Origin of the sequence: Enterococcus sp. DIV0756 (genome assembly GCF_051710745.1) — a bacterium.
Lineage (GTDB): Bacteria > Bacillota > Bacilli > Lactobacillales > Enterococcaceae > Enterococcus_A.
Map to the genome: position 1 here is coordinate 1,967,501 of NZ_JBIOLF010000001.1, position 115,343 is coordinate 2,082,843.

Here is a 115,343-nt window from a genome sequence, read left to right on the forward strand (position 1 = left end):
TTATTTGAGAGTAGACCTCTCAAAACTGAACGAATAAAAGCAAGTCTGTGTAGTTTCCGTAACGTTCATCTTAGATGAACTGATTCCTTAGAAAGGAGGTGATCCAGCCGCACCTTCCGATACGGCTACCTTGTTACGACTTCACCCCAATCATCTATCCCACCTTAGGCGGCTGGCTCCAAAAGGTTACCTCACCGACTTCGGGTGTTACAAACTCTCGTGGTGTGACGGGCGGTGTGTACAAGGCCCGGGAACGTATTCACCGCGGCGTGCTGATCCGCGATTACTAGCGATTCCGGCTTCATGTAGGCGAGTTGCAGCCTACAATCCGAACTGAGAGAAGCTTTAAGAGATTAGCTTAGCCTCGCGACTTCGCGACTCGTTGTACTTCCCATTGTAGCACGTGTGTAGCCCAGGTCATAAGGGGCATGATGATTTGACGTCATCCCCACCTTCCTCCGGTTTGTCACCGGCAGTCTCGCTAGAGTGCCCAACTAAATGATGGCAACTAACAATAAGGGTTGCGCTCGTTGCGGGACTTAACCCAACATCTCACGACACGAGCTGACGACAACCATGCACCACCTGTCACTTTGCCCCCGAAGGGGAAGCTCTATCTCTAGAGTGGTCAAAGGATGTCAAGACCTGGTAAGGTTCTTCGCGTTGCTTCGAATTAAACCACATGCTCCACCGCTTGTGCGGGCCCCCGTCAATTCCTTTGAGTTTCAACCTTGCGGTCGTACTCCCCAGGCGGAGTGCTTAATGCGTTAGCTGCAGCACTGAAGGGCGGAAACCCTCCAACACTTAGCACTCATCGTTTACGGCGTGGACTACCAGGGTATCTAATCCTGTTTGCTCCCCACGCTTTCGAGCCTCAGCGTCAGTTACAGACCAGAGAGCCGCCTTCGCCACTGGTGTTCCTCCATATATCTACGCATTTCACCGCTACACATGGAATTCCACTCTCCTCTTCTGCACTCAAGTTTCCCAGTTTCCAATGACCCTCCCCGGTTGAGCCGGGGGCTTTCACATCAGACTTAAGAAACCGCCTGCGCTCGCTTTACGCCCAATAAATCCGGACAACGCTTGCCACCTACGTATTACCGCGGCTGCTGGCACGTAGTTAGCCGTGGCTTTCTGGTTAGATACCGTCAAGGGATGAACATTTTACTCTCATCCTTGTTCTTCTCTAACAACAGAGTTTTACGATCCGAAAACCTTCTTCACTCACGCGGCGTTGCTCGGTCAGACTTTCGTCCATTGCCGAAGATTCCCTACTGCTGCCTCCCGTAGGAGTTTGGGCCGTGTCTCAGTCCCAATGTGGCCGATCACCCTCTCAGGTCGGCTATGCATCGTTGCCTTGGTGAGCCGTTACCTCACCAACTAGCTAATGCACCGCGGGTCCATCCATCAGTGACGCAAAAGCGCCTTTCAAACCGAAACCATGCGGTTTCGATTGTTATACGGTATTAGCACCTGTTTCCAAGTGTTATCCCCTTCTGATGGGCAGGTTACCCACGTGTTACTCACCCGTTCGCCACTCCTTTTCTTTCGGTGGAGCAAGCTCTGGTGAAAGAAAAAGCGTTCGACTTGCATGTATTAGGCACGCCGCCAGCGTTCGTCCTGAGCCAGGATCAAACTCTCATAAAAAGTGTTTGAAACAGTCTTGCGACTGTTAAGCTCAATTGTAATAATTGACTTGCTAGCATATTGCTTGCTATGTTGTTTGCTTCTATAATAGAAGCGCCCTACACATTTGGTTTGTTTTATTCGTTCAGTTTTCAAAGGTCTACATTGTTTGTCGCTTTGTTTCAGCAACTTTTATATCATATCAGGTTTTTATTTAAAAGTCAACAACTTTTATTTAAAAACTTTTTGATAAAAAAACAAGTTTGCTTTCCATTTCGTTCAAGCGACTTTATAAAAATACCACAAGATTTTTCATCCGTCAACAATTATTTTTAATTTTTTTCAAGATGTTTTGTTCTCGTGGGAACATTTAATAATATAGCAATCTTCAAGGAGTAATGCAACTATTTTTTGTAGTTTTTTTCAATCTTTTTTATTTTTCGAACGTTCATTTAAAACTTCAAAATAACGTTCGATTTTAAAACAAAAATAACGCTATCTTGTCTTGATTATTTTTTATCTTTCGCATAAAAAAACAGCCGAATCTTATTCGACTGTTTCTTCTTCCACCATTGGGATAAAAATTCTAAAAATTGTCCCCTTGCCGACAGAACTTTCAACGCTGATGCTGCCCTTATAACTTTCTAAAAGTTTGTGGGCAATCGATAATCCAAGTCCATTTCCACCTTTTGTTCGCGCTCGTGCTTTGTCCACACGATAAAAGCGATTAAAGACTTTATCAATGTCTTCATCTGGAATTCCTTCACCGAAGTCTTGGATCGCAATCTCAAACTTATTCAGCGTTGAAGAAACTGAAATATGCACTTCTTTACGATCCGTCGAATACTTCACAGCATTATCCAAAATAATAATTAGGATTTGCTCCAAGTGATTGCGATAAATCTTCAGAATTCTTTCACTATCTAAATCATCATCCAACGTAAAAGTAAACTCAGGATAAAGCAGTTTGAAGTTGTTAAATACCTGATTCGTTACTTCCTTCGCTTTAGATGTCTCATTTCCATAGTAAACATCTACTTGCTCTGCTCGGGATAAATCAAGCATTTCCTGCACGAGACTCTTCATTCGAACAAGTTCCTGCAAACTAGCCTGAATCGATTCATCCAAAATCTCAGGATCATCTTTGCCCCAGCGGTTCAACATGTTTAAATGTCCTTCAATGACTGCTACTGGAGTTCTTAATTCGTGAGAGACATCCTCAACGAATTGCTCCTGCTGTTCAATATACATCCGGATACGATCAATGACATCATTAAAAATGACCGCCAAATCAGATAGCTCGTCATTCGTCGTGATCTCAGGCACATGAACTTCGGCCTGCGGATCTTGTCTGATAATTTCCATCGTATCTCTCAGAATCTTCACTGGTTTTAAGAAATAAGAAGACAATAAGAAGCCTAAGAAGCTGCTCAAAAGCAGTGAGACAATTTCCAACACAATTAACGTCAGCAACAGCTTACTGCGCATATCATAAAAGTCGGATAACTCATAAAAGACTTGCGCATAGCCAATTTTCTCTCTCGTCGTCTTAGAATAGATCGGCTCTACTGATAAGAAGCCGTTCTTTTCATCAACTGTGACAATTGTTGGCTCTTTATGCTTTGTTTGAACTAACGGCTGATAGCTTTTTTGTGTTTTAAAGATCAACTTTTTATCCAAATTATAGATATCTAACGACAATTGACGCTGGCCTAATTCTGAAATGAATTCGTCGATGCGCATCATATTGCCTTCCAAGGTCATGTTTTGATCATACATAGCATTGTCACGACTACCTGATTCAGTTAGTGTGCGATACGTATTTACCAACGTTAACTCCTCATCCGCATTCGCTAAGCGAGAAGTGACTTCAGAGATCGTGCGTTCAACGTTGTTTCTTTCCTTTGTAACGATCAGGTTAACCGAAGATTTATAGGTAATTACCGCAAAGATCGTAAATACCACGAATATAAAGAAAGAACTTGTAAAGGCCCACTTGATGGTGAGTGAGGGCCCCTTCAGTTCTCTTTGCTTCTTGATAAATTTTCTCATGAGCGCATAACGTACCCAGTACCACGAACAGTTTGAATATAGCTGTCTTCGCCTGGTACATCGATCTTATTACGCAGGTAACGAATATACACATCGACCACGTTTGTTTCTACTTCTGTTTCGTAGCCCCAAACTTTATTCAGTAAAACATCCCGTGCAAGAACCACGTTGACATTTTCCATAAGTGTCAATAGTAATTCGTATTCACGTTTGGTTAACTCAATGATCTCATTTCCGCGGCGCACGACGCGGTTTTCTTTTTCGATCGTTAAATCACGATAAGTAATCGTCGTTTGTTTAGCAACATTCTTATCGCCTTCAATATCAATACGACGAAGCAACGCACGCAGACGCGCAAGTAATTCTTCAATCGCAAATGGTTTGACGATATAGTCATCGGCACCATGATCCAAACCAGAAACGCGGTCGATCACAGAGTCACGGGCTGTCATCATGATGATCGGTGTATTTTTCACCTGACGCACACGTCGGCAAACTTCCAGGCCATTTAGCTCAGGTAACATTAAGTCAAGTAAAATCGCATCCCAGTCACTTTCTAAAGCAGCTTCAAGTCCCGTTCTACCATTATAATGAACTTCTGTATCATAGCCTTCGTGCTTCAATTCTAGTTCGACAAAACGAGCTAGATTTTTCTCATCTTCAATGATCAGAATATTACTCATTTTTTTAGTTCCTTTCCAAGTTGAATTTCATTAAACCTTTATCATTATAGGGCTAAACCCATTAAAAAGCTATAGCAAGTTCGCGTAAATGTTATAAATAACTTTTGCTATTCTTCGTGGTACCAGCTATAGTGATAGATTCCCTCTTTATCCAAGCGTTCATACGTATGTGCTCCAAAATAATCACGTTGTGCTTGAATCAGATTTGCCGGTAAACGTTCCGCACGGTAAGAATCATAATAAGTAATAGCCGATGAGAAGGTTGGTACTGGAACACCCGCTTGAACAGCGATTGCTACAACTTCACGTACCGCTTGTTGGTATTTATCAGCGATTTCCTTGAAGTAATTATCCAACATTAAGTTTGCTAAATCGGCATCTTTTTCGTAGGCATCTGTGATCTTTTGTAGGAAACGAGCGCGAATAATACAGCCTGCACGCCAAATTTTTGCAATATCGCCGAATGGCAGATCCCAGCCAAATTCTTTAGAAGCCGAACGCAACTCTGAAAAACCTTGCGCATAGCTCATGATTTTGCTGAAATACAACGCTTCGCGGATTTTTTCGATCAATTCTTGCTTGTCACCTTCGTATTTATAAGGAGCAGGTCCTGATAACACTTTGCTGGCAGCCACACGTTCTTCTTTATAAGCAGAAATGAAACGTGCGAAGACAGATTCAGTAATTAATGGCAGCGGCACTCCTAAGTCCAATGCACTTTGTGAAGTCCATTTTCCTGTTCCTTTATTGCCGGCAGCATCTTTGATCACATCAACGATCGCTTCGCCCGTACCTTCGTCGTCTTTGCGGGTTAAGATGTCCGCTGTAATCTCGATCAAATAGCTATCTAGTTCGCCTTTATTCCATTCAGAAAAGACATCTGCCATTTCATCTACGGATAAGCCAAGAAGATTTTGCATCAAATCATAAGACTCTGCAATCAACTGCATATCGCCATATTCGATTCCATTGTGGACCATCTTCACGTAATGACCTGCGCCATTCGCACCGATATAAGTGACACAAGGTTCACCATCTTCGGCCTTTGCAGCGATTTGCTCAAAAATTGGAGCGACTAAGTCATAGGCTTCTTTTTGTCCGCCCGGCATCATTGAAGGCCCTTCTAATGCGCCTTTTTCACCGCCTGAAACACCTGTACCGATGAAATTGATTCCTGAGTTCGCTAGTTCTTCATTTCGACGAATCGTATCTTTGAAGAAGGTATTTCCTCCATCGATCAGAATATCGCCTTTATCTAAATGTGGCAATAATGATTGAATCGTTGCGTCAGTTGCAGGTCCTGCTTGAACCATCAGCATGATACGACGTGGCGTTTCGATAGAATCAACAAACTCCTCGATTGAAAATGTCGCTTTTAGGTTACGATCAGGATGTTCTGCTACTACCGCTTCGGTTTTTGATCCAGTCCGATTATACAAAGCCACTGAGTAGCCGCGACTTTCGATATTCAATGCTAGATTTTTCCCCATTACGGCCATACCTACGACGCCGAATTGTTGTTTTGACATAATTATCCTCCTAGTTCGAATTGATGTGCAAATTTTTCTATAGGAAAAATAAGGTGGCTTCGCACCACATGCAATTTTCTACCGATTGTGTACGCACACAAAGTAGAAATACATCCTATAATACTCAATACGATTCTCATTATATCCTAAGAAAGTGAGAATGGAAAATGAATAGTGTTTTTAATCTAAAAAGCCTTGATAAAACCTGCCAATCCTTATAAAAATGATAGATTTTTCGCAAATATGACAAATTTTTATCGCATTTGATTCCAAGAAAAAAACCTCAAGACTCCATGGTTAGTCTTGAGGTTTTGACTTTCTCTATTAAAAAGTGCTTATGCTTCTTTAGACATAACATCTTTTCCATCATAGTAGCCGCAGTTGGCACATACGTGATGGCTCTTCTTCATTTCGCCACAGTTAGGACATTCGTTTAATCCTTTAATGGTCAATTTGTAGTGAGTACGACGTTTGTTCTTTTTAGCTTTTGATGTTTTTCTAGCTGGTACTGCCATTGGGTGTTACACCTCCTTATAAAATGAAGTATCATTTACTGATACATTTTATTCCAATCTTACTTGTCATCTTCTGATTCATTGAATAACTCAGATAATTTCGCAAGACGAGGATCAATTGTTTCAGCCGATTCCTCTTTCTTCTGCAAATAGTCTTCTTCACTAACGACTTCCCAATCGTTGCCTTTTGGAAGGTCAGAAGAATGTAATTCTTCTTCAGTGAAAACCTGCAGCGGAATCGCTAATAAAATGTTATCTTCGATAGAATCCGTCAAGTCGATCGTATCATTGTCTAAGACAAGGATCTCTTCGTCTCTTTCTTCTTCCATTGAAGACCATTGCTCCCGTGTCATGAATACTTCGTCCACTGAAAGATCAAGTGGCAGATCAACTGGTTCCAAGGAGCGAGCTGAAGGAACAGTTACAATAGTTTTCAAGCGATAATGTAAAATATATTCATTTTTTCCGACAGATAAGATTCCTTCCACAGTAACCGGAGTCACTGCTAAGACTTCATTGTCTCGGGCTGTCAATGCGTCATTCACATCGATCGTTTCTGAAAAATTTAGTGCTTCTTCTTTGTAGCGGCGCAATTCGCCAATCGACCATTTCATCATTCATCACCTCTAAGCAACAATCGATATTATACAGGTGGAAAAAACCTTTGTCAATGAAATTTTCTTGACACCCCTAAAAGCTTTATGAGCTCGTCCAGCTTTTGAGCATTAAGACTAAAATTTATAGAAATCGATTCTCAGATTTATATAAATTTTCGCTTAATGTCGAAAAAGCTAGCTCAGAAAGCTGGATATCAAGAAAGCCTGCACGAACTCAGTCAGTTTTGCCAGTTCCACTAACGTATTTTCAATTCGTTAATGGAATGGTACGCGCATGAAAATAAAAAGAATTTTTACGTTAGAAAAATTCTATCTATTTTAATGAGCTAGCTGACAAACGTGTATTGCAAAAATATTGACAATACTTCATCCCCTGTATTCACCATAGAAAAGGACTGTGACATAAAATGCCGCAGTCCCACATTTCCTTTTCAACAACTGCAATTTAAAGCTTAGATCGCTGTTGTTTGTCCACGGTAGACGATTCCACGACGAGGGTCAACAGTGACTAATTCACCATCAACAACCGTTGAAGTCGCACCATTCGCACCAACGACTACTGGGATATCTTGAGCGATACCGACAACAGCAGCATGTGAAGTCAATCCGCCATCTTCAACGATTAAAGCAGCTGCTTTTTCAATTGCAGGCATGTAATCTTTGTCTGTTGTTGGAACAACTAGAACCATACCGTCTTTAGCTTTTTTGATTGCTTCTTCAGCGTTTTTAGCAACAACTGCATGAGCAACGACTGTTGATTCACCGATACCTTGTGCTTGTAATAATTTAGAACCGATCATTTGAACTTTCATTACGTTTGTTGTTCCACGTTCACCAACTGGAACACCAGCAGTAATTAAGATCAAGTCGCCTTCTTTAGCAAAACCTAAGTCAACAGCTTTTTGAGCAGCTAAGTCAAACATATCGTCTGTTGTTGTTGGTTTTTCAGCAACTGTTGGGTATACGCCCCAGTTAACCATCAAGCTGCGTTTTGTATGTTCGTCAAAAGTTACAGCCAAGATGTCAGCGTCTGGACGGTATTTAGAGATCATACGTGCAGTGTGACCTGATTCAGTCGCAGCAACGATTGTTTTAACACCTAAGTTTTTCGCAGCGCGAGCTACTGAAAGACCGATTGTTTCTGTTACGTTTGATTTGTCGAATTCGTTGATTTGGAATGAACCTAATTCTGACAATGCAGATTCAGCTTCCATATCGATACGAGCCATTGTGCCAACAGCTTCAACTGGGTATTTACCATTTGCAGATTCCCCAGAGAGCATTGTAGCATCCGTTCCGTCAAATACAGCGTTGGCAACGTCAGATGCTTCCGCGCGTGTTGGACGTGGGTTTTCTTGCATTGATTCTAACATTTGAGTCGCTGTGATAACTGGTTTACCAGCGTAGTTACATTTTTTGATGATACGTTTTTGAACCATAGGTACTAATTCAGGAGCGATCTCAACACCCATGTCTCCACGAGCGATCATGATACCATCAGAAACTTTGATGATTTCATCGATGTTATCGATTCCTTCTTGTGATTCAATTTTAGGGAAGATATGCACGTGTGTCATATTTTTTTCTTCAAGGATTTCACGAATATCAAGAACGTCTTGTGCTTTACGTACAAAACTTGCAGCGATGAAGTTAATGTCGTTATCTAGACCGAAACGGATATCGTCTGCATCTTTTTCAGTGATACCAGGTAAGTTGATTGAAATACCAGGCGCATTTACACCTTTACGAGAACCTAGCATACCAGCGTTTTTAACTAACATGATCAATTCGCGGTTTGCTTCGTCTTTGTCAATGATTTCCATGTCGATCAAGCCATCATCGAATAAGATGTGTCCGCCGATGTGTGCATCGTCGAATAAACCTGGGTAAGTCACAGCGATTTTTTCTTTCGTCCCTTTATGTTCTGGGTCCATTGAGATACGTGTTTTGTCGCCTACGTTAAATTCAATATAGCCAGCGCGGCCGTAGTCTGCATCAGTTGTATCTTGAACAGTTGTACGGATTTCAGCACCTTTAGTATCTAAAAGAATACCAACATCTTTACCAGTTTTTTCAACTGCTTCACGAACCATGTTCATACGTGCAAGCTGTTCTTCGTGATCTCCGTGTGAGAAGTTGAAACGGAACACGTTAGCACCAGCTTCAATTAATTCTGAGATTGTTTCAACTGTGTTACTTGCTGGTCCTAATGTACTAACGATCTTCGTTTTTTTCATTACGTAATACGCTCCATTCTTGTTTCTTGATTGTTTATAATATATAGCTCTTCACTATTATTAACGAGATTAAAATGAGATTTCGTGATTTAAATTGTATAGTGACAAGTCAGGTTTATGCTTGTTGTTTTCTAACGTTTCTACGATATCAGAAGCGATCACTTCGTTGTTTTCGATACCGATACATAATCCGCCTTTACCTTCTAACAATAAATCAACAGCATATGAACCAAATTTGCTGGCTAATACACGGTCGCGGGCGCTTGGTGAGCCACCACGAACAACGTGACCCAATACACTGACACGTGTATGGAAGTCGCCGTATTCGGCTAGTTTTTCAGCAAACTCATTTCCGCCCATGACACCTTCAGCCAAAATGATCAAGCAATGTTTCTTACCGCGGTCACGGCCTGCTTGAATTTTCTTAGCGATACGTTCCATATCAAAATCATGTTCAGGAATAACGATTTCGTCTGCGCCACCGGCAACACCAGACCATAAAGCGATATCGCCTGCGTTACGTCCCATTACTTCGATAACGAATGTGCGGACGTGTGAAGTCGCTGTATCACGAATGCGGTCAACGGATTCCAAGACAGTGTTAATCGCTGTATCAAAACCAACAGTAAAGTCAGTTCCTGGGATATCATTATCGATCGTTCCAGGGATACCAACGGCAGGGTAGCCATGTTTTGTCAAAGCTAGCGCACCATGATATGAACCGTCACCACCGATGACAACTAAGCCTTCAATACCGAATTTTTTCAATTGTTCGATCCCTTTTAATTGCCCTTCTTCAGTAGCAAATTCTGGGTAACGAGCTGAATATAAGAAAGTTCCGCCTCGTTGGATCTTGTCACCGACGTCAGCAACATCTAAACGACGAATATCACCAGCAACTAGACCGGCAAAACCATAATTGATGCCATAAACTTCCATGCCTTCAAAAATCGCTTTACGAACGACCGCACGAACGGCAGCGTTCATTCCAGGAGCGTCTCCTCCACTTGTTAAAATTCCAATGCGTTTCATTTTCTCACCTCATAAGTATTCTCAAAAAAACATACATCGTTTAATTCATGGTACATTCTACCAAAAAACATCCCAAAAGTCTTGGGATGTCCATGGGAAAAAGCCGGATTTTGCAAAAAGTTTTTGAAAGTTACAAGAAATCATCTTATTACGACGTTTTGTTCCCCTAATATGTCACGTAAAGCATTTATGAGGGTGTCATTAACCCCCACCCAAAACTTTTTATCCAGCACAATCTTCCTGCGATTTTTTTCATAAAAGATCACAACGGGAACTTTTCCTGGGGATAATTGAAGTCTTTCAGCAATTCCCTGCTGAATCTCGGGAGAATCTTTTTCCCTTTGAACACGCAAATAGAGTGTTTTATCACTAATATCATCTTCAGCTAGTTGAGCGAGAATCATCTCTTCGACCAGCAGTTGGATCGCTTGATCGTATTTGCTGCGTTCTACCTTGCCGTAAACGAGATAGACCTTCTCCAGTTCAATCTCTTTACGCAGACGGCGGTAAGTTTGCGGAAAAACCGTTAAAGAAATTTCGCCGCTTTGATCATTGCCCGTTAAGAAAGCCATCTGCTCGCCCTTCTTCGTTCGAATCTCTCGAACATCTTTTAAATAGAAGAGAATTTTCCCGTGGCTGCCGACAGATAGTTCAGAAATCGGTTGTAAGTCCTTTTGCTTCAACAATTTAGGATAATTTTCCGTTGGATGACCCGAGACATAAAGTCCCAGATATTGTTCCTCATAATTCAAACGCTCTGCTAACGAATAATCTTCTGATGGACGTTCCTTCAGGCTCATCACATCCAGTAAAGACATACTGCCGCCGCTGTATTGAACATTTTGAATTTTACCTTCCAAACCTTCGGCTAACTGACGGCGATTAGGGTGCAGTTCATCAAAGGCACCGATAAAAATAAGCGGCGCGATGTATTCGATTTTCAGCCAACGACTTTCGATTCGTAATAAGAATTGATCCAAGGATTTAAACGGACCTTCCTCCTTGCGAGTCGTTAAAATATCATTAACAAAGTCACGGCGCATCCCTTTAATAGCATCTAAACCAAAACGAATCAGATCTTTCTCGACTAATGTAAAACTATAGCTGCTGCGATTGATATCCGGCGCTAACAATTTCACCCCTGCCCGATTAGCTTCCGCGATGTACTCCCGTAATTTCTTGGGATCATTTCGGACCGATTGCATCAATGCCGTGTAAAAAGCACCAGGATAATGAACCTTCATATAGGCCATTTGATAACCGACAAAGCTGTAAGCGACCGAATGGGATCGGTTAAAGCCATAATTGGCAAACCGTTCGATATAGTCATACACCTCTTCGGCACTTTTTTGACTATGACCACGACCGATCGCACCACCCACAAAATGCCGTCTTTCTTCATCTAAAAGATCTTTTTTCTTTTTACTGACAGCTCGACGCAGAATATCGGCTTCCCCTAGACTAAAGCCGGCCATTTGAGCAGCCACTTGCATGATCTGTTCCTGATACACAATAAACCCGTAGGTCGGTGCGAGAATCTCCTGAACAGAAGGATCAGGAAAACTTACTTGTTCCCTGCCATTTTTCCGTGCAATAAACTGATCGATAATCTGCATTGGACCTGGGCGATACAAGGCATTCACCGCTACGATATCTTCAAAAGAAGTGGGATGAAGGTTTCTCAAGACTTTGCGGATACCTGCCGATTCAAACTGGAACACCCCGCTTGTTTCCCCACGTTGGAACAGAGCGAGCGTTTCTGGATCATCTAATGGAACATTTTTTAAATCCAGCTCTTCTCGGTAGACACGACGAATATTTTGCTGGGCGTTATCAATAATAGAAAGATTCCGTAAGCCCAAGAAATCCATCTTCAATAGGCCAATAGCTTCCACGTCAGACATGGTGAACTGCGTTAATAAAATATCCTCAGAACCATTTTGTAGCGGTACGACATTGATCAAGTTCACATCGCTGATTACTACACCGCCTGCATGGGTCGACACGTGCCGCGGCAAGCCTTCTAAAGCCAATGCTGTCTGAAACAACAAATTGCTTCGTTCATCATGTGCGACTAAACGTTTTAACGGTTCGGATTTCTCGTAAGCCTCCCGCAAGGTGATCTTCAACTGATTGGGGATCGCCTTTGACCAACGATTGGCTTCGCTTTGAGACAAACCGAATACCCGTCCAACGTCTCGCAGGACCATTTTCGCCGCCATCGTTCCAAACGTTGCGATCTGAGAGACATGGAAGTGCCCATATTTTTCATGGACGTAATTCAGGACTTGATTTCGCCGATTATCAGGAATATCCAAGTCAATATCGGGCATGCTGTTGCGCTCAGGATTTAAGAAACGCTCAAATAAAAGATTGTACTTAATCGGATCAACGTCCGTGATACTCAGCACGTAGGCCACTAACGATCCTGCCGCTGACCCACGTCCAGCACCAGAGACAATCTTGCTGCGATGCACATAATCCATTACATCCCAGACGATTAAGAAATAGTCATCGAAGCCCATATTGTGAATAATGCCTAATTCGCGAGTCAAACGTTGCCGGTATTCGTCGGTTACCTGCTCGATCCGCTCAGGCAATTTCTGCCAACACAGCTCTTGCAAATAGGCGTCCGCAGTCTGCTGCGTGGGTACTGGATAATGGGGCAACAGTTTTTGGTGCAATGGCAGGTCAAATTGACATGCCGCCACCAGCTGTTGCGCATTTGCCACCGCCGCTTGATCCTCAAAGCCAGCGAGTAACTGTTGCATTTCCATTAAATAATGATCGCCTACTTGATTGGTCAGTTCTTCTCGCGGAAGTTGGGTAGCATTTTGAATATGCCCCATAATTTTAATAGCAAAAGCCTGTGCCGCTTCCAAATAAGCCACTTCATGAATCGCCATTTTCGGCCAATTTTCCGGTAATTCAGAGCTTTTCGTTAGTGGTGAAACCCCTAAATAGAGTTCGTCATTGAGAATTTCAGCTATTTGTGAAAATACAGCTTCACTTGGATCATATAAGTGATCGACTGGTAGCACGCTGAACAAGTTTTCCGTATCAATTTTGTATTCAGCTAAAGTCAGTGGTTTTTCTGCCATCATGCGGGTGCTGGATAAACGCATTAATTCCTGATATCCTGACACGTTTTTCGCGTAAAATAAAAGCCTTTCGATTGATTCTTCAAACGAAAAATCCAATTCCAGACCAATAATCCCAGTCATTTGATGCTTTTGGCAGGCTTGGAAAAACTCCACCGCCCCATATAAAACATTCTCATCGGTAATCGCAATCGCTGAGTATCCGCGCGCCTTCGCTGAGGTCACATATTCCTCGATCGTTAACGTACTTTTCAATAATGAATAGGAAGTTTTTGTATAAAGTTGTGGGATTTGCATGAGTGCCTCCTATTTTATCTGTATTTTTTTATGATCAATCGATTATTTCCTGAATCAATCAATAAGTATAGCACGAATAGTCTAGTGCTAACACTTAAGAGAATTTGCTGATTTTCTATTCAGATTTTCCGCTTATTTTCATAGGTCTTTTCTTTACATTTTCAAAAAAAATGCTACACTGAACCTAAATAAACTTGCGAAAAGAGGTGCTCTTGATGAAATATCTAGTAACATTATTTTGGGCTTTCGCAATCGGACAAGCCGTTTGTTATCTAGGCGGTGCCTTGCAAAGTGGTTCTTATAACTTCGAATTATCTACGATTATTTCTCTAATTGTTGGAGTTATCGCACTTATTGCTGCGCGTTTTGTTTCACCCAAAAAAGCCAAAGCATAAACAAAACCAGTTACTTCATTGTAACTGGTTTTTTGCTATTTTCATAGTTGGAAACAAAGTAGCCCGTTAAACTTCAAATTGGCTATTCAAGCACATTACCCGTTTTACCATTAGCGATGATACTCTTTTTTAAATTATATCTTTTCTTGGCCTTGTACATCCACAGAATAAAATTTACAAAAAAGAGCCAAGAACACAACCATGTCCATCCATCACGATTCGTGCGAAATACAAATATAAATACTATTGCGAAGTTTAAACACGCTATCCAGAATTCCGACAATTTAAGTATGCCTCTCCCCATCAAGCTCACCCTAACTTTCTCTTATTTCTTACATTCATTCTACTGTTACAAATCCGCATTCTTCAATCTTTGTAATCAAACGTGTCCCGATCTATTTAGATAACTCTATCGAAATGCCGTAAGGCCAAATACTCCACTGCATACCTTAGCAATGCTACATAAAGGGCCACCGTTACAAAATTTTCGAATGACAGGGTCGGCAAGTATCTTTTAGGTATAAAAATATTTATTGTATACAATACTGTTACGCCAAAAGAAATAGCACTATAATACGTTAGAACAATCGTATTTGCTTTCGTTTTAACCAATTTCCATCTTTCATCATTCTTGTATTTTTTTGTTTTTGACTTACTAAAACTTTCTCCCAAAATAATGAATACGACCATACTGCATGCGTAGATTAATGTAACTATTCTCCCCAGCACCTCTGCTACCATAAATTACTCCTCCTCTTTCTTAAAAACCTCATTAATATCTACTTCAAATGCCCTAGCGATATCAAATGCCAATTCCAATGACGGCGTATACTTGTATTTCTCAATCGAAATAACCGCCTGTCTTGAAATCCCCGCTTTTTCTGCCAGATCGGCTTGCGTCCAATCCCGCTCTGCTCTTAAAACTTTGATTCGATTCTTTATCAAAGTATCTACCTCATTTCATAATGTAACTACTTCGTTACATCTATAGTAACGGGTTGTTTACATTATGTCAATAAGGTAAAACAAAAAAATCCCTTTGACTGTTCTTAAATAAGGAATCTAAAACAGTCAAAAGGATTGAAGTACGGATGAAATAATCCAGCAATGCTAGTTTACGTACGATTAGCTATTCGTCTCCGCGATCCTGCTTTTCTGAAGAGGCAAACTGCATTCTCCCAGCAAATTTTTCTAGCCGCTGATCACGTATCTCATGGACACGTGCGACCGTTTTTGCATCTCCGGCATGATAGGCGCGATGGATTTCACTAGAAACGGTTAACAAATTCTGTTCGTAATCCGTTCCATTTTGCGAGACGTAAACTAGGTGGTGGATGGCCATATCCCCATTACTAGCAGGAATTCGTATTCCATGACGATTGTATTGGGCTAGATCCGCTCCGCTGATTTGGCAAAAGAAACGATCCCGACAAGCGATTCGGTAAGGCAAACTAGCCATATGCCGTTTAGTAAAGGTGGCTTTTGAATAATTACGCGAGCAACTGTCCTTACAAAAAGAACGCCGTCCCTTGGGCAAAATCTGACCACACCATTTACAGCTTGCAGTATCATCACGTAGATCGCATTGATTAAAGCCGATTTCCTCACCAAATTGCCGTTCATACTCAGCTAAGCTCAACCAGCTTCGTTGATAGCCAAACGCCTGTTGACGTAATTGACTTCCCCGCCCTTTATAGTGATCTTTTTCTGGCAAGGCTTGAACAAGGCCAGCCAACCCGTTTTTCTCTTGCTTCGTTGCTGCTTTTCCAGCAGGCATTCGCTGGATCGCTTGACCATCAAAGAGATAGATTTCTCGACAACGAAAGCACACGCACAGCACTTCCTGAGAAGGATCTTTCAGTAAAATCTCTAGCTTTTTCTGACAACTTGGACAATTGGCGCCCACCATTTTCACACGTTTATATGACATAAAAACTTCCTTTACAATTGATTTATTTCACGCTACCCTATCATCAAAGGTGGGGATTCTGGTGACGCGCGACTTAACTAGCGAAAAAAGACGAGAACTTTGGGACAAATTAACGCCTATCCAGCAGGAGACGTTGCAACGATTCAAAAAATATCGTATGCAATCACTCTTTTTAACTGAAAATTTCCTAATGGCTGAAGAATGGCGCTTCGTTGATTTCAAAGAAAATCCAGCTTACCCTCATGGTGAAGAAAACAAGCTCTTTTGCCGCTGCGGACGTGAGCTCAAATATCAATTCCTGTTAGTTTCCGAAAAAACAGGTGAAGAGCTAGCCTTAGGCGCCACTCATTTTGCCCAGCACTTAGGTGTCTCTCCTAAAATTGCGCAACAGATCCAGTCGGGCATCCATACATTGGATCGCGGAGTTGACTTGATTTTAACCAGTGTAGACAAAGGACTGCATTTCCCTAAACGCTATTATAACCTTTTTCTCAGTCGCGGTTTAAAAAACCAATGCAGCGACAGCTTTTTAGAACGAGTAGCCGCCTTTTCGAAAGCTGATTTGCCTTTATATGAAGAAGACAATCAAAAGCTGGTTGCTTGTTTAAAAAAATCCGGCTTTCAACTTCAAACAATTCAATTTTCAGCAGCAAAGCAAACACCTGATCCTTCCTTTAAACACTTGATTGGCTTACTGCAAAGCTACGAGATTGGCGAAGTCATTTATGAAGAAAAATTAGCCGATACTCTGGCGATAACTACAAAAGACCTGAAACATTGGCTAAGCATTCTGGAAGCACCAAAATGTCCTGTTCAGTTAAAAAAAGTAGGGACGAACTATTATCGTATTCGCTGATCTCTCGAAACAGTTGCCAGCTGTTCCTGTCAATCAGTCCAGCCTCTTTAGATGTGGTCAATTCATGTTCATTCACGTTGAACATCGTTTTTCATTAATTTTATGCGACCAAGACAAAAAAGGCTATCAAAACCTGACAGCCTTTCAACTAAAACGAAGGATATTTCCCAACGCATCTAGCTGCTTTTTCTGCGAATGGACCGTGAGTAATATCTTTTGATACTATCCGAATCGTCCAAGAGAATAACCTTTTCAGTAAGCGGGCTCGCAGACCTTGTCTGGATTTTTCCAACAAGTTCGTGATAGCTAGCGTCTGAAAGAGTGACCGAAGCATGAAAATCACTTTGTTCCTCTGCGATAATCCGAACCGCTCTACTGCTAGGCTCTCCTCTTTTTCGCGTCCAATAATACCCACACAGAATCGAATGAATAGCCGCAGCCTCATAACAACTCAGGTGAGCTTCCTCTAGCAACCGCATAATATGAATATAAACAGCCTGCTTCTCCGTCAAGAAAATAAATCTTGCGTCACTGGGCCCAAACAACTCAAACAACTTCAACGAGGCTGGGCTCTTAACCGGCGTGGCTGCCCAGATATTGAGATTCTTTTCATGACCACACCAAAAAATCTCCTCCTCTTCACCAAACAAGTCTGCCACCTGCGCAACAATCACTTCCCTTAAAAACCGCTCTTTTTCAGTTGTCTCTTCTTCATCCTCTCGATAGTAACACTTCTTCAATTCTTGGATTATCGTTTCTTCATTTACCATGGGGACCCCTCCCTGTTTCCCTAACACCCGCGCAGCATTCTGATTCTCTCTTCAGTTAAATTATGCCTTATCTGTCCTGTCAGTACAGCCCAACATCTATATTTTTTGTTAATTAAGTTAAACGTCCGACTATTTACTATGCAAGCTCATTAATCGCAACGAACCCTGACGCAAAAAAGCAGAATTCTCCTTAGGGAAAATCCTGCTTGCATGCTTATTTTCTTTCCATTCTGCTAAATCTTCGTCTTCGTTAATAATAACTTTCGAAAGTTAAACACGCTTAAAATGATGTTTCCGAAGACACACGCGCTAGTAACGAGGAATACCGCTGGATAGCCCATCGCATGGGCAACGGTGGACCCCAACATCGGGCCAATCACCTGTCCTAAATTGGTAAACATTTGATTATAACTAAAGATCCGACTAACGCCCTCGGGCGGACTGATTTTACTAATAAGCGTATTGATGGATGGCATCAAAGCGCCTGTTGAGAAGCCTAAGAAAAATCTCAATACTCCCAGTTGAAACGGTGTTTTGACAAAAGCCATCGGAATAAAACAAAACAGCGATAATACCAAGCCGGCTAGTAGAACTTTATGATTCCCAATCTTATCGCCAATTTTTCCAAGCGTTGGCGAAGACGCAATCGCTGAGACACCCGCAATGGAGACGATAAATCCACTGATAATCAGGGCATTGCTGCTAGAGCCGCTTAAATCACGAATATACAAGGTCAAAATCGGACTAATACTTGTTACACCAACCTGAAGGATCAGAGAACTGATAAAGAGACCAATCAAAATCGGCATATAATGAATTCGTTTTCGCAGTTCTGTCATACTGATGACATCTTTCTTCTCGATCGGTTCGAAGTTTTCCTTCACGAAAAAAATGGTTAGGAAGGTACAAATCAGTAAAATAATTCCAGTAATAATGAAGACATTTCTCAAACCAAACCATTGGGCCAACATCCCACCGATTAATGGGCCAATTAAATTTCCAGCAACCCCGCCTGTCGCAAGCGTCCCAAGTGCCCAACCACTTCTTTGACGCGGCACTTGCGAAGCAATCAATGCGGTAGCGTTTGGCATATAACCAGACAGAACCCCAGTCATAAGACGCATAATTAATAGCCAATAGACATTCGGTACAAAAGCAAGTGAGCCCATCGTAATTGTCATCCCTGCTGCAGCGCGAATCATCATGAGCCGTCGACCTTTTCGATCTGCTAGATTCCCCCAAATCGGAGCAACTAATGCTGCGGCAAAAGCTGTAACAGAAATCGCTAAGCCAGAAAACAATTCCACCTGACTGTTTGGTGTTCTTAATTGTTCAATATAAACCGGCAAAAAGGGCATCACCAAGCTGAAACTGGCACCAGTGAAAAAACAACCAATCCATGAAATCAAGAGATTTCGCCGCCAATTGATTTCCATCTTTTGAATCCCCTTTCTTCCCTTATTCTATCTATATACTATAGCAGAATCCGGGCGAAAAAACTTTTTTATACACTTGCCAACTTTGAAATTTTTCTAATAATTTTCGCTTTTTTAAGCGCTACGGTTGCGTTTTCTAATGGATGTGCTAGACTGAAACAAATTGAAAGTGGGAGTTTTTATGAAAAAATTGATCGCCATTGATTTAGATGGAACAACGCTAAATCAAGATTCTAAAATTACGGATAAAACAGCGAAAACTCTGCGTCGCGCGATGGAAGATGGTCACACTGTGGTGATCGCAACCGGTCGCCCGTACCGTATGAGTAAAAACTTTTATCATGAGTTACAACTGACGACGCCGATGATTAATTTTAACGGCGCCCTGGTTCACCTGCCAGGAAAAAAATGGGCGGACGAAGAGGAAACTTCTGTTAATCGGAAGATCGTCTTCGATGTGATGACCGAAAAGAAAAATTTAAAATTGGACTTTATTGCCGCTGAAAATCGCGACACCTTCTTCATCGATGATTTGACCTTCTTCGATCAGCATTTCTTTGCTAGTGATTTTGCTACGGATGAAAATCTATTGACAATCAATACGTTGCAAACAAACCCAACCTCCGTCTTATTACGCAGTCAACCAGAAAACGTTGGCAGTGTTTCTGAAGAGTTGAAACAGCAATTTGGGCACGAAGTTGAGGTCAATACGTGGGGCGGACCAAACCCCATTTTAGAAGTCGTCGCTAAGGGGATTCAAAAAGCCCATGGATTGAAGCGTGTGATTAGCAGCCTCAACATGAAGCAAGAAGACATCCTCGCATTCGGTGACGAACACAACGATGTGGATATGTTAAAATTTGCTGGCTGGGGTGTTTCAATGGCTAACGGGACCGATCAATTAAAAGCTGTCGCGGATGACATCACAGAAAAACCTAATACCGAAGATGGTATGGCCGATTACTTAATTAAATACCTCGATCTATAAAAAGCTGAGGCAAGAAATCCGTTTGATTTCGCTGCCCCAGCTTTTTTATTTTTCAAATAATTCGATCGCTTTCTCCGCGAAGCGTTGACCAAAAATCGCAAACATCTCCTTGGCATCCTCATAGTGGTTCCCCACCGCATCCAACGCTACCGGTCCATGATGGATGAAAGGCTGACCGTGAGCGGAGCCGCCAGAATATACCAGCATTCCCTTCACTAAAAGCATTCCCAATATTGATAGAATCGCGCTATCACTGCCGCCCTGTGCATAGTGGGCCGTCGCGAAACAGCCGCCCAATTTTCCAGCCAGTGGAATCGAGGCTCTCTCTTCTATCAGCCATTGGTTCATTCGCCACGCACACGTCGCCATATGGGTGGGTGTCCCAAATACTACCCCATCGCAGGCTGACAAATAGGCTTCATCAAGCGGTTCATCAACTGAAAACAGTCTGACCTCACTCCCAACTTTGCGCATCCCTTCAGCGATGACCTCCGCCAGCTCCTTTGTTTGTCCGGTCTCGCTATAATAAATAATCGCTAACTTCACACGAACCGCTCCCTTTTCTCTTTTTATTGATAATACCTCTTTATCAATCAGAAATTCAATAAGAACTAGTGTAAAGCAAAAAACGAATTTTCTTTACAAATAGAAAGTATCGACCACTTTTTCTTAACAAAAGGTATCTCTTACTCCACAAAAAAGGAATTGATTCTAAAAGAACCAACCCCTTCTTCAGAACAGCTTGAATTTTCAGCTATTTTACAACTGTATAATCATCAATCGTTTTTCCATTTTTATCCTTCAGCACGAGCCAGCCATTCGTTCCCGCATAATAAAGAAAAATGCCGACTTCATTGACGCTCTTTAGGATAATATCCTCTGTGGTTTTCCCCTCTGAAATTTTGTCGGCATAATCAGCTCTTAGTTTTTCGGTTAAGCGCGCACTGAAGCCAATCGACCCATCTTTGTTTAAGGGCATCTCCTGTGTTAAGGTCGCTCCAGCTAATAATCGCATCTCGTTGCGCTTCTGCCAAATGACTTCACCTTTTGCCCCATTGTAATCAATGTAAAAGGGAATCTCGCTGACTTTTTTGCTCCAGCGATGCTGGGCCTTCGCTGGTTTGGCTTTGATTTTTTGGTTCTCATAGCCAAAGGTCGTCAAAAGCGTAAAGAGCAGCTCTTGGTACTTCGCGACAACGGGGTAATGATTCGCCGCAATTTTGTGCTCCTCAAACAAGCCCGTCGTTTTCAGCGCGTTTTTTTGCCAAGCCTCCAGCATTTGCTGAGCTAGGTCACGTCCTTCCACATCCCACGGAACACTGATCGTCACCAGACTATCCGCTTTTTTCAGGACTTTTTTATCAAATGCTTGACCATAATCCACCGCCTGCGCTTCCCGGCCCTGGAAGTACAGAATCAATTGATCCTTTGGCAAGCTTGGCAGCTTGGTTAACTCACGATGGATGACCATGAGTCCTTGCTCATCAAAATGAATGCTGGTTGTCTGCTGATCGATTTCCACTGCTACTTTTATCATCGCTTCTCCCTCAAATCTTTTTTCTTTAGCTTATTAAAAAAGTGAGAGCGCGTCGAATGATATGTCTCAGCACACCAGATTATTTCTTTCCATAAAACGCGCGAAAACTTACAAGAGCATGGTTAAACATTGTCCCGTCTCATACCAACGTTGGCTTTTTCGATGAGACAAAGCGGACTAAATTACGCTCGTTTGCGAATTCGGCCAAGTAACCGTTTTCGTTTTTTCTTAGTCGGTGTTGGCGGCGATTCCTTATTCACTGCGGCAATCGTTGCTTCCTTCGGTACTTCGCTCATTCGTTTACCTGTGACAATTAATTTCGCTGGCTCTGACTGATCTTCCGCCTCAATATTAACCAATTCAACGCCCGCCGGAAAACAAGCGTTAATCAACAGGAACGCTTGGTTCTCATTCAAATCCCACGAATGGTACCCCTTTGGCAGTTCGATCGTCTGAATGAGACAGTTAGGCTGCGGCCATTCTTCGGTAATCGTCAAATCCTCTGGCACTCGGATGGTTTCTTGCATTTCTCTATGAGTATCAGGTGTGCTCACCTGTTTGCTCTGTGTTTCGGGTACTTCCACTGGGGCTACTTCAGCAGTTGGCACCTGTGCTTTTTTCTTCCCGTCTTTTTTGTCATCAAAAAGTTGTGTTTCGGTTCTTTGGATGACTTTGGCGCGGCGAAGTTCTTGAAACAATCCAACGCCATTTTTTTCAAAAATCTGCAGCTTGGTCAATTTTGTTAAAGAGGTTTTGATTTCATCTGCTGATTTCTTTCTATCAAAATCTTTAATCCGTATACGATGGGATTTGCCATCGCTTTTGCCGAATTCTGCGGCTAATGTATACGTACTTTGCATCTTCTCATTCCTTCCTAGATCCGTTTCTCCTTTTGTTCCCCATCAGCTACTGTCATGATCCGACCAATCCGGCCAACGGTTCTTTGATAAATTGTGTAAACAATCCCTTTAGCTTTTCTACCACATAGGTCTTTGCAGGAAATAGTTTCATTTCCAATAAACGCCATTCCTTTTTCTCGAAATACTCCGCAAAGAACAAATAATAAAGTCGCAACACGCTATTCGAGCGTGCCCGCATAAAAATGTGACGTACGAGGTCTGCCAGCACAAAAGCGAAATCTGCCTCCGACACCTCTTCGCGTACTTGAAGCGCGATCAAGCATTCGATCGCACCAGCGCCATCATTCGTTTCGCGGTAATACTGATTGATGCGCTTTTCTAAATTTTTCCGTGTTAAAGTGAATAACTGTGTTTCACTTAATCCATACTCTTTCATTGATTGATCTCCTTTTTCATCTAATGTTACAAACTCCTTATTTACTAAACCACACTACGACCTAGTGATACCCACTCACTAACCAGAAACCCGAAACATACCCTGTCCGTCCTTGAGGAAAACATAGTCCATTTTCTCAAAAACTGCAATATCAATTTCTTTATATTTTTTAAAAAATAATTATACTTCGTCAAAAATAAATAAAATTTCGCAAAAAAATCCCGTTATTTGACCATTCCTAACCACCCCTTGACCATTTTTCGACTCTCAAATAACAAAAAAATAATGTGTTTTTTCGAGTAAAACCTAAAAAAACACCCCTTCGTCTAGTAAACGAAGGCGTGCTGGCTATTCAATGATCTTTTTTACTTTAAAGGATTCCGTTGTTTCTGAAGGCTCCTCTTGATCCGCTAGATCAAATAGGATCAGCGACTCGTTTCCTTCGCCCTCTACGATCACCAGCTTTCCTAGTGGATCACGGTTGTCCTTGACGATCTGAGCCTCTTTTATCAGTTCTTTCGGGTCACGCTTTGCGGCGATCGCATTGCCTAAGTTAAAGAATACGGTTTCTTCCATGTTCCTCCACCTCTCCTCTCATCTGCATAAGAAAATTATCCGATCATTTGCAGGATTGATTATTCCTAGTATAACAGAAGTGCGCCGGAAACACGGACTCTCCGACATCCCCCATCGTGTTCTGTCGTATGAAAAAACCGCAAACGTCCTCGTTCACGGCTTTCCTTTTTATTTATCTTCGTTGGAGCGCTTCTTTTTCCAAGTAATGAGAGCGCCTGTCACCAAGAACAGTCCGATCCCTGACAATCCAACTCCCGCTGCCATTCCTGACCGTGGATAGCTCTTCGCCGAACTGGTGGCTACCGTCCTATTAGGGCTTGTACCTGAGGGGCTCGTTCCCGTTCCTTGTTTAGACCTTAGCCCCTTGATTGCTTGCTGAAGCTTCGTCAGTGCTGCATTGATCTTCGCTTCATCATAGGGGGTGTTTTTTAACGCCTCTTCGGCTGCCTGCAAGGCTTCTTGATACGCCTTCCAGCTTTCTTCCGTGTAGGCATTCTTGTCTCGCTGCTGTTCCTTTTCCTGCTTGATCAGCTCCTCCAGCTCAGAGGCCTTTGGTGCGTTGATCGTCGTATGCACCGTCGTTGTTTGCTCATCAGCAGCAAAGCTGTGGAGCGGCAAGCCGATAAAGCCGAAGCAAAGAAGCGCGCACAATAGCTTTTTCATCGCTGCTTCCTCCTATTCAATCGCTGACGTGAAGACGATCTTCCCTTCATACCTACCTGGCTTCGCCTGTGTCCATGCGGCTTTTTCAATGTTCAGGTATACTTTTGCCGCTTTTTGCTCTGCGGCTTCTTCTGCATTCCAGCTCTCAGTCGACCAGCTATTTCCAGCTGTGTCTGTCAAGGAGAAAGGTAATGCTGGTGCCTGTGGGTTATCCTTATTTTTCATCGCTTCAATTCTCGCGGATACCTTCACCTGCTGATTCGGTGCCAAGTCCCCTGAGACTTTCAAATCAGGTAACGCCGTCTTCTCCATGTTCACCGTCACCGCTTGATTCGCAGGGATCGTCAGGCTATAGGTCGAAGGGATCGTTGTGGTAATTACGGTGTTTTTTTCCTCAGCCAACGCGGAAACCGGCAGAAGAAACAATGCGCATAAAAGTAGATAGCTTTTTTTCATTTGAGAGCCCTCCTATATACCCGTTGCAATTTCAGCAACAAAGGTGATGGTCGTTTTATATTGCCCAGCTTTCTTTTCACCAACCAAATCCTCAAATTTAAAGGTTGCTAAGCTGCCTGTTTCATTCGTCCCTGTCGCTTTGAGTAACAGATCACCCTTTTTAAGTGGTGTTCCTCCATCTTTCATTAGCTGCGTAGTCAACGTATGTGGGCTACCGGGGTCTTTTTGCCGTGTCAAGGTAATCGTTCCTGAATCATCGATCGAAGGATTCGTCATACTAAGCGTGAGACTTAACTTCTTCGAAGGTTCGATATTGTGCTCGCTCGTCCCCAATTCGATCTCCTGTGTCTGTTGCAAATCAATGGAAGCTGGAATCTTAAGGGTATAACTATTTTTTACTTCATACTCGACGTTTGTTTCTTCCGCCTGAACCGTTCCGGCAACGCCTAGCGCCAACAAACTCAACAGTACGGTTCCGATCATTCTTTTTTTCATGGTCATTTCCTCCTTTATTGGACCGCTAAGCTTAATCGTATCTCAGAACCATTCAGCGGTTCTTGGTCCTTCAAGCTGAAGCATTCATATTTCAACATTGCCTGATCATAGGTGCCTGCGGCTAATGGTTGATCCAGTGTCAGTTCATAGATGGCTTTCCCCGGCTCCAGCAGCTTGGATTCCCAAAGCTTGGTTTCCGCATCTTGCCAAAGCGAGAGCTTGAAGTAGCAGGTATTCTTCTTAGGGTTGTGAAAATTAACCTGTTGCTTCGTTGCCTCCGCCTTCAAAGGAATGCTGTCGAATCCCGGAATCTCAATGGTCGGAGAAGGCTCCCGCGAGACGGCGCGTTCGCCCTTCCAGTCTTCTGCCGATTCCACCTCCGCCAGTAGCTTGTCATCAGATTGACGACTCTGGTAGATCAAAAAGCCGCCTACTAGAAATACCACTAGCAAAATACTTACGATCAGTGACTTCTTCTTCACGGTGTCACCTCCTCAGTCGTCAGGGTCGTTTCAAAAATCAGCCGTCCCTTATAGCTTCCTGCTTGAAGCGGGTTATTCTCTGCTATACCAGTCGGCACACCAAAGCGTACATTTGTTTCTTTCTCTTTCAAGCTGGACACCAATGTAATGGCCGAATAGGTAATCAGCGAATGCGCCTGTTTCCCTTGCGCCGCTTGGTTTTTCAGAATCAGCTTATCGTCACTCATCTCATTGGTGTCGGATAAGCGAGCCGTGACCTGTTTCTGATAACCAGGTACACCATGAAATTTATTCGTCAGCTTGACGGTTCCCTGCTTGTCTTCATCGCTAAGTGTGACCGTAGCCGGAATGACTAAGCTATAGGTCGCCGCTGGCGCAAAACGATCGTCTTTCCATTCGATAAAGGCTTCCTTCTCACCCACTGTTACTACATGTTTTTCTTCAGGCAGGTAAAAATAGAACTGGTCATCATCCTTATGTTTCCCAGCGATTTTCCGATCTGTCGTCCCAACCTTTAGCGGCGCTCCTTCAACATAAGCAGAGGCGTCCGCTTGGTAAAGTGCCAATCCCTCACCCGCCGCATTATTCGGACGTGGATTGATGCTGTCAGGATTGCCTGAATGATCTAACGCTTTGACCGTGCCGTTGGTGATGGTGACTATGCCTGGAGTGCTGCCGCCAGTTCCTATGCCTGAACTATCCTCTCCGCTGATTGCTGTGATTGTCCCACCGTTTATTGTGACCGTGCTACTTTCTTTGCTGCCACCGCCGATGCCTGGACCTGCTTTGCCACCGATTGCTGTGACTGTACCACCATTTAACGTGACCGTGCCACTGCCGCCACTGCCGCCGCCGATCCCTGAGCCACTTGCTCCTCCGGTTGCTGTGACTGCTCCTCCGTTTACCGTGACCGCGCCACTGCCGCCACTGCCGCCGCCGATCCCTGAGCCACTTGCTCCTCCGGTTGCTGTGACTGTGCCGCCGCTTATCGTAACCGTACCATTTCCGACACTGCCGCCGATCCCTGAGCCATTTGCTCCTCCGGTTGCTGTGACTGTGCCGCCGCTTATCGTAACCGTACCATTTCCGACACTGCCGCCGATCCCTGAGCCACCATCAACGCCTGTTGCTGTAATTGTGCCGCCGCTTATCGTAACCGTACCACTTCCAAAAGTGCCGCCGCCGATCCCGGAGCCATTTGCTCCCCCGGTTGCTGTGACTGTGCCGCCATTTACCGTAACCGTACCACTACCATAATAGCCACCACCGATTCCTGACCCATACATTCCGCCAGTTGCAACCAAACTCCCTACATAACCTTTAAAACTTCCTATGCCACTGATAATCACAAGAGAATCTTCTGCTTCATTATGATTTTGCAACCCTGCGCAACTATAACCACTCTTTAGCTCATTTTCTCCCACCAAATCAATCGTAGCTGTTGCATTGGAGTCAATCCTTAACGCTGCTTGACCATAATTTGCTGACACGTTGATTTTCACGCCATTTAATTTTACAGTAACACTTTCTCCGGTTACCTTGATTCGATCCACGGTTGTCTCTGTGATCTCCTCACGCATGGTGACGGTATAGGTTTGGTTATCGCCTCCAAGAATGAGTTCGTTATTGGAATAGGTGACATCTGTAAAATCATCCACTACTAAGTCTGATTCCCATAAATAGAATTTTTCTTCATCTTCGTTCCACAACACCAGATAATGGTTCTGCTGACCACTTTTATCCACTATGATTTTATGAGTTTCTTTTGTCAGATAGAAATAGTACTTATCATCCCCTTCGTGAGGACCTGCTATTTTAGCCTCCACACCATCAATCGTAATTTTCTCATTGAGTTGAGCAGGAATAAGATTACATAATGCAACGTTAACGCCTTTATCATTTACAGGGCGAGGGTCTATAATGTCCGGATTGCCCGAATGATCTAACGCTTTGACTGTGCCATTGGTGATGGTGACTTTGCCTGAAGTGCTGCTATTAGCGCCGTCTCCTATGCCTGTAGCATTCGTCCCACTGGTTGCTGTGACTGTTCCTCCGTTTATCGTGACCATGCCACTTCTACTCTGACCGCCACCAATTCCTGAGCCTCTATCTCCGCCAATTGCTGTGACTGCGCCACCGCTTAGCGTAACTATACCTTTTTCGTTATCACCGCCACCGATGCCTGAGGCTTTATTTCCGCCGATTGCTGTGACTGCGCCACCGCTTAGCGTGACTACGCCGATCCAGTGAGTGTGGCCGCCGATGCCTGAACCATAATCTCCGCCAGTTGCTACCAAACTTCCTGCATAACCTTCAAAACTTCCTGTACCACTGGTAATCACAAGAGAATCTTCTGTTACATTATAATTTTGTAAACCTGCACAATTCAGACCACTCTTTAATTCATTTTCTCCCACCAAATCAATCGTAGCCGTTGCATTGGAGTCAATCAGCAACGCTGCTTGATAATTATTCTCTGAGACATCGATCTTCACATTATTCAACTTTACAGTAACCTTTTGTCCAATTATCTTGATTCGATCCACGGTTGTCTCTGTGATCCCCTCACGCATGGTGACGGTATAGGTTTGGTTATCGCCGCCGAGAATGAGTACATTATTGGAATAGGTGACATCTGTCACGTGGTCCAAAACTAAATCACATAAAACAAACCGATTATTGTTATCATCCCATCGAACAAAATAGGTCTTCTCTTGATTATCGCTCGAAACAGTAACTTTATGGTTGTCTTTCGTCAGATAGAAATAGTACTTGTTATCTCCTTCATGTGGACCCGCTATTTTGGCATCCACACCATCAATCGTCACGTTCTCATTGGGTTGAGCAGGAATGAGATTACATAATGCAACGTTAGCATCTTTATCATTTACAGGGCGAGGTTCTATACTGTCTGGATTGCCCGAACGATCTAACGCTTTGACTGTGCCATTTGTGATGGTGGCTTTTCCTGAAGTGCTGCTATAAGAACCTACTCCTATGCCTGAGCTATTCGTTCCTCCTTTTGCTGTGACTGTACCGCCATTTATCGTAACCGTACCTCTTCCACTCTGACCGCCGCCGATTCCTGAGCCCCCATTGCCGCCAGTTGCTGTAATTGTGCCGCCGATTATCGTAACTGTACCACTACCACTAAAGCCACCGCCGATTCCTGAGCCAAAAATGCCACCTGTTGCTGCAATTGTGCCGCCGCTTATTGTAACCGTACCACTGCCGCCGCCGATTCCTGAGCCCCCATTGCCGCCAGTTGCAACCAAACTTCCGGCATAACCTTCAATACTTCCTGTGCCACTAGTAATCACAAGAGAATCTTCCGTTGAATTATCATTTTGCAACCCTGCACAATTGCTACCACTCTTTAACTCGTTTTCTCCCACCAAATCAATCGTAGCCGTTGCGTTGGGGTCAATCCTTAACGCTGCTTGACGATTATTTGCTGAGACATCTATCTTCACCCCGTTTAATGTCAGTACAACTCCTGAAGCCGCGATAACGATGCGATCGTCTGTTGTGGTTCCTGATACGCTGAAGTTCCCGCTGCTTTGGAAGGTTAGTACATGATCTGCATAGGTATACTCTTGACCCAGCGTTCCGCCTACTACCGTAAAATCACCGGTTCCTAAGCTTTGCTGCTGGATTTCTTGCTTTTCTTCTTCGGGCGGTTCGTTTGCTTTTTCTATGGGTTGTTCGTCTGCTTGTGCTGCTTCTGCCTCCTGCGTGCTTGGTGTTTCTGGTGGCTGTATTTCTTCCCCTGTTTCTGCTGGCTGTGAATGGCCTTCCTCGTCCTTGTCTACTTCTTCACTTGTTGCAGCGCTAGTTTCGTAAGTATTTGCGTAGGTCCTTGGCGCATCGGGTAGTGTTTCTTCTGGGGCTTTTCTTAGTTGGCCTGTTTCTTGCGGTTCGATCGTCGTCTCCGCGATGACTGCCGCCCCACTGGAAAATACGACACTTCCAATTAGTAACAAGGTAAAGCCTAGCGTGAGTCTCCTGTAGCCTCTCTTCATTCTCCTCTCTCCTCCCTTTCCTATGGATTGACGCAATTTCTAAAAAATAAGTACCATGGATCGATATTCACAAAATGAATGATTCTTCGTTTTTTTCTCCTCGTAAACTCACGGAATGAACATCATCACAGACGTTTGGAAAATCCCATCCCGCTCCTGATATTCCAGTGTGCCGTTGTACTTTTCAACAACCGCCTTGACAGAACTTAGCCCAATCCCCGCCTCGATCCGCTGCAAAGGCTCTGTCGAATTATCGACCGCCAGAACCAGCTGATTGTCCTCCGTGACACAGCGGACGCGAATGAAACGTTTCCCCGTTTTCTGCCTCTTACAGGCATTCAACGCGTTCTCAAAAATATTCCCAAAAACAATACACAGCTGAGAATCAGGGATGGTCAAACGCTGCGGCAGGCCAATCTTGATATCCAGTTCTGCTCCTGCTTCCTTGGCTTGGGACAAATAATTATGCGCCAGCACATCAATCGCGAAATTCTGACAATAGGGCTGTTCGTTTTCCTTTGGCAAATAGGAAAGGTACTCCTTTAGATAGGCTTGCAGCCCTTTTAAGTCGCCATCCTCGGTATAGCGTTCGATCACGGCGATATGATGCCGCAGATCATGCCGCGAGCTGCGAGCCTGTTCGATTGACAGCTTCAGCTGATCAAAACGCTGACTTTGCCGTTCTAACTGCTGCTCCATTTCCATCATGGACAGCTCTAAGCGAGTGCTTTTAACAATATTCACGGTTGTTGACAGCGTGACAACATAGGCAGCGACGCCGACTAAGCTGAAAAAGAGACTGAATAAGGCATTGTGAAACGCAGTGAAGCCAATCGATTTCGAGTAAATGCCATAGAGTGTACAGAGAATACAAAAGAAGAAGGGCACTGAGCACAGGCTGCGAATCTGAGTTTCAGATAATAGCTGCATCGCTTGGCGCATCGGCCCGCGAAAGAACCACCAAAGGACTGGATAGACCAGCAATAAGATCAGCCAGACATTCAGAGGTAGCCATAGGCTTTCAGTTAGCGAAGAATCTTGGTGAAACACTTGAGTAGTACTCAGATATGCTAATAAATTGACCTCAGAAGCCACTCCTTGCTCAAAGAAGAAAATATATAAAATTTTCCACCAGCCTACATCGAAGCTGCGGAAAAATACAAGGATCATCAACCCGTGCATCACGATCCGTACCTGATTCAGCAGCTGAAGCGGATTTCCTTCCTTCAGCAATGTGACACTAAAGACGATCAAAAAACAGGCAAGACTGACGAGAAAGATCCGCCAAGCCATCGTTTTGCGTTCAATCTTGCGCATCGGCATAAAGGGAACGCAGCACAGGACGAACCAAGGAATATCCATCAGAAAGATACACATCGCAGCATTCAAGGCTTCTCGCATGTTCTACTCCCCCTCTCTGACTTTCTTGATCTTATAACGAGCATACTGTTGCTGAAGCTGTTTCGCCTGTTCCCGATTCATCGGGATACGTTGCTGATCAGCCAGGATAAATTCACGCTTTTCGATCCCGATTATCTGATCCATATTAACGAGAAAGCTGCGGTGACAGCGTAAAAACCGCGGATCAGCTAATTGCTCCTCTAACACATCCAACCGCAGATACACACTTTTCTCACCAAGGTCCGTATGGAGGATGCAACAGCGATTTTGCGATTCTACGTAATGAATCTCACGATGGAGAAGCTGTTCTTTTTTTCGATTGATCGTCAACTCGATGGATTGCTCACTGATTTCAGCCATTCGTAACCCACGATCAAGTGCTTCTTCGACCGCTTCGACGGTAAACGGTTTTAATAGATAGTGCAAGACACCGATCTGGAACCCTTCTGCCATATGCTGTGAACTGGATGTCGTAAAAATAATCGCCGCATTGCGGTTCTCGCTACGAATCCGCTTAGCTAGTAGGATTCCATTGATCTCATCCAAATAAATATCAATAAACGAGATCGCAAATCGCTCCTCCTCTAAGGCTTCAAGCATATCTTTACCAGAAGTAAAGCTCGTCAATGTATAGGAAAGCTGTCTTTCTGTCAGCAATTTATGTAGGCTCTCTTGAAGGAAAGCCATGTCGCTTAACTTGTCTTCACAGATAGCTATTTTTATCATAGTTATGTTATTCTTCCTTTTTTTATCATTTGTTTATTTCAACTTAACATCCAGTTAATAACTAAATATCTTACTTTAATTAAATCATATTATCGGTTGACTGTGGCTAAAATGTAGAAATCTGTCATTCAACTGTCGAAAACTGTTTAAATAACGGAGAATCCCCGTGAGAATTATTCGTTTAAAAATAAGTGCTTCTTTGGCAACTTTCTCAGTATTTCTATCTCTATCGAAGAAATCTGTTATTTTAAGCTTGTGCGGTTTGCTCTTTAGTTAACCGACAGTAGATACATCTTTTTCTTTATAAAATTTTCCTACTAATAAGCACAATAAAGAACAAAAACGCGACGAAACTTTCCATAAGTAAAGCCTTTTTCCCTTTTTCTTTACAAATGTATAGTTTTTATGGGTTTTTACTTACCTTATTGATCCGTCAGACGCGCTGGTTGAATGTTCGTTTAAGAAAGGAAATTGCAAGAACTCTTTTTTCACGATAAAAAAATGATAAAAAAATCCGCCTTCTTTCTTTTGACCGATTTTCGCCTATGAACTAGGGATTTTTGGCAAATTTTTTTATAAAATGGATTTTTTTCTATTAAGATTTCAAAAAAAATTGAGGACGTTACACGAGGCTGTTTATGCTATCTTTTTCTTGAAAAAGATCCCGCTGTTTTTTCTTTTCAGAAGAAAGAGTGGGGAAAAGAGAGGAAGATTTTATGGCTAAAAGACTCACGAAAAAATTTTTTGTAAAAAAACTAACGACATTTGTCGAGCAACATCATCGAGCCCCAACGGCAAAAGAATTCGGTCATCAAACTGCTATAAGAAATCTGTTTGGCAGCTATACGAATTTCCTCGAAAGTCAAGGACTTAGCAAAGCAACAGTCATTGAACACTATATGAAAATCGAATTAGCTGAGAAGCTGGATGCTTTTGTGACCACCCATCAACGCGCGCCAAAAGCCAGTGAATTTGGGTATCGGTATGCTATCAACGACTACTATGATTCCTACTTTGACTTTCTCAACGCCCACGGCTACGGTGCCTTGTACGATCCTTCGTTGGAGCGCGTCCCAAGAGCGAAGCCAAATAGCAAAAAGAAACCACCTAAAAAGATCAAACCAAAAAAGCTCACAAAAGAGGATCTAATCGAAAGGCTGCACGCATTCGTCAAAGAACATGGTCGTATCCCATTTTCAAAGGAATTTGGTTATTTACACATGGTTAACAAATATTTCGGCACGTATAACCAATTTGTCCTTAGCGAGGGCTTTCAACCAAACTTCCGCGGCAGAAACAAACCACTGCCAAAAGAAGAACTAGTTAAAAAGCTCCATGACTTTGTTTCAACAAATAACCGCGTCCCGAATCAAGATGAATTCGGGCAATATAATCAAATCAAAAGCTTATATGGAAACTTCAATCTATTTCTTCTGGCAAATGGGTATGAACCTGTAAAACGTAAACAACCGCCCAAAAAAGGTCGACAAGCTAAGAAGAAACATTTAGTAACGAAGACGTTTTTAATCAATAAATTGGCCAGATTTGTGAGGGATTACGATCGAACCCCTACCTCTAAAGAAATGGGCCATGAGAAGCCGATAAAAAAATATTTCGGTTCTTATAGCGCCTTTCTTATTAGCCAAGGGTATTCTAATCACGGTGGCATCACACGAAGGGAGTTGGATCAAAAACTTGAAGCCTTTGTAGATAAGCATGATCGCCTCCCAACATTGAAGGAATTTGGTTATGCCTATCCTATCCGACGCTTCTATTGTACTTATACGGAGTTTTTAAACGCCAATGGCTATGTTCCTCCAAAGAAAAAGCAACGCTCCAGACCGAAAAAAACTATTACTTCCGCATTTTTAAAGAAGAAACTGAACAATTTTGTAGAAGAAAATGGCCGCATCCCAACGACGAGAGAATTCGGCTATCGCTATCACGTCACCCAACTGTTCGGCTCCTACACCGCCTTCGTACGCGGTCAAGGCTACAAACCTAACATAGAATTCCTGTCAAAAGAAGAATTAGAAAAAAGACTCCGATCAGCGGTGGAAACAACTGGCCGCGTCCCAAAATACTATGAATTTGGACACCGAGGGGAAATCAATAAATTGTTTGGCTCCTATGAAGCGTTCGTGCAATCACTTGGCTATGAAGCACCTGTTCGTCGAACCGTTTCAACTGAAAGTTTAGTCGGCAAACGTTTTGGACGCTTACTTGTGGTCTCACAGGGGGAAATGTATCGTGGAGGAACCTCTTGGAACTGTCAATGCGATTGTGGCAATTCCAAAAACAATGTTCCAAGAGGCCGATTGACTTCTAAGCAGATTTCTAGCTGTGGCTGTTTGTATAAAGAGATGCCCCATTTAAAAAAATATTTAGTAGAAGACACACGCCTGACAGCCCTTCAAGGAAAAGCCACGAAGGCTAGCAAGACCGGTGTTTGTGGTGTTGTCTTGAATACGCAGGGAAAGAAATACTGCGCGCAAATTCGTGTGAAGGGAAACTATCACTATCTCGGAAGTTTCGAAAATTTTGCAGATGCCGTAGCCGCCCGCAAAGCGGCCGAAGAAAAATATTTTGCGCCTATTCTAGAAAAATACAAAGATCGCCTTCAAGAAGACTAACCAGACTGATTTCTTGCCAATTCGCTACGAATGCTAAGAGGCGTTCTTTCACCTGATTACGCCCATCAGAAACACTATTTTTAGATAGGGTCGCCTATTCTTTCTGGCCGACGATGGATACCGCGTTTTTTCGCATTTAAGCTTCAGTTAAGCTTACTCTTATATAGTGTACTCAACCCTAACAAACTTTTCATTTTGCCAGTTACTTCCGTTACCAAAGTAACTGGCGCTCTTTTTTCAACTAAATACTTTTGCTTAAAAAAAATCGAGCTGAGGCGATGAATACAGAAAAAATTCTGCATCCATCGTCTCAGCTCGATTTGAAGTAAGAGATAAGGAAGGTACGGGACTTGAACCCGTGCACCACATTACTGCGGCTCGCCGGATTTCGAGTCCGGTGCATTACCACTCTGCCAACCTTCCGCACCATTTATCTTACCTTTTTTTATTTAAATGTCAAGATGTTATAATCTGTCCAATACGGACGTGTCTTCTTCTTGCAAGATGTTGTTGATCGTACGGTCAATCAAGTGAACAATCTCGTCCTGCGTCGGCGCGATGATGCCTGATGACATCAGCGTAGCGATACCTGTCACACAAATCCATGTCCCTACATGCAACGCATTGATTCGTTTTTCAGACAATTCGCTGTATTTAGGATGCTCGACAATCAATTGATGGAAGTAGTTGTAAGAAAAGTCATGCATTTTCTTTCCGCCGCCATATTCTTGTACAAACAGTGCATTATAAAGATTGCTTTGCTCTTTGGCAAAGTACACATAGCTTAGCCCTAAGTCAATGATTGTATCACCAGTGCGAACTTCTGGGAAAATATCGTAGTATAGGTGATTGCAGATTTCGTCTAACAACGTGTTCTTAAGATCACTCATATTTTTAAATTCTAAATAAATTGGTTGCGTACTGATTCCCATTTTTTTGGCGATGTTTCGTGCAGTAAATCCAGAGAAACCTTCATTTTCGACAACTTCATAGGCAGCCTTTAGAATCTGGTCTTTGGTGTAAACTTTTCTTCTCATTGTAATTCCTCCCAGAATGTTATTATTTTTACTGTCATTTTATTTTAATCAAAAACTGATTAGTTTTGCAACCCTTATGCAAGATGTTATCTAAATTTACCGAAACTTTTTTCTAAAAAGCGGTGAATTTGATCAGGATTTTCCTTATAAAGGCAGTGTAAACGTTTCATTATTTATGTAATATTTAACTTATTTCATTAAAAAACAAATGAGCCGTTATACATTTAAATACATTATTGTTTCTTTAAAGTAAAAATCCTATCTCATTAAAAAAAAGTTGCTGTTACTTTATTATACTTTCTCTAAGGATTGCTGACAATCCTTATTCTTTTTCTTGTCTATTTTATTCATATTCTCTACTATAGTAGAGAATAGTAAAGGTGGTTAACTTGATGGAACAGCAAAATTACGCGCAACTTGTTTTAAATACCTGCTTGAAGGCTGGGAAAATTATGATGGAATCAGGCTCCGAGGTCTATCGAGTAGAAGATACCATGAAACGGATCGCTCTGAATGCAGGGCTTGATGATATACAAACTTATGTAACTGCAACGGGGGTAATTGTTGGCTTCCCTTCTGAACAAAGCAGCCAAGTCATTCAGATCACCCCTCAATCGATCAATTTGGAAAAAGTGACGGCTGTCAATCAAGGCTCAAGACAATTCGCTGACGGGGAACTTTCTTTACCGGACTTTTATCATTATTTGGAAGAAGTTGATCAGGATACGCCGGATTTCCCCTATGTTTGGAAGATTATTTCTGCCGGAATTGTCAGCAGTACGTTAATGATTATTTTAAATGGTACTTGGTATGATTTCATTCCAACCTTTGTCATCGGAATGATTGGGTTTGGCGTTCATACTTTTTTTGGAAATAAATTGCAGATGAAATTTTTAAATGATTTTGCGGCTGCGTTGATTATTGGGGCTCTCGCTTTACTCACCGTCTCGACCTCACTGGCTCGCGATGTAAATAGCCTGATTATCGGCTCGATCATGCCCTTAGTACCAGGCTTAGCCATCACCAATGCCTTCCGTGATATCATGTCAGGACATTTAATCAGTGGTGTCGCTCGAGGAACCGAGGCATTGTTCATTGCTGGTGCAATCGGCGGCGGAATCATCGTTGCCTTTAATTTCTTCTAAAGAATAATTCTAGTCGGAGGTCACTCATGAATATTATTGTCAATTTTTTATTCAGTATGTTTAGCACGATCGCCTTTAGCGTGATTACGAATATCCCTCGTCGCGCTTTTTTAGCCTGCGGTTTTACTGGAGCTGCGGGCTGGATGACTTTTTGGATCTTGCAAACGTACTTCCATCAAAATATTGGTATCTCAAATTTTTTAGGTGCTTTAATGATCGGATTGATCAGTATTTTCTTCTCTAAAATAATGCATATGCCGGTGATCGTTTTTAATGTTCCCAGTCTGGTACCATTAGTTCCAGGAGGACCTGCTTATATGGCCGTACGCCATATGATGAATCAGCAGTTTACGGAATCAATGGAGAAGGTCGTCACGGTTCTTGTTACAGCTGGAGCGATCGCCATTGGCTTTATGTTCACGAATGTGATTGAACGAGCCTTAAAGAGAACACGTTCCAATTTTCGAATCAAGTAAAACAGGAGACCTTTTCCTGATTTACTTACCACTTTTTGTAAGCGCAACCAATAAATTTCTAAAAATATTTTAAGTTTCAAACGAATTTCACAAATTACTACCTCAGACCTATGCATTTTGTGAATTTATCCTTTATACTTCATTTTAGAAAGACAAAGGAGTTGAGTCAGATGAGTGTTGTTCAGTCACGAAGACTTTTAAATATTATTTCGTTGATGGGGATCGCGTTAACGATTAGTTTATCGATTTATTTCTATCGCTTAGGCGTATTTGATGATATGAATTCATTGCAGCAACTTGTCGGGCAATCACCAATTGCCGGCCCACTCATTTTTGTTTTGATTCAAATCATCCAAGTCGTTATCCCGATTATTCCTGGTGGAATTAGTTTAGCAGCTGGCGTTTTGATTTTCGGTCCCTATTGGGGATTTGTCTATAATTATGTCGGGATCGTTATCGGGTCGCTCATTCTTTTCTTAATGGGGCGGCATTATGGTAAGCCGTTGATCATGCATCTTGTTAGTGACAAGGTCTACCAAAAATACAATCATTGGCTAGATGATCCTCGATTTGATAAATGGTTTGCGTTAGCGATTTTCTTACCCGTCGCACCAGATGATGCCCTGTGTTTGATGGCTAGTCTGACAAATATGTCCTTTAAGAAATACAGCGCGATTATCTTTTTAGCAAAACCCGCTTCCATCTTTTTATACAGCCTCGCTTTATTACAAGGCGGCGCATTATTAGAAAAATTACTACTCCGCTAATTCATTAGTGGAGTTTTTTTGTCGTTTCGTTTCATTCGAATGAAAAAATGAGGATATTCAACAAAAACGCAGGCGTTTGATCCGCTCTTTTTGGTTCTGAAAAAGGGGTATCCGAGTATATATATCCCAACAGCACTCTACTAGATAAATAATCGTAACAATCATCTGGAATAAACCAAATCCAACAGATACTATCCCCAGTTGTATTCTCCGATTTTCATGAAATAATCTAACTTTGATGTGCAAAGTTGTGATACGCTAAATAAAAAGTTTAAATCATTTTGAACAACTTATTTACGTATACATTTTCAGGAGGAACAATGACTTACTTACGACAACAAATCACCCGTTTTTTTCGTGCGTTTTCTATATATAATTTTTTATTGCTTGTTTTCGGTCTCCCCTTCTTAACCGAAGGACTCTTTTTATTTTTCCGGCAAAGCTTTCTAAACGATCTATATCATCCGTTCTATTTGTTGCTGTTTTCTTCATTAATCTTTCTATATGGGAACTTTTTTAGTCAAATACAATCCAATGAGAAAGTATTTCAGAATTTTTCTTTACGAGCAGCGTTTGTCAGCTTCGGCTACTGGCTGCTTTTATCGCCCATTTTTTTCTTTCGCTTCTATCAAATGTTTCTAGCTTGGCGGCCATTACCGGCTAAAATACTTTCCTTCCTATTTCTCTATCGATGGAAAATAGTGCCAATCCTTGTTTTACTGTATTTACTCGTTCTTTACTTCCTATATCGATCGATTCTACTACCTAAATACCTAAAACAAGGAAAAAGCTTAAAGGAGAGCCAACAGCTTAGTTGGAAAAAAACAAAAAAGCCAGTGGCTAAGCACGTGCTGCTCTTTTTCATTATCCCTTTTGCTTTTATCGTTCTCAGTTTTCTACTCAAATTCGGTTTCATTTGGGCTGCGAAATTTCTGACAAGACAAAGCAGCGCGATGATTTTCCTCATGCTTTATCGAGTGCTTCAAAATGTGATATGGGGCTGTTTCTTTCTTTATTTGACCACTTCGGATAACCATCCGACTGCTGGTGAAAAAATGTCTAAAGGAACCATTGCTTGGCTTAGTCTGACCGTTATCGTCTGCCTTGGATTGTATCCTTTGCACTATGCGCATGTCTTTCAAAGTGACTACCCAGATCAACCCTTAACGATCTCGCATCGTGGTGTTTCCAACCGGAATGGTGTCCAAAATTCTATTGATGTCCTAAAAAAGACCAATGAATCCAGTCATCCTGATCTTGTCGAAATGGATGTTCAAGAAACGGCAGACCATCAACTAGTTGTCATCCATGATGAGGATTTAAAGCAGTTAGCTGACAAGAACATTCGCATTGACGAATCCACTTGGGCAGAATTAAAAAAAGTGACCCTAAAAGAAAACGGTCATTCAAGTAAGATTCCTCTATTCACTGATTATCTAGCAGAAGCAAACCGCCTCAATCAAAAATTACTGATTGAACTTAAGGTAACTGCCAAAACCAAAGGAACCATTCTTAAATCATTGGTGCCCTTAAAGGAGCAACTAACCAATCATCAGCTGCAAAGCATGGATTTGGATACCGCTAACCAGATGAAGCAACTCTTCCCTAGATTGGAAGTCGGGTATATCCTGCCTATGGATTTACTAGGAGCACCTAGGACTTCGCTGGACTTTATGAATATCGAAGCACGAACAGCCAACGGTGATCTACTACAAGCGTTGGCACATCGCAAACAAAAAGTCTATGTCTGGCCGGTAAACGCAAAGCAACAAGCGGCTGTTTATCGCTTTCAAAACGTCGCTGGAATCTTAACGGACAATCTACAGGTTTTTTCAGGAAAGCAACCTATCATCAAGATAAAAACGATTAGTAGTATTTTATTTAATTAGAAAAACTGTAAACAACCTTCTTGTCGAAGGTCGTTTACAGTTTTTTATCGATCTAATAAACGTTCATACGTGAAACCGGTCATGGAAAATCTCAGTAGTAAGAATGCGATAACCAGTAGAACAAGTCCGATTGAAAGGACAACCCAGCCGCCAAAGACCAGAATCCCCGTAAACTGCCCCACGAGCAGTAAGACTATCGGCAGAATCAGAAATGCGGCTTTTTGTTGTGACTCTTCGATGGTTGTCGATTTAGCAGAACCTTTAACAATCAATACGATTGAGATAATCGTTATTGCAGGTACGATAAGAAGCATGACCCAAAGCCAGTTGATACTCAAGGGCAGAAGAAACCCTTTCAGTAAATACAGCTCCACTTCAATGACGATGACGGTTAAAATAAACGAAACATAGGTGACAAAGATAGCGACAAAAAAGGAAGCATATACTTTTGCCTGAAAAATTTCGCGAATGGATAATGGCGAATATAGCAAGGTTTCCAGCGTTCGCTTCTCCTTTTCCCCTACGAAGGAACTAGCTGCCATGACACTCGCAGTCATGATCGGAATGATTAAAAAGAAAATCGGAATAACATTATTGACCATCAAAGCCAAAAACGCTTGAATGATTTGGTCTTGATCCAGCTTTTCAAGATTCGGCAGTATTCGAGCCATTTCAGTAAACGAAGAAGAATCGGTTGGACTGAGTATTACCGACAATAACATGATCGTTGGAAAAACGACTGAAAAGAATAACGGAAGTATCGTTAACACCGAAAAATAGCGTTTATTATCTGTGATACCGCGAATATCCTTTACCATAATAGCTTTTTGTCGACTATTAAACATGTGCCTGCCCCCCTTCCAATAACGCAAAATAAATATCCTCTAATGAATAATCCATTGGCGTTACTTGCGAGATATTTCCGCCTTGTGTGACGATTTCCTTCACTAGCTGTGGAATTTCTGTTTTATCCGAGAGCGTTAATTCATAGATAGCTGCGTTGATTTGTTTACTCACGATGGAAGAGGGCATGGTATCTGTTTCAATGATTACTTTTTGATTATTGAAGGTTCGTTTTCGCAATTCCTCTAGACTCCCTACTGCTAACAGCTGGCCATTGTCCATCAATCCATACTCATTACAAATCTCTTGGGCATACCTTAATTGATGGGTACAAAGAAAAATCGTCGTCCCTTCTTCTTTTGATAGTTCCAATAACAGTTGGTTCACCTTTTTCGTACTTTCAGGGTCCAGACCGCTAGTTGGCTCGTCTAAGAATAATACTTTTGGACGATGAATCAGGGTCCGGGCCAATGAAAGACGTTGCCGCATTCCTGTTGAATAGCTTTTTAATTTCACCTCTGCTGCTTCTGAAAGCTCCAACTTCTCTAACAACTGCATAGCTCTTGCTTGGCTTTCCGCTTTTGTAAGACCAAATACCTGTCCAAAGAAAAGGAGATTATCGAGCCCAGAAAGATGATCATACATCCCCGCATGTTCTGTTAATATTCCTGTAGATTGATGCAATTTCTTTGCTTCTTTGACCGGATCTAGGCCTAAAACTCGGGTCTCTCCATCCGTCGGCTTTAAAATACCATTTAGCAGCTTAACTGTCGTCGTTTTTCCCGCGCCATTCGGTCCTAAAAATCCAAAAATAGTCCCCTGAGAGACTTTTAAGCTAACGTCCGCTAGCGCTTTTTTTCCATCTGAATAAACTTTTTCTAATTGTGTAATTTCAATTGCCTTCATTTTTCTTCCTCTCTTGTTACAAGTGTTCCCTTTTCTGAATAATCTCTGATACTCACATTGTATTTCTTCTCGCTTGAAGGTTCAATGGATGAATAGTTAACTATCGAAGAACAAAATCAACACTTGTGCTACTTCCCACTCTATCCACTGAACCATCGCTTCCTATCAAACACTTGTCATTGGGCAAAAAAAAGACCCAAACCTCTAAAAAAGATTCGAATCTCATTCCTGTCAAAATAATTATTTCACATGGTTAGATAAAACTTATGCAGTACATTCAATTTCAACGCACGCGTGAATATCTTCGTATTTTACTAATAGACGGTTCTGCAATTCGATCACTGTCGCACGATCCGTTGGTGCACATTGGACGACGTTGATCAACACAGTATTATTGTATAATTGCTCAACAACCCCAACGACTTCCTTTTCAATTCCAATGGCTTTGCACTCATAAGCAACACCAATTTCAATAGTTTCTCTCATTTCCATAATAAATCCCCCTTTAATACTACGTTTTTATAATAACATAACTACTAAAAATTGAAAACGTTTTTTAATATATTTTTTGCTTTAATATCAAGGGATAGGTCGGAATTTTTAGAAAATTCGTAAAACACCAACATAAACAACCGAGGTTATTTTTAATCTCATGTTCATTTTTTATTTATCTTTATTTGTTTAAAAGCGATTTCTTTATTCTTCCAATATACTATTTATCATTAATTTTGCTTAGCTGCCTATTAATTTTACTATACCAATAAAAAAGAGCACTCACCAGATGAGCGCTCTTTTCATTATGCTATAAACGATTATTCAATTCTTTTGCTAAATCTTCAAATCCTGGTTTTCCAAGTAGGGCAAACATATTCTTTTTATAAGCTTCCACACCTGGTTGGTTGAATGGGTTAACCCCTAATAAGTAACCAGAGATCCCAACAGCGATTTCGAAGAAGTACATTGCGTAACCTAATGTGTAGGCGTCCATTGTAGGGATATTTAATACAAAGTTAGGAACGCCGCCGTCTGTATGGGCTAATAGAGTCCCTTGGTACGCTTTCGAGTTAACAAAGTCAACATCTTTACCTTCTAAATAGCCTAAGCCATCTAAATCAGATTCTTGTGAAGGGATTGCCACAGATTTACGAGGTTTTTCCACTTTCACGATCGTTTCGAAGATGTTACGACGACCTTCTTGGATGTATTGTCCAAATGAATGCAAGTCAGTTGAGAAGTTAGCACTTGATGGGTAAATCCCCTTCAAGTCTTTTCCTTCTGATTCGCCGTATAATTGTTTCCACCATTCGTTGAAATATTGCATACCTGGTTCATAGTTGACCAAGATTTCAGTCACTTTCCCTTTGCGGTATAAAATATTACGAAGTGCAGCATATTGATACGCTTCATTTTCGTCTAAGTTTTCGCTTGAGTAAGCTTCACGAGCGTCCGCTGCACCTTGCATCAATGCATCGATGTCGGCACCGCTAGCTGCGATTGGTAATAAACCAACTGCTGTAAGCACTGAGAAACGTCCACCCACATCATCAGGAATAACGAAAGTTTCCCAACCCGCTGCATCCGCTTCAACCTTAACAGCTCCACGAGCTTTATCAGTTGTTGCGTAGATACGTTTGTTGGCTTCTTCTTCACCATATTTGTTGATCAATAATTCTTTGAAGACACGGAAGGCGATTGCTGGTTCAGTTGTCGTCCCTGATTTAGAGATAACGTTAACTGAGAAATCACGGTCGCCGATCACTTCGATCAAATCAGCAATATAGGTTGAGCTGATTGAGTTTCCTGCAAAGAAAACTTGTGGTGCTTTACGATCTTCTTTGTCTAATACATTGAAGAAGCTTTGGTGCAAGAATTCGATTGCTGCACGAGCTCCAAGGTATGATCCGCCGATTCCGATAACTACTAATACTTCAGAATCAGATTTAATTTTTTCAGCTGCTTTTTTGATGCGCGCAAATTCATCTTTGTCATAGTTTACTGGAAGATCTACCCAGCCAAGAAAATCATTTCCTGCGCCAGTACCTTCGCGTAATTCTTTGTGAGCTAGAGCTACTTCAGATTTGATGTAGTCCATTTCATGTTCGCTCACGAACGGTGCTACTTTCGAATAATCGAAATGAATGTGTGCCATTGTTTTTCCTCCTTGAAAATCACTTCATAACAATCTATACTTTACGTTTCTTTTGCCGATTTTTCAAGCGTAAACCATTTAAAATTTAAACAGTTCCTTGAGCCAACATCGCCGCAGCTACTTTTGCAAAACCAGCAATGTTTGCTCCGACGGCAAAATTATCTTTATCCGCATATTTTGCTGCCGTATCACGACACGTTTCATAAATATTCTTCATGATGTCATCTAGCTTGCCATCAACCTCTTCTTTTGTCCAAGCAAGACGTTGAGAGTTTTGGCTCATTTCTAATGCCGATACGGCTACGCCGCCTGCATTTGCTGCTTTCCCTGGACCATAGAGCACACCATTTTCGTGATACAACTTAACTGCACCATTTGTGCTAGGCATGTTTGCTCCTTCAGCAACTACTTTTACCCCATTTTTGACTAAGATTTCTGCTTTTTTATCATCAATCTCATTTTGTGTCGCACACGGCAACGCAATGTCAGCTTCAGTTTCCAATTCCCAAACTGAACCTTCGAAGTATTCTGCTGTTGAAGATTCTTTTGCGTATTCTGTTAATCGCGCACGTCGAACTTCTTTGATTTCCTTCAATAGTTCAACATCGATTCCGTTTTTATCATAAATATAGCCATTTGAATCAGAACATGTAATAGCCGTTGCTCCTAGTTCTTGTGCTTTTTCAATCGCATAAATCGCAACATTCCCACTACCTGAAACAATCACTTTTTTATCTTTAAACGAATCCTTGCGATCTTCTAATAAATGCTTCACGAAGTAAACTGCACCATAGCCAGTCGCTTCATTCCGACCAAGACTTCCATTAAAGCCTAATGGTTTCCCAGTTAGCACACCCATGTCGTATTCACGCAATCGTTTGTATTGTCCAAATAGATAACCGATTTCACGTCCCCCAACACCAATATCACCAGCCGGTACATCTAAGTTCGGACCAATATGTTTCGACAATTCGGTCATGAAGCTTTGGCAAAAGCGCATTACTTCAGAATCTGATTTGCCCTTCGGATCAAAATCTGATCCTCCCTTACCACCGCCGATTGGAAGATCAGTCAAACTATTTTTAAAGATTTGCTCGAAACCTAAAAACTTCAAGATACTTAAATTCACACTTGGGTGGAAGCGCAAGCCGCCTTTGTATGGGCCAATCGCCGAATTAAACTGAACACGATAGCCACGATTGACTTGCCAGTTGCCTTTATCATCTTGCCAAGGCACTCTAAATTGCACCAATCGCTCAGGTTCAATAATCATGCCTAAAATATTTTTTTCAACATACTCTGGATGTTCTTCTAGAAAAGGAATCACGGTAGGTAAAAATTCTTCCACCGCCTGTAAAAATTCTTCTTGGTTCGGATCTTTTGCCTCTAAGTTCTTTTGAATCTGTTCAACATATTCTCGTACTTCCATCAAATTCCTCCTCACATTTAATACTCATAGTTTACATCATTTTCTAATAGAAGTGAAAAAAAATTCATGCTACACTGCAAATTGACTGAAAATTGTTCGTATTTAAAGTATGATTATACAAACTAAACCAACAAATCAATTAAAGATGAGGATAAATTAGAATGAGTAAAACATTTGATGTAATCGTAATCGGTGGCGGTCCTGCTGGGATGATGGCAGCCATTACAGCCGCCATGAACGGCGCAAAAGTCGCTCTATTTGAAAAAAATAAACGACTGGGAAAAAAATTATTGATGACTGGCGGTGGTCGCTGCAATGTGACCAATAATCGCCCGGTAGATGATTTGATCACTCATATTCCTGGTAACGGGCGCTTTTTATATAGTACATTTTCGCAATTTGATAATCAGGACGTGATGAATTTTTTTAGTGACCGAGGTGTTGCCTTGAAAGAAGAAGACCATGGAAGAATCTTCCCAGTTTCAGATAAGTCAGCCACGATCGTTAATACCTTGAAGGACGAATTAGAAAATTTGAACGTTGAATTGCACTTTAAAGAACCTGTTGAAAAAATCATTTCTGATAGTACTAGCATCCAAGGCATTCGAACAGCAGAAGGCGATTATTCTGCTAAAAGTGTTGTTATCACGACTGGTGGAATCACTTACCCTTCAACTGGATCGCAGGGTGATGGCTTCCGTTTTGCTAAAAGTGTTGGTCATCATGTGACACCGCTCTATCCTACGGAATCACCAATTTTTTTAATGGATGATTTTGTGTCAGCTAAAACGCTGCAGGGCTTGTCTCTGCAAGACGTAAAATTATCTGTTGTTGACGAGAAAAATAAAACAATCGCGAGCCATGAGATGGACTTGCTCTTTACTCATTTTGGCATCTCTGGACCAGCGGCCTTGCGTTGTTCGAGCTTTGTTAATCAATTGTTGCGAACACAAGAGACGGTGACCCTGACACTCGATTGTTTTCCTGAAAAATCAACCAGTGAACTATTGGAAGAAATCAACGAACGTGCGGCAGCCTCTACAAAACAATTGAAAAATGCCTTAACAGGTTTCTTGCCTGAGCGATTGCTGCTCTTCTTTTTAGAAAAAGTCGGTATTAGCGAACAACCTTATAGCCAAACATCAAAGGAACAATTAACCAGCTTTATTTCCTATTGTAAAGACTGGTCAATGTCTGCCAATAAAACATTTGGTTTAGAAAAATCCTTCGTGACCGGCGGTGGCGTTGAGCTTAAGGAAATCAATCCTAAAGAATTAGCTAGTAAAAAAATCCCCGGCTTATATTTCGCCGGGGAGGTTCTAGATGTAAATGGGTATACAGGTGGTTACAATATCACCACTGCCTTTTGCACAGGCTATGTTGCTGGCACGCATGCAGCTTACAACGCCTTTGCCTAATGCGTCAGTTCCGCAAATTGTCCTCGCGTCAGCTCTACGATGGCGTCGGGGGCAATTTCCATTTGCAGCCCTCTTCTGCCTGCCGAAATGGCGATCTGTTCAAAATTCTCAGCCGAGGCATCAACAAAGGTTGGAAAAAGCTTCTTCATCCCGATAGGTGAACAGCCGCCTCGAATATAGCCCGTCGTTGCTTCTAAATCACGCAGATGGAGCATTTCGACTTTTTTATTGCCACTGACCTTCGCGATTTTCTTTAGATCCAATTCATGGTCACTAGGAATCACAGCCACCACCGGACCTGTTTTATTTCCAACCGCAACTAGGGTTTTAAAAATCCGGGCAGGCTCGATTTTGACTTGCTCTGAGACATGTCCTGCCCCCAAGTCCTCTTCGCTCCATGCATATTCATGTTCTGTATAGGCAATTTTCTTTTGTTCAACTAAACGAATGGCATTGGTCTTTTGAATTTTCTTTTTAGCCAAGCGAATCCCTCACTTCATTCATTTCCTAAAGTCTAGCAAAAAAGCAGACGAGAGACAAATCAGTCGTTTTGTTTGGTCTTTTTTCTTAAAAGTTCTACACTGAATGTGTAAAAGAAAGGAAGTCTTCAGCATGAAAAGAATTTCAAGAGGAAAGTTTGAAAAGATGCAACAATTGTCAAACGATCAGGGTGTCATTGCAGCTTTAGCAATCGATCAACGCGGCTCTATGAAAAAGATGATGCAAGCCGCTGTCGGCGAAGATAAATTTTCGATGGATCAAGTCTATGAATTTAAAGAACTCGTTTCTCAAGAGTTGACAAAGCATGTCAGTGCGATCCTATTAGATGAACAATACGGATTTAAAGGAATCAAAGCCAAGGACCCAAATTGCGGACTGATCATGTCCTATGAAAAGACTGGGTATGATGCCAATACTCCCGGTCGTTTACCAGAGCTGCTTCCAGACGAATCATTAGATCGGCTGCTAGATAAAGGCGCAGATGCTGCCAAAGTACTCGTATATTACGATCCTGATGAACCCCAAGAGATTTTAGCTATCAAGCACGCTTTTTTAGAACGTTTAGGTACGGAAGCGTTAGCCGCAGATATTCCAGTATTTGTTGAACCTATCGTTTATGATAGTAAAATCACTGATGATCACTCACCAGAGTTTGCCAAAATCAAACCGAAAAAAGTCATTGATACGATGAAAGAATTTACGAAAGACAAATACCATATCGATGTGCTGAAGGTCGAAGTTCCTGTACTTTTCAACTATGTTGAAGGCTTCAATCATGAAAATGACCCGGTGGTTTATACGCAAAAAGAAGCAGCTGCCTACTTTAAAGAAGCTAGTGATGTTGCTACTCGCCCCTTCATCTATCTAAGTGCAGGTGTCCCCGCTGATATTTTCCGTGAAGAATTGGCCTTTGCCGGCGAACATGGCGCAAACTATTCCGGTATTCTTGGCGGTCGTGCGACATGGCGCGAAGGTGTTCAAGTGTATGCTGACGGCGGAAAAGATGCCTTAATTAATTGGTTGGATACCCAAGGGCGGGAAAATGTTGAAGAATTAAATGAACTCCTCGATAAATACGCTAAACCATGGTACGAAATCTATGGAGGGTTAGAAAACATCGAAGTGTTCGATATTGATGTAATGGATTGATAAAAAATTCATCAAAAAGAGGTTCAACGCTCATAAACTCGAGCGTCGAACCTCTTTTTCATTAGTCTTAGGATGTCTAGAAATTCCCAAAAACTTTTTTATCTCAATTCATCGATCATCAGAACTAATTTCTCAGCCTCAATCTGGGCATCAGAGCAGGTTTTGCCTTCCAAGCAGCCGTAAGTCATACATGAGCCGTCTAGCGAACCACTGATCTGCGATAATTTTCCAAGTCTGCCTAAGGAAACCGACACGACAGGCAGCGTAACAAACGTCTGGGCTTTCATCACAATTCCCATTTGGCGCAAGACATCCGCCTCATTTTGCGGTTCAAGAACAATTTTTGCGATATCTGCTCCCCAGTGCTCCATCAAATTTAGGCGAAATAGAATGACTGCGTCTTCAGGCGTCTCCTTAAAGTTGTAATAACTCAAAATCACCCGTACATCCAAGGCCTGCATCCATTTGATAAACGTTGTTGACAACTGATCAATAATGGAGACTTCCACATCAGCTAAATCGATTGCTCGTGAAGAAACGGCAAATTCGTTGATGTGACGGTATTGATTTAGAGTGATGTCTAGCTTTCCGCCAGCTTCAGTCGTCCGTAGGTTAAAGATCAACGGAATGTTTCTAATCTCATCCCTCAAGGCCAACAAAGTTGAGTTCAATTTATCGTCATCTAAGACATCTTCATAATAATCGGCTCGCCATTCAATTACTTCGGCAATTTTTTTCGCTTCATTCGCTTGTTCGATGATCTCATCGAACGTTTTCCCAACAATTGGCACGCAGATTTTAGGTTTTCCCGCATCAAATCGCACCTCTCTCACTTGAATATCCATCATACGCATCCCATCCCATTTTCTTCTATTTTTTTATCACGTAAAACAATACCTTTAAATAATTGCTCTCTTCAAAATTACTCACCGGAAAATCCGCTGGCAATCGATAGCTTTCTGATAATTGATACGTCACGTTCTTATTGCGCAAAGCGGTCTCGATTGCTTGCTTAAATTTTTTGATCGGAAGATTCGCTGCGTTGGTTGAGGCGATGATTATCCCCTCATCAGAAAGAATCTCTACGCTATCTTCGATCAACCGTCCATAATCTTTCGCCACAGAAAATGTCTTTTTCTTATTACGAGCAAAGCTAGGCGGATCTAGGACAATCAAATTATAACTTAAACCCTTCCTTAATGCATAGCGGAAATAGTCAAATGTATCCATTACAATTATTTTTTGTTCATTTAATGGGAGACCATTTATTTCGAATTGTTCTTGTGTCTTCGGTAGGCTCCGTTGCGCCAGATCCACACTCGTCGTTTCTGCTGCTCCTCCATACGCTGCTGCAACCGAAAAAGCACCTGTATAGCTGAACATATTTAAAACTTTTTTCCCGGCAGCAAGCCCCTCTGTTAAACGTCCCCGGACTTCCTTTTGATCCAGAAAAATCCCTGTCATGTAACCCTCGTCTAAATAGGTGGCATAAGAAACGCCGTTTTCCATTACTATCAGCGGTTCCGCTGGTTTTTCTCCCGCCAACCAGCGACTTTCTTTCAAGTCACTCTTGAACCGAATTTTTTCAACGACTCCTTTAGCATTTGAAAAAACAGCCAGTAAACTATCTACGATCAGCTTTTGAAAATGATAGATCGTTTCATTGTACCAAGAAATCACGAGGTAATCTGCATAGTAATCTACGGTCACGCCGCCAAAACCATCGCCCTCACCATTAAACAAACGAAAAGCAGTAGTACTCTCATCTGCGAAAAAAGCTTGTCGCTGATTAATCGCCAGTTGAAATTTCTCTTTCAAAAAGGTCTTATCGATCGGGCGTCGACTTTGGTCTATCACCCAACCAAATCCTTTATTTTGCTTCCCTAAATAACCTGTCGCGATATATTTTTGTTTATTATCAACAAAAGTTACCCAGTCTAAAGGAATTTTTTTTATATTCTTTTTCAAATCTGCTTCCTGAATTAATGGGTTTCCTTGACGTATTCGTTTAATTCCGTAACTATTTAATTCTATTTCCACACTTATCCCTACTTTCTTCTATAGTATAGCAAAAAAAAAGCGTGAATTTCGCTTATAAAGTTTTCTTTAAGCCTGATTGTTCAATTTTTAATTAGAATTGACTGCATTGACGTAAGCGAGTAAACTAGATAGCAAGTGAACAACCCGCATCTTTTCTGCGGCAGAAAGGAAGTTACTATTGAAAAAACTAAAAGCTCCTACATTTTTGAATAAACGTCTCGGCTTTTATGCGTTACTGACATTCTTATTATGGGCGAAAAGTGTTTTTGCATACTTATTTGAATTTAATTTAGGGATCGAAAGTCTAACACAGTACTTCATCCTGTTTATCAATCCTATTGCATCAACAATGTTTCTATTGTCGATTGCCTTATACGTACGACGGTCGAAAGCCTCTTATCTTACCATGATGATCATTTACGCACTGGCGAGTCTTTTGCTCTTTGCCAATGTTGTTTATTATCGTGAGTTTACTGACTTTATTACCGTTAACACGTTCCTAGGTGCTGGCAAAGTCGCTAGCGGTTTAGGGGAAAGTGCAATCCGTCTTTTCCGTCCTTACGATATTTTATACATGATTGATATCGTCATTTTACCATTACTTCTATGGCGCAAGCGTATCAAGCGAGAAGAACGTCCCGTACGTGCACGAATGGCTATCGCCATGACGGCACTTTCAATCATGATTTTCTCTGGAAACCTCTTCTTAGCTGAAGCAGATCGTCCTGAATTATTGACACGGACCTTTTCACGCGACTACCTGATCAAATACCTTGGGGTAAATGCCTTCACTGTTTACGATGGTATCCAAACGTATAAGACGAATCAGGTCCGAGCTGAAGCAAGTGCCAATGATTTAAAAGAAGTTGAATCTTACGTGAAAGATCATTACGCTGCACCAAATAGTGATTACTATGGAATCGCTAAAGGGCGCAATGTTATCACGATCCATTTGGAAAGTTTACAACAATTCGTCATTGACTACAAACTGAAAGATGAGAATGGTCAAGAGCATGAAGTTACCCCATTCTTAAACAGCATCTTCCATAGTAACAGCACTTTCTCATTTGACAATTTCTTCCACCAAGTAAAAGCTGGAAAAACATCAGATGCTGAAACGTTGATGGAAAATTCATTATTTGGCTTGAACCAAGGATCGTTATTCTCACAACTAGGTGGAAAAAATACGTTCCAAGCCGCACCAAACATCTTGAAACAAACACAAGGTTACACAAGTGCTGCTTTCCATGGTAACTCAGGCAGCTTCTGGAACCGTTCTGAAACATATAAAAACCTTGGCTATGATTATTTCTTCGATTCCTCTTATTACGACGTGAACGATGAAAACTCATTCCAATACGGCTTGCACGACAAACCTTTCTTCCAGCAATCTGTGAAGTATTTGGAACGTATGCAGCAACCGTTCTACACAAAATTTATCGCGGTCTCAAATCATTATCCATATAGTGAGTTCAAGAATGACGAAGCCGGTTTCCCAATGGCTAACACCAACGATGAAACCATCAATGGGTACTTCGCCACTGCTAACTACCTAGATAAAGCTGTTGAAGAATTCTTCAACTATTTGAAATCTTCTGGCTTGTATGACAATTCGATCATTGTGATGTATGGTGACCATTATGGTATTTCAAATTCAAGAAACTCTGATTTGGCACCATTACTTGGTAAATCAAAAGAAACTTGGTCAAACTTTGACAATGCGCAAATGCAACGAGTTCCATACATGGTTCATATCCCTGGTCAAGATAAAGGTGGCATTAACCATACCTATGGCGGCGAAGTTGACGCCTTGCCTACCCTATTACATCTTTTAGGTGTGGACACTAGCAACTACATCCAATTAGGACAAGATTTGCTATCAAAAGATCATGATCAGATCGTTGCTTTCCGTGATGGGGATTATGTGACACCAGAATATACGTACTACAGCGGCAGCTTATATAGTAACAAAGATGGTTTAGCGATTACTGAACCAGATCAGGCCTTGCAAACCCAAGCCGATGCTTGGAAAGAAGCCGTCTCAACACAGCTAAGCACCTCAGATAACATCAACAATGGTGATCTGCTTCGCTTCCATTCAAATAGCGGATTGAAACCAATTGATGCTTCTGACTACGATTATAAAGATGGCCTGAACAAGCTGGAAAAAATCGAAAATAAACTAGGCGATAAATCAACTAGCTTATTCGATCAGAAAGGGAAAAAGTCTACTCAAGAACTATATAAGACAGAAACCTATAAGCAATATCAAGAACAGAATCAACCATAAACTATCAGCAAACACCCTTCACAAAAATGTGAAGGGTGTTCATTTGTTTACACTTATTTCTTCCGATAGAATTCATATTTCTTTCAAATTAGGATTTTATACTTATTTGTAAGAGGTGGGAATCTATGGAACTTTTTTCAACGACGCTTTCAACAATCAAACGACATCGAATCCAATTTTCAATATCTTGGGTAATCTATCTGGTTGCTCTTTTTGTTTTGACCAGTTTAGGAATGTTAAAGCTGATTTTAAAACAACTAGATTCCTCTAATCAAATTCAACTATTTACACATAAAGAAATTAATCAGCTGCAACAATATTTTTCTTTCCGATTGCTGATTAGCGCATGTGTCTTGCTTGTCCTTTTGTTGGTTTACTTTGCTATTAGGATTCATCGAAAGAAAAAGACTGCACTACCGATGAAACAGGTCATTTATTCTACTGGTTTAGAATTCATTATTGGGTTATTATTTGCTGCAACTTGTTTGATTTTTCTATTCACCATCTTCCAACCGATTTACGAGTCTTTTTTACAAAACATGTATCACCAAGGATTGAACCAAATAAAAGAATTGCCGAACTTTGTTTTGAGTAATGGGACAAGTGGAATTGCTTATTCCATCCGTTCCTCGCTATCGTTTGAACTCTCTTCGACAACACTGCTGGATCTATTTTTCTATTCTCTATTCAAAGCTGTTTCCTCCCTATTTCTATATTTATGCGTGCTAATCCTTTCCTTCCGTTTGATTAGCACTCCTATAAAAAAGAAGAATGTTCGTTAAACACGAACATTCTTCTTTTTATTTGTTCTCCTATTAAACTTATTGTTGAAAGTCGATTGTTTCTTCATTATACTTTAAAAGTATTCGGTTTTTGCCGATATAATGAACTTATTTTTAAGGAGCGTTTAATTATAATGGATAAATTCTTTAAATTGAAAGAGCAAGGTACTAACATCTCCACCGAAGTAATGGCAGGTGTCACAACATTCTTTGCAATGAGCTATATTTTATTCGTCAATCCAAGTATTTTATCAGCTTCAGGGATGCCTTTTCAAGCGGTCTTTCTAGCTACGATCATCGCATCTGTGATCGGCACTTTAGTGATGGGATTATTTGCGAATGTTCCTTACGCGCAAGCACCTGGAATGGGCCTAAACGCATTTTTCACTTACACAGTCGTTTTTGGTTTAGGTTATTCTTGGCAACAAGCATTGGCAATGGTATTTATTTGCGGAATCATCAATATTCTAATTACCGTCACTAAAATCCGTAAATTGATTATTCACGCAATCCCAGAAAGTATGCAGCACGCGATCGGTGGCGGAATTGGTATCTTCGTAGCATATGTTGGTATCAAAAATGCTGGATTACTTTCCTTTAGTGCAGATTCATCTGCAATCACCAGTAGTGTGGTTGAAGGCGGCAAAGCAACCAATGTTACAATCAACAGTGGAATTGTTCCTGCCCTAGCAAACTTTAATAATGCTCCAATTCTATTAGCTGTTTTTGGTTTAGTCGTTACCACTATTTTAGTTGTTAAAAACGTTCGTGGGGCAATTTTAATCGGAATCGTTGTTACAACGTTATTAGGAATTCCTATGGGTGTTGTTCAATTAGGTGCGATTGATTGGCATGCCAACTCATTAGGTAGTTCCATCCAAGAATTGGGAACAACGTTTGGTGATGCTTTTGGATCAGATGGTATGGGCTCTCTCTTCTCAGATTCATCGAAGTTGCCACAGGTTTTAATGACCATTTTAGCCTTCAGTTTGTCCGATACCTTTGATACAATCGGTACGTTCATCGGTACTGGGCGTCGTACAGGGATCTTCTCAAAAGAGGATGAAAAAGCGCTGGATGACGGCTCAAGAGGCTTTAAAACAAAGATGGATAAAGCATTATTCGCTGATGCGATTGCTACTTCAATCGGTGCAATCTTTGGTACTTCGAATACAACAACCTATGTCGAATCGGCAGCTGGTATTGGTGCTGGTGGACGAACAGGTTTAACTTCTGTTGTCGTAGCGATCCTATTTGCCTTAAGTAGTTTGTTCTCTCCACTGATTGCGATCGTTCCAGCTCAAGCAACGGCTCCTGCTTTGATCTTAGTTGGGGTAATGATGCTCGCATCTTTTGCAGACATCAATTGGTTAGATCTAGAGGAAGCTGTCCCTGCTTTCTTCGCTAGTGTCTTTATGGGGCTTTGCTATAGCATCTCTTATGGGATCGCCGCTGGCTTCATCTTCTACACGATCGTCAAAGTGATTAAAGGAAAAACCAACGAAATTTCTCCGATTCTTTGGATCGTGGATCTACTATTTATTCTAAACTTTATCATTTTAGCCATTCTATAAAAAAGAAGCGTAAAACCGATTCGGTTTTACGCTTCTTTTTGTTCATTGGTCTTTTCAGACGATTCTGCTTCTTGTGGCTTATCGGGGAAATTAACAGTAAACGTAGTTCCCTTTTCCAATTCACTATCCACTTCGATGGTTCCATTATGCAAACGAACCAACTCCTGTACAATCGATAGACCTAAGCCAGATTCACCATATTTGGTATTTTTTCGTGATGGATCCGCCTTATAATAGCGATCCCAGATATTCTTTACCTGCTCCTCAGACATGCCGATTCCGTTGTCAGAAATCTTGATCTCCGTTGCCTTCTCCAATTTTGTGATCGTCACAGTGATCAGCCCATCCTTGGTGAACTGGATCGCGTTTTGGATCAGATTCACCATCACTTGAACAAAACGATCGTAGTCAGCATAAACGGTGATTGGTTCATCCGTTTTCAAGATCAGCTGATCCCCTGAGGCTTCCGCTTTAGCGGCTAATTGAGCAACAAGTGTCCCCACAGCTTCTGTTGCATTGAACTCCTGAAGTAAAATACTGATCTGGTTCGTTCGAATTTTTTCGTAATCCAAATTCTCATTCACTAATCGAATCAAGCGCGAGGTTTCATTTTGCATCAGCTTAATCGCTTTTTCTCGTTGATTTTCGGGTATCGCGTTGTACTGCATCCCTTCTAACAATCCATTGATCGTCGTTAACGGTGTTCGCATTTCATGAGAAGCATCCGCCATAAACTGCTTTCGCCGCTCTTCTTGTCGTTCAATTTCATCCTGCGATTCTTTTAAAGAAACCGTCATGCGGTTAAAATCATCCGCGAGGTCATCAAACTCATCGCGATTACGATTGGGTACCACGACATCAAAGTTTCCCGCTGCCACCTCTTTGGTTGCTGAACGCATCCGGTTGATTCGTTTCACCTGTTGTGTTGCAAAGAAATAGCTGACAATAATAGCAATGATAGACGCAATAATGAACGCTTTAAATAAATCAGTCACAATGGAATTAACGCTAGTCTCAACATTCATTGCCGGTTGACTAACAAGCAACACTCCAAAGAATACGCCCTCAGTAAAAAATGGAACCATCGCATAAGACGTTGTTTGATTTTGTCCCATAACATTTTTAGAGCTTGTTTCCTTTTGCTGCTGTCCAGCCTTTAATGCTTTCCATTGTGCATCACTGACAAGGTTCGGATTCACCTTACCGGATTTATCAGGGTATTGTACCTCCCGATCCTTATCAATGAAAACAAACGAAACATCTTGCTGATTCAAACTCGATTCAGTGACACCGATAGCGAATTGGAAAATCTCGTTGCTCGACATCCCTTCAAAACGAATATCTCGGCTTAACGATAAATTATTCTTTTCCATTGACTGAGCATAGCCAAGCAATTCTTTATAGTTATTGTCCTCTAAAGTCTTACGAGTAAACTGCGTAAAAGACAGTCCTAATGTTAATAAAATCAACAGGATCAAGCCGCCGAAAGCCAGTAATTGTTGATACAGGTATTTCATCGACCAACCTCGGTGTCGTCAAATTTGTAGCCTACGCCCCAAACGGTTTGAATGACTTGTGCACCGACTTTCTCGATTTTTTGACGTAATTTCTTGATGTGAGCATCAACGGTTCGTTCATCTCCGAAATATTGATAGTCCCAAACCAATTCTAATAACTGTTCACGGGTGAATACTTGGCGCGGCTTTTTCGCCATCGTATACAATAGATCGAACTCTTTCGGTGTTAATCCATCAATCGGCTTTTCATCTAGATAAGCCTCTCGGGTTTTCAAATTCATCTTGAAATGATCCGTTTGAATATCAAAATTCTCATTTGTTGCTGCCGCTTCCTTTTGTGGTTCTGAAGTCAATTCGCTACGACGATGCAACGCCTTAATCCGAGCAATCAAGGTTAGTGGTGAAAAAGGTTTCGTGACATAGTCATCCGCCCCCATCTCCAAACCGATGACCTGATCACTTTCGGAATCTCTTGCGGTCAACATAATAATTGGGACTGTTTTAGAAATTTTTCGAATTTCTCGACCTACTTCCATCCCGTCCATACTTGGTAAATTCAAGTCAAGTGTGATCATGTCCCACTTTTCAGGCTCTGCTTTAAAGGCATCCAGACCTTCTTTTCCGTCATATTTAAATTCCGCTTCCCAGCCTTCGTTTAAGAAAAACATTTGCATCATTTCAGATACGGATTCATTGTCTTCAATCATTAAAATATTCATACTTTAACCCCCTGGTATCATCTGATTCTCATTCTAAGTATACTCTATTTCATTTTTTTGAACCATTACCTTACCCGTATCTTCACTAACTATTTGTTTTTTCTTCAATTTTTCGCCGTTTCCCATAACAATTTTTTCATTACTCACTTCCTTCTTTGCATTTTTTATAACGAAATGTTATACTTTCTTTTGCAACAAAATATTCTATTTAGGGGACGTTACGGATTCGACAGGCATAGTTTGAGCTTGAATTGCGCTTCGTAGGTTACGTCTACGTAAAAACGTTACAGTTAAATATAACTGCTAAAAACAACAATAACTCTTACGCTTTAGCTGCCTAAAAACAGTTAGCGTAGATCCTCTCGGTATCGCCCATGTGCTCGAGTAAGGGTCCTATTCTAAGTGGGATACGTTTCAACTTTCCGTCTGCAAGTTGAAAAAGAGTGCATCAGACTAGCAATGCCCGCGGCCTGTCATGCGGCAGAGGGCAAAGCGAAATTTAAATAGTATGACTATGAGCGTAGATTTTTGAGTGTCGATGTGTTTGGACGCGGGTTCGACTCCCGCCGTCTCCATTCCATTATCTTAAGAGTAAAGCCAAAACGTTGATTTAACAGCGTTTTGGCTTTTTCTATAGATAAAGATGTAAAAACAGTATTGTATACTCGCTAAAATCTTAAAAAACACTCATCATCTATAGTTATGCGCGTTTTCCACCACTCTAAAGAACAAAAGCCGAACATTCAGCTTCTTTTTTTAAAGAAAATCCGAAAAATCATCGACAGTAAAAATATCGAATGTTATCATTTTTGAAAACACTGGATATTTCAGAGAAGGCGGGAAAAAATGAAAGAATTGTACGATGGCAAAACAAAGACAGTATTACTGGATGAAGAAAGCAAAGAGGTACATTTGTTGTTTAAAGACAGCGCAACTGGCGAGGATGGTGTCTTTGATCCAGGCTCTAATACTGTTGGCGGCAGCGTTGATGGCAAAGGAAAAATTGGACTGACTATTTCCAAATATTTTTTTGAATTGATGGAAAAAAACGATATTCCTACCCACTATCTTGATGCGGATATCGAAAAAGGATTGATGAAAGTCCGTCAGTTAACCGTACCAAATTTAGAATTTGTTTTACGCTATTTTACTGCTGGCAGCATGTGTCGTCGTTTTACCTTACCAGAAGGGCTTCCTTTTGACCCTCCTTATTTAGAAGTAACGTTGAAGGATGATGAACAGGGCGATCCATTGATTACTGATCGTCTGTGTCAAATGAAGGGCATTTTGAAGCCTAAACAATACAATGAAGGCCTTGATATTCTAACTAAGGTTGGAGCAGTGCTTAAAGAAGCCCTAGCTGAAATGAACTTGACCTTGATCGATTTTAAAATCGAAGTTGGCTATGATGAAAATGGAAAAATGTACGTGGTTGATGAAATTACTCCAGATATCTGGCGAGTGAAAGATGAAGCCGGCAATATCCCGAATCAAATCGATTGTGCAAAATTAATCTTAGATAAAATTCAATAATTTAAACAGGTGAGGCCTTCAACATCGGACCTCACCTGTTTTCTAATAGTCATTCTTCTACTTCCTTTAGAGCCGCTTGTTCCAGCGCTTCTTGTTCCTGATCAACAAAGACGAATTTTAAGTTATTCGGATATACATAAACAATCAAACGTTCTTTACACACATCGGTTGCAATTGCCGGGTAAACTTGTCCTGTAGTGAATTTATCACGAAAAAGTTCCTTTAGCGCAACTTCTAAACCAGCATTGATAAATGGGTTTAACAATTTGCTCGCCCCCTTTTTGTTGTCAGCGTTTCTCATCTTTATTATACGCATAGAACTATCAGATGGGGTCATTAACTAAAAAAAGTTTGCCCCATAAATTTAATGGATTGTTTGCATTTTACAAGTAGCGCATGTTTCAATAACTATTTCCTTCCAAACGGTTGCTCATTTAATCAAAAAATATATCCTTTTTAACATATCCTGAGCAGATTTGTAGGGTATCATCTGCAACTATGATAACGTTACAAGCATCAGAAGGGAGGAAATACAGATGAAATACCTAGATATTATCGCGCTTATTTTGTTGATCGTTGGCGGCATCAATTGGTTATTAGTTGGTCTTTTTGAATATGATTTAGTTGCAGCAATATCTGGAGGAAGCACAGCAATTCTTGCAAAAATTATCTACATCATTGTCGGATTATGTGCACTTTACTGTTTAAAATTTATCCCAGGAATTGCGAATCGCGCTGAATAGATTTACCAATCTACTATCAGATAAGATCGTTCTATATACAATAAAAAGACGAAGCTCTCTGGAAACGCTAGAGAGCTTCGTCTTTTTAACGAAATGGATTATAAAAACGTCCATCATTAACAACTAGGAGTAAAATCCCTGTTGAACAGAGTAGGATAACTACAAGCAATGCGAGGTAGTCCTGACGTTTTAAGGGTTTGGCAAGCAGCCATGTGCGCCCTTTCTTCTTGCCGAAGCGACGCAACTCCATCGCTGAAGAAATTGTCTCGATTCGATCCAAACTAGAAAAAATCAAAGGGATGGCAATCGTTAAGTTCCCTTTGACACGCTTTATCAAAGAAGCTTTTTTGGAAAGCTCATTTCCTCGCGCTTGTTGCGCTTTGGAAATTGTCCGAAAATCCTCTTGAATATCTGGAATATAACGCAATGCTAAAGAGAAAGCATAAGCAATCTTATAGGAACCACCGACCCTGTGAATACTTGAAGCCAATTCACTGGGATTGGTTGTCAAAATAAAAATCAGACCCGGTGGAATCGTTACAAAGTATTTGATCAGCAGGTTAAATTCATAAAAAAGTTGCTCTTGGGTCAGCGTATAACGCCCAATCCCCTCAAAAATTACATGACGAGTGCCATAGATCGTTACTCCGTATTCCGGAGCGAATAAATAGACTGTCACTAGATTCAAGATCGAGAAAAACGCGATAAATTTAACGACAAAGGAAATCTCACGATAGCTGATCCGCGCTGTTCGGAATAGGATTGCCGAAAAAACTGTCAATCCTAAAAGAAAGCGGGTATCATAAGAAATCATCCCCACAACTGAGATCAGCAAAAAGCATAACAGCTTTGTAAAACCGCTAAGCTGATGGATCACAGTTTTTTTCGGCATATATCCGATTAAATTATTGCTCTCCATATGCTCCTCCCTCATCATGCTGAATAAATGCAGACACGAAACCAGTTGCATCCGCTAAATGATTGTTTTTCGCCAAATGATACAGACTGGTTTGACGCAAGCTTGCTGAAGCCACCAGATCTGCTGAAGATAGTACATTGGCAGGTGTCTCGTCAGCAATGATTTGTCCATTTTTTAACACCAAAGTTCGTTGTGTATGTTCCAGCATTAGATGCATATCGTGAGTGATCATCAGAATCGTAATCCCCTGTTGATTCAATTTACGTAGGAACGTCATCATCTCGTTGTAGTGATAGTAGTCTTGCCCGGCAGTGGGTTCATCCAAGATTAACAGCTCAGGCTCTAATACTAAGATTGCGGCAATTGCCACTCGACGTTTTTGACCATGACTTAATGCAGAAATTGGCCAATTACGGAATTCATAAAGCCCACAAACCTTCAATGTTTCAAATACTCTTCTTTGAATCGTATCAGGATCAACTCCTCGATTTTCCAAACCTAAGGCCACTTCTTCGAAAATCATATTCTTAGAGAGCATTTGATTGCTGTTTTGCAGCACATAGCCAATTTTATCTGCTCGTTCCTTAATGCTCTCATCTGCAATCGATTGATCTTTCCATAACAACTCCCCCGTTTGGAGAGGATAAAAGCCAGTAATCAGATTCGATAATGTGGACTTTCCCGCACCATTATGCCCCACTAAACTAATCATTTCACCTTGATAAAGCGCTAGATCGACTGCCTTGATCACAGGTTCATTTCCAAAACCAAATGTGAGATTTTGCAATGTTAATAGTGATTCATTCTTTTGAGAAACGGGTTTAAATTCACCCTGTGATTTTACCAAAGCTGCTGAGATTTCTGGTGAAACTAACTGATCTACTTGCGTTAAGTCAATAAAATCATTTAAAGGGATTCCTGCCCTTTTTAAAGCGGTGATGTAAAGTGGTTCACGAATCCCGTATTTCCCTAGTAAATCACTTTTTAGTAACTCCGTGGGTGGTAAATCCGCGACGATCATCCCTTCATTCATCAAAATCACCCGATCAATTGGTGCCGCTAATACCTCTTCTAAGCGATGTTCAATAATGATCGTTGTAAATTTTTGCGATTGATACAGTTGATCAATCATTTGAATTGCTTCATAGCCAGTCTGTGGATCAAGGTTTGCCAACGGTTCATCAAATAGCAGAATCGGTGTCTCATCGATTAGAACTCCAGCCATCGTCACACGCTGCTTTTGTCCACCAGAAAGATCCTGTGGTCGTTTTTCCAACTGAGCGAGCAGATTGGTTTTTTCCGCCCAGTAATTGACTGCTTTACGTATTTCTGGTTGTTTAATCATTTCATTTTCCAGAGAAAAAGCGATGTCCTCGGCCACAGTTAAGCCGACGAATTGACTGTCGGTATCCTGCAGCACTGTACCGACATCGAGAGAAAGATCATAAATGGATGATTCACTGAATGCTTTGCCATTAATCGTCAAGTTGCCAGTATATGTTCCTTTTTCATTTTGTGGAATGATGCCATTCAAGCATTTTCCCAAAGTCGATTTACCTGAGCCGCTGGGACCCATAATCAAAATCTTTTCCCCTGAATTGATGGTCAAATTGATCGCTTTCAATGTCGGTTCAGCCTGGCTATCATATTGAAATGTAAAATCACGAAACTCGATCATTTTATGTCCTCACGTTCTAAGCTTCTTTGTTCAAACTACCTTTTTTCGTCTTTGTCTGGGCATAGGCCTTTAATAAAATAAATCCGATGATTCCCGTTACAATTGAATTAGTAATGCCGGCTACAACACCTTGGGTAAAGACTTTACTTGGTGCTTCGGCGTAGATTAAGATATCTCCGATCGGCGCAATAACCACCCAAGTGACTAAATTAGCGATCGTTTCACCCACTAAAAAAATGCCGATTTCTTTCTTGCCGAAAATGCCTTGTTCGATTGGGATTCGCTTCGCTAATAATCCGAAAAATACCCCTAAAATTCCTGATGCAACGATCCATGACCACCATGCACCATAAGTTGTCAGATCACCTAGCGCATGTCCGATAAATCCCGCTAATCCCGCGACGATCGGTCCATATACTACTCCCAACAACGCCAAGAAAGGATAGGCAGTTGCAATGTCTGTATTGGGAATTCCTGTGGGAATCGTCACGAAGCGTTTCAAAATGAAGAAAACTGCTGCGCCAATCCCGATTGCTACAATGTGTTTAACCGTAAATTTCTTATTCATACCTTTTACCCCTTTTTATTTAATAAGTGCTTTGTTCCCTAAATTTTGGTCAGTTCAATCGTCCAATCATTGCCCGTGCCGATTTTATACACAGATGAGAACGAATCTAAATTGATTCCCAGGCCAACATTTAAGAGCGAATTAATGTAAAGAACAGCCTCTTTTGACTCTACTTGAGCAAAGGAACGACCAAAGACCACTTCGTCTTGATAACGGACCACACCTTGATAGTATATTTTTACTAGCAGGCTTTGTCCATATTCAACCTGCCAGTTTTTGAAATAATCCACAGGAATATTCGTCCATAGCGAACCAAATCGAATATCGGTAATATCAATCGTTCCTGTAATTTTATCTTGTGTTTGCTCTGGAGCGATCAATGGGAATGTCACTAATTCACTGCTTGAAATGATCGTTCCTAGTTCAGCAAAATCTACTTTTCCACTAGCTAAGCGAGCACCGTTATAAACATAGACGTCTCTTCCGTGAAACGTGTGGCTTTCAGATGAGCCTGGTAGACGTTGGCTTTCCTCATCAATTTGTCGAACTTCTTTAATTCCGACATACTGCGCTAAATAAGTCAATGTCCCGTTGTCGGGTGTAATCACATATTGCCCATCCTTCAGCTCTGCGACGACACTGCGACGGGTTGAACCAACACCGGGGTCAACCACAGAAACGAAGACCGTTCCCGCTGGCCAATAAGTGACCGCCTGTAATAAACGATAGCTTGCATCATGAATATTATAAGGTTCGATCTCATGGGTTAAATTATTGATATTTAGAGTCGGCTCAACTTGATAAGCTACTCCGTACATTGCGTTGACCGCACCATCCTGTAAACCAAAATCCGTTTGAACTACTAAAAATCCTGCCATAAATCTTCCACCTTCCAATTTTACGATCTTTTTTTGAGGATGTCCGTGAGTCATTTTCGAGTTGAGATCGTCATCCCAACGAAAGAGTAAACACAAAAAAAGCCCTCAGCAAAATAATTGCTAAGGGCATTGACAATGCGTTACCACCTTTAATCGTAAAATCCTCACAGATTTCACCTCAATCAGTACCCAAAAAAGTTTTTTGGAGACTGTGCCTTGTTAACGGGGGCATCCGTATTTCCTTAAACATTCGGGAAATCCGCTCAAAAGCCATTTTCAAGTAACTGATTCGCATTCCCTTTCACCAGACAGGAACTCTCTTTAGCAAACAAGATTACTTTACTTTCTTTATCCTCGCGTTTCATCGATTGCTAATAAAATAGCAGAGAAATTTCAGCTTGTCAATGAAGAAAAACGTCTTCTATTAAGACAAGCGTTTTCTTATTCTTCTAATGAATAATTATTAGGAAATAGAACGATTCATAGTGAAAAGTTCACAGTATTTTCTGTCGACGAAAATGTTTTTAGTACAAAATGATGCAACAACAAGCTCATCACCCTTCCCCGATGATGAGCTTGTTCCATACAAAATCAACTTTCTTGCCACAATGCACGATACTTTTCAGCAGTCGTTGTAACGAGTTCGAAATCATTTTCAGCTACACCTTTAAATAGATTTCCGCCGACACCAGCAACGATTGCTCCTGCTTGTTTCCATTCCGCTAAATTCTCTAAATTAATTCCTCCGGTTGGCATAATGTTAACCTGTGGTAGTGGTGCTTTTGCCGCCTTGATCATTTGTGGAGAAAAATTGTTAGCCGGAAAAAGCTTTACAATTTCTGCGCCACTCTTCATCGCCTGTTGCATTTCAGTAATGGTCATGCAACCTGGCAGATATGGAATCTGATAAAAGTTGCACATTTCTGCTGTTTTCTCATCAAAACTAGGGCTGACAATGAAATCCGCTCCTGCCATGATTGCCAGTCGCGCAGTGACTGCATCTAAAACTGTCCCTGCTCCGATAGTTACACTCGAATCCTGTTGATAGGCGGCTTTCAATTCAGTAATCACTTGATCTGCCTGTGGTACAGAAAACGTGATTTCGATTCCTTTAATTCCACCTTTAATAACAGCTTTTGTCGCTTCAAAAGCGTTCTCTCGAGAGTTTTCTCTAACAACTGCAACGATCCCCGCATTTTCAATACGTGTTAAAACTTCCTGTTTTTTCATTTGGCTCACCTACTCTACATTCACGTGTTCATGAAGAGCATCTTCATTTGAAGTTTGATCACGCTGAGCCAATTTCAAGGTTAGGGCATCTAATGTGATGTGCACCGTTTGATCGAACAGCGTAGACAACAGTTGAATAGATTTCACTCCAGCTCCTGTTTTTGTTGCACCAGGTACTACAATGACTTTGTCTGCTAATTTAGCCAATGGAGATTCCTTGTCACTAGTTACTGCAACGATATCAAGACCGATTTTTTTAGCCGCTTCGGTATCCGCAACAATGCCTTTAGTTGTACCAGAACCAGAAATAGCCACCCACGTATCGCCCTTTTGAATAGACGGTGTAATTGTTTCACCCATTACATAATCTGTGTAACCGATATGCATCAAACGCATCGCAAAGCCCTTTGCTTGAAATCCGCTACGACCGGCACCAATCACAAAAATTCGTTTATCTTTTTGAAAAAGCGGCATTGCTTGCTCCAGCTCTTTTTCGTCGACTAGCTCCATTACTTGATTAATTTCTTGCATAATTGCTTCGATTGTTTTCATTTGTGAACAGCTCCCATAAATTCATTTACTGACTGCAGCGGATTTTCCGCCTTAGTGATTTTTGATCCTACAATGACGACTTCAATTAATTCTTGTTCTGCTAATCTAGCCGCCTGCTCCAAGTCAATACCGCCAGCAATAGCCAGTCTTTTGACTGTTGGAAAGTTCTCATGAAAAGCCTCTACACTCGCAGTTGCATCAAACTGGTCCTTGCGATCAACCGAATGATGCAGGGCATAGATTGCATTCGGAAAGTCCTTAATTTTTTCGATTTTCTCATCTGTCACTTCCAGTAAATCGATCATCATCGTTTTGTTTTCCCTTTCAGCAACTTCATAACAAGCCTTCAGAGTATCTAATGACGCAGCCCCCATCACAGTAACAATATCACCACCATAACGGAAAGCTTGATTAAACTCATAGGCTCCCTCGTCAATTGTCTTGCTATCCACTAACAGCTCCGTTTGCGTCAGGGCTGCTCTCAATTTCTGGATCGCCAAGTTCCCATAATCCTTGACCAATGAAGTCCCCATTTCCAAAATATCCGTTCGACCATCTAATTGTTTGGCTAACGCTATCGCCTCTTCCAATGATACACGGTCAATGGCTGCTTGTAATCTCATGCTTTCACTTCCTGTTGCTTTAAAAATTCTTGCAATTCTTGAGGCGTTGGATACCCATCATTGTCTCCAGGAGATTGAACAGCCATTGCACCAATTGCATTGGCACGAATAACCGCTTCCTTCAACGATTTTTCTTCCATTAGAGCAGTTATCAGCCCAACTGCAAATCCGTCTCCAGCACCAACTGTATCCACGACTTTTTCTACTTCAAAGCCTGGAACAGTAAAAGTTGTACCGTCTTTTTGTTTTACGTAAGCACCTTCAGTCCCCAGTTTGACAATTACTGTTTTGGTTGCTTCTCCATTGTTCAAATAGAAGTCCGCAATTGCTTCCGGATCGCGGCTGCCCATTAAAATTTCACCCTCATTGATTCCTGGAAGGACAATTTCGGCATGTGATGCTAGATCATTGATCGTTTCTACCATTTCTTCCTGACTCGCCCAAAGTTGTGGTCTTAGATTAGGATCAAAAGTTGTACGAACATGGTTTTTCTCCAATAAGCTAATTAGATAACGAAAGGCTTTTTGCGCCTCAGACGAGATAGCTGGAAAAATCCCGGACAAGTGCGCCATCTTAACTTCTGAAAAATCAATTTTGTCTAATACAGCTTGATCAAAGTGTGCGGCAGCTGAACCTTTTCGGAAATAGAAGATACTTGGGTCTCCTTGACTAACACGATCCTTTAATTGAAAAGCCGTCCAAAAATCAGCTGTTTCAGAGATATAATCCGTTCCAATTTGATTCTCATGTAAACGATCAATAATAAATTCGCCAAAAGGATCCTTTCCAACTTGTGTGATATATTCGCTACTATGACCTAAGCGAGAAACACCTACAGCAACATTCACCTCTGCACCTGCTAAAAATTTTTGAAAATGGCAGGCATCCTTTAGAGATTTATCAACCTCTTCTGATCCAAACAATGCAATTGGTTCTCCAATTGTTAAAAATTCACTCATCTTCATAACCTCTTTCTCAATTTTTTATTTTATTGACTTATAAACAAATTTCCTGCTCTCTCTTTTAAAGCAAGACATACGCAGCAATCAAATTCAGAACAGTTGCTGCCCACGCCCAGGGCATTCCTGTCATCAAAAATGTTTTTGTATCCAATCCAGCATATTGCACAGACCACAAGTTCCATGATTGCGTAATACATGCGGAGACACCCATCATTGAAGGAACAACTAACAGTCCATATAAGAAGTACTGATCAAACATTCCAGTTCCAACTAAGATCGCCGCAGTTGCTGCCCCCGCCCCATAGAGCATCAATGGGCCTCGGAAGTAAGAAAGCGGCGCGATAATCGCTACAATGATAATCAGAACTAGCTTGCTGCTTGGAATAATTTCTTGGAATACACTGGTGAAACCTGACATTGCATGAACTGCAGCAGATTGAAACATCGTCAAGACAAACAACATAATCAACAATCCGGCAATATCACTAATCGCGTGTTTAGCAGTTTCGTTCATCATGGTGACAAATTTGCTGTAACGCTTCATATTTCCTGTCGCAGCAAAAGCGATAATCGTTGAAAGTAAGAGCGCTGGTACAGCATCCCATTTTGCAAAAATACTTAAAGCAACGGGCATGACTGGTAAAATGTAGGTCCACACGGGAACTTCTACGATTTCTTCCTCCGTATCACTTTCAACAATTTCAGGCTTTCCGTTACGAATTTTCTTCGCATTGAACAAAATGAAGAGGATTAGAATCACTAACTGAACTCCCATTGCCACAAAGCCGAAGCGTTGATAATGGGGACCCCAAGCTACCTTAGGAAAGAACACTTGGAATTGAACAAAGAGGACGTTGTTAACATACATCGCAGCACCAATTGCAATTGTAAAAATTGAAACAGCAATATTTTTGGGAACACCAATCGAGAACATGATTGGGAACAGAATGACACCAACGGCAATTGCAGAACCTACTCCATAAGAACTCGTAAAGATTAAAGCGATTACAAGGGCAATCAAAATTGTTGCTAAGACTGGACTTTTCTTTCCGACCTTCTCAGTTCTTCGACTAATACTCCCAGCAATTCCTGTATCAACTAAGACTCGTCCGAACCAAGAACCAAAAATGATGTATGCAGCAGTCTTTCCATAATTCAAGACCGGTTCAGTAAAGATTTCCTTTACCGCCGTGTTAAACGGAACCATCCCGATAACGGTCCATAAGATCGCCATTACGAAGAAGCCAACCGTTAAGTTGCCACCCTTCATAGCATAAAGGACAAAGATAATAAAGGTTACAGCTAATAGTATTCCTGTTATTGCGCTACCCACGTTCATTCACCTCCTAATATTTGTTTAGCTCACTTAAAATGCGTTGGTATTTTGAAATTGGTTTTGCGTGGTCTTCAATAAAGAAATCATTTTCCAAATGATTGAATTTTTGAATTAAGTAATAGCCTGTCAGATAAGCAGCTAGTGCTTCTTTAGCAGCTGCTTCCATGTTTTCAGTATCAACTTCAGATCGTTGAATCGTTTCCATAAAATGATACGCAAATGTTTCAGGATCGATTTTTGTTTGTTGTTCAGTCATTAGAATTCACTCTCCAATAAGTCTTTGGCTTCTAAAATTTCACTATTTTCCGTAGTCGGATATTCAATTGCAACAGGAACATCCTTAGGTAAAAGATCCAGTACCTTTCGCCAATCAATCACACCATGATCAAGTCCAGCAGCGACTGGTTGCTCCTCACTGTATTTAACATCTTTTACATGAATATAGTGAACATAATCCTTTAATAATTCAGCTGCTTCCAGCTCGTTTTCTCCTACAAATCGCCAGTTACCAAGGTCATAAACATATCCTATTGTTAATCCAGCGACTTTAACCGCCTTCATAAAGCGATCAATGGCAGCGATTGTACCCGACGTTTGCGTTTGATCATTTTCAATTGATATCTCAATTTCCTGATCAAGAAGCGCTTTCAATTCATTTTCATGAAGCACTCCTGTAAAATCGCCAATGTTCCACTTAATGTGTTTAACACCCATTTGCTTAGCTTCGGATAAATACTGATCTAGTTTGGGATTTATTTCTCCTTGCACATAAACCTCATCGGGAACACTGTAAAATAGATCCAAGCCCAAACGCTTAGCTTCTGATTGAATAACAGGAATTTCTGAGTCAATATTTTTGAAATACTCGCGTCTAATTTCAACCTGAGTAAAACCCAGATCAGAAATCTCCTGTAATAATTCGCTCTGTGTCGCTCCATTTGCTACTCTGTCAGCATAAACTAAAAAATTAAGCACCAATTTATTATCCACTTAAAATCGCTTCCTTTCAGTTAGTTAACCGGTTTCTATATTTGTATAGTAAACCGGTTTCCATAAAATGTCAACGGTTTCACTTTTAAAAAATATTTTTACTTTGTGTACATAAAGAAGCCTCGTTTGGAAATCGGTTTCCTAACGAGGCTTCTTCCATTTAGTTTTTTTATAAAATAACTAATTAATCATACAGATTTACGCCAACGAATGGTTGAAGGAACGATAATTTTTTGAACTTCGGTTGTTTTGGTTACCAACTTTTGCAGCAATTGCTCTGCTGCAACTTCACCAATTTTCTTAGAAGGCTGCTCGATACTCGTTATTCCAGGTCCAACTAATTCCGTCAAATTCCAATCATCGAAACCTGTCACCCCAACCTCATTGGGAATCGCAATACCTTGATGAATGAGCCAAGATAGAGCCTCCATCAACATCCGTCCATTTGAAGCAAATAGAAGTGTCCGGGACTTTTCCTCCAGAACCGACGCTAAAGCAGCATGAATTTGTTCTTCTTGATCGATTTCAATCAATTGACACTTTTTGTCTGCTTTTTTTACTACAGAATCCACCGTTTCAAACCGTAGCTCACGAGTACTGACATCTTTGATCGGTTCGCTAACAACGACGACTTTTTCATAACCTTTGGCCAATGCTTTTTTCAAGATTTCTTGCGTGGCGTCTCTATTATTAGTCAAAACGGAGGACCATTGCTCTGGATCCGTCTGCCGGTCGACTAATAAGAGTGGGATATTGCGTTCAGAAATAAATTGATAGTTTGATGTTTGTCGTGAAGACGGTTGTAAAATAATTCCTTCGACACTTTGATCCAACAATTTTTCTAATAGCTCTTTTTCCTGTGTAATAGAGTTTGCTGCATCCATGATAATCATTTGATAGCCGCTTTTTTCTAAGACTTCTCCGATCCCTTTTAACAGTAAAGAAGAATACATGTTTGAGATATCGGCAACGACAACACCGATCAAGTAGCTATGTTTTGATTTCAAGGCCTGCGCCTGTTTACTGGGACGATAGTTCAAACGCTCGATCACTTCTGCGATTCTTTCTTTTGTCTCCTTTGACATATTGCCATAATTATTATTTAAAAAGCGCGAAATGGTTGTTTTTGAAACACCCGCTTCTTCTGCAACTTCTTTGATGGTTATTTTTTTCATTCTGTCTTCTCCAACTGTCTTTTTTATTATTGTAGCGAATTTCCGAGTAATTGGAAAGACAATGGCTAGCTTCTCAGCTAAAGGGAATCTGGTAGATCATTCACGTACATCTTTAATGCATTACTATTTTTAGTTAAGACTTCCATAGTTTTTCGATTTGGTTTTACAAAAATTATATTTGATTCTTGTTCGCCACATTCACTATTTACCACAAAAGCGAGATGTTCTTCCTTTAAGGAAAATTGTGCATTGATTCCTGCTTTATTTCCTCGTGCGTCGATCCTAAACCAGCGCTTTAATGACTGTAGGTACACAGCGTTAAGCGCATGGATACAATGCCGTTTCTCAACTTCATCAAAAAGCAACAATTTTTGATAGCAATACCCTGTGGGAATACCCGCACCTCTTAGCAATCCCGTCAGTAAATTTGCCTTAGCATAGCAAATTCCATGACCACTATTCAATACCTCAACAGAAGTCTTTGTCACTTCAGACGCCTGAATATCCCATGAATGATCAATATGATCTCTAACAAATAGAAAAGCATTTTGCGCCACTTCTATTTCGTTTTCAGAATTTCGTAACAGTTTATGGCTTAACTCCATCATAGTTTTATCAGTCAAACAAATTTCTGGTAAATCCAGTAGATAGTCAGACATTCTCTTAGACTCTAGTTCCATTCCTCTTCCTCCCTACTAAGATCCAGTTTAAATTCGTAGGTATCATCGATCAACAGATACCGACAATGATATTTTTGGCACAGCCCTAAATTTTTACTATTTTCTTCGAGCACTGATTCCATTGTCAAGTCTGAATCGTCTAATCTCGTTTCTATTGTATTCGCATACTTTTTAATATCCGAAAAACGCGTTTTAATATACCTCTCTGACATAACCAAACAATAGAATCGAATATGAGTTAAGTATTCCTCCGAAAATGACCGCTTCCAATCAAAAGGCACATAGAGTCCTTCGACCACGAGATTTTGATTATTCTCAATTGCCGTTTTAATTATTTCTTTTAAAATTTTCCATAGATAAGGCGTGAGTTCTTTATCATCCGACGGGGTTAATTTTGTCTCACCGCTACGAATTAATCCCATTTTCAGGTGATCAATGGATAAATATGGATAATGATACTTCTCAAGTAGTTGCTGAGCCAAGGCAGTTTTGCCTGTATGTGATGCTCCAGTAATGATTACAATCATCTAAATCCACCTTTCATATTCTATGTATTCCCTAACTATTGTTTATTTAAATTATTTTGAGTTAGTTTTTTGATAACAGCGGTTAAATTTTGAGCAGTTGGCTCGATGAGTGCTTGATTGACAGTCTCGATCGTATCTCTTGATGTATGCGTGTCCACTAGCGCCCCAGTAAAGAAATCAGATGATGTTACAGCTAAACACGGAATCTTGCGAAATACAAAAGGAACATGATCCCCCGCAAACCATTGCTCACCAGAAATGAGCTGATTGTTGTTTTGAAAGATCTTCTGCAGAGTTTTTTCTATTTTCCGTGGCAATCCGTAACTAGATATCACTGGTTTTGAACCTATATGACAAGGCGAATCAATGTTTACCATCAAAATAATTTGCTCATTTCTACTTTCCATATCTGCCAAATACAATAATTCGCCAGATGCTTCGAAATACTCTTCACTATTGAATGGAATAATTTCAATATCAAATTGTGTACTCTCAATAATTTCAGCTATTCGCATTAGAACGGCGAGTCCTGCTCCATTGTCTAATGCACCAGGGGTCCCGTATTTTGTATCCATATGAGCAGCAATAATAATTTTGCCTTTTGATTTTTTTGTTTTTTTCTCAGCTACAAGCTGGTAACTCCACGCTGGAGTTTTCCGCGAATCAATAATTACCCTTCCTTGCGAATTTATGCGAATCGCTTCTTCTAAATCTGGTAGAAATTGCTGATTGAAATTGGCCGAAGGAATCATAAAATTGCCATCTTCAAATAGAGGAAAGGGATTGGTTCCGTTCAATAGAGTCTTTCCAGTTGCGGCAATAATAGCTAAGGGGGGCTTTTCTTCGAGAAGTTGAATGATTGATTTATGCCCATCCGGATAATAAAAAGGATAGTTTTTGGGAGATAAGGGCTCCCTGGTTAATGCGTCAGCTAAAACCAAAATACTATTCTGACAATTGAACTTTTCCAATTCCTCCACTGTTTTAGCAATCATTATTTTTCCTTTTCCATTAAAAGCTGATGAAAAGGGGCTGGCTTCAAGTACAAATCTTCTATTCCCAAGTGTAAGCTCAGCTTTTCCTCTTCGCCATGTCCAGCAATCAAAAGGGAGTTTCTTAATTCCATACCCTAATTGGCTCAATCGCCTCTCTAGAAATTGCAAGACCTTATGATTAGCCTCAGTCCCTACTGCTCGTTCCTTTAAAAAGAGTTCATTCATTTTTTTCATTAGCAAAACATCCCTTCCAATCCAAATAGTGAAAATCCTTTACTATAAAAACATAGCATGATTAAAATGGATGGGGTGCGTATGTAAGGTTTATAGTTTCTCTAACTCAGCAAGCAAGGAGGGAATCTTTTGAGCCGCCAACAGTAATTTTTGCAATTCCGCTAACCAATTGTCACCAACAGAAATAATTTCATGGGAAATCGGCTCATCAATGAGTAAACAAGATCCCCTTCTATCATATCCAGTCAAACTAGTATGGATGGCAGCAATACTATAGCCCGCTTGCAAAAGTAAATAGATCACTTGAATTCGTGTAAAATCTTCTACCGAATAAACAACTTTTCCTGTGGGATTTTTCCCTTCAGGTAAAATCAATGCATTGCGTTCCCAATTTCGAATCGTATCTACTGTGACTCCGAAATATTCAGCAACGTTCTTACGTGTCATCTCAAAATCAGGAATCAAAGTATGCTGCTCAATCCTATTTTGAAAAAGGGCGACCGTCTGTTGTGCCAAGGAAATCTCCGCTTCAATAGATTTAACATATTGTTCCAGTTTCCTTCTGACTTCTTGCCAATCCTTTTTGGCGGAGGCAAATAAAAGGGCATTTCCGGCCGCTCTAATTGCTTTTGTTGTGAAGGGATACCCAAAAATACAGCGACAAATTTGAACCTGGTACCTATGAAGCTCAGTAAATACCCGATAATTATTCTTTGGATTTCGTTGCGCCTGAGAAATAAACCCTGACTTTTCATAAAGGCGAATCGTATTGGAATGAAGCAGAAAAATTCTGCATAGCTCTGTTGGACTGTATTCATTGTGCATCTTGGTTATCATCCCCTTTTTGAGAGTCAGGTGTACGAATAAAATTTGTTTGCGTTTTGTGTAAAAAAAGAATGATGTTTCTCAATCTTTCTTTTATACTGATTGTAATCGAATTCACTTTAAAATTCAGCTTTACCTTTAAGGAAAAAAAACGTTATACGATTGGAGGATTGTTCGTGTGAATAATTATCGCGTCGCTTTTTTTGATATTGATGGTACCTTGGCGGATAACAACTTACCTCATGGGTTATCTTTTGCCAAACGAATTCCCGAATCTGCAAAACATGCATTGAAAAAGTTGAAAGAAAATCAAATCGAACCCGTGATTGCCTCAGGCCGGCACTACGGGGCGTTGAATGAATTGGCTGTTCATCTAGGTGTCGACAGTATTATTTCTTCTAACGGAAATTGTGTCCATTATCGAGGAAGCATGATCCATCAAAATGCGATCCCTCAGGAATTGCTCAAAAAACTGTTCCTTCAGTTGGATCAACTGGGAATAGAATGTTTGATCGAAACGCCCCACAAACTTTATTGTTTTGAAACAAATCAGTATCAAGGAGATCCATCCTCTGAAAAAACCTTGCTGAAAAAAACGGATCCGCTCCCGGAAGATGTCATCCAATTAATCGTTCCTTGGAGCGAAAAAACAGATTTTAACTTAGGGTTAGACTCCCCGCTTATCGTAGAAAAGGTCGCTCCTGTTGCGGCTAATATTCATTTAAAAACTGGAACAAAGGCAGAAGGCATTCATAAAATCTGTGACTCAATGAAAATTACTGCCAAACAAGCGCTAGCCTTCGGTGATGAAGAAAATGATTTTACGATGTTTGACGCCGTAGGATTTCCTGTTGCTATGGGAAATGCCGCACCAGCGTTAAAAGAAAAAGCTGCCTATATTACCTCAGCAGTAGGAGAAGATGGCATCTGGAAAGCGTGTATTGATCTTGGATTGATTTCAGAATAGAAAAATTCCGTCAGAAAGCTCTCTGACGGAATTTTTTTAGCGTTCAATAATGCTCTGATAGTCACGATCCTCAGAAACTTCCATATAAGCAGGTCGGATGATCTTTTGAACATTAATCAGCTCTTCGATTCGATGCGCCGACCAGCCAACGATCCGTGCGATCGCAAACATTGGTGTATACAATTCCTGAGGTAAATCCAACATGTGATAAACAAAACCACTAAAGAAATCGATATTGGCGCTAACTCCTTTATAAACTTTACGTCTTTCGGAAATAATTTCTGGCGCTAGTCGCTCTACTTTGCGGTACAGGTTAAATTCTGCGGAAGCTTCGGAACCTTTTTCCTCTGCTAACTTTTCTACATAACGTTTAAAAATTTCTGCGCGTGGATCTGATTCTGCATAGATGGCGTGTCCCATCCCGTAAATCAAGCCTTGTTTATCAAACGCCTCTTTATTTAAAATCTTTTCTAAGTAATCGCGAATTTCGTTCTCATCTTCACAATCGTTGACAGTTGCCTTTAGATCTTCCATCATTTGCGTAACCTTAATATTAGCGCCACCATGTTTAGGACCCTTTAAAGAACCTAGTGCTGCTGCAATAGTCGAATAAGTATCTGTGCCGCTGGATGTAACAACTCGTGTTGTAAAGGTCGAATTGTTCCCTCCGCCGTGTTCCATATGTAACACCAGTGCCATATCTAATGTTTGGGCTTCTTGGCTGGTATATTTTTTGTCCGGACGCAGCATGGTCAAGATGGCTTCAGCAGTGCTCAAATTCTCAGCTGGACGATGGATATACATACTATCCCCTTTGCTATAATGATTGTATGCATGGTAAGAATAGACGGCAATCATTGGAAAAGTCGCAATCAAGGATAAACTTTGATCTAACACATTCTCTATGCTAACATCATCAGATTTGTCGTCATAACATCCTAATGTCAGGACGCTGCGGGAAATCATATTCATGATATTGTGTGATGGCGCCTTCATAATAACATCACGCACAAAATTGGTTGGAAGTGTTCGTCTTTTACCGATTAAAGCCTGAAATTCCGCTAGCTCAACTTCGGTTGGCAACGATCCAAATAATAACAAATAGCTTACTTCTTCAAAGCCTAAACGCTCTTCAGAAACAAAGCCATTTACTAATTCATTGATATCGATTCCGCGATAACGAAGTTCACCATATTTGGAAATAACTTTATCGCCGTCCATAATTTGGGGATGGATCGTAGAGATATTGGTCAAACCAGCCAAAACACCTTTGCCGTCTAGGTCACGCAATCCTCTTTTTACATTATGTTTCTTATATAAAGAAGCATCTAAATAATCCTCTTTTCGGCATACCTCAGCCATTTGGTTCAAATCTAACATCATTGTGTCCTCCTAACCTTATTTAATTTAACAATCGGGTTAAGAAACATTATAACACCATTGGCGTAAAATGAAATACTTTTAATAATTTCATTTACTTTCTTTTTCTTTATTCGTATAATAAACCCATCTGAATTTAAATGATAACGTATTTAGGAGGGATTTTGTATTGAATTGGAAAAAAGAGCTTCTTGTCAATAACGAACATTATACATACTTTGATCTTTCATCTATTGTCAATACGTACCAAAAAGATATTGCTGATTATCCATTCAGCATTCGTGTGTTATTAGAAAGCTTGGCACGCCATCAAGAGCTTACTGATTTAGAGAGCTTAATTGCTTTTGATGCCAAACAACCGTCAGGTGTGGTCCCTTTTCGACCATCACGTGTTGTTTTGCAGGATTTTACAGGGGTTCCTGCTGTTGTAGACCTTGCCGCAATGCGCGACGCTGTAGTAAAGCTTGGCGGTGATCCAAAAGTGATTAATCCAGAGATTCCGGTAACTTTAGTAGTAGATCACTCTGTTCAAGTCGATTGTGCAGGTACCTCTGATAGTTTGGCTTACAATACCGAGAAAGAATTCGAGCGAAATCATGAACGTTATCAATTTCTTAAATGGGCGCAACAAGCCTTTGATAATTTCGAAGTTGTCCCACCTGAAACTGGTATCATCCATCAAGTAAATCTTGAGTATTTATCAGATGTCATATTGAAAAACGAAGATCACCTACTGTTTCCTGATTCCTTAGAAGGAACAGATTCCCATACGACGATGATCAATGGCCTTGGTGTACTGGGCTGGGGGGTTGGCGGTATCGAAGCGGAGGCTGCAATCTTGGGTGAAGCTTCTTATTTCCCTACACCAGAAGTGATTGGTGTGGAATTAACTGGAACGTTGAGTCCAGGAGCCACTGCCACAGATTTAGCCCTTTACCTTACCGAACTATTGCGAAATGAAAAAGTGGTTGGTAAATTTGTTGAGTATTTCGGGACTGGCTATAAGACCTTAAGCCTTTCTGATCGTGCAACGATCGCGAATATGGCACCTGAATATGGTGCAACCTGCGGCTTCTGTCCAATTGATGAAGAAACCCTAAGTTACCTCCGTTTAACTGGACGTTCTGAGGAACAGGTCGCATTAGTCGAAGCCTATGCAAAACAAAACAAACTCTTTTATGATGGTTCAGAAACGCCGAACTATACACGGGTAATCCGATTAGATCTATCAACTGTTCAATCTTCGGTCGCAGGTCCAAAACGGCCACAAGACCGGATTCCATTAGCCGAAGTTTCCGAAAATTTCAAAACTTCATTAACCAATCCAAGTGGTCCTAAAGGATTTGGCTTGAAGCCAGAAGAGGCCGATCGTCAAGCGGTGATTCAAGGAACCGATCAAACCATTGAGACGGGTGACCTAACCTTAGCTGCAATCACTAGTTGTACAAATACCAGTAACCCATCGGTTATGGTGGCTGCCGGCTTGTTGGCTAAAAAAGCAGTGGCTCTTGGGTTGAAAGTCCCTGAAACCATTAAAACTTCTTTGGCTCCAGGATCAAAGATTGTGACGCAATATTTGGAAAAAGGACATTTATTAGAGCCTTTAGCCGAATTAGGGTTTGATATTGTCGGTTATGGCTGTACTACTTGCATCGGAAATTCTGGCCCCTTAGCTGAAGAGATCGAAACAACTTTAAAAGACAGCGAATTGGTTGTATCGGCTGTTTTATCAGGAAATCGAAATTTTGAAGGACGAATTCACCCATTAATTAAAGCAAATTATCTTGCCTCTCCTCCTTTAGTGATCGCTTATGCTTTAGCTGGTACTATCAAAAAGGATCTTACGAGGGAAGCACTTGCGACAATCGATGGAAAGGACATTTACTTAAAAGATCTGTGGCCTACGCAAGAAGAAGTAAATGCGTATATCAATGATTTCTTGAATCCAGAAGATTTCCGCGAAGCCTATAAGAATGTGTATCAATCAAACGAACGCTGGAATAAGATTGAGACCTCCGAGGGTGACTGCTATGAATGGGACGATGCGTCGACATATATTGCAAATCCACCATTCTTTACAAATCTTGGACAATCATCAGAGGACCTGAATCCTTTGACTGATTTGCAAGTATTGGCCAAATTTGGTGATTCAGTAACAACTGACCATATCTCCCCAGCCGGAAATATCGGACTTCAATCTCCTGCTGGAAAATATTTGAAAGATCGTGGATTGTCCTATAAAGATTTTAATTCTTTTGGATCAAGACGAGGCAATCATGAAGTCATGATGCGCGGGACGTTTGGAAATATTCGCATTCAAAATCAATTAACGCCAGATACTACTGGCGGGTATACGAAATTGGCAACAACTGGTGAAGAATTATCCATTTATGATGCAGCAATGCAGTATCAAAAGGAGCAAATTGGTACGCTGATTCTTGCAGGCAAAGATTACGGTATGGGTTCTTCTCGCGATTGGGCCGCTAAAGGAACAAATCTATTAGGTGTTAAAGCCGTTTTAGCGGAAAGCTATGAACGAATTCACCGTAGTAATTTGGTCATGATGGGCGTCATTCCTTTTGAATATCTTCCTGGAGAAACGGCTGAATCACTTGGTTTAACAGGATTGGAAAGCTATAGCTTTGATTTCCCTGCTGAACCAGCAATCAATCAAATCATTGATGTGACCGCTAAAGGCGAGAAGACCATTCACTTCCAAGCAAAATTACGCTTTGATTCTGCAGCTGATATTGCTTATTGGAAAAACCAAGGAATTTTACCGTTGGTTATCAATAAAAAAGTGCAAAAGGAGCAAGCATAATGACAAATACTTTGACTCCAGTCATCCCTTATATTGAAGGCGATGGAATCGGTCCAGAAATCTGGCAGGCGACGAAAAAAGTTGTTGATGCTGCGGTCTCTTCTACCTATTCAAATGAGCGAAAAATTGATTGGCTAGAGATTCTCGCTGGTGAAAAAGCCTTTAATCAAACCGGTACTTGGCTTCCTAATGATACATTGGAGGCTATCAAGAAACACAAAATTGCAATCAAAGGGCCGTTGACCACACCGATTGGGGAAGGCTTCCGCTCATTGAATGTCACTCTGCGTCAGGATTTGGACTTATATGCCTGTGTCCGCCCTGTTCGCTATTTTAAGGGAGTGCCCTCTCCTTTAAAAGAACCTGAAAAAACTGATATGACGATTTTCCGTGAAAACACAGAAGATGTTTATGCTGGTATTGAGTTTGCCAAAGATTCAGGAGAAGCTAAACAACTTTTGGACTTTTTGACAGAACAATTAGCTGTTACTAAAGTTCGTTTTCCAGACTCAAGCGCTTTGGGAATTAAACCAATTTCTCAAGAAGGTAGTGAGCGGTTGATTGCTGCTGCCTTAGACTACGCCATTGAGCAAGGAAAAAAACGGGTCACGCTTGTTCACAAAGGCAATATCATGAAATTTACGGAAGGCGGCTTTAAAAATTGGGGATATGATTTGATTGAGAACAACTATCCTCAAGCCTTCACAATGAATCAATACAAAACAATTGCCGCTGAACATGGCAACGAAAAAGCAGATGCCGCATTAGAAGAAGCAAAAAAGACTGACAAAATTATTGTTGATGATGTGATTGCCGATAATTTCTTACAGCAAATTCTGTTATATCCGGAAAAATATCAAGTCGTGGCAACAACCAATTTAAACGGCGATTATATCTCTGATGCATTAGCGGCACAGGTCGGCGGTATCGGTATCTCTCCAGGCGCAAATATTAATTATAAGACTGGTCATGCCATCTTTGAGGCCACGCATGGAACCGCACCTGATATCGCAGGTAAAGGCTGGGCTAATCCTTGCTCGTTACTGCTTTCTGCATGCATGATGTTAGATCATCTTGGCTGGTTTGAAGCTAGTAAGAAAATTATGTCCGCCATCGAACAGTCACTGCAAAACAATCAGATGACTCACGATTTCGCTCAGATGCTTGAGATAGAAGAGCTTTCTACAGCTAAATTTGCCGATTGTCTAATTGATAAAATTCAAACTACTTAAGGATACGAACAGCAGATCCCATGGAAGAGAAAACTTCCATGGGATTTTTTAAGTGCGCAATTATTCCAATAAGCGTTTAATTAATACTTACAGAAACTATTTTTTTGAAAAATTATAAGAAAAATGGCGGTGTTATTCTATAATCATGGTGCTAAATTTTTCAAAATATAAGCAAAAAAAAATCACTCAGAAGACTCTCTGAGCGATTTTATAAACAGGACGGTCTGTTAACTAAAGAAACACTCTTTGGAAACAATTCCCGCTACTTCACTGTATTTAATTAATACTTGTCCGTTTACTTGGTCAATCTTGTCTGCATCCAATCCGTAGAAACGCTCTACGTTCACGATGCACCCACTATTCTCTTTACGAATCACTTCTCCAATGATCGGCCGAGCAAAATCAGTCTTACGGCATTCATAGCTTTCTCCAACAATAATCGCTTCTTTATTCATTCAACCACCTCATTAATGTTTTATACTACACTTATATAGTAGCATTAAGCGCAATAAATTACTACATTAAGGGTGTTATTTATCAAATAACCATCTTTTTGGATAAAATTTAAAAATTTAAATTTAAATTATCTAGCAATAATGAGACATATTGTTCTAAGTAAAACTGATCAATTTGATCGTACATCCCAATCTCGGAACTGTCTAAATCCAACACACCAACCAATTGATCCCCTTTTTTCATTGGAACAACGATTTCCGATCGGGCTGCTGAATCGCAGGCAATATAATTTTTATGTTCGAGGACATTTTCAACGATCAGAGTTTGATTTTTTTCAGCTGCTTCTCCGCAGACGCCCTTTCCCATCGCAATATGCACACAAGATACATTGCCTTGAAACGGCCCTAAAATTAATTCCTCATTTTTAAACAGATAGTAGCCGGCAAAAACGGTATCCTGTAATGTTTGATTTAACAAAGCGGATGAATTCGCCAAATTAGCGATTAAATCCGTTTCTCCCTCTAATAAAGCTTTTTGTTGCATCAACATTAATTTATATGCCTCTTCTTTTGCTTCTTGATTTTTCCAAACCACGTAGATTCCTCCCATTTTTGTTTCCATTAGAAAAATTAGTCTATCAGCTTCTATTTTTTAAGATACGTGAAAAACACTGATAACTTTCGGTTTATTCTACCGCAATTATCCCAATAACACCATTGATTAAAATATAAGTTAAAACAAGAAAAAATTAGCTATTCGCCCCATTAATACGCGAACTTGTCAAGTGAATTAACGCTTGTTTTCCGTCCTAAATATTTCATTTTCATTACAATCTATACGGTTAGATAAAAATTCAAATACTTTAAACTTTTTCTTCATAAATTCTTATATAATTGAACGCGAAAGATGAAAAAAGTGAGGGAATCCATTGATTAAGTTGAAGAGATATACGGCACTGACTTTGTGTGCCTTAACATTAACCGCTACCCCATTAAGTGCATTGGCAGATGAGTATGATCAAAAGATTGCCGATCAAGATAAAAAAATCTCTGATTTACAGCAAACAGAACAGTCTGCTGAGGATCAAAAAGCAGCATTAGAGCAACAAGTAGCTGCGGTTGAACAAGAAGTTAACGCCGTCTTAAAAGAAAAGACGAACGAAGAAAAGAAAATGAGTGACTTGACTGCTAAGATTGCTGTTCTTCAAGAAAAAATCCAAAAACGTGAAGAACAAATCAGAAAGCAAGCACGTGATGTGCAAACGAAGCAGGATTCTGGCTCAATCGTTGACGCGGTGATTAACTCTAAATCATTTGGCGAAGCGGTTAAGAAAACAGTAGCTGTCTCAACTATTTTAACGGCAAGTAAAAACATCATGGAACAACAAACTAAGGATAAAGCTGAGTTAGAAAAACTTGAAAAAGAGGCAGAACAACGTCTCCAAGTAATCAACAAAAAAACAGCAGAATTAAAAGCGAAACAAGAGCAATTGGTTCAAACGAAATTGGATCAGCAAGTGAAGATCAATGAGATTCAAGCAAGTATTGCTACTGAAAAGGATCAAAAAGATAAATATCAAAAGCAAAAAGAAGAGGCTGAGAAGAAACGCCAAGCCGCTTTGAAGGCTTTAGAAGAACAACGTAAAAAAGAAGAAGAAGCACGCGAAAAAGCTCAAGCTGAGGCAGAAAAACAAGCTAAGAAAGCGGCAGAAGAAGCTCAAAAAGCAGCGGCAGAAGCAGAAAGACAAGCGGCGGAAGCAGAAACTGCAAAGCAAAAACAAGAAGCTGAGATCGCTCAACTTGAAGCTCAAAAACAAGAGCAAGAAGCGAAACAACAACAACAGCAAGCACAAACAGTTACTGATGCAGGTGCTAGTCAAGTGACTACTAACCCATCAACGCCAACTACTAATGCCTCAAAACCTGCAGCAACTAGCAGCGGTTGGGCTTCACCATTATCAATTGGTTTAGTTGTTACAAGTCCATTCGGACCACGTCAAGATCCGACGGGGGCTTCTGGTACACAACATGATGGCATTGATTTTGCCGGTTCAGCTGGTACACCGATCATGGCTTCTAAAGGCGGAACAGTCGTTGAAGCTGGGTTCCACTGGTCAGCTGGGAATCATGTCGTGATTCAGCATCCAGATGGTTATTACTCTTATTACATGCATATGGTTTCTGCGCCAAGTGTTGGTGTCGGCTCATCAGTTAGTGCTGGTCAAGTATTAGGCGGTATGGGAACGACAGGTAACTCAACAGGTGTTCATTTACATTTTGGTGTTTCAACCGCATTATGGTCAGGTTTTGTAAACCCTGCTCCGTTATTAGGTGTTTAATTGAACAATTAAAAAAAGTGTAGAACAATTATCGGAATATTTCTGATCATTGTTCTACGCTTTTTATTTATTATTGAAAGGATAGTTACTATGACGATTGATGAAATCATTACTTATTTGGAAGATTCTTCCTCAGAAAAATTCAAAAAGAATATTATTAAATTAGGCATTCCTGCTGAACACACAATCGGTGTCCCTACTTCTGAACTGCGCAAATTCGCACGAAAGCTGCCTAAGGACAAGGATTTTCTAATGGAACTGTGGCAGACGAATTATCATGAATGCAGAATCCTCGCCGTGTTGGCGCTCAAGCCTAAAGACTGTACTGATGAAGACATTGCCTACTTTATGAGTGGGATCATTTCATGGGATCTCTGTGATCTATTCTGTAAAAATGTTTTAATCAAGCAAAAAGATTTTGATCGCTTTATCCAAGACTGGATTGATTCTGATAAATTATACTTTAAAAGAGCGGCATTTACACTGATTGCCAGCACCTCTACCCACGCCTCCCTATCGATCCCAGAAATTTCCGCCTATTTAGCTTTAATTGATCAGCATTCAGCTGATGACCGATTATTAGTAAAGAAAGCAGCCTCTTGGGCATTGAGAGAGCTTGGGAAAACCAATGAGCAAGCCAAGGAATTGGCGATCGCCCAGGCTGAAGCGATGCAACAACAATCCTCTAAGCCAAAACAATGGATCGCTAAAGACGCATTAAAAGAACTGACACTTTTAGTACAGGCCCCTGGACGCTCACGCTTGATCTCATCAAAATCAAAAATGGGAAAAGAGCTTTAATAAAAAGCCAGAGGTAATGTTTGATTCCCTCTGGCTTGTTTTGTTTCTATTCAGCTTCTTCGATATCTTTTGTAATCTCATCCAATTTGATTTCATTGGTTAAATAATCCGCATTTTCGGTTGGAAAGTGTTGTCGGAATTCAGCTAATTCCATTAGCTCTACTTTTCCATTCGACAATTCGAAATCCAAAACATGTCCACCAAACTGACGATCGTCACTAATAAAATGTAGATGGAATCCGGCAGCAGCAGCACCATGAAACAATCCTGGTGTAAAGAAACCAACGATCGTTCCGGAGATGTTATCCGCTTCAAACTCTGGCTGATTGCGCGCAATTTCTACAAAACGCGGATAAGGTTTCTCTTGTTTTGGAGCTACCCGCACATGCATGTGCTTAAAGGTCCCTTCTATTTTTACTGCTGCAAAAAGATTGTGACTGATTTTTTCAAGAATTTCTTTTTTAACTGAATCATCAGAAACATTCGTTAAAGAAAACACTTCATCTGATTCAAAATTAGTCACCGCCGCATAAGGTGTCAGTTCGTCACCCGTTAACAGATTTACTCTTCCTGTTTCGTCTGCTTGGTAAATGACACCATCCAAGAAAATGACTTCTCCATTTGATCCTTCTAATGTCCCTAGCCCGAAATCACCGAAATCAGATAAAGCCCCAATTTTTTCAGTTCCATCCATTAAATCCTGCATCAGACCACCAAGTGTTCCATGCTGGTAAATATAACTTTTAGTTTTCACTGTCATGAGAATCCCCTTCTCTTTTAGAATATTCGTTAGTCCTCAACGGTCTATTAGGCAAAGCTTAATAGAATTGATCTGGTAAAATCGTTTTTCCTAATTCCTTGTTATCTGAATAATCGATTGGAATATCAATAATCACTGGGCCATCTGTCGCTAATCCTTCCTGAATAGCTGCTTCCAATTCTGCTTTTGATGTTGCCCGTAAACCTTTTGCACCAAAGGCTTCTGCATATTTTACAAAATCAACCGGACCAAAATGAACACCGGCAGAACGGTCATATTTCATTTCTTCCTGAAATTCGACCATATTGTAGCTGCCGTCATTCCAGATTAAGTGAATAATTTTTTGCTTCAAACGAACGGCCGTTTCTAATTCTTGAGCTGAAAATAAGAACCCACCGTCTCCTGAAACAGAAAAGATTTGAGTGTTTGGTCGGACTAAGGCAGATGAGATTGCCCATGGCAGAGCAACACCTAATGTTTGCATTCCATTACTAAATAAAAGATGACGTGGTTCATAGCTCCGGAAATGACGGGCCATCCAAATGTAATGACTCCCGACGTCGACAGTTACAGTCATTTCATCTGTAACATTTTTTTGCAATGTATCAATGACTTCTAACGGATGAACTCGTCCTTCCGTCGTCGCACTCTTTTGTTTGCCATTGATTAATTTTTCTTGCAGGGTAGATAAATAATGATCAGCATCAGCTGATAATTGATAGCTATCAATTGCGTCACTTAATTTTTCAATCGTTTTGGCGATACTGCCAATCAGCTCTGCCTCTGGTTGCATATATTGATCGATTTCCATTGGCACTTCATCTATTACTACAATACGTGCATCCTTCTCTGCATTCCAGTTTCTTGCTTCATATTCGATCGGATCATAGCCAACCGCTAAGACTAAATCACTGCGTTTCAGCAGCATGTCTCCTGGCTGATTGCGGAATAGTCCTACACGACCGAAGAAATTATCCTCCAATTCCCGCGAAATAATTCCCGCACCTTGGAAAGTTTCCACAACTGGCAAACCGGTTTTTTCTACTAATTTGCGAATTGCGGCTGTTTCTTTTTTGCCAGAAGCACGCATACCAACTAATAAGGTTGGCAATTTTGCTTCGTGTATTCGTTTCGCTAAATCGGCAATATCTTCATCTGATGCGGCACCTAAAATTGGTGCAGATAGCGGTTTAATCGCTTCTCCTTGAACCTCACCATCTGTCACATCTTGCGGAATAGATAAAAAGCTGGCGCCTTTTTTTGCGGTTTTAGCGATGCGAAAGGCATTGGCAATATTTTCCGATAAGGTTTCTGGATCTTGAATTTCCGAGCTATATTTTGTGATCGGTGCAAACAGTGCTGCGTTGTCCATACTTTGATGCGTCAATTTTGAAAGGTCTGAGCGTTTTACCTGACCAGCTAAAGCTAAAACGGGATCTCCTTCAGCTGTCGCTGTGACTAATCCTGTTGCTAAATTACTAGCACCAGGACCGCTAGTAGCAATTACCACCCCTGGCTCACCAGTCAAACGGCCAATTGCTTGTGCCATAAAGGCTGCATTTTGTTCATGCCGAGCCAAGATTAATTGTGGTCCGTGATCTTCTAATGTATCAAACACACCATCAATTTTGGCACCAGGGATACCAAAAATAAATGGTACGTTATGATTTTCTAAACTACTTACAATGATTTCTGAACCTTTCTTACTCACTGTATTACATCTCCTTAAAATCTGTATCAATTACATTTGATAATATAGCACTAATACGTCAATTTATCAACAATGAAACATCTCGAATAATTGTTTTATCAGAAAATCATTGAAATTTTCATTATTCTTACTATTTTACTTAGAATCAAAAAAGAACGATCATGTCTATCAATAAAGATAGTCCATGATCGTTCGATTGATTAAGTAAAGAAATTCTCCTTCATTTTGAGTCACCTTCAACTTTATTCAGGAAAATTGAATTCCGCACCCCAGTCAAAATTGCCTGAGCTTTCAAAACTTTGCGGCCAATGCGCGCACCATTCCGGCCCTTGAAAGGTTTCTAGTACATCTGAACTGGCAGTATAAGGTTTGATATCTAAAATGGGACTATCATCCTCTGCATCTAAGTATTCAAGATACACTTTGTTTCCTTGGATACTTGTAATTTTAGCTGCAGATAAGGCGATGGGATTCGGTCTGACAGGTCCGCGTGTCGCAAAAGTTCCTAGTTCTTCTGGTCCATTTGTATATGGCTTACTGACTGTTGTTCCTCTGAGTTCAGGGATATCCAAGTGATGGAACCAATACAAAACATACAGATGACTAAAATCATCCAATCCGATCAAACCATCTTGATATTCTGGCAGCAGTTCTAAATAAACACCCGCATCCGTTTGTTTTACTTTGCCAATTTCCTTCATTTCCATGTGTTAATCCCCCAATTATTTTTTCGAGTCGCGACCTCTAATTAGAAGATAAATCCTCACGCTACGTGAGAGTCAAGGGGATTAATGGAATTTGTAATTCAGTCAAATATTCCTCCGGATTAACTGTGTGCTCTGGGCCAACATGACAAATTTGACGTGTGGCTTTTACCATGTTGAATTCCCGATGTTCCTCCAGCCACTCAGCAAATGCTTGATAGGCTTCTGGAAGTTGATGATAATTCCCTTCAACATATATGACCGCGGCCTGCTCCAATACTGGAAGCTCACGTTTCTGCAAGGGTTCCTCCGCTGTTTTATCCGATATGATAGCGACTTCAACGTCCACTCCCTCTTCTAAGTATTCCTCATCATGGAAAATCGTTAAATTCTTATCAGGTTCGGAAGGATAAGATATGTCTTGCTTTTTTAGTAAGGTCTTAAATTCTTCCCACAGTAGTCCTTCATGATAAAAGCTCTTGATTTTTTTCCTTAAGCTGATGATAGAAAAAGCGGGGATTTTCTTAATTGTCACCTGAAATTTCCCTTTATACTGCATTCGCTGGATCATTTGATGAATTTGCTGCTGACGAAATTGATCTCGTTGAATCTCTTCTTCGATTTCACGATCCTTTTTCAATAACGCAGCCGTGAGGATTTTGGGATCTTCGTGAATCAAGCTCTTTATTTCCTTCAAAGAAAATTTTAACTCCCGTAGTAACACAATCTGTGCTAAAACCTCTAATTGTCTGACTGAGTAATACCGATAACCTGATTCTTCATCAACTAGTTGCGGGTGAAGCAGATCGATCTCATCGTAGTGACGCAGGGTTCGAATCGAAACCTGTCCAAGCTGAGAAAATTCACCGATTTTTAGCAATAAAACACACCTCCACTGCTTATTATACTGATACTTTTGATTGTTATCAGCAAGAAATTATGGGATAATTAAAACGAACGTTTGTTCTTTTCGTTTCTTCCAAACTTTGAAAAAGGATTCTGAATGAAACTAGAATAAAATGGGTGGTGGATTTATGCATTATAAAGAATATAAAACGATTTTATCAGCGAAAAATGGGCTGAATCTTTTTCGCGGCTGTACACATGGCTGTATTTACTGCGATAGCCGAAGTGATTGTTACCAAATCAATCACCCTTTTGAAGACATTGAAGTAAAAGCAAATGCTTTAGAAATTTTTGAACAGGAGCTGCAAAGGCGCCGAAAACCTTGTATGATTGGAACAGGTGCAATGACCGATCCTTACATTCAGTTGGAACCTCGCTTGAAAATTACTCAGGGGGCACTAGAACTGATTGATAAGTACGAATTCGGTGTGGCTATCCAAACCAAATCAGCACGTATTTTACGGGATCTCGAGTTATTACAGTCAATCAATCAAAAGACTAAAGCTGTTGTTGAAATGACCTTAACGACTTATGATGAAGATTTGTGTAAACGCCTAGAGCCCTTTGTTTCGACTACCAAGGAACGATTTGAAACCTTGATGAAGTTTAGAGAAGTTGGTGTACCAACAGTTGTTTGGCTCTCCCCTATTCTTCCCTTTATTAACGATAGCGAAGAAAATCTTCGAGGGCTTTTGGATTATTGTATTCAGGCTGGCGTCAAAGGAATTCTTTGTTTTGGCTTTGGGGTAACTTTACGAGTAGGCAATCGGGAACACTTTTACGAGCAGCTGGACAAACACTTTCCAGGAATGAAGAAAAAATATCAGTTTGCCTTTGGGGATAATTATGTATGCAATAGTCCGAATAATGATCGCTTAATGGCTATCTTTAGTGAAACCTGTCAAAAACAAAACATTCTTTGGAAAACGGAGGATGTGTTTAATTATCTGCATACATTCGAGGATAAACGTGAACAGCTCTCGCTATTTTAAAAAATTAGTGTAAAACGCTTGCTATGAAACTCGTTTCATAAACTATACTTCCTTTGTAAAGAAAAAAAGGAGGAATTTTTTATGAATACGTATGTGAAAGTCCAGCAAGCTGATACACAAGAACATTTCATAGTTTCCCTGCATTTTTCCGAGAACCAATTGAGACTCGTTCGGAATCGTGGATTCAAGCGACCGATTATTGAGAATCTGCAAAGAAATAAAATCAAACATTTACTTATCAGTGACCTGCTAGGTTGTCCTACGATTAGTTTTTTCTATCAAGATCGCCGATATACCTTCTATCAGTGTGGCCCCGCGGTCATTGACTATTTAAAAGAAAATTTAGCTGCTTAAAATAAAGAGGTGTTGTTTCTATGGCAAATATCCGCGATATCGCAAAAATCACTGGCTACTCTGTCTCCACAATTTCTCGTGTGATTAATAATCATCCCTATGTCGATGATGAAAAACGAGCAAAAGTGCTGGAGGTGATGGCAGAGCTGAATTATGTACCAAATCGATCGGCTCAAAACCTGAGCTATGGCAAAACCAAAAATATAGGAGTAATCCTGCCTTTTGTAAACCATGAATATTACGATCAGATGCTCAGTGGGATCATGCAAGCGGCCTTTGACCATGGTTACCAAATCAGTTTACTGCCGACTAATTACGATCAAGAATTGGAAAAGCGTTATCTAGCGGAATTTGCAAAACGAGCCTTCGACGGCTTAATTGTCACCACCAAAGCCAATTCGATCAAAGAATTTTTCGACTATTTTCAATACGGACCGATCATCTTTTGCGAGGAAATTCCTAATGCCGATGTCAGTTGCGTGTATATCAACTTGAAAGAATCCATCAAAACAGGCTTTTCATATATGAAGGAGAAAGGGATTAAAAATCCGGGAATGACACTAGGGAGAAGTAAAAACATTAGTCATAACTCAACATTCTCGATTCGTAGTGCAAAGGAAGTCTATCCTGATTTTGATGAAACAAATATTTTTTGGGATTGCATCGTTGCAGAGGATGGCATTCAAGCTGCTGAATTCTTCAAGAAACGAAAAGTCGATGGCATTCTCACTTTTGGAGATGATATCGCTGCAACAATTTTACAGCAATACCAAACGGAACGTCCCTTAATCATCGGGCGAGAAAACCTGTTAATCAGTGAAGTAATGGGCTTTTCTACCCTCGATCATCATTTAGCAGAATGCGGCAAAAAAGCCTTTGAAGCTTTTTATCATAATAAACACGAAAAGCTCTGCATTCCGTATGATTTTATAAAACGTTAAACCAGCTGAAGCAATGACTCAGCTGGTTTTTCTTTTCTCCTCGTGAAACTAATGGAAAGCTAACTTTACATAAGCGCCAAAAGGGTTTATACTTATAGTATGGAAAGGAAACTTTCCCTAGATGAGGTGATGAAATGAAAAACCGCTTAGAGGAAATGCGCAAAGCACGTGGTATCAAACAGGAAGAACTGGCTGTTTCACTGGAAGTCTCGAGACAAACAATCGGTTCGCTTGAAAATGGCAGATACAATCCCTCAATTCTTTTAGCCTTTAAGATCGCTCGTTATTTCGATGTCAGCATAGAAGATATTTTCATTTACGAGGAGGAAGAACAATGAAAAAATCAATGCTTTATACTGGTTTTGTTTATTTCTTTGTTGGTGTTATCAGCTTAATTGTCGCATTGACAACAGAATACCGACTTGAAGCTTTGCTTTGGGGAATCACTGGAGCGGGAATTGCTACAGGTATCCGTTTGATCGGAAAATATTATTATTGGACGAAACCTAAACACAAAGCAGAGTATGATGCTCGCCTGCAAAATGAAGCGATTCAATTAAAGGATGAACGTAAGGTCATGCTACGAGATAAAAGCGGTCGCTTGGCTTATATAGCTATGATGCTTTTACAATTGATTCTGACTTTTATCTTTTCCATTCTAAGTATGCTTGACTATTTTTACCCATTTTCCAGGTATGCGTGTATCGGCTTGAGCATTCTATTGATCATTCAATATGTCTTTGGAATTGTTGCTTATCGACGTTTGAGTAAATCTTTATAAAATTAACCAGCTGAAAGGAATTCTTCAGCTGGTTATTTCTTAGAGACTGATTATCTTATCGCAAACCGCTTTGACGAAATATTCATCATGCTCGATCAGGATCATTGTTGGTTTAACTTGCTGCAGTACTTCTAAAATTTGCTTTTGGTTGAAAACGTCGAGATAGTTCAACGGTTCATCCCAAATATATAAATGTGCCGGTTGCGACAGAGATTTTGCCAATTCAACCTTCTTTCGCTGTCCCAGGCTCATGTTTTGAATACAATTAGCAAAAACGTGCCGTTCCATTTCTAGTTTTCTCAGGTTGTTTAAGAACTGTGAATAATTCAATCCTTCTTTTTCTGCAAAATCCTCCAGCGTTCCTTGATTGCTTTCATAATTCTGACGGACTCGACTGATTTTTAATCCATTTGCTCGATGAATCGTTCCTTTAATCTCTCCGCTAAATTCTCCTAACAACGCGTCGATCAATGAGGTTTTTCCACTACCATTTTTTCCCGTAATAGCTATACATTCGTTAAGTAATAACTCAAAACTCTTTCCATTGAATAAGTTTTTTCCAGAATAACTTAACGATAGCTCCTCTACGTGCAAAATTCGACGATGATAATTTGGTTCATAGGACATTTTTAGTGCATCCACCGTTTCGATATTTTTTAGCAGCTTTTCCTTCTCACTGATTTGTCCGTCTACTCGTTGAACGATTGCTTTTGAGCGTTTCATCATTCGAGCAGCATCCGCCCCAATTGCTCCGGGACTGACGCGGCGATATTCGGTATCGATAAAGCCCTTTGGTTTATTGGTTTTATCCTTTTCCCGAGAAAAGGACCATTCTGCTTTTTCCTTCGCTGTTTTTTGCAATCTGGTGATTTCCTTCTTCAATTTACTATTTTGCGCCTGTTCATAGGCATCCCGTTGAGCCTTTTGCTCTTCATAAGTTGTAAAATTTCCTTGATAAAGAATCAATTGACTCTTCTCAATCGCTAGAATATGATCAACGGTTTGATTTAAAAAGGTTCGATCATGGCTGACCAAAATATAACCTTGCTGTTTCTTTTGAAGGTATTCTGCAACTTGTTGGCGGCCCTTCATATCCAAATGATTCGTTGGTTCATCGATTAATGGGAAGGAATAATCATCCAAAAATAGCAGCGCCAAAAGGACTTTAGTTTGTTCGCCGCCTGATAACGTTGAGAACGGTCGCCAAAGCACATCTAACTCGCATTGTAACAACGTCAATTCCCGTTCTATTTTCCAAATTTCTAATTCTTCATTTTCTGATAGTACATAATAGGTTAATTGATTGGGATCGTTTATTTGTTTAGGGAAATAAACCATTTCCAATCGGTGATTAATTTTCCCTTGATAGGGAATTTCTCCTCTTAATAAATTTAGCAATGTCGTTTTCCCTCGCCCATTCCGACCAACAAGACCCAATTTCCAATCCGCTGAAATAGTTAATTTTGCATCGTCGAACAGCAGCGTTCCTAATTGATCATACCCAAATGTTAAATGATCGATTGTTATATTTGTCATTATAAACACCTCGCAATGACTTCAAATGAAGCCAAAAAAGACCCAGTTATTCTCGAAAAAACTGGGTCGACGAGCTATTTTTTTAAACAATCGAGCCATCAAAAAATAAGCCTTTCATGTGTAAAAAAGGAATCTCGCGGATTATCCACCAATTTTTCGAAAATCTGCACACTGCTCCCTTAGTCTCCAGAGGTACAGTCTTAATGCAGCTTTTCTACTTCACTGATGAATCAATCATACGTGATCCCTCACTTTCCTTCTAATAATTTTAAGATAGCATGAAAACGTTCTATCGTCAAAATTTCTTAAGATTTTATAGGAGTACTACTAAGGGAGCGTGCCTAAGTTAACTTGCTCTTTGAATAGTAATCATTTCAGTGCCAAATAAAAATTTATTCATCCGTTTCATGAAAATACTTTTCCTGAACCATTTGCATGATTTCGGCTTCACTCAGCTTCTTCGTTTCATTCGCAAAGTCATAATAGGCAGGCTTTTGATCATAATAAACTTCGGTGGTAAGAAGTGCTTCTTCCGAATCATCAAACAAATCAATCGGAATACTATAGGCATCCGTTGGCAGCAAATGATAAAAAAGATTGGCGCCGCAATTCGAACAAAATCCTCTTTCGGCCCATTCCGATGATTGATATCTGCTAATTAAATGCTCAGAATGAATGCGAATATTAGCAATGGTTCCCACTTCAACAGTCAAAAGCGGACCTGATCCCCACTTTCGGCACATTGAGCAATGACAAGCCCCCACTTCGGATTGAAAATCGGTTACCTCAATTGACACTTTCCCACACAAACAGCTTGCTGTTTTCATATGAATTCCCCCTTTTCTCTAGTATAAGAAAAAAGAAATCTACTAACTTGATCTCAGTTGCTATAAAAGCTCGGCTTTACAAACGTAAAGTAAAAAGCAAGAATACTTTACATATCCTTGCTTAAAAATTGATTTACTTTTCAATTGGCAACCAAATTTCTAAACAGGCCCGATCCTCCAAAGACACATAAGTTTCTAATTCTGGTCCATCAATTTTTTGATACTGGGTTTGCGGCAGCCAAGTATTAAATATTTGCTGCTGCAATTGATAATAGGCGCTTGAAACATTTTCCGTCTGGCGATAATCATAAGGATCACTGACAAAGACAGCATAGGTCTGCTTAGGAATAACCAGCGTGGGATAGTCAGTCGAAGCGCCTTGGTTCAAAACAAACCCAGTAAAATAGTTTAAATAGCTGGACCTAGCCGGCTTGGAATTGGCTATAGCAAAGTAAGGTGCTCGTTTCAATCCAAAAAAGTTTTTACGAGTCGCCTCACTTTCGGCAAACGTTCGTAACTGCTGATCGCCAAAGAATTGCTCCCATTGCTTTCCAGTCTTGGAGAATAAATCCTCTTCTAACTGAAGCTCCTCCATTTTACCAACAACCGTAAAGCTTGGCAGTTGTTCAATATGATAATTCAGTGTTTTCCCACCGTTGATCTGAATGTCTAAACGAATTGGTGGAAAAAAATTGATTGTAGCGTTGATCCTTTTTGCCTGACTCGGTGTGATTCCATGAAATTTGGAAAAGGCCCGATTGAAGGCTGAACGGTTGGCATAGCCGCATCGCTCAGAGACCTCATCAATCGGAATTTCTTGTCGTAATAAGTCCACCGCTTCGGAAAGCCTGCGATTACGTAAGTAGGTTGAAAAAGAAAAACCCGTTAAATAAGTAAAAAAGCGATGGAAGGTATACTCTGAAAGCAAGGCCTTTTTCGCTAATTCTTTTAATGAGATTTCTTCAAACAAATGATTTTCGATATACGCCAAGGTAGCTGAAAAACGTTCAAGGTCTTTTGACATGAAACTCCTCCTGTAAATTCTCTTTCTTAAGCATAGCATATCTAGGAGAAGCTGCTAACCATTACTTATTTCTCTCAATTATTTTTTGCGCACCGGCACCCAAATCTCAACCTCATCGCCTTGACCATACACTTCCAAATCTGGTCCACTAGAAGTCATATCGCCTGTCGCATACCCGGTGTTCAACAATTCATAGCCTGTTGCTTGCGTTGCCCATTGAGTGACAATGGCAAATTGAGTTTTTTCGGAAGTCGCTCTAGTACATGGAAAAACCGCCCACGTATTTGCCGGCACCTCAACTTCGATTAACTCAACAGGTGTGTCACTAGTCGTAGCGACAGCGATGTAATAGTCAAATTTTTTGCTATCCATCTTATCAACATTGTAAAAACTCGCTCCAATCAAGCCATAAGGTTCATGGTTGATCAATGGCAGCAGTACCTCATGCTTTCCCGAAGACAGCACTTCATTCCAAAATGCCGGACAATCCTTCATCCCCTGCTGTTTTTCATTAGTGGACGCTTTTTTGAAGCCCGCTAATTTAAAAGTCTCTAACTCAACGATTCGATGTTCCATAACTAATTTCTCCCTTTCTTTTCTTCACTATAGCAAAGCATTCTTGGTTTCCTTTTATCCTTTTTGAAGCAGAAAAAGAGAAAAGCATAACTAGAAAGAAGAAACGATTCAAAGAAATTTTAAAATAACACTTGATTATGATTTTTAATGATATTACTCTAACTATAGAAGGCGCCTTCGGAAATGGAGGAAAACAATGAACGAAGAAAAATTCAAAATCATTCAACAAAGGATCGAAAAGGACTATGAGAACATCACAGGGATTATTATACAAAAAAATAACCAGCTAATATATGAACAGTATTTTAATGACTGTAATGCTGCAAGCAAGATCCATGTCTATTCAATCTCCAAAAGTATCCTTTCACTATTGATTGGTATTGCTCAAGAGCAAGATGCTATCGGTGAACTGGATCGTCCAATTTTAGACTACTTTCCGGAATTTCAACCGAAGGATGCCAACCTGAAACAGATTACCTTAGAAAATTTACTGACGATGACCACACCGTATAAATACAAAAATGGACCATTAGCTTATATAAAGTATTTCACTAGTAAAGATTGGACCAAATTTACTTTAAAGCAGCTCGGAGGAAAACAGCCGATCGGACAATTCAACTACACCCCTTTAATCGGACCAGACCTTTTATCAGCGGTTTTGGCTCGTTCAACCAATCAGAGCGTTTTGGAATTTGCCCAGAAAGAATTGTTTACTCCACTAGGGATCGATGTCGCAAACTCAATTCAATTGAAATCTGCCAGAGATCAAACGAAATTCAATCAATCAACTACCGCTAACGGCTGGGTGGAAGACACTACTGGCTTGAATGCCGGCGGATGGGGCCTAACGCTTTCAACCCGTGACATGACTAAAATTGGCCAACTGATCTTAAATCAGGGAAACTGGGAAAATCAACAGCTGATTACAAAAGACTGGTTGGAGAAGATGCAGCAAAAACACAGTCACTGGGAGCAAGAACATCTCGATTACGGATATCTATGGTGGATCATCGATCCTACTAAGCCAATCATCGCAGCTATGGGCGATGGCGGTAACGTCATTTACATTGATCATGAGCAACAGCTGGTCATTGCCATTACCGCTCTTTTTAAAGAGAATGTCTATGATCGAATCGACTTTATTCAACAAACTGTTTTACCGTTAATATAAAGAAAAAATCAAGCAGCCGCAAAACTGCTTGATTTTTTATTTACTCATTGCTATAAGTTTTTTGACAGTATTGGCGTTACGGATTGTCACGTGATGATTGACAGTGGAACTGGCGATTTTTGACCAGCGAGCTTTATTAAACGTCTTTCGCGGTGCAGACCAGAAAATCACATTGTCATGATGTGCGATCTTTTCGTACTCAGGCTTTATTTCTCCAACCGCCGCAAAAACTTCTGTCACTGTCATTGGCGAGATCATAAATATTGCATAATGGATCGTTTCTGCTGCTTGATCCCACCAATCAGGCGCGTGTGTGATTGCTTCAGCCAATTCATCAACTGCAACAATAGCTACTGAAATGTTTAAATCAAAGTGTTCTAGTATCAACGCTTCGCAACTATCGATTAATTTCTTTCTCTCTTGAATATCACTAGAAAAAAGAACATTGCCGCTATTGATATACGTTGTAACCTCAGTGAATCCTCTTTTCTCAAAAGCAGCACGTAATTGCGGCATCGCGATTTTGTTCCTGCCACTCACATTAATTCCTCGTAACAAGGCAATATATTTTACCAATTCATTTCCTCACTGACTCGCTAATAATTTTTTCAAAACATTCTTATTCAGCATATGCACCGTCAAAAACTTTCCTTGATAATAAACCGCCCAATTGTTAAAAACACCGGGCAGCTTTTTAGCTTTTTCTACGCTGTCTACCGGAATCAAGTTTAGAGGAAGCTGCTCCTCTTCACAGTATTCCGCTACCTCCTTCAAGCCATGAGGAATAAACGGGCACTGCCGACCATAGAAAATCGTCAATTCTTGATTATCAATGGTTTGTTTTCTCGCCGTCTCTGAAAATGCCGGTACCGTACCATCAAAGGATAGTGCCAATAATTGGTAGCCGCCCTCAATCTCATCGACGACTTTGAAGCCATTTTTTTCCATGAACTTTTTATCCGATAAAAATGGTGATTTCTTTTTGGCACTGATGACACAAATGCCGGATTTCTTTTGACGTTTCGCATCCTCAATACAATAGTTCAATAAATTTTTCCCATGACCTTGTCCCTTAAAGCTGCCGGAAACCCATAAACAATAAATATGCAGATAATTCTCACCAATCACCGGTACCCATGCTGTTTCTAAAGGCGCATACTCGATAAATACTTTTCCGTTAGCATCCAGCTTGCGAAAAACATGACCTTCTGACAACTGCTCACTGATCCAAGCTCTTTTAGTGTCTACGCCCTCTTGGTGCTTCTTACCAGAAATCGCGCAGCATAAATGCTCACTTGCTACATTTTCCGCCGTAAGATTGACATACTCACCCATCAAATCCCTCCCTTAGCTTATTACTTTAAGTATAGCATGAAGCGATCTTTATCCCTCCTCATTATTTTTACTTTTCATAACGTTCTTATAAAAAAATCCCTCTCGAATGAGAACTCTGTCTTGTTATTTGGCCAACTCCTCATGAACCAGTTCTCCTAAAATTTTAAAGCCAATTTCAATATTTTCTTCATTCATACATGAAAAATTCAGGCGCATCGTATTGTATCGAGGGTGCTCCGCATAAAACGATTCCCCGCTGACAAAGGCCACATTGCGTTCCAAGCTTTTCTCCAGCAAAGCGGTTGTATTAAGCGGTTCCGGAAGTTCTAACCAAATGAATAAACCACCTTCAGGACGAGTATAATGCGTATTTTCGGGAAAGTATTTTTTGATTGCCGAAATTGCAGCGTCTCGTCGTGAGCGATAGGCCTGAATCAGCCGAGCAATATGCGCATCTAGATCATTCTCCTGAACAAATTGAACAATCTGCATTTGGGTGAAGGTATTGCATTGCAGATCCGTACTTTGCTTAATTAGTACCAGCTTTTCAATTACCTCAACATCAGCCGCGATCCAACCCAGCCGCAAACCGGGACACAGAATTTTTGAAAAACTGCCGGTCCGGATAACATTTTTACTTTCCGGAAAACTAAACATTGGGAGTGTAAATTCCCCCGAATAGCGTAATTCCTCATAGGGTGCATCCTCAACAATCGCGACATCATAGCGATTAGCGACCGCTAAAATTTGTTTTTTTCGTTCCAATGACCAAGTTTTGCCAGATGGATTCTGAAAAGTCGGGATCACGTAGAGCAGTTTAACATTTGGTGTTTCTTTTAAAAGACGCTCTAAATCACTAACGATCATTCCGTCTTGATCCGTTTGAACCTCTAAAACCTGTCCCTCGAAAGTTTTGAAGACATTCAGTGCCGATAAGTAGGTGGGGCTTTCACACAAGATCACATCACCTTTATTGATTAGCAGTTTTCCTACTAAATCAAGAGCCTGCTGCGAACCGTGGGTGATCAACAGATTTTCTTCGGTCAGCTTTGTTTTGATTCGCTGATTTTCTCGTTCGGCAATCCATTTTCTCAACGGTTGAAAGCCTTCAGTTGTGGAATATTGTAACGCCTTTTCGCCATGCTCTTTCAGAACAGTTGCACTAACTGCTGCCATTTCTTCGATTGGAAAAAGTTCTGCTGCAGGTAATCCTCCTGCAAAGGAGATAATATCGGGCCGTTCTGTGATTTTTAGTAGTTCACGAATTTCTGAGGCATGTAGGTTTTTCATTCGATTCGCATATTTCATATTTAATCTCCTTTTAATTTTCTTCCCATTTTACCGTAAGCAGTATTCAATGTATAGTAAACAAAAAAACAGAAGCATCCTCTGCCTCTGCTGTCAATTCGTTTTTTCCTTAAAGTGTAATCACAAACTTCTTCGTAAAATCCTCATCATCTAAAAGCTCGATCGAAAAGCCATGCTTCTCAACAATCGCCTTAACGATTGCTAACCCTAAGCCGCTGCCTTGAAAAGTTCTTTCCGTTTCATTCTCACTGACAAAAGGCTGGAACAGCTGCTCCCGATTCTTTTGCGGGATAGCTGTCCCGTTATCCGCAAAGCTGATTTTTACAGTACCATCTTGTGGAATGCAGGAAATTTTCAGCTTGGTGCGAGACGGATTATGCTTGCAGGCGTTTATTAAAAGATTATCAAAGACTCGCCGAAACTCTCGCTGATCAATCTTTCTGATAATCGGTTCATCAGGAATCGCTAATTCCAGCTCAATTTCGGCAGCTTCGATCAAGTCATAGTTATCGGCTATCGCTTCTCTTAATAAACGATTGACGGCCCACTCTTGTTGATTTAAAGAAAAGTTTGCGGAATGCAGCTTGGTGTATTGAAACATCAAATCCAATAATTCGTTAGCAGTCACCGATTTTTGATAAATAATCCCCGACACTTCCTTGATTTCCTCTGGCTCAACGACCTCTTCGTTTAGGGCTTTCGAAAACCCTGTTATGCTCGTCAGTGGTGTTTTTAAATCATGGGCAATGTTGGCAAACAAGGTACTTTGTTCTTTGGCGAGTTTTTGACTTTCCTTGCCAATTTTTTTGTTTAGGCTGCGGTAAAATAGAAATGAAAAAAGAACGATAGCTAACACCTGAAAAACACCGGCAACGATTGGCGTAACTGTTTGGAACTGATTCTTGAATACCCAAGTATCCATTTCCTTCGTCAGTTCCTCAATCAAATCCCCAACGATTGAGAGACCAAAAAAGTATAGAACAAAAGAACGCATAATCGCATTTCTAAGTTGTTTCATGAGAGCCCTCCAAACGATAACCTAATCCTCTGATCGTCTTGATTCGATCCGCGCCGATTTTTTCTCGCAGCTTGCTCATCATCACGCGAACATTGTTATCGCCAACTAATGGATCTTGCCAACCATGCTCATAGATTTGTTCCTTTGTAAACACACGCCCAGGCTGCTCCATTAAGAGCTTCAGCACTCGAAACTCAACCGCGGTCAGTTCGATAGCTCGCCCAGAAATATAGGCGGTACAAGCATGTGTATCCAATTCAAGCGAGCCCACGTGTAATCGTACATTTCGAGCCTCGTTAGAAACGCCCAATGAATGGTACCTTCTCAAAAGTGCCTTGACTCGCGCGATTGCTTCATGAGGATCAAACGGCTTGGTTAAATAATCATCCGCCCCGATTTCCAAACCAAAAATTCGATCTGATGCCTCCACTCGAGCGGAAATAACTAGGATTGGAAGGTTATTGGTTTTCCTGACAGTGCGAATCAATTCAAAGCCATCAATCTCTGGCATCATGATATCAACGATCAGCAGATCAATCTTCTGAACCGCTAAAATGGCTAACGCTTCACGACCGTTGGCAGCTTCATAATGAGTCACCTCTTCGCTTTTCAAATACATTTTTAGAAGCTTGATGATTTCCTTCTCATCATCCACATGTAAAATATGATAGGTCACTAGCTGCCACCACCCTTAGTTAATTATTCGTCAACACTCATTTTATCATAGTCCATGATTCGATAATCCTTCTGTTACTAACTTTCCGATGCTAACACTTTTTCATTAATTTTTTCCATTCGCACCTCAAGATTTTCGCCAGTGTATTCTCCCAAATAGAGATTGTCTGTGATTTGTCCATCCTCCATGAAAAAGACCTGTTCACTTTGCGCAGCTACTTTAGCATCATGGGTAACGATCACGATCGTTGTGCCTTCGCGATTGATTTTCAAAAAGATACCCATTATTTCTCGCGCTGCTTTGGAATTCAAAGCACCCGTTGGTTCATCGCCGAAAATGATGCTTGGCTGGCTCATTAATGCGCGGCAGATTCCAGCCCTTTGCAGCTGCCCACCGGAGACCTGTGTGATTTTTCGATCCTCTAGATTTTGGATACCAACTTTTTTCATCAGCTCTTTGGCTCGTTTCGTTAGTTTGTCCATTTGTTTTCTCGCGCCTATGCTGGGGAGAATAATGTTATCGATTAATGATAGGTTTTTTAGCAATGTTGGCTGTTGAAAAACAAACCCCATTTGCTCGCGCCGAATATCGGCTAGCTGCTTTTCAGACAACGCTGTGATGTGCTGCTGATTAAACCGGACAGTTCCAGAATCAATCCCATCCATTCCGCTGATGGCATAAAGCAGTGTTGATTTCCCCGAACCAGAAGGTCCCATGATTGATACAAATTGTCCCTGCTGAATTTGAATAGACACTTGATTTAAAACAGTCACTTGCTCCGTTCCCGTACCAAAGCTTTTAACAATAGCGGTTCCTTCAATTAAATTATCCATTGTTTTCTCCGTCCTTTTCTAATCCTTTAGATTTTCTGCGATATCAATCTTGCCAGCCTGTGCTGTAACTACTTTCGTCGCAATGATAGTGGTTGCCAGCATCAAGAGTGGACACCCTAAGTAAATCAAGAGACTGCCTTTTAATTGGACACTAACGCCCCCCAATGCCACAGCAATGAGTCCAGACATCCCTTTACCAACAGACATGGCTAAAAATGTTCCCGTCACTAGGCCAATGAGTAATACCGTTAAGCTACGAGACAGGTATTGGTGATTGATCCGCTGATTCGTAAAGCCTAGTGCCTTCAACGTGGCGATCTCCTTTTTATCCTTCACCAATAATAATTTCATGAATAAGGAAGTGATCAGTCCAGTAATCAGTAGCGCCACCAATGATGAGCCTAGAGCGATCAGCAGTATGGACTGAATCGTTGAACCGAACGTTTGGTCTCGGTATTCCCGCGCGTTATTCATTTTGACAAACGGCAGATCTTTCTTATAGTGAGTCATTTTTTTCTCAGTTTGCTCTGAATCCTTTAATTTGATATAGATATCCGTCCAAATACTTGTTGCTTCCTTATCCTCGAAGATTGCTTTCGCCGTTTTACCGCCGTTAAAGACATTGGCATAGATTCCGCAGACTGTGAATCGCTGCTCTTTTCCATTACGAATCAAGACGAGTGAATCGCCGATCTTTTTGTTGTATTCTTCTGCATTGATCGTTGAGAGGGCTAGCTCGTTTCGTTTCTTCGGTGCTCGTCCCTTCAAATAATCCACTGGAAATTTTTGATGATTACCTAGTTCAACCGATAAAACATTTTCAGTCGTACCAGCAGCCTTTACAGCAAAATTCTTCGTGACAATTTTGCTAAAGTCTGCGACATCTGGGTCCTGTTCCAAATAATCTGTCAGTTTCTTTTCATACTTCACGTTATTGGTCGACTGATACAAGCTGGCACCAATATCCACCTGATGACTAAATCCCATGTTCTCCACAAAGTCCTCTGAAACCGTTGTATGATAAACTAGCGCCGGAACAATCATGATAAAGGTCGATAAGATAAAAACAAATAGCATTGTGACATACATCTTTTTGCGGTTCATAATATCAATGATTCCCAACCGTGTATCGACAGAAAACAGTGGGCGTTTGCGAAGATTGACCTGTGTTTTCGTGTTGATCTTCTCATTCGCAGCGCTAAAACGAATCGCCTCCACCGCGGAAACCTTTTTGAAACGATTCAACAAGCGATAAACATAACCAATAATTAACAGCATCACTGCAATGACTCCAGCAAATGCCAAAAACCAGCTTAGTCCTTCATTCGCACTTTCCCCCATAAAAAGCTTAATATTTTTCAACAATAAATAACTTAACGGTACAGAAAGCAAATAACCTAGCAGACTACCTAAAATGGAAAGTGCTGCATATTTAGCTAAGTAGATTTTCTTAATCTCCTTGATTTGCAGGCCAATGGCTTTCATGACACCGATTTCTCGATAATCTTCTTCAATTTTTGCCAACAAGGTAAAGCGAATACACATAAAGGTCATCAGTACGACCAGTAGGCTAATCAACAATAGAATGCCAATCAGAACCCCATCAGACATTGCATTTCCTAGTTTGAATAAGCGATGTGACCCACTGGGGCCGTTAACGCCTATCTCTGCTTTTTTATAAGCCGCTTCAAATTGATTTAGCTTACTAGGGTCCTTCAAACGAAATTGAATGATATATTCCAAGCGCCCCTTTGAAAAAAGGGCATCGTAATCCTTTTGATGCAACAGCAAACGTTTCGAACCAGCCATCTGTGAATTCATTGTCCCGTCTCGTAGAAAACCAGTAACCGTAAATTCTTTTCCAGCAATCATTGCCTTGTCTCCGACTTTAGCAAAGCCTTGTTTTTTGAAAGCAACAGGGACATAAAGCTCACCGGGCTTCGGCTGAATCGGACGATTTTCCATGTCCACAAAGAAATCTAACTTTTTATTTTGGACGGCAAGACCGTTATCCTCCACACTATCTGCAAAACTGTGCCCGCCAATCTCAATGTCCGTTCCGCTCAGGTTTAAAAATTCTGAGGCCTCATAAGCAGACACATTCCCATTATTCTTTACAAATTTAGCTAACTGCGCGTTATCTAAATTCCCGGTATGCATTTGCATATAATGGGGAGACTGTGTTTTCTCCATCAGTGTATCGATCGAACCTGACAGATTCACACTCAAAATCATTGCCAATGCCACTAACACAGCAGCTATGGTGACAAACATCGTCGTTGTTGCCGTAATTAATTTGCTCTCGCGGATATCATTTTTGATTATTTTCCAGTACATATCACTCGCTCCCAACCCTTATGTTGTAAAGCAACTATAACGAATTAAGCTTTCTGGAATGTACACGAAGTATTAACCCAAGATTAAATTTTTCCCTTTTAAGCGACCATATGCCAAGTAAACTTCTATTTAACTTTCCGATCGTTAAGTTTTTAACGTAATTACTTAACAAATGGAAAGTACCAAATCTTTTTAATTTTTGACCTTAAGTTGAATTCGAATTAGACCTAGTTGTTTGATAGCATAGAAGTTGTACGATACTACTCAAAAAAAGGAGCAGCTCTATGGATAAAATAGATTTAGCAATTCTGGATATTCTAAAAAAAGATAGTCGAAAACCTTCAAGTCAAATTAGTGAGATAGTAGGATTAACCAAGCCAGCAGTAACCGAACGATTAAAAAAATTGAAAAGCTCTGGTGTGATCCAGCAATACACGATCAAAATTGATCGAACGCATTGCGGGCAATCCCTTCTTGCCTTTGTTTCAGTCAAAATCGATCGGACAGGCAACACCAGCAACTTTAAAAATACGATTGCAAACTATCCCTGTGTCTTGGAATGCCATAAGGTTACAGGTGAATACGATTATTTATTGAAGGTTGCAACAGCAGATATTCCTCAATTGGAACATTTTCTATCGAAGAAATTAAAACAAGTTCGCGGGGTTGGTGAAACAAAAACGATCATTACCTTAGAGAATTTGAAAGAAGAAATGAATAGCTGATTCAGAATAGACCGTTCAAAATGAACGTATTCCACTAAAAAACTTACCAAAGTAAAGAACTCATGATTGTTTCCTTTACAATCGCTCCCTCGGCTTAAAGTAATCCTTTAACAGGTATTGGATCTCTCATCAGCATACCCGTTAGAACGCAAACAGTTAAATGAATGAGAACCAGTCGAACCAAAAAAGTGACTTATTTATCTCTTTTCTATTGATTTTCTTTTTTTATGTGATATATTTATCTCATAAAGAGACAAAAACATCACATTGGAGGAGTTTAAAATGGAAAAGAAAAAAATAAAACAATTGGTTTTAACAGGGATTCTTTGTGCGTTGGTGTTAGGGGCAGCCTCCGTTCATTCAGTTTTATTCAATGATAGCCGCTTAATAAAACCGACAGTGGTTTCAGAATACGTCTTTCAAATCAACGATCTGCCTATGTGGATCGCTCTAGTTCTTACAATCGTCTATGTCCTTTATTTAGCAGGAACAGTTTTCACGGCAATCTGGCAGAATAAACCCTTGGAAAAAAAGCGGACGAGAAAGATTCACCCTCTGTTAGGTTTACTTGGTTTTGCTGGTTTTTTTGGCTTTTTTGGTTTTTGGACCTATAGCCAAGCAGGCATTATTTCGCCGTTTTTCTTCTTTATCTTTTTCGGATTTTTTGGTTTCTATTTTGAAGGAAAATTATCCGATACCTTAAAGGATGAGCTCTATGAGGAAAATGAAAGAAAAGCGGAATTAAAGGCGTATAAAATTGGTTTTGTGCTATTATTTTTAGCCATTTGGGCAATCGCTCGCGGCATGCTGTCTTGGAATCTTGAATGGTGTGCGATCTTTATGTTAAGCTCAATGTCACTGATTTATGGCATCGTCCTCTTTCTCAGCAAGTATTTTTTATATCGATTTGAAACCGAGGCTTAGATAATGAATGTAAAATTTGAATGTCATTTAAAAAAGTACCGTATGTTAAAAGGACTGACTCAGGAGCAGTTGGCCGAATTAGTCGGGGTTCGCCGCGAAACAATCATGCGCCTAGAAAAAGCTCAGTACAATCCTTCGCTAAAGTTAGCGTTGGATATCGCAAAAGTTGTCGAAACACCAGTTACAGAGCTATTCATTTTTGAATAAGAAAAGTACAGCCAAAGCATCGGACTATTTGGCTGTACTTTTTAATTTATTGACTACTTTATCAAAACAGATTAGCCTTTTCGCGTATATTCTGGAAAAAGAAAATGCCTCCTCGCGATCCTTGTTTATCTCCTATTACTGTAAACAATCATACTTAAGTTGGACGACACCAGTCTTATTTTTCGTTAAACTAGAGAAAATGTTAGAGGAGGAGACGGTGTTGAAAAAATCTCGAAAAGAAAGAATATTCGATCAAAACTTTACAAATGAAAAGCCTTCAGCGAAAGAACTTTCTATTATAAAAGTTGAAAGAGGAAAAACGTTCTTCTTCGCTTCGTCGATCCTTTCAACAGCATTTTTTCTAATGCTTTTTTTGATCAGCAAAATCTTGAATTTGAATCTTGATTTTAGTGAATTTCTAGATAGTGCCTGGCTGACAGCAACACTCCTTATTGCTTTCATTCCGTGGCTATTCTTTTCTCTAATCGACAACTATCGAATGATTTCAACCTAAAAACGACAAGCAATCAAGTTGAACTTGATTGTTTGTCGTTTTTTAATTCAACAGATAGACCATGATGTATTCCTCTTCGTTTTCAGCAGCAATTTCAAAACCAACATGCAAATACATACTCAGTGCGTAATTGTCTTTTTGAACGGCTAAAGACGTTTTGGTATAGCCTTCTGTTTTTAATTTTTCTATCATTGCTTCCATCAACGCGGTTCCAATCCCCTGTCCACGATATTCGGGCAAAAGCGAAATCGCAAATTCAGGTGTTTGTTCATCAATCGAGCCAAAACCGGAAATATTTCTGACCCAAACTGCTCCAACGACTTTGTCATTCATCTGGGCACATAAACAACGATCCGTTTGATACTCGCCAAAACCGCGAATGTAACACTCAATATCCGGGTCATCAACGATTGATCTAGGAATAGGATTTGCTGGATCACGTTGATAAATCGCCTGATACAAAAATTCTCTCAAAAGCGGATACTCTGAGACGTTCATTTCTCGAATGAAGTAATTCATAGACACCTCCACTAATCTACTGAATCAGCATGCGAATCATTGCTAAACAAACTAGATGTATCGGATAAAACCCATAAAATCCCCATTTTACCCATTTAGGCGAATAGCCTCTCTCCCCATTGTAAGCGAAAAGCAAAGGAATGACCATTAGTGCACCCAAACCAGTAAAGACTTGATAGAGCGGAACCGCTTGACTGTCAGTGAAATACATTAAGGCAAACAAAAGTGTTAAGAAACCTGTTGTATATACAATCGGCAACCATATTCCCACTTTTTTTCCTCTCCATTTATAAAAGCCAAAAATCATTAGCACACCAACTAGAGACCAGTCAGATACGGCAGTTATTAGTGAGAAGAAAAGAACCAGCAGCCTTCTTAAAATAGGCGATGTTACTTTTTCACAGGCCATCATCAACAATAAGCCCATTAGTAAGGTAAAAAAAATATTATTGACAAATTCAATTGGTCGGAAGGAAGGATTGCTTCCAAAAAGCATATAAAAAGGATAAATCGAGACCAGCCAAAATAGGGCCATTCTACCTGCGTACTTTTTACGATCGCGGGTATAGTAGGATCCTTCAACTAATAAATAGGCCATAATTGGAAAAGTCAATTTCCCAATAAACTCAGTCATGAAAAAGAGAACACTCGAATGTTCATAAAGGCTAAAACCACTGCCGACGTGATTTAGCAGCATTGCCAAAATCGCAATAACTTTCAACTTAAAGCCGTTCATAGATTGAGTCATTTTACACTTCCTTTTTTACGTAATAAATTCAGTATGCCATCACAAACACGTGAAGTCTTCTCCGTTAGTAGAATATTTCACAATCTTTTTTCTAAAATATTTTCAGATCAGCTTTTTTCCTTTATACTGATAGTATCAATCGATTGAAAGAAGGTCTACTATGAGACATGCCTTATCTTCTACGAATAATCGTCAAATCGAACTAATTGAGCTTCTAAGAACTACAAATAATTACATCCCTGTAAAAATAATAGCCAAAAAAGTAGATGCCGTCCCTAAAACTGTTTTAAGTGATTGTTTAGAGATTGAAGACCAATGGAGCGACATCGTTCAAATAGAAAAAAATAGTTCTGGAGATCTGCATCTGACTGAAAAAGACAATCATACGGTGCATGAGATCTTTTCGGATATTCTGAAAGAATCCCCTACTTTTCAATTATTAGAAATTCTTTTCTTTCACCCAGGAATTTTACGGACCGACTTGGAAAAAGAACTCTTTCTCAGCTCCTCCAGCCTGTATCGACGGATTGTTAAACTGAATGACGGATTAGAAAAACGCGGTCTGCAAATCGACCGCAATAATCTCACACTTATTGGTGATGATGAACAACATGTCCGAGTTTTTATGGCTGAATATTTTTTAGAGGTCTATGACGTCTATGAATGGCCTTTTGAGTTAGACCAAAAAATGATTTTCGCAATTGTTGATCGCTTCAATCAACAGTTCAAGTTGGAATTAAATTTTCTGCAAAAAACGGAGTTCGCTTTTTTAATCGCCGTCAGCTTGATTCGTCAAAAACAAGGCTTTTTCACTGCTTCGAAAAGAGGCTCTTTACCCGTTCCTCATTTGGAAAACTATCTAGCCATGGTTAGGGACCTAATGACACAATTCTCTTTACCCATCACTGAAAAAGGCCAAAATGATTTAATCCAATCCATTTTTTGGTATGATTTCGCTTGGGATAATCCTGAAGAAGAAGTGCGCATCGAACGACTCTGTGATTCAATGCTTGCGCTAATGGTTAACGCCTTAGGAATCAGTATTCCCGAACAAAGTCATACAAATTGCATTCTGTTTTTGAAATCTATTTACACATCCTATAAGACGTATCCGTACGAAAAATATATTGCTTATAACCGAGAATTATATAGTAGCTTGACGATTCAAAGAGATTTTGCTGTTTTCACTAAGGTACTAGAAAAAACCTTAAAGGATCAAGAAGCAAAGAGCCGCTTTCCTTGGTATTCAATGTATTTTCATATTATTTTATTTAAGCTGTTTATTTACTGGGATGACCTTCCACAACAATTGGATAATTTACGTCAACCAGTCTCTACCGAAGTTTGTAGCGACTTAGGCGCAAAACATGCCCAGCTCTTGGCCTACTATCTTGAGAAAAATTACCATGGGAAAGTTTTGTTGGATGTTCAGCCTAACAAAGTTTATTCTGAAGTAGCGCCAGACTCACTCCAATCGGATTTATATGTTACAAATTTTACCACTCCGATCATTCCAAAGGAAAAACTATTTGTACTGGAAGATATCCCTACAGCCAAAAAATTATCTAGCTTAGGTAGAAAAATCGAAGAATATCGCATGAATACGTTGATTCAACAGTTATCCTACTTGAATTAAAGAGACAGTTAGACCAAATGAAACTTTCATTTGGTCTAACTTTTCTCATCGTTAATGATCATCTGTAGCCTTTTTAACGCCTCTTTCTCACCTTCTTCCAACCGGGTGATTTGTTCACTCATCGAACCTAACAGGCCTGAATCTCCTGTATTTCCTAGTTTCCAAAATCGTTCCGCAAGTCGATCCCATTCTTCCGCTAGATGAATGAATCGATAGCCGATTTCTTTGATGCCTATAGTTGGGACTAATGGTTCGACCTCTATTAAAAACTCACCGTAAAGCTTACGGAAGATCCCACCACCAGTTCCACCATCTTTACTGATTTGAAAATAATTTGTCATTCCCGCAGTCTTCAGCTTCTGTTTATCAAAAGTGCGCCATTTAATAATTTCTCGCGAAAATTTTGCTATCCCATCCACTCCCAATAATTTTGCAGGTGGCTGCAACATCGCTTCACAGGTTTCATTAATAGCCGCGATGACCGTCTCGGTATTTGGTGCTCGATAGCCTGAAAAATCGAATTCCAAATATTTGTTATTCGCTGGAAATGGTCGAAAGCTGCTATTTCGTGCATGTTCCAGTTCTTGATAACCAACGACATGATAATCCTTGGCAAGTTCACCTATTGGCGTAGGAATCGGAAACTTAGAATGATCGCGGTCACTCACATAAAAAACCGATTGCTCATCGTCATAACCAAATAGAACAATCGCACGCCCGCCAAAATGACTTGTTTGATTCATGCCTAAATACTTCAAGAAAGGCATATCTACGTAGATGATGACTGGTTGATTTTGTTGCAGCATTTTCCTTGCTTTTGCAAATCCGATATCGTAATTTTTGGGTCGACGACAGTTGATTTGAATATTCAACCGTTTAGCCAGTTTCTGTTCAAATTCAAAAGGCTTCGTTCTACCGGAAATCATTGGAGAATGGGACAGATTAATATAGGAAAAGTTCAACGCGGCTCCCATCCCAAAAAGCAGCGCCTCAGAAACGGAATGGTGATAATACGAAAATACTTGCTTCAGTGCATTCGTGATACAATGTTGCCCTCCAGTAGGTGTAAATGTTTCAATCATCTGTTTCATTACTTAAACTCCTTTTAGAAAAGCAGGCAGCTGTTTTTTACAACTAACCGACTATCCTCTCAATTGTTTACTTGGTTACCACGAAACCTGATTCAGTCACCCAATTCTCAGGATTTGGATCATCCCCAGGCGAAACATGTCCGATATTAATCATCGGACCAGCAATTTTATACTCATTAACCTCTAGCCATTCACCAATTGCTTGTGTGACCTTCGGCATTTGATCGAAGCTGCCGCTAAAGGTCACGGACGCCATAATGAAAGCAGGCATCGTCTTATATTCTGCTACTTGGACTTCAGGGTATTCCCCAACTACAGTAGTTTGAACTTCTACATCCGCATTCTTTTCGACGTATTCGACGTCATGAAAAAGCGTCATATTTACTGGAGGGTGAGTCAGTTTTGCGTTAACCTCTGTTGCGCTTTGCTGTAATTTTTGCCACAAGACACCTTCTAATGTATAATCCGCTATCACCTCACGAACACTAAGGACCTTTCTTTCTGGAAGTTCTTTTACAACTACATGATAGGTCATAGTATTTCCTTCTTTCATCGTTTGTTTGAGCAAAGATACCATTCGCTGCTTTTTCAACAGTTCATCTAAATCTTCCTGCAATTTCTTCTCTTGAAGATCGTAATGCTTTTCTAGAAAATTCAAATCATTTGCATCTATGATTTCTTTTATGGTTTTTAACGGCAAGCCTGTTTGTTGCAGCAGTTTAATTTGATTGAGCTGATTCAGTTGCTCCGCTGAATAATAACGATAATTGGTTTCGTGATCGATTCTTTTGGGTCTTAACAGTTCTAAAGCAGCGTAATGATCCAGTGTACGTACGGTCGTATTTGATAATTTTGAGAATTCTCCAATTTTAAACATCGTTGTGATCTCCTTTTGTTTTGCTAGCTTATTTATAGTATAGAGTCACACGTAACGTGGGAGTCAATTAAAAAGAAAATATTTTTTTCTAAACCTCTTGAACATTTCTTTTAGTATTGTTACTATTAGTAATATAAAAACGACTTAGGAGGAATAGAAATGGAACTGTTTTCGATTGTTGGGGCGATGATTTTTGGAGTGATAGCGGTATTGACACTGTTAGTTACATTAGGTTTTCCTTTGGGTGAATTCACAATGGGCGGGAAATACAAAGTGTTGCCGATAAAAATGCGTTTTATCAGCGGAAGTGCGCTGCTTTTTCAGGTTATTGCCATTGCTAGTGTTTTATATGTTGGAGAACTGATCATATTAAATATTCCCTTCTCAATAGCCCGCGGAATCTGTATCTTCTTTGGCTTTTATTTTCTGCTAAATACCGTTATGAATCTGATGTCTTTCAGTAAAAAAGAAAAATATGTAATGACTCCCTTAGCATTGATAGGCTCGATCTGTTTTTTAGTAACTGCATTTCTATAAATAGATACTCTCTAAGGAGTAAAAAAGGGTACCATCATTTTAGGTTTTCTAACGATGTAAGAGATAATAATTTACGAACGCCATCAATAACTAAAAGGAGTAAATTTTGTCATTTACTCCTTTTAATGAAGAATAGATACTAACAATTCTTCCATACTTTCAAATTAGCAATCCTTCAATAGTACTTCTTTTCAATTGTAAAGTTTTTAGCTAGGAAACTTTACTTCATTCATTTTATTGTTCAGCTCGCTTAATCATCTAGTGAATTTCTTTGTAGTATCTGGTGGTTATTTCAGCATCCGTTCCACCATTTTTATCGACAGATAGGTCTTCTCGGAAAGCTGCTCTACAGTCAACCCCTTAGCGTGCAGACGCTTCATCATAACCTTCAGATCTTCACCAATCTCAACAATATGCTTATCTGGATCATAAAGACGCACAACTCTTTGCCCCCAAGGCATTTCCAACTCTTCACTGACACGATCCACGTCTAACGCTGAAATTTTCTCTAAAAAGCCATCAAAATCTTCTTCTTCAAAATACATCTCAGCATCATTGCCATGGTAACGAAAGAAATCTGTGTCACAACTCGTAAACGTTGACCACGAGCTTTCTGTTTGCAGCGCTAGTCCGCCTGTTAATGTCACATTTTCTCCTAAATCAGCAATCACTCGTACGCCGATCACGTCAGTATAGAATTTTTTGGCCTTGTCCATATCCTTGACCACCAACATTGGTCCTTTAAATTTCACTTTAGTTCCCCCTATATCAAGTCAACTTCAAGTTAAGTCTATCATAAAGGATTTTTCGATTACTCGCTAAAATTGCCCAAAACTGCGAGCTTTTTCTAATTTCTAGCTAGTAAAGCCCATTTTTCTTTTGATCGCTAACGTATTCTCTTTATCTGTCAAAATCTCTAGCAGACGAAACGCAACATCCAACCCCGTTTCGGGTGATGAAGAAGTAATAATGTTGCCATCCTCTACAATCCGTTCATTTGACTGAACAAGTACCCCGAACGCTTTCATTTGTTCTTGTCGAGGATTGTTTTCAAAACGATACGTGGTGCCTAAACGATCGTTCAGAACACCACTTTTAGCAACGGCCAAACTGGCAACGCAAATCGCTGCGATGGGTTTGTGTCGTTGGTCAAAATGCTGAATTGTTGCCAAGAATCTCTCACTAAAAGCATCTTCATAGAAATTTGCTTCCTCAAAACCACCTGGAATTGCCAACGCGTCAAACTCATTTAGATCAATTTCATTAAGCTGAGCCATCGGAATGCATGAATATCCCCAAGTACAATTTAGAACGGGATGCAGCCCAACAGAAACAAGCTCGGTTGACTGATCGCCTTCATAGAGATTCCAGCCAAAGACATCGGTAAAAACACTCGCCTCATAAGATTCGAACCCATTTGCTAATAATAATAGAACTCTTTTCATTTGATTTCCTCCTTTTCATTTCATTTATGATAAAGTATAACTACTTCAATCGACAGGTCATTTTTAAAGCATTTCAGTATATTTGCTTTACTTAATAAAGGATTTTGATCAAATTACTTAACATTTGAAAGGTTGGTTTCTAATGGACGAAACAGATAAGAAAATACTGCAGTTACTAAAGGAAAATGCTCGAGCGCCATATAGTGAGATCGCTCAACAGGTAGCCCTAAGTTCACCTGCTGTAAAAGAACGGATCATTAAAATGGAAGAGTTAGGGATTATTGAAAAGTACACGATCAATATCAATTATCAGAAAATGGGGAAAAACATTACCGCGTTCATTTTATTTGAAACTGTGAATTGCAAAGCGTTTCGCGAGTTTTGTTCAGGTCAACAAATGGTCTTAAAGTACTATCGCATTGCAGGTCATTACAGCTATCTTGTAAAGGTAGTTGCTGAAAATATGGAGGAACTGGAAAATTTCGTCGATGCAACGATGCGGTTCGGCGTTCCCTCAACCCATATTGTTTTCTCTTCTGCTGCTAATGATTCCATTTGATAGGCGAAAACTCCGCTCAGATTCACGTCTGAGCGGAGTTTTTTAGCCTAATTTAAACGGTGGATGCTTCATTGCTTTTTCTGCAATTTCAGTAAGCAGCTTCTGATTGTCATCTGCAGCGACTCGGTTCGTTTTCAATACTCCACAATCTCGGCAACGATGAACGATCGCCCATTCATCATCTGCCTTGGACCAGATACTAATCGGCTCCATCCGACCACGACACATGGAGGAACGATCACCCGGACGATTGTCTACATGGAGACTAACTAAACAATGGGGACAATGATTGCGATGGTGACTTCCTGCATTTTCTGGATTCGCCGGCATTCCGCATGCTTGACAAATAAAACTTTCGGTACAAGCAGTATGTTGATAATTATTCTTGATTTGACGAGCAAACTTACTAATATCCTTCAGCCAAATTTCTTTTTCTCGTAAATAGGAAGTTTTATCACTGGTATATTTCGCTTCGGCATGAAGCTTGAGATAACTTTCCCAACGTTCCGGAGAAAGTTCATGATTCCGTAAGGCCTCTTTGATCCTACAGCCAGGCTCGCTTTGATGACGGCAGTCTCTGAATTTGCATTGCCCGAAATAAGCCTCAACATCCGCAAAGCTTTCTTTCATTCCATAGGTAACATCCCACAGGCCAATTTCCCGCATTCCCGGAGTATCTATCAATTTCGCTCCATTTGATAGCTCAAATAACTGACGATGACTCGTTGTATGGCGACCGCGTCCATCTTTTTCGCGGATTTCCTGCGTTCGTATTACTTCCTTGCCTATTAGACGATTGATTAGCGTAGATTTCCCGACGCCCGAGGAACCAACGAAGACTATTGTTTTGTCCGGCTGAAGATAAGACTTCAATTCGGCAATTCCTTCGCCGGTTTTCCCGCTGATTGCGTGAACCTTCGCTCCTAAAGCAATTTCTTGAGCGGCTCTGAGTTGGTCAGAGACGTTATTCGTTTGATCCACTTTGGTCAGCAATACAACTGGCATTCCGCCAGATTGCCAAGCAAGCGTTAAATATCGTTCCAAGCGTCGTAGATTAAAATCATGATTCAACGATTGCAAAATAAAAATATAATCAAAATTCGCCGCAATCATTTGTTCTTTTTCATTGAAAGAATCTAGCCGTGATAACACTGAGGTCCTCGGTAACGTACTCAAGATAATACTTTGATCCTTCCCTCGCCAATCAATGGCTACATAATCCCCTGTAATTGGATAGTTCTCTTGTCTATGATCATAGTGACCCCGTTTGACTTTCGCTAGTCCTTGTCCTTGTTTACCTGTAATTTCAAATAAGTCTTTATACACAGCTGTAATTTGAGCAATTGATTCAACTGGGCGATTTTCGTTAGTTGTAATATTCATAAATCTGTTTCTCTCCCAATGTCCTATTCTTCTCCTTTTTTAGTAAAACGATTATTTCCGATAGCATACACCATTCTCCTCTTTTTAAGATCTGCGTCTCATTCATTTTTTTATTCAAAGATATCTGCCTCGAAAATAATTGTTTCACCTATAAGAATTCTGCTAGTTCTCCTACATAGCTTTAAGACAAAAAAAGACGATAGTCATACTATCGCCAGAGAATACAAAAATACGATTCATTCGACAGATATCACTTCTACAAGCACACCAAATAAAACTAGGTTTATTCGGTTATTCAGCTTATTGATTAGATACCTGTGACACTCACAAAACATACTCCATTCATTTATAGGTGTAAATTATTTTCACCCATAGTATAGCAAAGCCTAAGAAAAGAAATCAACCACAAATCTAACTAGCTCTCATCCTTCATTGTGTTGAACTGCTTCAATACTCTTTATGCTAAACCGACTGCAGTCATTTAAATGTGACTGAAATAGATCATTTAAATGAATGGTAAACTACTTTTTCAATCCGTCGTCAATTCAATCAAATTCCCTTCCGGATCTTGAATCACTGCTTCATAATAGCCGTCCCCAGTTGTTCTTGGACCATTCAATAATGGAAAGCCATCGGCTAAAAATCTTTCTACATAAGAATCGACATCTTCCTTCGATCCCACTGAAATCGCTAAATGTGTATACCCCAAACTGTCAGCTACCCGATTCGATAGATGCTGTTTCGAAGTCAGTTCTAGGCGGCTCCCAGAATCGAAACTGACAAAATAAGATTTGAACCCCGTCTTTTTATTGTGATAAAGCTCCGAACTGCTGACGTTAAAATAGTTTTCATAAAATGCCCTCATTTTCTCTAAATCCTTGGTCCAAACTGCTACGTGTTCAATATGCATTCCTAACATTCCTTTCATAAAACAACTTTTTGTTGATACTACCTTTCAAT

General features: G+C 40.5%; 113 protein-coding genes, 1 tRNA gene, 1 rRNA gene, 1 other RNA gene and 1 other annotated feature (1 of these 117 cut by a window edge). Of the genes, 34 read left to right on the forward strand and 82 right to left on the reverse strand.

The window, feature by feature from the left end; translation table 11 throughout:
* Positions 1-91: 91 nt before the first annotated feature.
* From IGI44_RS09530 to IGI44_RS09570, 9 genes are all read right to left on the reverse strand, one after another.
* Positions 92-1,650: ribosomal RNA gene (locus IGI44_RS09530) — 16S ribosomal RNA — on the reverse strand.
* A gap of 525 nt (positions 1,651-2,175) precedes the next feature.
* Complete coding sequence (locus IGI44_RS09535; RefSeq protein WP_438787508.1) at positions 2,176-3,681, reverse strand: HAMP domain-containing sensor histidine kinase; 1,506 nt, start codon at positions 3,679-3,681, stop codon at positions 2,176-2,178.
* Positions 3,678-4,364 carry a response regulator transcription factor gene (locus IGI44_RS09540; protein ID WP_010740068.1) on the reverse strand — a complete coding sequence of 229 codons (687 nt, stop codon included), beginning with the start codon at positions 4,362-4,364 and terminating at the stop codon, positions 3,678-3,680. The genes IGI44_RS09535 and IGI44_RS09540 overlap by 4 nt, the downstream gene beginning before the upstream one ends.
* 107 nt (positions 4,365-4,471) lie before the next feature.
* The gene (gndA, locus tag IGI44_RS09545) at positions 4,472-5,893 is read right to left on the reverse strand and encodes an NADP-dependent phosphogluconate dehydrogenase (RefSeq protein ID WP_438787509.1); all 1,422 of its coding nucleotides are present in this window, start codon (positions 5,891-5,893) and stop codon (positions 4,472-4,474) included.
* A 335-nt stretch (positions 5,894-6,228) separates the two neighbouring features.
* The gene (gene rpmF / locus IGI44_RS09550) at positions 6,229-6,408 is read right to left on the reverse strand and encodes a 50S ribosomal protein L32 (RefSeq protein WP_010740070.1); all 180 of its coding nucleotides are present in this window, start codon (positions 6,406-6,408) and stop codon (positions 6,229-6,231) included.
* 59 nt (positions 6,409-6,467) lie between these two features.
* Entirely contained in the window at positions 6,468-7,022 is a 555-nt protein-coding gene (locus IGI44_RS09555) for a YceD family protein (protein WP_438788958.1), read from the reverse strand.
* 455 nt (positions 7,023-7,477) lie between these two features.
* Entirely contained in the window at positions 7,478-9,262 is a 1,785-nt protein-coding gene (gene pyk / locus IGI44_RS09560; protein WP_438787510.1) for a pyruvate kinase, read from the reverse strand.
* Between the two features lie 69 nt (positions 9,263-9,331).
* A complete protein-coding gene (gene pfkA, locus IGI44_RS09565) occupies positions 9,332-10,294 on the reverse strand; it encodes a 6-phosphofructokinase (RefSeq protein WP_216410942.1) in 963 nt (320 codons plus the stop codon).
* Between the two features lie 140 nt (positions 10,295-10,434).
* Positions 10,435-13,692 carry a DNA polymerase III subunit alpha gene (locus IGI44_RS09570; protein ID WP_438787511.1) on the reverse strand — a complete coding sequence of 1,086 codons (3,258 nt, stop codon included), beginning with the start codon at positions 13,690-13,692 and terminating at the stop codon, positions 10,435-10,437.
* A gap of 215 nt (positions 13,693-13,907) precedes the next feature.
* On the opposite strand from IGI44_RS09570, the gene IGI44_RS09575 reads away from it, so the two are divergent.
* Positions 13,908-14,087 carry a YjzD family protein gene (locus IGI44_RS09575; RefSeq protein ID WP_438787512.1) on the forward strand — a complete coding sequence of 60 codons (180 nt, stop codon included), beginning with the start codon at positions 13,908-13,910 and terminating at the stop codon, positions 14,085-14,087.
* A 399-nt stretch (positions 14,088-14,486) separates the two neighbouring features.
* Here IGI44_RS09575 and IGI44_RS09580 read toward each other — a convergent pair whose 3' ends face one another.
* The 3 genes from IGI44_RS09580 to IGI44_RS09590 form a co-directional block, all read right to left on the reverse strand.
* On the reverse strand, positions 14,487-14,828 hold the full coding sequence (locus IGI44_RS09580; RefSeq protein WP_438787513.1) for a hypothetical protein: 342 nt from the start codon (positions 14,826-14,828) through the stop codon (positions 14,487-14,489).
* A 3-nt stretch (positions 14,829-14,831) separates the two neighbouring features.
* A complete protein-coding gene (locus tag IGI44_RS09585) occupies positions 14,832-15,032 on the reverse strand; it encodes a helix-turn-helix transcriptional regulator (protein WP_438787514.1) in 201 nt (66 codons plus the stop codon).
* A 184-nt stretch (positions 15,033-15,216) separates the two neighbouring features.
* Positions 15,217-16,017 carry a hypothetical protein gene (locus IGI44_RS09590; protein ID WP_438787515.1) on the reverse strand — a complete coding sequence of 267 codons (801 nt, stop codon included), beginning with the start codon at positions 16,015-16,017 and terminating at the stop codon, positions 15,217-15,219.
* Positions 16,018-16,078: 61 nt separating this feature from the next.
* Between IGI44_RS09590 and IGI44_RS09595 the strand changes: the two genes are divergently transcribed.
* Positions 16,079-16,873 (forward strand): hypothetical protein, encoded by a 795-nt coding sequence (locus tag IGI44_RS09595; protein ID WP_438787516.1) that lies wholly within the window; start codon positions 16,079-16,081, stop codon positions 16,871-16,873.
* Between the two features lie 176 nt (positions 16,874-17,049).
* On the opposite strand, the gene IGI44_RS09600 is transcribed toward IGI44_RS09595, so the two are convergent.
* Together IGI44_RS09600 and IGI44_RS09605 are read right to left on the reverse strand one after the other, a co-directional pair.
* On the reverse strand, positions 17,050-17,643 hold the full coding sequence (locus IGI44_RS09600; RefSeq protein ID WP_438787517.1) for a hypothetical protein: 594 nt from the start codon (positions 17,641-17,643) through the stop codon (positions 17,050-17,052).
* Between the two features lie 233 nt (positions 17,644-17,876).
* A complete protein-coding gene (locus IGI44_RS09605; RefSeq protein WP_438787518.1) occupies positions 17,877-19,079 on the reverse strand; it encodes a multidrug efflux MFS transporter in 1,203 nt (400 codons plus the stop codon).
* A 181-nt stretch (positions 19,080-19,260) separates the two neighbouring features.
* Here IGI44_RS09605 and IGI44_RS09610 point away from each other — a divergent pair, with 181 nt between their 5' ends.
* Complete coding sequence (locus IGI44_RS09610; protein WP_438787519.1) at positions 19,261-20,067, forward strand: Cof-type HAD-IIB family hydrolase; 807 nt, start codon at positions 19,261-19,263, stop codon at positions 20,065-20,067.
* Between the two features lie 45 nt (positions 20,068-20,112).
* Here the strand turns inward: IGI44_RS09610 and IGI44_RS09615 are convergent, their stop codons facing one another.
* The 12 genes from IGI44_RS09615 to IGI44_RS09670 all read right to left on the reverse strand — a co-directional run bounded on the left by IGI44_RS09615 (position 20,113) and on the right by IGI44_RS09670 (position 31,721).
* The gene (locus tag IGI44_RS09615) at positions 20,113-20,613 is read right to left on the reverse strand and encodes a flavodoxin family protein (protein ID WP_438787520.1); all 501 of its coding nucleotides are present in this window, start codon (positions 20,611-20,613) and stop codon (positions 20,113-20,115) included.
* 208 nt (positions 20,614-20,821) lie between these two features.
* A complete protein-coding gene (locus IGI44_RS09620; protein WP_438787521.1) occupies positions 20,822-21,604 on the reverse strand; it encodes a hypothetical protein in 783 nt (260 codons plus the stop codon).
* A 182-nt stretch (positions 21,605-21,786) separates the two neighbouring features.
* Positions 21,787-22,464 (reverse strand): DUF2922 domain-containing protein, encoded by a 678-nt coding sequence (locus tag IGI44_RS09625; RefSeq protein ID WP_438787522.1) that lies wholly within the window; start codon positions 22,462-22,464, stop codon positions 21,787-21,789.
* A gap of 52 nt (positions 22,465-22,516) precedes the next feature.
* Positions 22,517-22,900: a hypothetical protein gene (locus IGI44_RS09630; RefSeq protein ID WP_438787523.1), complete on the reverse strand. Its 384-nt coding sequence runs from the start codon at positions 22,898-22,900 to the stop codon at positions 22,517-22,519.
* A 348-nt stretch (positions 22,901-23,248) separates the two neighbouring features.
* The gene (locus IGI44_RS09635; protein WP_438787524.1) at positions 23,249-23,476 is read right to left on the reverse strand and encodes a hypothetical protein; all 228 of its coding nucleotides are present in this window, start codon (positions 23,474-23,476) and stop codon (positions 23,249-23,251) included.
* A gap of 168 nt (positions 23,477-23,644) precedes the next feature.
* Positions 23,645-24,139, reverse strand: coding sequence for an FIVAR domain-containing protein (locus IGI44_RS09640; protein WP_438787525.1), 495 nt, complete (start codon positions 24,137-24,139; stop codon positions 23,645-23,647).
* A gap of 12 nt (positions 24,140-24,151) precedes the next feature.
* A complete protein-coding gene (locus IGI44_RS09645) occupies positions 24,152-24,595 on the reverse strand; it encodes a hypothetical protein (protein WP_438787526.1) in 444 nt (147 codons plus the stop codon).
* 12 nt (positions 24,596-24,607) lie between these two features.
* Positions 24,608-25,090 carry a hypothetical protein gene (locus tag IGI44_RS09650; protein ID WP_438787527.1) on the reverse strand — a complete coding sequence of 161 codons (483 nt, stop codon included), beginning with the start codon at positions 25,088-25,090 and terminating at the stop codon, positions 24,608-24,610.
* Between the two features lie 14 nt (positions 25,091-25,104).
* Positions 25,105-25,542: a tRNA (uracil-5-)-methyltransferase gene (locus tag IGI44_RS09655; RefSeq protein ID WP_438787528.1), complete on the reverse strand. Its 438-nt coding sequence runs from the start codon at positions 25,540-25,542 to the stop codon at positions 25,105-25,107.
* A 26-nt stretch (positions 25,543-25,568) separates the two neighbouring features.
* Complete coding sequence (locus tag IGI44_RS09660) at positions 25,569-29,594, reverse strand: hypothetical protein (protein WP_438787529.1); 4,026 nt, start codon at positions 29,592-29,594, stop codon at positions 25,569-25,571.
* A 108-nt stretch (positions 29,595-29,702) separates the two neighbouring features.
* Positions 29,703-30,995 (reverse strand): sensor histidine kinase, encoded by a 1,293-nt coding sequence (locus IGI44_RS09665; protein ID WP_438787530.1) that lies wholly within the window; start codon positions 30,993-30,995, stop codon positions 29,703-29,705.
* 3 nt (positions 30,996-30,998) lie between these two features.
* Complete coding sequence (locus tag IGI44_RS09670; RefSeq protein WP_438787531.1) at positions 30,999-31,721, reverse strand: LytR/AlgR family response regulator transcription factor; 723 nt, start codon at positions 31,719-31,721, stop codon at positions 30,999-31,001.
* Positions 31,722-32,437: 716 nt separating this feature from the next.
* On the opposite strand from IGI44_RS09670, the gene IGI44_RS09675 reads away from it, so the two are divergent.
* A complete protein-coding gene (locus tag IGI44_RS09675) occupies positions 32,438-34,354 on the forward strand; it encodes a homing endonuclease associated repeat-containing protein (protein ID WP_438787532.1) in 1,917 nt (638 codons plus the stop codon).
* A 335-nt stretch (positions 34,355-34,689) separates the two neighbouring features.
* Here the strand turns inward: IGI44_RS09675 and IGI44_RS09680 are convergent.
* Together IGI44_RS09680 and IGI44_RS09685 are read right to left on the reverse strand one after the other, a co-directional pair.
* Positions 34,690-34,777: transfer RNA gene (locus IGI44_RS09680), tRNA-Ser, on the reverse strand.
* 41 nt (positions 34,778-34,818) lie between these two features.
* Complete coding sequence (locus IGI44_RS09685) at positions 34,819-35,391, reverse strand: TetR/AcrR family transcriptional regulator (protein WP_438787533.1); 573 nt, start codon at positions 35,389-35,391, stop codon at positions 34,819-34,821.
* 392 nt (positions 35,392-35,783) lie between these two features.
* On the opposite strand from IGI44_RS09685, the gene IGI44_RS09690 reads away from it, so the two are divergent.
* The 4 genes from IGI44_RS09690 (at position 35,784) to IGI44_RS09705 (ending at position 39,668) form a co-directional block, all read left to right on the forward strand.
* A complete protein-coding gene (locus tag IGI44_RS09690) occupies positions 35,784-36,536 on the forward strand; it encodes a threonine/serine exporter family protein (protein ID WP_438787534.1) in 753 nt (250 codons plus the stop codon).
* A 26-nt stretch (positions 36,537-36,562) separates the two neighbouring features.
* Positions 36,563-37,012: a threonine/serine exporter family protein gene (locus tag IGI44_RS09695; RefSeq protein WP_438787535.1), complete on the forward strand. Its 450-nt coding sequence runs from the start codon at positions 36,563-36,565 to the stop codon at positions 37,010-37,012.
* A gap of 170 nt (positions 37,013-37,182) precedes the next feature.
* Positions 37,183-37,779 carry a TVP38/TMEM64 family protein gene (locus tag IGI44_RS09700; RefSeq protein ID WP_438787536.1) on the forward strand — a complete coding sequence of 199 codons (597 nt, stop codon included), beginning with the start codon at positions 37,183-37,185 and terminating at the stop codon, positions 37,777-37,779.
* A 320-nt stretch (positions 37,780-38,099) separates the two neighbouring features.
* Positions 38,100-39,668 (forward strand): glycerophosphodiester phosphodiesterase family protein, encoded by a 1,569-nt coding sequence (locus tag IGI44_RS09705; protein ID WP_438787537.1) that lies wholly within the window; start codon positions 38,100-38,102, stop codon positions 39,666-39,668.
* A 44-nt stretch (positions 39,669-39,712) separates the two neighbouring features.
* Here IGI44_RS09705 and IGI44_RS09710 read toward each other — a convergent pair whose 3' ends face one another.
* The 5 genes from IGI44_RS09710 to gdhA form a co-directional block, all read right to left on the reverse strand.
* Positions 39,713-40,513, reverse strand: a complete 801-nt coding sequence (locus IGI44_RS09710) for an ABC transporter permease subunit (protein ID WP_438787538.1) — start codon at positions 40,511-40,513, stop codon at positions 39,713-39,715.
* Positions 40,506-41,417 carry an ABC transporter ATP-binding protein gene (locus tag IGI44_RS09715; RefSeq protein ID WP_438787539.1) on the reverse strand — a complete coding sequence of 304 codons (912 nt, stop codon included), beginning with the start codon at positions 41,415-41,417 and terminating at the stop codon, positions 40,506-40,508. The genes IGI44_RS09710 and IGI44_RS09715 overlap by 8 nt, the downstream gene beginning before the upstream one ends.
* A gap of 264 nt (positions 41,418-41,681) precedes the next feature.
* Entirely contained in the window at positions 41,682-41,909 is a 228-nt protein-coding gene (locus IGI44_RS09720) for a hypothetical protein (protein ID WP_438787540.1), read from the reverse strand.
* Between the two features lie 310 nt (positions 41,910-42,219).
* Positions 42,220-43,566 (reverse strand): glucose-6-phosphate isomerase, encoded by a 1,347-nt coding sequence (locus IGI44_RS09725; RefSeq protein WP_438787541.1) that lies wholly within the window; start codon positions 43,564-43,566, stop codon positions 42,220-42,222.
* Positions 43,567-43,651: 85 nt separating this feature from the next.
* Complete coding sequence (gene gdhA / locus IGI44_RS09730; RefSeq protein WP_438787542.1) at positions 43,652-44,995, reverse strand: NADP-specific glutamate dehydrogenase; 1,344 nt, start codon at positions 44,993-44,995, stop codon at positions 43,652-43,654.
* 161 nt (positions 44,996-45,156) lie between these two features.
* Between gdhA and IGI44_RS09735 the strand changes: the two genes are divergently transcribed.
* Entirely contained in the window at positions 45,157-46,413 is a 1,257-nt protein-coding gene (locus IGI44_RS09735) for an NAD(P)/FAD-dependent oxidoreductase (RefSeq protein WP_438787543.1), read from the forward strand.
* Here the strand turns inward: IGI44_RS09735 and ybaK are convergent.
* Positions 46,410-46,895 carry a Cys-tRNA(Pro) deacylase gene (gene ybaK / locus IGI44_RS09740; protein WP_438787544.1) on the reverse strand — a complete coding sequence of 162 codons (486 nt, stop codon included), beginning with the start codon at positions 46,893-46,895 and terminating at the stop codon, positions 46,410-46,412. The genes IGI44_RS09735 and ybaK overlap by 4 nt on opposite strands.
* Positions 46,896-47,025: 130 nt before the next feature.
* Here ybaK and IGI44_RS09745 point away from each other — a divergent pair, with 130 nt between their 5' ends.
* A complete protein-coding gene (locus IGI44_RS09745; protein WP_438787545.1) occupies positions 47,026-48,063 on the forward strand; it encodes a tagatose 1,6-diphosphate aldolase in 1,038 nt (345 codons plus the stop codon).
* Between the two features lie 98 nt (positions 48,064-48,161).
* Here IGI44_RS09745 and aroD read toward each other — a convergent pair whose 3' ends face one another.
* Both aroD and IGI44_RS09755 read right to left on the reverse strand, forming a co-directional pair.
* Complete coding sequence (gene aroD / locus IGI44_RS09750; RefSeq protein ID WP_438787546.1) at positions 48,162-48,911, reverse strand: type I 3-dehydroquinate dehydratase; 750 nt, start codon at positions 48,909-48,911, stop codon at positions 48,162-48,164.
* Between the two features lie 22 nt (positions 48,912-48,933).
* On the reverse strand, positions 48,934-50,103 hold the full coding sequence (locus IGI44_RS09755) for a class I SAM-dependent rRNA methyltransferase (protein WP_438787547.1): 1,170 nt from the start codon (positions 50,101-50,103) through the stop codon (positions 48,934-48,936).
* Between the two features lie 178 nt (positions 50,104-50,281).
* Between IGI44_RS09755 and IGI44_RS09760 the strand changes: the two genes are divergently transcribed.
* The 3 genes from IGI44_RS09760 (at position 50,282) to IGI44_RS09770 (ending at position 54,749) form a co-directional block, all read left to right on the forward strand.
* On the forward strand, positions 50,282-52,393 hold the full coding sequence (locus tag IGI44_RS09760; RefSeq protein WP_438787548.1) for an LTA synthase family protein: 2,112 nt from the start codon (positions 50,282-50,284) through the stop codon (positions 52,391-52,393).
* A gap of 125 nt (positions 52,394-52,518) precedes the next feature.
* Entirely contained in the window at positions 52,519-53,175 is a 657-nt protein-coding gene (locus IGI44_RS09765) for a hypothetical protein (protein ID WP_438787549.1), read from the forward strand.
* 134 nt (positions 53,176-53,309) lie between these two features.
* A complete protein-coding gene (locus IGI44_RS09770) occupies positions 53,310-54,749 on the forward strand; it encodes an NCS2 family permease (protein ID WP_438787550.1) in 1,440 nt (479 codons plus the stop codon).
* Positions 54,750-54,775: 26 nt separating this feature from the next.
* Here the strand turns inward: IGI44_RS09770 and IGI44_RS09775 are convergent, their stop codons facing one another.
* Positions 54,776-56,266 carry an ATP-binding protein gene (locus IGI44_RS09775; RefSeq protein ID WP_438787551.1) on the reverse strand — a complete coding sequence of 497 codons (1,491 nt, stop codon included), beginning with the start codon at positions 56,264-56,266 and terminating at the stop codon, positions 54,776-54,778.
* Positions 56,263-56,985 (reverse strand): winged helix-turn-helix domain-containing protein, encoded by a 723-nt coding sequence (locus IGI44_RS09780; RefSeq protein ID WP_438787552.1) that lies wholly within the window; start codon positions 56,983-56,985, stop codon positions 56,263-56,265. Before IGI44_RS09780 ends, IGI44_RS09775 begins: the two co-directional genes overlap by 4 nt.
* Positions 56,986-57,196: 211 nt before the next feature.
* On the opposite strand from IGI44_RS09780, the gene ssrA reads away from it, so the two are divergent.
* Positions 57,197-57,563: a transfer-messenger RNA gene (gene ssrA / locus IGI44_RS09785) on the forward strand.
* A gap of 268 nt (positions 57,564-57,831) precedes the next feature.
* On the forward strand, positions 57,832-58,518 hold the full coding sequence (locus tag IGI44_RS09790) for a phosphoribosylaminoimidazolesuccinocarboxamide synthase (RefSeq protein WP_438787553.1): 687 nt from the start codon (positions 57,832-57,834) through the stop codon (positions 58,516-58,518).
* A 49-nt stretch (positions 58,519-58,567) separates the two neighbouring features.
* Here the strand turns inward: IGI44_RS09790 and IGI44_RS09795 are convergent, their stop codons facing one another.
* Positions 58,568-58,783 (reverse strand): hypothetical protein, encoded by a 216-nt coding sequence (locus IGI44_RS09795; protein WP_438787554.1) that lies wholly within the window; start codon positions 58,781-58,783, stop codon positions 58,568-58,570.
* A gap of 271 nt (positions 58,784-59,054) precedes the next feature.
* Between IGI44_RS09795 and IGI44_RS09800 the strand changes: the two genes are divergently transcribed.
* Positions 59,055-59,261 (forward strand): DUF378 domain-containing protein, encoded by a 207-nt coding sequence (locus tag IGI44_RS09800; protein ID WP_016182137.1) that lies wholly within the window; start codon positions 59,055-59,057, stop codon positions 59,259-59,261.
* Positions 59,262-59,346: 85 nt separating this feature from the next.
* On the opposite strand, the gene IGI44_RS09805 is transcribed toward IGI44_RS09800, so the two are convergent.
* The 16 genes from IGI44_RS09805 to IGI44_RS09880 all read right to left on the reverse strand — a co-directional run bounded on the left by IGI44_RS09805 (position 59,347) and on the right by IGI44_RS09880 (position 73,433).
* Positions 59,347-60,180 carry an energy-coupling factor transporter transmembrane component T family protein gene (locus IGI44_RS09805; RefSeq protein WP_438787555.1) on the reverse strand — a complete coding sequence of 278 codons (834 nt, stop codon included), beginning with the start codon at positions 60,178-60,180 and terminating at the stop codon, positions 59,347-59,349.
* Positions 60,167-61,858 carry an ABC transporter ATP-binding protein gene (locus IGI44_RS09810; protein WP_438787556.1) on the reverse strand — a complete coding sequence of 564 codons (1,692 nt, stop codon included), beginning with the start codon at positions 61,856-61,858 and terminating at the stop codon, positions 60,167-60,169. Before IGI44_RS09810 ends, IGI44_RS09805 begins: the two co-directional genes overlap by 14 nt.
* Positions 61,859-61,874: 16 nt before the next feature.
* The gene (locus IGI44_RS09815; protein ID WP_438787557.1) at positions 61,875-62,426 is read right to left on the reverse strand and encodes an ECF-type riboflavin transporter substrate-binding protein; all 552 of its coding nucleotides are present in this window, start codon (positions 62,424-62,426) and stop codon (positions 61,875-61,877) included.
* 38 nt (positions 62,427-62,464) lie between these two features.
* Positions 62,465-63,304: an SAM hydrolase/SAM-dependent halogenase family protein gene (locus tag IGI44_RS09820; RefSeq protein WP_438787558.1), complete on the reverse strand. Its 840-nt coding sequence runs from the start codon at positions 63,302-63,304 to the stop codon at positions 62,465-62,467.
* 119 nt (positions 63,305-63,423) lie between these two features.
* Positions 63,424-63,668 (reverse strand) — a binding site (T-box leader).
* A 227-nt stretch (positions 63,669-63,895) separates the two neighbouring features.
* Positions 63,896-64,534, reverse strand: coding sequence for a bifunctional 2-keto-4-hydroxyglutarate aldolase/2-keto-3-deoxy-6-phosphogluconate aldolase (locus IGI44_RS09825; RefSeq protein WP_438787559.1), 639 nt, complete (start codon positions 64,532-64,534; stop codon positions 63,896-63,898).
* Between the two features lie 9 nt (positions 64,535-64,543).
* Positions 64,544-65,086, reverse strand: coding sequence for a 6-phospho-3-hexuloisomerase (gene hxlB, locus IGI44_RS09830; protein ID WP_438787560.1), 543 nt, complete (start codon positions 65,084-65,086; stop codon positions 64,544-64,546).
* Positions 65,083-65,709: an orotidine 5'-phosphate decarboxylase / HUMPS family protein gene (locus IGI44_RS09835; protein ID WP_438787561.1), complete on the reverse strand. Its 627-nt coding sequence runs from the start codon at positions 65,707-65,709 to the stop codon at positions 65,083-65,085. Before IGI44_RS09835 ends, hxlB begins: the two co-directional genes overlap by 4 nt.
* A complete protein-coding gene (locus IGI44_RS09840; RefSeq protein ID WP_438787562.1) occupies positions 65,706-66,668 on the reverse strand; it encodes a sugar kinase in 963 nt (320 codons plus the stop codon). Before IGI44_RS09840 ends, IGI44_RS09835 begins: the two co-directional genes overlap by 4 nt.
* Before the next feature lie 64 nt (positions 66,669-66,732).
* Positions 66,733-68,004, reverse strand: a complete 1,272-nt coding sequence (locus tag IGI44_RS09845) for a gluconate:proton symporter (RefSeq protein ID WP_438787563.1) — start codon at positions 68,002-68,004, stop codon at positions 66,733-66,735.
* A gap of 13 nt (positions 68,005-68,017) precedes the next feature.
* The gene (locus IGI44_RS09850; protein WP_438787564.1) at positions 68,018-68,263 is read right to left on the reverse strand and encodes a hypothetical protein; all 246 of its coding nucleotides are present in this window, start codon (positions 68,261-68,263) and stop codon (positions 68,018-68,020) included.
* A complete protein-coding gene (locus IGI44_RS09855; RefSeq protein ID WP_438787565.1) occupies positions 68,263-68,997 on the reverse strand; it encodes a sugar phosphate isomerase/epimerase family protein in 735 nt (244 codons plus the stop codon). Before IGI44_RS09855 ends, IGI44_RS09850 begins: the two co-directional genes overlap by 1 nt.
* A 188-nt stretch (positions 68,998-69,185) precedes the next feature.
* Positions 69,186-70,172 carry a LacI family DNA-binding transcriptional regulator gene (locus tag IGI44_RS09860; protein WP_438787566.1) on the reverse strand — a complete coding sequence of 329 codons (987 nt, stop codon included), beginning with the start codon at positions 70,170-70,172 and terminating at the stop codon, positions 69,186-69,188.
* 77 nt (positions 70,173-70,249) lie between these two features.
* On the reverse strand, positions 70,250-70,852 hold the full coding sequence (locus tag IGI44_RS09865) for a transglutaminase-like domain-containing protein (RefSeq protein WP_438787567.1): 603 nt from the start codon (positions 70,850-70,852) through the stop codon (positions 70,250-70,252).
* Entirely contained in the window at positions 70,843-71,379 is a 537-nt protein-coding gene (locus IGI44_RS09870; RefSeq protein ID WP_438787568.1) for an adenylate kinase, read from the reverse strand. Before IGI44_RS09870 ends, IGI44_RS09865 begins: the two co-directional genes overlap by 10 nt.
* Positions 71,380-71,414: 35 nt before the next feature.
* On the reverse strand, positions 71,415-72,608 hold the full coding sequence (locus IGI44_RS09875; protein WP_438787569.1) for a M28 family metallopeptidase: 1,194 nt from the start codon (positions 72,606-72,608) through the stop codon (positions 71,415-71,417).
* Between the two features lie 90 nt (positions 72,609-72,698).
* On the reverse strand, positions 72,699-73,433 hold the full coding sequence (locus tag IGI44_RS09880; RefSeq protein ID WP_438787570.1) for a MerR family transcriptional regulator: 735 nt from the start codon (positions 73,431-73,433) through the stop codon (positions 72,699-72,701).
* Between the two features lie 178 nt (positions 73,434-73,611).
* Here IGI44_RS09880 and IGI44_RS09885 point away from each other — a divergent pair, with 178 nt between their 5' ends.
* Positions 73,612-74,400, forward strand: coding sequence for a Cof-type HAD-IIB family hydrolase (locus tag IGI44_RS09885; protein ID WP_438787571.1), 789 nt, complete (start codon positions 73,612-73,614; stop codon positions 74,398-74,400).
* A gap of 36 nt (positions 74,401-74,436) precedes the next feature.
* Here the strand turns inward: IGI44_RS09885 and IGI44_RS09890 are convergent, their stop codons facing one another.
* Entirely contained in the window at positions 74,437-75,762 is a 1,326-nt protein-coding gene (locus IGI44_RS09890; protein ID WP_438788960.1) for a citrate/2-methylcitrate synthase, read from the reverse strand.
* Between the two features lie 187 nt (positions 75,763-75,949).
* Between IGI44_RS09890 and acnA the strand changes: the two genes are divergently transcribed.
* Positions 75,950-78,601, forward strand: coding sequence for an aconitate hydratase AcnA (acnA, locus tag IGI44_RS09895; RefSeq protein WP_438787572.1), 2,652 nt, complete (start codon positions 75,950-75,952; stop codon positions 78,599-78,601).
* On the forward strand, positions 78,601-79,833 hold the full coding sequence (gene icd, locus IGI44_RS09900) for an NADP-dependent isocitrate dehydrogenase (RefSeq protein WP_438787573.1): 1,233 nt from the start codon (positions 78,601-78,603) through the stop codon (positions 79,831-79,833). Before acnA ends, icd begins: the two co-directional genes overlap by 1 nt.
* Positions 79,834-80,060: 227 nt before the next feature.
* Here icd and IGI44_RS09905 read toward each other — a convergent pair whose 3' ends face one another.
* Both IGI44_RS09905 and IGI44_RS09910 read right to left on the reverse strand, forming a co-directional pair.
* Entirely contained in the window at positions 80,061-80,288 is a 228-nt protein-coding gene (locus tag IGI44_RS09905) for a hypothetical protein (protein ID WP_438787574.1), read from the reverse strand.
* Between the two features lie 109 nt (positions 80,289-80,397).
* The gene (locus tag IGI44_RS09910; protein WP_438787575.1) at positions 80,398-80,883 is read right to left on the reverse strand and encodes a GAF domain-containing protein; all 486 of its coding nucleotides are present in this window, start codon (positions 80,881-80,883) and stop codon (positions 80,398-80,400) included.
* A 334-nt stretch (positions 80,884-81,217) separates the two neighbouring features.
* Here IGI44_RS09910 and IGI44_RS09915 point away from each other — a divergent pair, with 334 nt between their 5' ends.
* Together IGI44_RS09915 and IGI44_RS09920 are read left to right on the forward strand one after the other, a co-directional pair.
* On the forward strand, positions 81,218-82,627 hold the full coding sequence (locus tag IGI44_RS09915; RefSeq protein WP_438787576.1) for a peptidoglycan DD-metalloendopeptidase family protein: 1,410 nt from the start codon (positions 81,218-81,220) through the stop codon (positions 82,625-82,627).
* Between the two features lie 90 nt (positions 82,628-82,717).
* Positions 82,718-83,428 carry a DNA alkylation repair protein gene (locus tag IGI44_RS09920; protein ID WP_438787577.1) on the forward strand — a complete coding sequence of 237 codons (711 nt, stop codon included), beginning with the start codon at positions 82,718-82,720 and terminating at the stop codon, positions 83,426-83,428.
* A gap of 46 nt (positions 83,429-83,474) precedes the next feature.
* Here the strand turns inward: IGI44_RS09920 and budA are convergent, their stop codons facing one another.
* From budA to IGI44_RS09940, 4 genes are all read right to left on the reverse strand, one after another.
* On the reverse strand, positions 83,475-84,188 hold the full coding sequence (gene budA, locus IGI44_RS09925; protein WP_438787578.1) for an acetolactate decarboxylase: 714 nt from the start codon (positions 84,186-84,188) through the stop codon (positions 83,475-83,477).
* A 58-nt stretch (positions 84,189-84,246) separates the two neighbouring features.
* Positions 84,247-85,899: an acetolactate synthase AlsS gene (gene alsS, locus IGI44_RS09930; protein WP_438787579.1), complete on the reverse strand. Its 1,653-nt coding sequence runs from the start codon at positions 85,897-85,899 to the stop codon at positions 84,247-84,249.
* Between the two features lie 242 nt (positions 85,900-86,141).
* Positions 86,142-86,606 carry a tRNA (N6-threonylcarbamoyladenosine(37)-N6)-methyltransferase TrmO gene (tsaA, locus tag IGI44_RS09935; RefSeq protein ID WP_438787580.1) on the reverse strand — a complete coding sequence of 155 codons (465 nt, stop codon included), beginning with the start codon at positions 86,604-86,606 and terminating at the stop codon, positions 86,142-86,144.
* 61 nt (positions 86,607-86,667) lie between these two features.
* Complete coding sequence (locus tag IGI44_RS09940; RefSeq protein WP_438787581.1) at positions 86,668-87,483, reverse strand: MerR family transcriptional regulator; 816 nt, start codon at positions 87,481-87,483, stop codon at positions 86,668-86,670.
* Between the two features lie 154 nt (positions 87,484-87,637).
* Here IGI44_RS09940 and IGI44_RS09945 point away from each other — a divergent pair, with 154 nt between their 5' ends.
* From IGI44_RS09945 to IGI44_RS09965, 5 genes are all read left to right on the forward strand, one after another.
* Positions 87,638-88,501, forward strand: a complete 864-nt coding sequence (locus IGI44_RS09945; protein WP_438787582.1) for an SPL family radical SAM protein — start codon at positions 87,638-87,640, stop codon at positions 88,499-88,501.
* Between the two features lie 81 nt (positions 88,502-88,582).
* Positions 88,583-88,855 (forward strand): hypothetical protein, encoded by a 273-nt coding sequence (locus IGI44_RS09950; RefSeq protein ID WP_438787583.1) that lies wholly within the window; start codon positions 88,583-88,585, stop codon positions 88,853-88,855.
* 20 nt (positions 88,856-88,875) lie between these two features.
* A complete protein-coding gene (locus IGI44_RS09955) occupies positions 88,876-89,796 on the forward strand; it encodes a LacI family DNA-binding transcriptional regulator (RefSeq protein ID WP_438787584.1) in 921 nt (306 codons plus the stop codon).
* 134 nt (positions 89,797-89,930) lie between these two features.
* On the forward strand, positions 89,931-90,134 hold the full coding sequence (locus IGI44_RS09960; protein WP_438787585.1) for a helix-turn-helix transcriptional regulator: 204 nt from the start codon (positions 89,931-89,933) through the stop codon (positions 90,132-90,134).
* The gene (locus IGI44_RS09965; protein WP_438787586.1) at positions 90,131-90,577 is read left to right on the forward strand and encodes a hypothetical protein; all 447 of its coding nucleotides are present in this window, start codon (positions 90,131-90,133) and stop codon (positions 90,575-90,577) included. Before IGI44_RS09960 ends, IGI44_RS09965 begins: the two co-directional genes overlap by 4 nt.
* 39 nt (positions 90,578-90,616) lie before the next feature.
* On the opposite strand, the gene abc-f is transcribed toward IGI44_RS09965, so the two are convergent.
* From abc-f to IGI44_RS09985, 4 genes are all read right to left on the reverse strand, one after another.
* Complete coding sequence (gene abc-f, locus IGI44_RS09970; RefSeq protein WP_438787587.1) at positions 90,617-92,113, reverse strand: ribosomal protection-like ABC-F family protein; 1,497 nt, start codon at positions 92,111-92,113, stop codon at positions 90,617-90,619.
* 392 nt (positions 92,114-92,505) lie between these two features.
* A complete protein-coding gene (locus IGI44_RS09975) occupies positions 92,506-92,940 on the reverse strand; it encodes a GFA family protein (RefSeq protein WP_438787588.1) in 435 nt (144 codons plus the stop codon).
* 133 nt (positions 92,941-93,073) lie between these two features.
* On the reverse strand, positions 93,074-93,964 hold the full coding sequence (locus IGI44_RS09980) for an AraC family transcriptional regulator (protein ID WP_438787589.1): 891 nt from the start codon (positions 93,962-93,964) through the stop codon (positions 93,074-93,076).
* 78 nt (positions 93,965-94,042) lie between these two features.
* On the reverse strand, positions 94,043-94,540 hold the full coding sequence (locus tag IGI44_RS09985; RefSeq protein WP_438787590.1) for a GyrI-like domain-containing protein: 498 nt from the start codon (positions 94,538-94,540) through the stop codon (positions 94,043-94,045).
* A gap of 196 nt (positions 94,541-94,736) precedes the next feature.
* On the opposite strand from IGI44_RS09985, the gene IGI44_RS09990 reads away from it, so the two are divergent.
* Complete coding sequence (locus IGI44_RS09990; protein WP_438787591.1) at positions 94,737-95,711, forward strand: serine hydrolase domain-containing protein; 975 nt, start codon at positions 94,737-94,739, stop codon at positions 95,709-95,711.
* 36 nt (positions 95,712-95,747) lie between these two features.
* On the opposite strand, the gene IGI44_RS09995 is transcribed toward IGI44_RS09990, so the two are convergent.
* The 7 genes from IGI44_RS09995 to IGI44_RS10025 all read right to left on the reverse strand — a co-directional run bounded on the left by IGI44_RS09995 (position 95,748) and on the right by IGI44_RS10025 (position 103,218).
* Entirely contained in the window at positions 95,748-96,287 is a 540-nt protein-coding gene (locus IGI44_RS09995; protein WP_438787592.1) for a DUF1697 domain-containing protein, read from the reverse strand.
* Positions 96,288-96,296: 9 nt separating this feature from the next.
* Positions 96,297-97,046, reverse strand: coding sequence for a GNAT family N-acetyltransferase (locus IGI44_RS10000; protein WP_438787593.1), 750 nt, complete (start codon positions 97,044-97,046; stop codon positions 96,297-96,299).
* A 123-nt stretch (positions 97,047-97,169) separates the two neighbouring features.
* A complete protein-coding gene (locus IGI44_RS10005; RefSeq protein WP_438787594.1) occupies positions 97,170-98,354 on the reverse strand; it encodes a PLP-dependent aminotransferase family protein in 1,185 nt (394 codons plus the stop codon).
* A 109-nt stretch (positions 98,355-98,463) separates the two neighbouring features.
* Positions 98,464-99,372, reverse strand: coding sequence for a sensor histidine kinase (locus tag IGI44_RS10010; protein WP_438787595.1), 909 nt, complete (start codon positions 99,370-99,372; stop codon positions 98,464-98,466).
* Positions 99,359-100,048, reverse strand: a complete 690-nt coding sequence (locus IGI44_RS10015) for a response regulator transcription factor (RefSeq protein ID WP_438787596.1) — start codon at positions 100,046-100,048, stop codon at positions 99,359-99,361. Before IGI44_RS10015 ends, IGI44_RS10010 begins: the two co-directional genes overlap by 14 nt.
* Before the next feature lie 77 nt (positions 100,049-100,125).
* Positions 100,126-100,881: an ABC transporter ATP-binding protein gene (locus IGI44_RS10020; RefSeq protein ID WP_438787597.1), complete on the reverse strand. Its 756-nt coding sequence runs from the start codon at positions 100,879-100,881 to the stop codon at positions 100,126-100,128.
* Between the two features lie 18 nt (positions 100,882-100,899).
* Positions 100,900-103,218: an FtsX-like permease family protein gene (locus IGI44_RS10025; RefSeq protein ID WP_438787598.1), complete on the reverse strand. Its 2,319-nt coding sequence runs from the start codon at positions 103,216-103,218 to the stop codon at positions 100,900-100,902.
* Between the two features lie 284 nt (positions 103,219-103,502).
* Between IGI44_RS10025 and IGI44_RS10030 the strand changes: the two genes are divergently transcribed.
* From IGI44_RS10030 to IGI44_RS10045, 4 genes are all read left to right on the forward strand, one after another.
* The gene (locus tag IGI44_RS10030) at positions 103,503-103,943 is read left to right on the forward strand and encodes an Lrp/AsnC family transcriptional regulator (RefSeq protein WP_438787599.1); all 441 of its coding nucleotides are present in this window, start codon (positions 103,503-103,505) and stop codon (positions 103,941-103,943) included.
* 282 nt (positions 103,944-104,225) lie between these two features.
* Positions 104,226-104,867, forward strand: a complete 642-nt coding sequence (locus tag IGI44_RS10035) for a DUF3796 domain-containing protein (protein WP_438787600.1) — start codon at positions 104,226-104,228, stop codon at positions 104,865-104,867.
* 3 nt (positions 104,868-104,870) lie between these two features.
* A complete protein-coding gene (locus IGI44_RS10040; RefSeq protein WP_438787601.1) occupies positions 104,871-105,074 on the forward strand; it encodes a helix-turn-helix transcriptional regulator in 204 nt (67 codons plus the stop codon).
* Between the two features lie 220 nt (positions 105,075-105,294).
* Positions 105,295-105,588: a hypothetical protein gene (locus tag IGI44_RS10045; RefSeq protein WP_438787602.1), complete on the forward strand. Its 294-nt coding sequence runs from the start codon at positions 105,295-105,297 to the stop codon at positions 105,586-105,588.
* A 42-nt stretch (positions 105,589-105,630) separates the two neighbouring features.
* Here the strand turns inward: IGI44_RS10045 and IGI44_RS10050 are convergent, their stop codons facing one another.
* Both IGI44_RS10050 and IGI44_RS10055 read right to left on the reverse strand, forming a co-directional pair.
* Positions 105,631-106,107, reverse strand: coding sequence for a GNAT family N-acetyltransferase (locus IGI44_RS10050; RefSeq protein ID WP_438787603.1), 477 nt, complete (start codon positions 106,105-106,107; stop codon positions 105,631-105,633).
* A 16-nt stretch (positions 106,108-106,123) separates the two neighbouring features.
* Entirely contained in the window at positions 106,124-106,855 is a 732-nt protein-coding gene (locus tag IGI44_RS10055; RefSeq protein WP_438787604.1) for a TraX family protein, read from the reverse strand.
* Between the two features lie 160 nt (positions 106,856-107,015).
* On the opposite strand from IGI44_RS10055, the gene IGI44_RS10060 reads away from it, so the two are divergent.
* The gene (locus IGI44_RS10060; RefSeq protein ID WP_438787605.1) at positions 107,016-108,491 is read left to right on the forward strand and encodes a helix-turn-helix domain-containing protein; all 1,476 of its coding nucleotides are present in this window, start codon (positions 107,016-107,018) and stop codon (positions 108,489-108,491) included.
* Between the two features lie 35 nt (positions 108,492-108,526).
* Here the strand turns inward: IGI44_RS10060 and IGI44_RS10065 are convergent, their stop codons facing one another.
* Both IGI44_RS10065 and IGI44_RS10070 read right to left on the reverse strand, forming a co-directional pair.
* A complete protein-coding gene (locus IGI44_RS10065; protein WP_438787606.1) occupies positions 108,527-109,582 on the reverse strand; it encodes a DUF4872 domain-containing protein in 1,056 nt (351 codons plus the stop codon).
* A 67-nt stretch (positions 109,583-109,649) separates the two neighbouring features.
* Positions 109,650-110,459: a MerR family transcriptional regulator gene (locus tag IGI44_RS10070; RefSeq protein WP_438787607.1), complete on the reverse strand. Its 810-nt coding sequence runs from the start codon at positions 110,457-110,459 to the stop codon at positions 109,650-109,652.
* A gap of 165 nt (positions 110,460-110,624) precedes the next feature.
* Between IGI44_RS10070 and IGI44_RS10075 the strand changes: the two genes are divergently transcribed.
* Positions 110,625-110,996 carry a hypothetical protein gene (locus tag IGI44_RS10075; protein WP_438788961.1) on the forward strand — a complete coding sequence of 124 codons (372 nt, stop codon included), beginning with the start codon at positions 110,625-110,627 and terminating at the stop codon, positions 110,994-110,996.
* A 287-nt stretch (positions 110,997-111,283) separates the two neighbouring features.
* Here the strand turns inward: IGI44_RS10075 and IGI44_RS10080 are convergent, their stop codons facing one another.
* Positions 111,284-111,748, reverse strand: coding sequence for a VOC family protein (locus IGI44_RS10080; RefSeq protein ID WP_438787608.1), 465 nt, complete (start codon positions 111,746-111,748; stop codon positions 111,284-111,286).
* A 102-nt stretch (positions 111,749-111,850) separates the two neighbouring features.
* On the reverse strand, positions 111,851-112,441 hold the full coding sequence (locus IGI44_RS10085; RefSeq protein WP_438787609.1) for a DJ-1/PfpI family protein: 591 nt from the start codon (positions 112,439-112,441) through the stop codon (positions 111,851-111,853).
* A gap of 142 nt (positions 112,442-112,583) precedes the next feature.
* Between IGI44_RS10085 and IGI44_RS10090 the strand changes: the two genes are divergently transcribed.
* Positions 112,584-113,000 carry an Lrp/AsnC family transcriptional regulator gene (locus tag IGI44_RS10090; protein WP_438787610.1) on the forward strand — a complete coding sequence of 139 codons (417 nt, stop codon included), beginning with the start codon at positions 112,584-112,586 and terminating at the stop codon, positions 112,998-113,000.
* Between the two features lie 42 nt (positions 113,001-113,042).
* Here IGI44_RS10090 and rsgA read toward each other — a convergent pair whose 3' ends face one another.
* The 3 genes from rsgA to IGI44_RS10105 form a co-directional block, all read right to left on the reverse strand.
* On the reverse strand, positions 113,043-114,383 hold the full coding sequence (rsgA, locus tag IGI44_RS10095; protein ID WP_438787611.1) for a ribosome small subunit-dependent GTPase A: 1,341 nt from the start codon (positions 114,381-114,383) through the stop codon (positions 113,043-113,045).
* A gap of 529 nt (positions 114,384-114,912) precedes the next feature.
* Positions 114,913-115,293 carry a VOC family protein gene (locus IGI44_RS10100; protein WP_438787612.1) on the reverse strand — a complete coding sequence of 127 codons (381 nt, stop codon included), beginning with the start codon at positions 115,291-115,293 and terminating at the stop codon, positions 114,913-114,915.
* 38 nt (positions 115,294-115,331) lie between these two features.
* On the reverse strand, positions 115,332-115,343 hold the 3' portion of the coding sequence (locus IGI44_RS10105) for a LacI family DNA-binding transcriptional regulator (RefSeq protein ID WP_438787613.1). Its footprint extends 936 nt past the window's final position; only the last 12 of its 948 coding nucleotides appear in the window; the start codon falls outside the window, past its right edge — the gene reads right to left on this strand; its stop codon occupies positions 115,332-115,334.

Coding starts and splice junctions, on each gene's coding strand:
- IGI44_RS09770 (WP_438787550.1), top strand. CDS start 53,310: ATGGATAAATTCTTTAAATTGAAAGAGCAAGGTACTAACATCTCCACC.
- IGI44_RS09670 (WP_438787531.1), bottom strand. CDS start 31,721: ATGATAAAAATAGCTATCTGTGAAGACAAGTTAAGCGACATGGCTTTC.
- IGI44_RS09610 (WP_438787519.1), top strand. CDS start 19,261: ATGAAAAAATTGATCGCCATTGATTTAGATGGAACAACGCTAAATCAA.
- IGI44_RS09840 (WP_438787562.1), bottom strand. CDS start 66,668: ATGAGTGAATTTTTAACAATTGGAGAACCAATTGCATTGTTTGGATCA.
- IGI44_RS10010 (WP_438787595.1), bottom strand. CDS start 99,372: ATGAAACAACTTAGAAATGCGATTATGCGTTCTTTTGTTCTATACTTT.
- IGI44_RS09540 (WP_010740068.1), bottom strand. CDS start 4,364: ATGAGTAATATTCTGATCATTGAAGATGAGAAAAATCTAGCTCGTTTT.
- IGI44_RS09725 (WP_438787541.1), bottom strand. CDS start 43,566: ATGGCACACATTCATTTCGATTATTCGAAAGTAGCACCGTTCGTGAGC.
- IGI44_RS10100 (WP_438787612.1), bottom strand. CDS start 115,293: ATGCATATTGAACACGTAGCAGTTTGGACCAAGGATTTAGAGAAAATG.
- IGI44_RS09860 (WP_438787566.1), bottom strand. CDS start 70,172: ATGAAAAAAATAACCATCAAAGAAGTTGCAGAAGAAGCGGGTGTTTCA.
- IGI44_RS09650 (WP_438787527.1), bottom strand. CDS start 25,090: ATGAAAAAAAGAATGATCGGAACCGTACTGTTGAGTTTGTTGGCGCTA.
- rpmF (WP_010740070.1), bottom strand. CDS start 6,408: ATGGCAGTACCAGCTAGAAAAACATCAAAAGCTAAAAAGAACAAACGT.
- IGI44_RS10040 (WP_438787601.1), top strand. CDS start 104,871: ATGAATGTAAAATTTGAATGTCATTTAAAAAAGTACCGTATGTTAAAA.
- IGI44_RS09835 (WP_438787561.1), bottom strand. CDS start 65,709: ATGAGATTACAAGCAGCCATTGACCGTGTATCATTGGAAGAGGCGATA.
- IGI44_RS10055 (WP_438787604.1), bottom strand. CDS start 106,855: ATGACTCAATCTATGAACGGCTTTAAGTTGAAAGTTATTGCGATTTTG.
- IGI44_RS10030 (WP_438787599.1), top strand. CDS start 103,503: ATGGATAAAATAGATTTAGCAATTCTGGATATTCTAAAAAAAGATAGT.
- IGI44_RS09590 (WP_438787515.1), bottom strand. CDS start 16,017: ATGTCATATAAACGTGTGAAAATGGTGGGCGCCAATTGTCCAAGTTGT.
- IGI44_RS09965 (WP_438787586.1), top strand. CDS start 90,131: ATGAAAAAATCAATGCTTTATACTGGTTTTGTTTATTTCTTTGTTGGT.
- IGI44_RS09980 (WP_438787589.1), bottom strand. CDS start 93,964: ATGTCAAAAGACCTTGAACGTTTTTCAGCTACCTTGGCGTATATCGAA.
- IGI44_RS09620 (WP_438787521.1), bottom strand. CDS start 21,604: ATGATAAAAGTAGCAGTGGAAATCGATCAGCAGACAACCAGCATTCAT.
- aroD (WP_438787546.1), bottom strand. CDS start 48,911: ATGATGGATATTCAAGTGAGAGAGGTGCGATTTGATGCGGGAAAACCT.
- IGI44_RS09780 (WP_438787552.1), bottom strand. CDS start 56,985: ATGAATATTTTAATGATTGAAGACAATGAATCCGTATCTGAAATGATG.
- IGI44_RS09870 (WP_438787568.1), bottom strand. CDS start 71,379: ATGATTGTAATCATTACTGGAGCATCACATACAGGCAAAACTGCCTTG.
- IGI44_RS09675 (WP_438787532.1), top strand. CDS start 32,438: ATGGCTAAAAGACTCACGAAAAAATTTTTTGTAAAAAAACTAACGACA.
- rsgA (WP_438787611.1), bottom strand. CDS start 114,383: ATGAATATTACAACTAACGAAAATCGCCCAGTTGAATCAATTGCTCAA.
- IGI44_RS09955 (WP_438787584.1), top strand. CDS start 88,876: ATGGCAAATATCCGCGATATCGCAAAAATCACTGGCTACTCTGTCTCC.
- IGI44_RS09635 (WP_438787524.1), bottom strand. CDS start 23,476: ATGGAAGAAACCGTATTCTTTAACTTAGGCAATGCGATCGCCGCAAAG.
- IGI44_RS09575 (WP_438787512.1), top strand. CDS start 13,908: ATGAAATATCTAGTAACATTATTTTGGGCTTTCGCAATCGGACAAGCC.
- IGI44_RS09790 (WP_438787553.1), top strand. CDS start 57,832: ATGAAAGAATTGTACGATGGCAAAACAAAGACAGTATTACTGGATGAA.
- IGI44_RS09865 (WP_438787567.1), bottom strand. CDS start 70,852: ATGGAACTAGAGTCTAAGAGAATGTCTGACTATCTACTGGATTTACCA.
- IGI44_RS09705 (WP_438787537.1), top strand. CDS start 38,100: ATGACTTACTTACGACAACAAATCACCCGTTTTTTTCGTGCGTTTTCT.
- IGI44_RS10085 (WP_438787609.1), bottom strand. CDS start 112,441: ATGAAAAGAGTTCTATTATTATTAGCAAATGGGTTCGAATCTTATGAG.
- icd (WP_438787573.1), top strand. CDS start 78,601: ATGACAAATACTTTGACTCCAGTCATCCCTTATATTGAAGGCGATGGA.
- IGI44_RS10020 (WP_438787597.1), bottom strand. CDS start 100,881: ATGGATAATTTAATTGAAGGAACCGCTATTGTTAAAAGCTTTGGTACG.
- IGI44_RS09690 (WP_438787534.1), top strand. CDS start 35,784: ATGGAACAGCAAAATTACGCGCAACTTGTTTTAAATACCTGCTTGAAG.
- IGI44_RS09645 (WP_438787526.1), bottom strand. CDS start 24,595: ATGAAAAAAAGCTATCTACTTTTATGCGCATTGTTTCTTCTGCCGGTT.
- IGI44_RS09625 (WP_438787522.1), bottom strand. CDS start 22,464: ATGCAAAGTACGTATACATTAGCCGCAGAATTCGGCAAAAGCGATGGC.
- IGI44_RS09920 (WP_438787577.1), top strand. CDS start 82,718: ATGACGATTGATGAAATCATTACTTATTTGGAAGATTCTTCCTCAGAA.
- pfkA (WP_216410942.1), bottom strand. CDS start 10,294: ATGAAACGCATTGGAATTTTAACAAGTGGAGGAGACGCTCCTGGAATG.
- IGI44_RS10090 (WP_438787610.1), top strand. CDS start 112,584: ATGGACGAAACAGATAAGAAAATACTGCAGTTACTAAAGGAAAATGCT.
- IGI44_RS09875 (WP_438787569.1), bottom strand. CDS start 72,608: ATGAAAAAAATGAATGAACTCTTTTTAAAGGAACGAGCAGTAGGGACT.
- IGI44_RS09805 (WP_438787555.1), bottom strand. CDS start 60,180: ATGGAGAGCAATAATTTAATCGGATATATGCCGAAAAAAACTGTGATC.
- IGI44_RS09580 (WP_438787513.1), bottom strand. CDS start 14,828: ATGGTAGCAGAGGTGCTGGGGAGAATAGTTACATTAATCTACGCATGC.
- IGI44_RS09710 (WP_438787538.1), bottom strand. CDS start 40,513: ATGTTTAATAGTCGACAAAAAGCTATTATGGTAAAGGATATTCGCGGT.
- IGI44_RS09765 (WP_438787549.1), top strand. CDS start 52,519: ATGGAACTTTTTTCAACGACGCTTTCAACAATCAAACGACATCGAATC.
- IGI44_RS09810 (WP_438787556.1), bottom strand. CDS start 61,858: ATGATCGAGTTTCGTGATTTTACATTTCAATATGATAGCCAGGCTGAA.
- IGI44_RS10050 (WP_438787603.1), bottom strand. CDS start 106,107: ATGAATTACTTCATTCGAGAAATGAACGTCTCAGAGTATCCGCTTTTG.
- IGI44_RS09945 (WP_438787582.1), top strand. CDS start 87,638: ATGCATTATAAAGAATATAAAACGATTTTATCAGCGAAAAATGGGCTG.
- gndA (WP_438787509.1), bottom strand. CDS start 5,893: ATGTCAAAACAACAATTCGGCGTCGTAGGTATGGCCGTAATGGGGAAA.
- IGI44_RS09975 (WP_438787588.1), bottom strand. CDS start 92,940: ATGAAAACAGCAAGCTGTTTGTGTGGGAAAGTGTCAATTGAGGTAACC.
- abc-f (WP_438787587.1), bottom strand. CDS start 92,113: ATGACAAATATAACAATCGATCATTTAACATTTGGGTATGATCAATTA.
- IGI44_RS09600 (WP_438787517.1), bottom strand. CDS start 17,643: ATGGTAAATGAAGAAACGATAATCCAAGAATTGAAGAAGTGTTACTAT.
- IGI44_RS10000 (WP_438787593.1), bottom strand. CDS start 97,046: ATGGGTGAGTATGTCAATCTTACGGCGGAAAATGTAGCAAGTGAGCAT.
- IGI44_RS10005 (WP_438787594.1), bottom strand. CDS start 98,354: ATGAAATATGCGAATCGAATGAAAAACCTACATGCCTCAGAAATTCGT.
- IGI44_RS09985 (WP_438787590.1), bottom strand. CDS start 94,540: ATGGAACATCGAATCGTTGAGTTAGAGACTTTTAAATTAGCGGGCTTC.
- IGI44_RS09685 (WP_438787533.1), bottom strand. CDS start 35,391: ATGAGAAGAAAAGTTTACACCAAAGACCAGATTCTAAAGGCTGCCTAT.
- IGI44_RS09630 (WP_438787523.1), bottom strand. CDS start 22,900: ATGAAAGAGTATGGATTAAGTGAAACACAGTTATTCACTTTAACACGG.
- IGI44_RS10025 (WP_438787598.1), bottom strand. CDS start 103,218: ATGTACTGGAAAATAATCAAAAATGATATCCGCGAGAGCAAATTAATT.
- IGI44_RS09800 (WP_016182137.1), top strand. CDS start 59,055: ATGAAATACCTAGATATTATCGCGCTTATTTTGTTGATCGTTGGCGGC.
- IGI44_RS09570 (WP_438787511.1), bottom strand. CDS start 13,692: ATGCAAATCCCACAACTTTATACAAAAACTTCCTATTCATTATTGAAA.
- IGI44_RS09535 (WP_438787508.1), bottom strand. CDS start 3,681: ATGAGAAAATTTATCAAGAAGCAAAGAGAACTGAAGGGGCCCTCACTC.
- IGI44_RS09950 (WP_438787583.1), top strand. CDS start 88,583: ATGAATACGTATGTGAAAGTCCAGCAAGCTGATACACAAGAACATTTC.
- IGI44_RS09990 (WP_438787591.1), top strand. CDS start 94,737: ATGAACGAAGAAAAATTCAAAATCATTCAACAAAGGATCGAAAAGGAC.
- IGI44_RS09850 (WP_438787564.1), bottom strand. CDS start 68,263: ATGACTGAACAACAAACAAAAATCGATCCTGAAACATTTGCGTATCAT.
- IGI44_RS09815 (WP_438787557.1), bottom strand. CDS start 62,426: ATGAATAAGAAATTTACGGTTAAACACATTGTAGCAATCGGGATTGGC.
- IGI44_RS09640 (WP_438787525.1), bottom strand. CDS start 24,139: ATGAAAAAGCTATTGTGCGCGCTTCTTTGCTTCGGCTTTATCGGCTTG.
- budA (WP_438787578.1), bottom strand. CDS start 84,188: ATGACAGTGAAAACTAAAAGTTATATTTACCAGCATGGAACACTTGGT.
- IGI44_RS09905 (WP_438787574.1), bottom strand. CDS start 80,288: ATGAATAAAGAAGCGATTATTGTTGGAGAAAGCTATGAATGCCGTAAG.
- IGI44_RS10065 (WP_438787606.1), bottom strand. CDS start 109,582: ATGAAACAGATGATTGAAACATTTACACCTACTGGAGGGCAACATTGT.
- IGI44_RS10070 (WP_438787607.1), bottom strand. CDS start 110,459: ATGTTTAAAATTGGAGAATTCTCAAAATTATCAAATACGACCGTACGT.
- IGI44_RS10035 (WP_438787600.1), top strand. CDS start 104,226: ATGGAAAAGAAAAAAATAAAACAATTGGTTTTAACAGGGATTCTTTGT.
- IGI44_RS09775 (WP_438787551.1), bottom strand. CDS start 56,266: ATGAAATACCTGTATCAACAATTACTGGCTTTCGGCGGCTTGATCCTG.
- IGI44_RS09555 (WP_438788958.1), bottom strand. CDS start 7,022: ATGAAATGGTCGATTGGCGAATTGCGCCGCTACAAAGAAGAAGCACTA.
- IGI44_RS09960 (WP_438787585.1), top strand. CDS start 89,931: ATGAAAAACCGCTTAGAGGAAATGCGCAAAGCACGTGGTATCAAACAG.
- IGI44_RS09660 (WP_438787529.1), bottom strand. CDS start 29,594: ATGAAGAGAGGCTACAGGAGACTCACGCTAGGCTTTACCTTGTTACTA.
- IGI44_RS09880 (WP_438787570.1), bottom strand. CDS start 73,433: ATGCACAATGAATACAGTCCAACAGAGCTATGCAGAATTTTTCTGCTT.
- IGI44_RS09890 (WP_438788960.1), bottom strand. CDS start 75,762: ATGGCTGAGGTATGCCGAAAAGAGGATTATTTAGATGCTTCTTTATAT.
- IGI44_RS09745 (WP_438787545.1), top strand. CDS start 47,026: ATGAAAAGAATTTCAAGAGGAAAGTTTGAAAAGATGCAACAATTGTCA.
- IGI44_RS10060 (WP_438787605.1), top strand. CDS start 107,016: ATGAGACATGCCTTATCTTCTACGAATAATCGTCAAATCGAACTAATT.
- IGI44_RS09605 (WP_438787518.1), bottom strand. CDS start 19,079: ATGGAAATCAATTGGCGGCGAAATCTCTTGATTTCATGGATTGGTTGT.
- IGI44_RS09695 (WP_438787535.1), top strand. CDS start 36,563: ATGAATATTATTGTCAATTTTTTATTCAGTATGTTTAGCACGATCGCC.
- IGI44_RS09735 (WP_438787543.1), top strand. CDS start 45,157: ATGAGTAAAACATTTGATGTAATCGTAATCGGTGGCGGTCCTGCTGGG.
- IGI44_RS09825 (WP_438787559.1), bottom strand. CDS start 64,534: ATGAAAAAACAGGAAGTTTTAACACGTATTGAAAATGCGGGGATCGTT.
- IGI44_RS09715 (WP_438787539.1), bottom strand. CDS start 41,417: ATGAAGGCAATTGAAATTACACAATTAGAAAAAGTTTATTCAGATGGA.
- IGI44_RS09700 (WP_438787536.1), top strand. CDS start 37,183: ATGAGTGTTGTTCAGTCACGAAGACTTTTAAATATTATTTCGTTGATG.
- hxlB (WP_438787560.1), bottom strand. CDS start 65,086: ATGAAAACAATCGAAGCAATTATGCAAGAAATTAATCAAGTAATGGAG.
- IGI44_RS09665 (WP_438787530.1), bottom strand. CDS start 30,995: ATGCGAGAAGCCTTGAATGCTGCGATGTGTATCTTTCTGATGGATATT.
- IGI44_RS09720 (WP_438787540.1), bottom strand. CDS start 41,909: ATGGAAATGAGAGAAACTATTGAAATTGGTGTTGCTTATGAGTGCAAA.
- tsaA (WP_438787580.1), bottom strand. CDS start 86,606: ATGGAAATGAAGGAAATTGGCAAAGTAAAACAAACGGATGCGGGTGTT.
- gdhA (WP_438787542.1), bottom strand. CDS start 44,995: ATGGAAGTACGAGAATATGTTGAACAGATTCAAAAGAACTTAGAGGCA.
- pyk (WP_438787510.1), bottom strand. CDS start 9,262: ATGAAAAAAACGAAGATCGTTAGTACATTAGGACCAGCAAGTAACACA.
- IGI44_RS09820 (WP_438787558.1), bottom strand. CDS start 63,304: ATGGCAGGATTTTTAGTAGTTCAAACGGATTTTGGTTTACAGGATGGT.